The following is a 114776-nucleotide window of genomic DNA, read 5'->3' as shown; positions in this document are numbered from 1 at the left end:
CTCCACCATCGTCACCACGCTGCTCATCGTCGGGTCGCTGGTGGTCAGCGGGTTCGCGAGCAATCGCACCGAAACACTCGACGTGGCCGTGACCGGTGCGGACGCGACGCAGATCGTCACGCTGGCGAATCAGCTCGCCGACGCCGCGGACGAGAAGGTGTCGTTCGTCGCGCACACCGTGCCCGACCTCGCCGCGGTGACCGCGCAGGTGCGCGACGAGTCCGCCGATGTCGGGCTGGCCCCGGACACGAACGGCTGGAAGCTGTACGGCAAGGCGGCCGAGAACGAGAACGCGGGCACCTATCTCACCGCGGCCGCCGGGCAGCTCGCGGTGCAGCGCAACGCGGCCGCCGCGGGGACCTCGGTCGAGCAGCTCTCGCGCGGCGGGGCGGTGGACTACGACGTGCTCGAACCGGGCGCGATCGATCCCGGTCTCGCGAAGATCGTCACGCTGGTGTTCGCGTTCGTGTTCTACCTGGCCTCGATCATGTTCGGCCTGGCGATCGCGCAGAGCGTGGTCGAGGAGAAACAGAACCGGATCGTGGAGATTCTGGCCAGTGCGATTCCGCTGCGGCAGTTGCTGATCGGCAAGGTGGTCGGCAACACCGTGATGGCGCTGGGGCAGCTGGTCATGTTCGCCGCGGCCGGGTTGATCGGGCTGGCGGCCACCGGCAAAGGCGGGCAGGTCGGTCAGATCGGCGGGGCGGCGGGCTGGTTCCTGGTGTTCTTCGTGGTCGGGTTCCTGGCGCTGGCGAGCATGTGGGCGGTCGCGGGGGCGCTGGCCACGCGCAGCGAGGATCTGCAAGCCACCTCCACGCCGCTGTCGATGCTGATCATCATCGTGCTGCTGGGCGGGTTGCTGATCACCGGGACCGGGCGCGTGATCGCGTCGTACGTGCCGATCATCTCGATCGTGGCCATGCCCGCGCGCCTGGCCGAGGGGTCCGCGGCCTGGTGGGAACCCATTGTCGCGCTGGCGATCATGGTGATCGCGACCTACGGGATCGTGGTGACCGCGGAGAAGGTGTATCGCCGGTCGCTCATGCAGACGCAGGGGCGGTTGACCATTCGGCAGGCGCTGCGGGTGCAGGACTGATCCGGATCAGCCGGGGACGGGGGCGGTGGCGATCAGGAATCCCTTGGGATCGCGCCACCGCTGCCCGGGATTGGCGGCGAACCAGGCTTCGAAGTCCTCGGTGATCTGCTCCAGGATGGCGGCGCGGTGCGGGCTGTCCGCGGCGATGCCGCAGAAGGAGAACATCGCCTCGGCGAAGTCGATGAGCGGGGCCGGGGTGTCGAAGACGAGCGCGTCGTCGAAGCGCTCGATGCGGCTGTAGGGGAAGACCTGTCGCAGCAGTCCGGGCAGGGTGCGGGGGCCCACGGTGAAGGCCAGTTCGCCGATGGGGGCGAGGCCGTAGGCGCGGGCGCGTTCGAGGATGACCGCCTGGGTGCGGGCGTAGCTTTCGGTGAGGTTGATCGCCACGACCACCGTGCCGCCGGGTTTGGTGATGCGCCGGAATTCGTGCAGCGCGCGCAGCGGGTCGGGGACGTGGTAGAGCATGTGGCGGGCGGTGGTGCGGTCGAATTCCGCTGTGGCGAAGGGCAATTGCTCGGCGTCGCCGACGATCGCCGCGGCCCCGGGAATCCGGCTCACCGTCGCGACCATGCCGGGTGAGGTGTCGAGTCCGACGATGCGGCCGCGATGTCCGCGCTCGAGCAGGTGGGCCAGGAAGCGGCCGTCGCCGCAGCCGATGTCGGCGAGCGTCTCTTCTCCGTTGAGGCGCAGCGCTTTCAGCACCGCGGCGGTGGGATCCGCGCGCCGTTCGCTGTAGTTGTCGTGCGTGGCCATGCGCACGCGCAGGGCGGCGGGCGAACCGTATTCGGACGAGAGTGTGGGACCGGTCATGACGGGTGTCCTTCTCGAGAATCGAGCCTCCCATCCTCTCATCGGAACGGGTGAGATCACCCGGAATCCGATGCGGCAGTGCGCGAGTTCGCCCGCGCCGGTGCCGTAGGGTCGGGGCCATGACCGGTGAGAGGGAGTCGCAGGCCGTCGTGCCGTTCGAGGCCGATCCGGTGATCGCGGTGCCGGACGCGGTGCGTACCGAGCTGCGGCGCGGGGTGCGCAGTGTCCTGGTCGATTCCGCCGCACTGCGGTTGGTGCGCGAGCGGTTCGACGCCGAGCAGGCCGGGGCGCTGCGGCGCTACCTGGAGGCTTCGCAGTCGGCCAACACCGTGCGGGCCTATCGCACGGATTGGATCGCGTGGGCCGGCTGGTGCGTGACCGAGGGCCGGCAGGCGCTGCCCGCGGACCCCCTGGACGTGGCGGTCTATCTGGCCGCTGCCGCCGACGCCCGTCGCGAGAACGGTGAATGGGCTTTCAGCGCGGCCACTCTCGAACGCAAGGCCGCTGCTTTGGCCGCGGTGCACGCGGCGAACGGGCTGCCGTCCCCCACTCGCGCCGACGTGGTGCGCCTGACCCTGCGCGGAATTCGCCGAACCCGCCGCACCCAGCCCAAGCGCAAACGGCCGGTCCTGCTGCACACGCTCGATCAGCTGCTGGGCGAGCTCCCCGCGCCCGGGTGGCCGACCGAACCGGCCCGCCGCCGTGACACCCTGCTGCTGCTCGCCGGTTTCGCGGGCGCGCTGCGCCGCAGCGAGCTGGCGGGCCTGCGCATCGCGGATGTCCGGGTGGTCACCGACCACACGAGCGGCGAACCGCTGCTCCTCATCCAGTTGCCCACCACCAAAACAGATCCCACCGGCATTCACGAACAGCGTGTGGTGCTGCCCCGCGGCAAACATCCGCACACCTGCCCCGTCTGTGCCTTCGCCGACTGGATTCGCCTGCGCGAGGCACATTCGGCCAACCCCGAAACCCTCGCGGCCTGGCTCGCGTCCACCGAGCCCGCCCCCGCCCACATCCACCGCTGCCACGGCTTCACCGGCACCACCCTGACCGATCCGTCCCTCCCCCTGTTCCCCACGATCACCCGCCACGGCGGCCTCGCCCCCACCGCGATGTCCGGCCGCGCGGTGGCGGAACTGGTGAAACGCTACGCGGCCCGCGCGGGCCTGGACCCCGCCCTGTTCTCCGGCCACTCCCTGCGCGCGGGCTTCGCGACCCAGGCCGCCCTGGGCGGCGCGAGCGACCGCGAGATCATGCGCCAGGGTCGCTGGTCCAACCCGCGCACGGTGCACGGGTACATCCGGACGGCGAATCCGTTGGAGGACAACGCGGTTACCAAATTGGGGTTGTGAGGGGTCGAGTACTGGTAGTCGAATACAGACCACCCCTTGAACAGTCATTACGTGACTGCGAACGCCAGTGGCGGGCTACGACGATCATCGTTGCGCGTACCGGTGTAACTGGGACCGGTACGCGCAACACCTGCGAATTTGCCCGCGTAGGTCAGTGATAGAAGCTGACCAGATCCAAACCGTTCTCCGTGCAGAACAGGCACCACTCGCGCAGTTCCGCAATGGCTCGGGCGACGCCGCGGTCCTCGACAGTCGACAGATCGACGTCTTCGAGTGCCTTTGCGAGCGGCACCATCTCCGCGCGGGTGAGGTGCCCGATTGCCGGGAAGTCGTCGATCTGTGGCAGTTGGACAGGGGATCCGGAGTACGCCAGGTCGTTGGGATCGAACTGCACACCCAGCCCTGCGAGGGCCTCTCCGATCATGTCGAGTCCTCGCGATCCGACCGGGTACCAGTGCCCGTTGTTCAAACTGCCGCCGAACCGCTCGCACAGGATTTTCAGCGCATAGCCGTACTCGAATCCTTCGCTGCCAGTAGCCGGTCGCGAGAAGAACAGCTCCTCCAGGGCGGTACGACGGTCCTCGGACTCGAGGCTGGATCGATGGACCTGAACCATCCAGTCGAAGAACTCCTGCGGTTCGGCCGCGAACGTGGACGGCGCACGTAGAACCTCGATCTCTACCGCATAGGCCATAATCCCGTATCCCACTTGCCGTTCCCCCGGTTCCGGTTTTGCGTTCAGTCGACTGGCACAGCGCCAGCCGCTCGCACAGTATCGCGAGCCTCCGACACGGAACCATCCATTCGGTAGGTGCGGAGGAGTCCGCGACGCTCGCCGATACGATGTGGGAAGTGGTGCTGGTTCTGGCAGCGACGATAGTCCTCCCGCTCTAGTCGAATCCCGCTGCGAGGCAGGATGTGCCGGCCGTCTCGCTACCTGTCGCTACCTCCCTGTTGGTACCAACCACTCCGATCGGTCCGACCCTGCACCGGCCACGGACTGACCCATTCGAAGGTTGACCCGACTCAGCCTTCGACCACTCCACGCTGACCGGTTCAGACAGCGCGATCAGCGGTGCGGGCTCAGGTGGTGATCGCAACACCTAATCGAGTGCTTCTGATGGTGTGCGGAATTGAAGGGCGGCGCCGCTCTCAGCGGCGAATTATCGTGCACTATCGCCGGAGATCTGGCGGAAACCGCCACTTAAGGGCCGACAGTGCACGATAAGTAGGGGTCGCCCGCAACTCGGCAATTTAGTGTGTTCTGCCGCATCGCCTCGGCTCGTGCCTCATCGAATCGGCGGAGCCAGCGGGTTCGGTCAGTGCAACCAACGAATGCGAGGTGCTCGGTCAATCGCGAAGCGGTGGGGAGGTCGGCTCGTGAGGTGCCGGCACCAACGGAGCGGTGATCGGAGGCAGAGGTGCCGCTGGCACTTCACCTACGGGCGGGCCCGACCTCAGCACGAAGACCATGAGCGCGGCGAGGATCAACGTGACCGCGGCAATCATGCGGGCAACCTGCCAGCGCAGTGTAACGAGATACTCCCTCAGCGTGGCAGCTCCGACAGCCATTGATCTCCCTTGATGGATGCGTTCGTCCGCATGATCGTTGGACTGTGCCTGACCATTACCGCCCAACAGCCCGCCACAGAGCTCATAGCATCCGGCAGAACTATGGCGCAGCTTGGTGATCCGCACGACCAGCGGCAGATGCGGTTGTTCGCCCCGGGGCACGGGGCAGCCGTCGCAAGGAGCCAGTCGGCCCGCCGACGGCTACATCGCCGACTGGAGTGCGTGGCTGATCGCGGCCAGCTCTCCTGGGGCGCGATCGGCAGGGTGGCGTCGGCTGGATTGCTCGTCGCAGGTCCAGACTCCGGCGGCGTCGACGGACCAGGACTCGTCGCCGCAGAATTCGCGCTCGGTGAGCAGCGCTGTCGCCTGGCGTGCCGGGTCGGTCGCACCTACCGCGCGCAGCGCCTTCGCGAGCACCTCGGTAGCCTCCGGCAGCGGTAGCGCCGCATCGCCGAGGATCGGGAGGAGACTCAGCAGTCGGGCCGCGGTGCGCTGGATCCCACCGGTGCCGGCAGGCGCCGCCGCCGCGGCGAGTTCCGGCCAGCGTATGCCCGCGTAGGAGCCGTGCATGTCAGTTGTACTGAGCGCCAACAGGTCCGGTGAATCAGCGAGCCGCAGGAGGTAGCTGGTTTCGTACTCGTAGTCGGTACCCGGCGTCAGCTCGTAGTTCTCGTACACGATGAACATCTTGTGCCCGCCCGCCAGCGGTATCGGCAGCACCGGCCAGCGCGCGGAATCGGTCAGGCGATCCCGCATGTGCAGGAACTCGTGGTCGGATACCCCGAAGAATCGGTCGGCGTCGTTGACCGTGCCACACAGGTGATAGGACCAGAATGCCGGGTTCGCAGTGAGTTCGGTCGCGTCGTACAACTCCGCTCGCACGCCGGCGTCCATGACATATCCCAGAAGCTCCATCCGCCCATCATCGCGGAGGGATCACCGGCGTCACAGCGGTCGGACACGCCCGTCACCGTTTCGCTCACCGCGCCAAGCGGCAGTAGCGGATGCTCCTACACCGAGGTCGGTCGGACGCTACAGCTGCTCTCGTGGAATCCCGAGCTCGGCATCGAGATATCCACAGTCATCGTCGGATGCGTGGCGGAACGCGGTGAAACGCAACTGCTGTGGATCCGGCACCGACAAAACATCCCGAAATGTCGCTGCCGTTCTGGACGCGAGTACCTCGCGAGTCGGACGCAGTTCAGTGTTCTCGTCCTCATCGATCCACAACGGTGCATCGATTTGAGGCAGGCGCGCTTCGTCTCGCGACCAGCCCAGACTGGACATACGTCGATCGCACTCCTCGACATCCAAATCACCGATGTCATGGAGGATTATCTCGGTTGCAGCGTCCTTGTCACAGGCGAACTGGATGAAACTGGCATCACGTGAACGAGTCGGGGCCGCGAGAATCAACGCGCTGTTGCGTGGCATGGTGGTCAGCGCCCATTCCAGCCGGCTGGCGAAGTCGCCCCATTCCGTGCACTGTTCGGGAGCACCACGCAACGTCGGGCGGTCCGGAGAAGCAACCATGAGCAGATCCCAGCGGCCCGCGTCACCTGGCCCATCGTGGCTCCACACCTTCGAACGTAGGTCGTCGACACTCATCTCGAGGCCATCTCGCATGACGCCCACGACCGACTCGAACACCTGCCGGCGCTCGCTGCGCGTATACGAGGGATACAGGCTCGTTTCCCACTGCCGCGGGAGATCCAGATAGCCGTAGGGATCCTCACTCACGTCGTGTGAAAACTGCGCGTATGGTTCCCAATCCCCATCCGACCGTTCGATGGACAGATCGAGCTTAAGCCTGTCGGCATAACTTGGAGGCGCATCGACGAATATCTCAACCTGGTGGCCGAGGACAGAGAATTCTACGTGGTGTCCTCGAGCATGGTCAGTCAATTGAATGCGCTGGCCAGCCATACACCGCAACCACTCATCACCACTTCCCTCCGGAACGAAATGGCCTTCCATCCATCGCAGCAGCGCTGCCCAGCCGTCAGAATCCAATTCCCGCACCCCACGTCATAGACGACCATCAAAGGCCACTACCAACAAACTGGCCGAACGGTACGTGAACACACCGACACATCCGACTGCAAGATCCGCCTTTGTCAGGCAGCCAGTGCACGAAGCTCGGTATGAGAGTGCGGTCATGGGCAGCCGATCAGTGAATACCGCTGGTCCGGAATATGTCTCGCCACCGATCGGGGTGGTCGGCTACCCGCCGAGGCCGACCACGGGTGGACTACCGCCCGAGCAGGACGCTGAGCAGCGAGACCACGAACAGCAACGCGAACAACACGATCGGGATGCCGACGACCGCGGTCGCGAGGATCGGGAGGGGGCGGCGCATCAGGGGTTTGCCCGGATCCATCGGGCGGCGGGGGCTACCGGGGATCGGGGGCGGCAGCTCGGCGACCCGTTTGTGTGCGGCGACGTTGATCAGCATCGTGATCGGGTTGATGAACAGCGACATGATCCCCCACCAGCCCAGGATCAGGCTCTGCTCGGTCAGCCGGCGCGAGGTCGCCAGGCCGCAATCGCGGCAGAACGGGCCGGGTGAGCGCAGGAACTGCATGAAGATGATGAAGGCGCGGTGACCGCGCAGGTCGACGTGGACCGCCGGGGTCGCACCGCAGTATCGGCAGTACACGCCGTTGGCGGCGGTGACCGGTGTCGGCGCCGGGAAGTGCTGCGGTGCGTGCGAACCCGCGTGCGTACCGGTGAATGAGTCGTGCAACGTAGTCCCCCATGCTATTGCCCCTGTGCGGCGCGATTGCGCGCGGAGCGCACAGTAGCGGCGGGACATGCGCTGTGGCAACCTCAGCCGAGGCCGTCCTGCACCGGGTAGTCGATGACCACCACACCACCGGAGGCGTAGTTGACGACGTCGGCCGCGGCCCGTCGGCCGTACTCGGAGGCGCGTGCCGCGGCCAGGGCGGCGGCGTCGGCGAAGTCCGCTTCGAAGACCGCGTAATACGGCGACTCCGCGGTGGTCGCCGCCACCTCGAAGCTATAGCGGTATGCGAGCAGGCCGGGCCACTTTGCCACCAGCGGAAGGTGTTCGGACACGTAGTAGTCGCGAAAGTGATCTGGGTCGGCGGGCGCGGGGTAGAGGACTACCAGCTTGTGCATGACTGTCTCCCGGTGAGTGCGTATCGCGATCGGTTCCATCGCTATCTGTGCAGGTTATGGCTCGATGTGCGGCCGAGGGAAAGGTCGGTGCGCGATAGACTCAGAACGATTCGTTATCAATCGGCGGGGAGGGCGAGTGGCTCCGGACACGGTGAGCCTGCGGTACTTCCTGGTGCTGGCGCAGGAATTGAATTTCACCCGCGCTGCCGCTCGGATCGGTATCGCACAGCCCGCGCTCAGCGCTCGGATGCGCCGATTGGAGTCCGAGCTCGGTACGAGCCTGCTGGTTCGCAACACCCGCAGCGTCGTGTTGACCACGGCCGGCGTAGCCTTGGCCGAGTCGGCCCCGCCCGCGCTGGCGGCGCTGGACCGGGCGTGGGACACCGCCAGGCGCGCGGGGTCCGGCGAACTGGGCATGCTGCGCATCGGATACAGCCTCAGCACAGGCGCAGAGACCGTACCTGCTCTGGTGGACACACTCATCCGCAGTAGTCCTGGACTCGAGGTCACCGCGGTCCCCATGGCGACGCCGGAGATCTCCCCCGCAATCGCCGACGGCAGCATCGATGCGGGCATCACCCGAGGTGAGCAGCCCGGTCGCGGAGTACGCCGATTCGCACTGCGCCGGATGCGCGTCGGAGTCCAACTGGCACAGCATCATCCACTGGCCGAACACCCGGAGATCGAGATCCTCGCCGCGTCCACCTACCCGATACGCCTCCCGGACCGCGCCGCCAACCCCACGGTCCACGACCAGCTGTCCGCCCTGTTCGGCGGCACCCATCCCCGGTTCCACACGCCCCCGGTCACTTTCGACATGTCTTACAGCGGCCTGCGCGACGGCCGCACCCTCGCCCCGTCCGGCGAAGCCGCTGTCACGACCCAACCGCCCGGACTCACCTGGCGACCACTCCGCGCCGCACCGCCCCTGACGATCTACCTGGTCCTCCCCCGCGACCAGTCGCCCCTGCATCGTCGCGTCCGAGCGCTTGCCAAAACCCTTGCACTCGAATCACATTGGCTACCAGACTGACGTGCTGCGGATTCCGCGAACGAACCTCGAGCCGCCGAGCGCAATGTGGATGGAGCACCGGCGCAGATCCGGTGTCCTATCCGGTCCGTCAATGACCGGAGGGCGGCCACTGCGCCGGTGAATGGTTCGGCTGGAGCTGTTGCGGAGGCGTCGTAACGGACGACGGGCCGTGCGGCCTGCTCCCGGCGGCGAGCGCCCCCGCGGTCAACACCAAACCGCCCGAGCCGAGCCCGGATGCGGCCGTACTCGACCGGTAGATCGCCGACAGGATATGCACGCGAGAAGGCCGCGCCGATGCACGACGACATCACTGCAGCCGCTGATCGAAAACTGCCGACTTCGCTGAGGTTCCGGAGAGCGCCCGGGAGATATCCCCGGTCTCGATCGCCGCGCTGGGAGATCCCTGCTCAGGCAGCGGGCTCGTAGGAACCACCCTGCTGGCGGACGATCACGCCGAGTCGGTTCGCGGCATTGATCTGAGCGACCAGGGCGACCAGGGCCGCTGTTTGGTCGTCGTCGTAGTGTTTGCGCACCTGGGTCCAGGTCTCGTCGGAGACGCCGGGGTGGGCGTCGGCTATGCGGGTACCTTCCTCGGCCAGCGCGAGCGCGGCCCGCTCGGCGTCGGTGTAGACCGTCGCTTCGCGCCAGGTCGCGAGCAGATTGACGCGCACCGCGGGTTCGCCGGCGTGCGCGAGATCCTTGCTGTGCACGTCGGTGCAGTAGGCGCAGCCGTTGATCTGACTCACGCGCAGCATCACCAGATCCTGTGTGGCCCGGGGTAGCTCCGACTGGACGAGCACCATGCTGGCATTTCCGAACCGCTTCGCGAACTTGGCGCCGAGGTCGTTGGTGAACAGGTTGAAACGGGGTTCCATGACATCGTCTTTCGAGTGGTGTTGTTGTGCTTGACGACCATGAGATGCCGACGGCGCGAGCCCCGTGACAGGGTGTCGCTGTGACTCACCCCACTGCGCCGGGCTGTCACAAAGCGGGCGGCCCCGGCATCCCATGTCCGCGAGAGACACGATCGAACGGACGGGAAGTATCGATGAGCCGACCCGGCAGCACCGCCACGGAAACGTTTGTGACCCACCGGAACCTGCTGTTCACCATCGCCTACGAGATGCTCGCCTCGGCCGCCGACGCCGAGGATGTGCTGCAGGAGACCTGGATCAAGTGGATCGGCGTCGACCTGGCGACCGTGCAGGATCGGCGCGCGTATCTGGTCCGCATCACCACTCGCCAGTCCCTCATGCGGCTGCGCGCCCTCGGCCGCCGGAAGGAGTCCTACGTCGGTCCCTGGCTACCCGAACCGCTGCTCACCGCACCGGATGTGGCCGAGGACGTGGAGCTCGCCGACAGCGTGTCGATGGCCATGCTCCTGGTTCTGGAAACCCTCGGCCCCACCGAACGAGCCGTCTTCGTCCTGCGCGAGGTCTTCGACCTCGACTACGACGAAATCGCGGAGGCGGTCGGTAAGACCTCCGCCGCGGTCCGCCAAATCGCCCACCGCGCACGCGGACACGTCGCCGCCCGCCGCCCGCGCGGCAGCGTATCCCCGACGGACACACGGGACGCGGTGGCGGCATTCCAGCGCGCCATCGACACCGGTGACATTCAGGGTCTGCTGGACAGGCTCGCCCCGGACGTCGTCTTCCTCGGGGACGGCGGCGGAATCAAACAGGCTGCACTGCAACCGATTATGGGTTCGAACGCGGTCGCCGCGCTGCTGGCGGCTGCCCTCCCTCGGATCGGCCGCGAACTGTCTGCCGAGCCCGTCTCCATCAACGGCTTCCCCGCGCTGGTCCTCCGGCTCGACGGTGAGATCGACACGGTGATCGCCATCCACGTCGACGACGGGCTCATTACCGGCCTCTACTCCGTACGTAACCCGGAGAAGCTGTCGCGCATGGCCCGGGAGACGGTCCTGCACCGCTAGTCATCCGACCGGACGCGTGAGGGCCGAGCACTACGGAGACCCGAACTCGCGGAGGCCGGCCTGACTGCGTGCGGGTCCAAGAGGGCGAAGCCGTGTTCGGTGATCAGTCGGCGCGAACCTACCGGCCTCTGGACCCGGCATTACCCGAGAGGTAATTGGATGCCCCGGCATCGCGTCCTACCGTCGAAGAGTCGTTCGGTGACACGATCCCGCCCGCCCGGTGCGTAGCCCTTTCCTCGAAGGAGTTCCCTTGTCCGCCTATGGTTTCGCGCATCTACGCGCTCGCCGCCCACACCCGGAGATCCTCGAGTATCTGGAGCGGATCCAGGCCACCCTGGACCCGTTCGAGGGTCGCTTCGTCATTCACGGCCCGCCCGCGGAGGTGGTGGAGGGCCACTGGCCCGGCAGCATGGTGCTGCTGGAGTTCGCGGATCTCGACCGTGCCCGGGCCTGGTATCACTCCCCTGCCTACCGCGAGATCGCCCACCTGCGCACAGACCACATCGACGGCGACCTGCTGCTGATCGAGGGCGTCGGCCCCGGCTACGACCCGAGCGAGCGAGCCGCCAAACTCCGCGCCGAAGCCTGAGGTCCGCGCCGGGACCCCGCCCTGACCGCAGGAACTACTCGGTGCGCCGGGAGATCGAATCCGCTTCCGGCGCAGCGCGTCTGACGAGTAACTCAGCGGTGGTCGTACAACCGAACATGCGGGGCAAAAGCTCGCAACGCCGACTTCAACGCCCCGACGTCGAGATCCCAGCCCTCCACCGACTGGGAACACTGCAAAAGACGATCGTCAGGCGGACCGCTGAGCGCGGAGGCCACCGACAACATCGCTGCCTGAGGTCAGGTCTGCGGAGGCGTGGCGCTGATCCGCAGAATTCCGATGTTGACGCCGCCCGCTATGCCCGTTCGTTCTCGCCAGAGTGACACGACCGCAACGTCATTCCACTCGACCCGGTGCGTCTGTGCCTCGTACTTCAGCGGCGGCCCACCAAGTGTGATGCCACGCTCGTCGACTCGAATCGCCACCTTGCGGGACAGCGAATTGATCAGAATCAGAACGAAGCCACCACCGAACAATGCGACACAGGAAATCGTGAAGACGGCACCCCGGTCCGACACGAAGACCGCGCTCAGCGTCAACACCGCCGTCCCCACCAGCAATAGCACCGACTTCGCAGTGAACCCGAAACGCTCTTCATAGATCATCAACCGCCACGATATCGAACCGAAATCCGTTGAACCACAAGATCGGCCACGCTGGGCTGGGTGACTGGGCAACGCTCGAGTCTCGACGACCACCATTGGGTTGATCATCAGTCGCAACCCATGTCTTCCGCGACCGATGCGGTCCGCGGTCTCGGGACCGCGTACGGGTGCACCCGATCGCCTTCGAAATTGATCCAGCACAATAGGGCTGGTGCGGGCCACCGACCTCGAAGATGCGTTTGTTCGATACCTCGACAACCGCGGCTATGCCCTCGACAACATCGACGCTTCCACCGCGATCAGTTCGATGGCCGGCTTCTACACGCGACACCGCGTGACCGATGTCGATCTCGACGCCGATGGTGACATGCTGCTGTTCCAGTGGGGCACCTACGGAACCGACCAGCAAGAGTTCGTCTACGACATCACCCGGCAGGTGATTGCCGGTACGGGCGACGACGACACTATCCGCCAACTCTCACTCACGCTCTACTTCCCGACGGGAGCGGGATCCCACAGCCTCGGAAACGGCAGCCGATGGTGCCCGCATCCCGAGCAAGCCACAGAGTTTCTGACCCTGGTTGAAGATCAGCCCGCAACGTCCTACGTCGGCGGCGCGCGCCCGATCCGAACCCGAGTCACCTTCGACCACGCCGGATAGGGCGCTTATCGGAACGAGAGCGCGTTTGCCAGGCAGCGGCCTCGAGCCGGTTCGATCAGCGACCGGCGGAAGTTCTGAACGCTTTCGCGCACGCAGGTCTGGATGGTTCGCTCCGGCATCGGACAGATGGCGACCCCTCAGAGGCATATTACCGTGCACTATCGCGGGAGATTTGGCGGAAACCGCCATGGAAAGGCCAATAGTGCACGATAAGTAGGGAGTCGTAGAAACTCGTCAGACGAACCGGCAGAAGGTCGAATGTCGAACGGCACTACCATGATTCGATCAGCGCGACCTCGTGATCGCGGCGCCGCCACTGGTCGGTGAGGCGCGCGAGGCGGTCAGGGGCGGTGATGCCGCACACGACTGCGATCTTGTCGTCACGGATCTCCAGGATCGTAACCCCCACAACCCGGTCGTCGAGGGTGACGAGCATGGCCGGGCAGCCGCTGACCACGGTGGCGTGGATCGAGGGTGAGCCGCCGACCAGTCTGCGTTTGGCCGCTGACGGTTTGAAAGCACGTAGCGCGTCGGCGAGGCGCTGCGGGGTGGAGTACCGGATCGGCTTCTCGGCCACACCCAGTCCGAGGCCGGCGCCGTCGGAAAGGCCGGTCGCGTCGTCGGTCAGCAGCGCGATCAGGTGTTCGGTCCGGCCGGAAGAGGCGGCGGCGACGAACGCCTCGACAATTCGACGCGCGGAGGCGGGGTCGATGTCAGTGCTGTTGCGAGCGAGAGCGATTCGACGTCGGGCTCGGTGGGTGTGTTGCTGGCTCGCGGACTCGGTGATGCCGAGAATCTCGGCGATCTCGGAATGGCTGTAGGCGAAGGCCTCGCGCAGGACGTAGGCGGCTCGTTCGACGGGCGCGAGCCGCTCCATGAGCATCAGCACCGCCAGGGTCACCGATTCGCGTTGCTCGGCGGTGTCGGCGGGACCCAGCATCGGATCACCGTCCAGGAGCGGTTCGGGCATCCAGGCGCCGACTGTGCGTTCGCGCCGCATCTTCGCCGATCGGAGCCGGTCGAGCGCGAGGTTGGTGACGACCTTGGTCAGCCAGGCCTCGGGCACCTCGACGTACTCACGGTCCGCGTCCTGCCACCGCAGGAAGGCGTCCTGCACCGTGTCCTCGGCGTCGGCGGCCGAGCCGAGCAGCCGATAGGCGATCGCGGCCAGTCGATCCCGACTGGCTTCGAGTTTCGCCACGGTGGCGGTGTCCATGAGCATACGCACGACCTTATGCAGAGTTCCCGGACCGAGTTGTACGCAGGGCTTCAATCGGGCAAAGCACGCACCGAATGCGATCGGTAGGCGAAGGAGGCCGGCCGACTCCGGCCTGCCTCGCGACGTGGTTGGCGGCACAGCAGAGCTTCACGCGGGAACCGCGTCGTGCTCGCGGGTGGCCATACGGTACCTGTGCTTCGGCATTCCGAGGGTCGGGTGGAACAGGGCCCACACCGATATCCAGAGGGTTGCCGACTTGACGCGCACGGCTGTCCAACCGGTCAGAGCCCCCGGCTTGGCTCGCCACTCGCCGTCGAGCAACTGGAACAACGCGTCCTTGCGACCGAGGCTGATGTGGTTGGCGACGTAGGACTGCTTCACCACGGCAATCTTGCACCCGGTTCGATCCCCGACGATCGCGGCCGCCGCCTGCCTGCTGCTGGATCCCGCCGTGGCGCAGGACATCGGCAACGGCCGGCCGTTGTCGCCGACGACGAAGGCGCTGTCACCGGCAACGTAGACATCCGGGTGCGAGACCGACCGCATCTGACTGTCGACTGTGATCTGGCCGTTGGGTTCCACCGCGAGGCCGCTGGCGGCCGCGATCGGGTGCACGGCGAAACCGGCGGCCCACACCGTCGCGTCGGAGGCGAACACGGTGCCGTCGGTGGCGACCGCCGCTGTCTCCTCGACCCGCTCGATAGGGGTGTGCTCGTGGACGGCGATACCCAGGCGGTCGAACGTGCGCAGCAGGTGAGCACGGGCCTTGGGCCCCAGCGCGCCACCCAGTTCGCCCCGGGTGGCGAGGGTGATGCGAAGTCCTGGACGGGATTCGGCGAGCTCGGCGGCCGCCTCGATCGCCGTCAAATTGCCGCCGACAACCAGAACCTGCCCGTCCTCGCCCAATTCGTCCAGGCGTGCGCGCAGGCGCAGCGCGGCGGGTCGCGCTGCCACATGGTGTGCGTACTCGACCACGCCGACAACGCCCGGGTCGGCGGCAGTACTGCCTAGCGCGTACAACAGGGTGTCGTACCCGAGCCGGTCGACGCCGTCACCGTCGACCACCGCGACAGTTCGGCGCTCGACATCGACCTCGCTCACCCGCGCCACGCGAAGTCGAATACCGGTGCCCGCGAACACCTCCGCCAATGGCAGGTGGCGAAGATCCTGCCCGGCGGCGAGTTGATGGTTGCGCAGCCGCTCGACGAAGTCGGGTTCGGCGTTGACGACGGTGATCTCGAAGTCGTCGGCGTGAAGCCGGCGAGCCAGGTATGCGGCGGAGAAGGCTCCGGCGTATCCGGCTCCGAGGACGACGATGCGGTGCTTCATGATTCGCTCCTGTCTGGTTCGCGTGCCCCTTGAACGAGACAGCCCCTGATTTCCTGACAGAACCGGCCAGTGATCTGGATCACGCCTTCGGAACCGTCATGCGAGCGATCCTCCGAAGTGCAACCGGTCCCGCCGAGAGGCAGCGCACCGCGAGTCGGGCGGGAGGGACGTTCGTGCGCAGGCGGATACGATTCGGCGGATCGGCGGCCGCACGTTAGTCACGGAGAACCAGCTATGCCCGAGAACCCGTCTGTGAACCGAGCGCACGGACCTGCATACGGCGCGGAGACACCGGCGTCGGCTCGGGGAGCCGGGGCGCGATACCTGGCGGGGCTCGGGGTGTCGGAGCTGGCGCTCGAATTCGATTGGGACGAGCCGATTCGTAACACCCTGCTCGATGACGACGACGAGCGGGATCTGCTGTTGGCCGACCAGTTGGGACTGTTGCGAGACGAAGCGGTTTTCGGGCTCGGGATCGCGGCGGCCGAATGGGTTGTCGCGCGGATGGGCGGGCACGGCGGCGACTCGGACCTCGCGGACGTCCGATTGCGGATCGAGGCGATGTGGGCGCTGTGCGCCGAACCGCGCTACGCGCGGCTGACCGACCCCCCGGTGTACGCCGACCACGCCGAACCGCGCAGCGTAGAGCCGCTGTGGGTCTGCAGCACCCTGCTGTTCTGGTTGTACGGATCAGCCGTTCAGGGCGACGAGTTGCAGGGCGAGTGCATGTCGCTCATCCTGCTGGCCCGCCGGCTGATGGGGCCGCACCGAGAGTTCGCACGGTGGTTGAGTGACGCCATCGCGCAGGCGACGCTGTCGTACGCGGTCGCCGACGACGACCCCGATGATGAAGACGCCCAACTGGTGTGGAAGCCGGTGCCGCCGGAGTCCTTCTGGCCCGGCTTCGCCTGGACGACCATCGAAGACGCGCACGCGCGAGTGGACGCATTCCTCTCGGGGCTCGACCCCGCGCGCAACCCCTATCTGCGAACGGCCGATGACATGCTGACCCACGGCTTCGCGGGAACCCCTTACGGCGGCTGAGACTTTCGACCGATCCCCCGCGCTACACGCGGAGAGAGACGCCCGTGCGGGACTCGGAAACCTTCCAGAGTTCAGCGGCAACCGCGAGATCCGAAGCCGCCGCCGAACGGCCGACGAGAGTCGGGTGACCGCGGTACTCGTAGAACCCGTCCGGGCCGACATAGGACGCGCCGGGTAGATCCTGGCTGGCGGCGAAGAGCGTCGGCAGCGCGCCCATCTCCGGCTCCTGGGCGATGGCCTTGTTGCCCAACCGCATCGCGAAGTCGAGAACGGGCTGGGCCGAATGACTTTGGAGGTTCGTCGCCGCCCAGCCCGGGTGCGCGGCGAGGGAACGGCGGGAATCACGCGCGGCATCGAGGCGGCGTTGCAGTTCCAGGGTGAACAGCAGGTTGGCCAGTTTCGACTGGGAATACGCCGCGGCGGGGTTGTAGCGGCGGCGCTGCCAGTCCAGGTCGGCCAGGTCGATCGTGCCGCGGCGGTGGGCCTGGGAGGAGACCGTGACCACCCGGTCGGTGATGTGCGGCAGCAGCAGGTTGGTCAGGGCGAAATGGCCGAAGTGGTTGGTGCCGAGCTGGCGTTCGAAGCCGTCGGCGGTGGTTCCGAAGGGCACCATCATGATTCCGGCGTTGTTCACCAGGACGTCGATGTCACCGGACCAGCCGTCGGCGAACCGGCGGATCGATGCCAGGTCGGCCAGGTCGAGTTCCCGGACCTCGGTGTCGCCCTCGATCCGCCGGGCGGCCTGTTCGCCGCGAGCGGTATCGCGCACGGCGAGGATCACCCGCGCGCCGGCCCGGGCCAGTTCCCGGGCCGTCACCAGGCCGAGCCCGCTGTTCGCGCCGGTCACGACGACGGTGCGGCCCTTCATCTCGGGGAGATCGGCTGCGTTCCACTGTGAGTTCGTCATGACCCCAATGTAGACACTGTCCACAAAGTGGTCAATGTCCACATGAATGCTAGGCTCGGGCACTATGGCCCCCGATCGTCGATACCACCACGGTGACCTGCGAGATCAGCTTCTCGACGGCGCGGAGAAAGCGCTGCGCGAACACGGGGTCGAAAAGCTGTCGCTGCGCCAGGTCGCCCGTGAAGTCGGCGTCACCCACAACGCGCCGAGCCGGCATTTCCCGGACAAGCAGGCGCTGCTGGACGCGTTGGCGCTCAGGGGTTTCCGGCGACTCGGCGACGCGTTCGTGGCCGCGGCCGCCACCGGCGACGACCTGCCCGTCGAGGACCGGTTCAAAACCTTGGCACGCGCGTATCTCGACTTCGCACTGCACAATCCGACGCTGCTGACCTTGATGTTCGCGCGCAAACACAGCGCGTCCAGCGGCGCGGCGATGGCCGAGGCCGTCACCCGCGCCTTCGCGGTGCCGGTGGCGATCACCGCCGAGGGCCAGGCGCGCGGCGAGGTGATCGCGGGCGACCCGCTGCGGATCGGCTGGACGGTCGCGGTCGCCCTGCAGGGTCTGGCGAGCTTCGCCGGCGCCGGATTGATCGCCCCGGATGCCATCGACGATCTGCTCGACGACACCGTGACCCGGTTGACGCGCGGCCTGATGCCGCGCCCCTAGCGCACCCTTCCGACAGGAGAACTCGTGAGCACCGCCATTCACCATCCGTTCGACGACGCCGTACATCTCGCGGCGACCGGCACCGGAACCTTCACCGGACAAACCAGTCCGCGCTACGCCAATATGGTCGGCCCGTTCGGCGGGATCACCGCCGCGACCCTGCTGCAGGCCATCACACAGCACCCGCAGCGCCTCGGCGAGCCGCTCTCGCTCACCGTCAATTACGCCGCGCCGATCGCCGACGGGCCGTTCACCATCATCGCGACACCCACGCGGACCAATCGCTCCACCCAGCACTGGAACGTGACGATGACCCAGGGTGAGGTGGTGAACACCACTGCCACAGCGGTTTTCGGCGTGCGTCGCGATTCCTTCGGCGCCACCGAGATCACGCCGCCGCCGGTCGCGGAGGCGCGAACGATCGACCCCGAGCGGACGCCCGAGGGCATCGCCTGGATGGACAATTACGAAATGCGCTTCACCGCGGGCGGTCTCGGAGCACTCGGCTCGTCGACGGCGAGCGATTCGACCACGACGCTGTGGGTCCGGGACAACCCGCCGCGACTGCTGGATCAGCTGTCCCTGACCGCGCTGAGCGATGTGTTCATCCCCCGGATCATGGTCCGTCTCGGGCGGCTCGTGCCGGCCGGAACCGTGTCGCTGAGCATCTACTTCCACGCCGACGCCGCCACGATCGACAAGGTCGGCGACGAGCCCATCCTGGCCACGGCCCGCTCCCAGCACTTCGGCACCGGCTTCGCCGACCAGACCGCCGAGCTGTGGACGGGCGACGGAACCCTGCTCGCCACCGGCCATCAGCTGGTCTACTTCAAAGCGTGATCCACCCCCGGCAGACGGTCCGACCGCCTGCGACGGCTACTCCGGATTCAGCGACTTCCAGGACTTGCGGGTCACCGCGGCGGTGCGCAGGTTGACCAGGAACGTCCAGCCGTCCCGCAGGATGAGGCCGTCGGCGTCGACACGGGTGACCTGCCAGGTGTCGCGGCGATTCGGGACCGGGGCGGCGGTGAATCTGCCGAAGCGGGCGTCGGGCGCGTTGGCTCGCACCAGGGCGATGGCCCTGTCCGCTTCGTCTGCCGTTGTGGGCTCGGCATCGCCCAGCGTTGTCATGGAACTGTTCACCTCGTGTCGCGGCGCGGGCGCCGCGGGATCGATCTTCGATTCTTGTCGCGCATGCGGTTTCGGGCTCGGGCGGGCCGAGCCGATCCCGGGGTTCGCGTGTATGACACGAGAGTTCCCGGGACCGGCGTGCATCATGCCTGATGCGTCGGCGTGCCGCTGATGCGACCCACGGGAATTCGAGCGGCAGCACATGCTGTGCCACAACGGTTTTGTCCGGCAGGCGCCGGACCTCAGGGGTTGGACGCGGACGGCACGGCGGAATCCCCACCGACGCCGGGGTCGAGCGGCGGCAGGGCGAGGACCGCGCGGCAGGTCGCGATGATCAGCTCGTCGAGGTGTCCGGGCACCGCCTGATCGGCCAGCAGATGCCGCCGCACGGCCCCGTAGGGCACGTCTACGATCGCGAAAACCGTTCGCTCGTAATCGATGTCGGCACGACGATCGGCGAAGGACCGCAGCGCGTCCAGGAGCGCCGAGTTCACCTGTTCGCGGTCGGCGGCCAATTCCATGGGCCAGCGCGGCACGAGGGCTTCACCGGTGTGCCGTACCAGCAGCGCCGCCTCGACCGGGTGTGCCCGACACCAGCGCGGGGTGTGCAGCGCGGCGGCTTCGAGATCGCCCGCGGCCAGGGCGGTGAGCAGCCCCTCCTGGAAACGGCCGACCGTGCGCAGCCACAGCGCGGCCAGCAGCAGATCCCGCGAGGGGAACCGGTGATACATCGACCCGACCGGCCCGCCCAGTTGCCCGGCGATGGACGCCATCGTGATCGACGCGACCCCGCCCTCGCCCGCCAGCGCCGCCGCGGCGTCGAGAATCCGGTCCCTGGTGAACTTCGCGGGCCTTCCCATCGCTCCCCTGCTTCCCATATAGTTTCATCATTCTAGAATCCAGATTCTAATACAGGAGTGGCCATGTCCACCGCTACCGAACCCGTCGAAACCTTCTACACCGCGGTGCTGTCCGGCGACGCCGGCGCGATCCTCGCGGTCCTGCACCCCGATTTCGAGATACACACCGCCCCCGGCCTTCCCAGCGGTGCGGGCGGCACCTTTCACGGCCCGCACGAGGCCCTCGCCAAGGTCTGGGGTGCGGTGAACCGTGACTTCGACACCGCTCCCCACCCCGAGTCCTGGTCCGAGACCGCCGACGGAACGATCGTCGTCACCGGCCACTACCGCGGCACCGCACGCGCCACCGGCCGCGCCTACGAAGCCGAGTTCGCCCACTTCTGGCGGGTGGATTCCGGCCGCATCCGCTGGCTCCACCAGTACACCGACACCGCTCGCTGGCACGAGGCGCTGATCCCGAACGGGCGGTGACTCGCGAACGTTCGTCGGACTCGCGAACGTTCGTCGAACGACCGCGGCCCTCGCCGGATACGGTTGGACGACATGCACTCTCGAATGGACCTGACCGCCGAGCTCGTCCGGGATCTGCTCCGCGAGCAACACCCCGACCTGGCGCATCTTCCGGTTCGGCTCGGCGCGCGGGGCTGGGACAATCAGCTGTGGCGGCTCGGCGACGATCTGGCGGTGCGGCTGCCGTGGGCGACGGAATCCGCGGATGCGCTGTTGCGCAAAGAGTTTGCGTGGGTGCCCGCGATCGCGCCGCACCTCCCGCTGCCGGTTCCCGTGCCCCAGCGCCTGGGCGAGCCGTCCGAACGATTTCCCCGGCCGTGGATCGTGACCACCTGGGTTCACGGTGAGCCCGCCGATCGCGCCCCGATCACCCGCGCCACCTCGGCCACCAGGTTGGCGGCTTTCCTGACCGCCCTGCACCAACCCGCTCCGGCGACGGCGCCCACCGGCCGGGATCGCGGCGGGCCGCTGTCGCGCTCCACGGCCAGGTTCGCCGAGCTACTGGGTGCGCTGACAGAACTGGGCCTGATTCCCGATCCGGCCGGGGTCCGCGCGGTCTGGGAGGACGCCGTCGCCGCACCCGAATGGCGCGGCCCCGCGCTGTGGCTGCACGGTGACCTGCATCCCGCCAATGTCCTCACCGCGCACGGCGCCCTCCGCGGCGTCATCGACTTCGGCGATCTCTTCGCGGGCGATCCGGCGTTCGATCTCGCGGCCGCGTGGATTCTGTTGCCCGACGGCGCGACCGACCTGTTCCACACGGCGTATGGGACGACCCCGGGCGCGGACAGGGAACACCTGGACGCGACGCTGCGCAGGGCTCGCGGCTGGGCGGTCTTGCGGGCCTTCGCCGGGATTCTCATCGGCGACGCCGGACTGCGCGGGCGGCCCGGCGGCAAGCCGACGTGGGGTCCGCCCGGACAGGACGCGCTGCGCCGACTGCTCGAAAGTCGCCGCTGATCGGGCGCGGATCGCCGCCGGGTCGGCAGAATGGGGTGATGATGCGGATCGAGGCGGTGCGAGGGGACATCACCGAGCAGCGGGTGGACGCGGTGGTCAACGCGGCCAATTCCTCCCTGCTGGGCGGGGGCGGGGTCGACGGGGCCATTCACCGCAAGGGAGGTGGTGAGATCCTGGCGGCCTGCCGGGAGCTGCGCGCCTCGAAGTACGGGAAGGGCCTGGGCGCCGGGCAGGCTGTGGCCACCACCGCGGGGCGGTTGCCGGCGCGGTGGGTGATTCACACGGTGGGTCCGGTGTGGTCGCCGGACGAGGACCGTTCGGGATTGCTGGCGTCGTGTTATCGGGAATCTTTGCTGTTGGCAGCGGAATTGGGGGCGCGGACGGTGGCGTTTCCGGCCGTCTCCACCGGGATTTTCGGGTGGCCCATGGACGACGGGGCCCGGATCGCGGTGGAGACGGTGAACGCGTCGGAGGCCGATCTCGAGCTGGTGCGGTTCGTCTTGTTCGACGATCGGGCGCTCGAGATCTTCGCCGCGGCGGTGCACGAACTCGGGCGTTGAGCACGGCCGCCGGACACCGGGTATCCGAGGGACACCGATGAGTTGTGCGAGCCCGAGGCGTCAGTACTGGTGAACGGTTTCGAACCAGGAGGATTTGTCATGCCGAAGTTCATCACCATCGGGTACGGCGACCAGGCCGGTTACGAGGGCACCGACGCGGGGATCCGGGACGCGGCGCACGCGCACGATGCGCGGCTGCGGGACGCGGGGGTCGAGATGGGAATCGCGGGGACGCCGGTGCAGGTGCGGAACCATGACGGGGCCGGGGTGCGGACCTCGGAGGGGTCGTTCATGAAGTCCGAGCTGCCCGTCGCCGGGTTCGCGGTGATCGAGGCGGAGAGCCTGGCGGACGCCGTTCGGCTGGTGTCGGAAACGCCCTGCGCGGTGGCGCAGGGGGTGGTCGAGGTGTGGCCGTTGCGGGAATCTCCCTAGGGCACATCGCGACCCGGTCAGGACACGGTGACCGCTTCGGCGTGCGCCTTGAGCGCGTGCAGGGTGGCCGGGATGCCGTGCAGCGCGTGATTGTCCCGCGGCTCGCCCAGCGGTCCCGAGAACCGCAGCAGGCGATGGAAAGCCGAGGCGTTCGGCCACTCCCGGTATTCGGTGACCAGGGTGCCCTCGGGATGCGGATCGAGGCAGTAACCCCAGTGCGGGCCGACGATGTGCACGCGAAACTCGAAGTGCCGCAACGGCGCGACCACCGTGACCTCGCACGGGGTCGCCCACACGACGGGCCCGATGCGATTGAGGCCGACGAACCAGGATCCGGTGCGCGGGGCGGTCCCCCGGTGCAACCGGTAGCCGCGGCGGTTCTCGGTGCTCCAGCGGCCCATGCCGGTGACATCGGTGACCAGCTCCCAGATTCGTTCGCGCGGTGCGGCGATGAGCAGCGACATCGCATCGGTCCGGGCGTGCTGCGTGCGGGTGCGGATCACGCCCTCCGGCGGGCGCAGGTAGCGCCCGAACGTCGAGTCACACTGGTCAGCCATACGAACCTCACTGTCTGAGACAATCCCAGGGTATCGTGCGGGCTCGGCGCGGGCAAGCGGCCCCGCGGTCCGGGCAGCCGCCGAACCGCGCGGCATACCCCTGCGGCCGATCCACGATTCGCGCCGACCCGACAGTGCATCTCGCGTCCGGCCCCGCACGGCGCATCTCACGCCCGGCCGATGCCCTGTGAGGGCTTGCTTACTTTCCCGTTACCGGAAGTGATTTTCGGGAAACCCCAGGCCAATAGCGTATTCAAGCATGTCGACCACAGTGGATTCCCGCTCCGCCGCAGCGAGCGGACACCTGCGCGACATGGTGTATTCCACCCTGCGCGACGAACTCATGAACGGGCGCATCAAGTTCAGTCAGCGCCTGACCGAACCCAAAATCTCCACTCGCTTCGGCATTTCCCGCACCCCGGCCCGCGAGGCGCTGGCCATGCTCTGCTCGGACGGACTGCTGCGCCGCGACGAGGTCGGCTTCAGCCCGGTGCGGCCCAGCATTCCGCTGGTGCGGGATCTGTACGAATTGCGAATCACCCTCGAGCTGGGCGGAATTCAACGCGCCATCACCAACCCCGGTGTGCGCCACGATCACGCGCTGCTGTGGGCCGAGCGTGAACGCTGGCTGTCCCTGCGGGCCAATCCCCCGGTGCAGGAGCCCTCGTTCGTGGTGGTGGACGAGAAGTTCCACGTCGCGCTGCTGACCGCGTCGGGCAACACCGAGATGGTGCGCGCGCTGCTCGCGGTCAACGCTCGCATCCGCCACGTGCGGATGTACGACTTCATGGTCAACAACCGCATCGAGGTCACCATCGCCGAACACCTGGCGATCCTGGATGCCGTACTGGCGGAAGACCTTCCGCTGGCCTACGACCTGCTGCGCCTGCATATCGGCGAATCGTTGGATGTCGTTCTCGACCGAGTCAGCCGGGCCATGGTGGCCATGTCCCTGGCGACCGAGGAGTAGGAATATGAGCCTGAATTTCGACACCCTGCTGGTGGCCAATCGCGGGGAGATCGCCTGCCGCATCATGCGCAGCGCTCGCGCGCTCGGGCTGAAAACGGTGGCGGTGTACTCCGACGCCGATCTCGGCGCGGCCCACGTGCGCATGGCCGACACCGCGCTGCGACTCGGCCCCGGACCGGCCGCCGAGTCGTATCTGCGCGCCGATCGCGTGATCGAGGCCGCGCTCGCCGCCGGTGCAGGCGCAATTCATCCCGGCTACGGATTCCTGTCCGAGAACGCCGAATTCGCGACCACGGTCGCGGCCGCCGGACTCGCGTTCGTCGGTCCCACACCCGATCAACTGCGCGTGTTCGGCGACAAGCACACCGCTCGTGAAGCCGCTCGGGCCGTGGGCGTGCCGCTGGTGCCCGGCAGCGGCGTCCTGGATTCGGTCGAGCACGCGGTGGCCGAGGCCGAGCGGATCGGCTACCCGGTCATGCTCAAGGCCATCGGCGGTGGCGGCGGCATCGGCATGCAGGCGTGTTTCAGCGCCGACGAGCTGGTCACCGCGTACGACCGCGTGCAGCGCCTGGCGCTGGCCAACTTCTCCTCCGCCGGAGTCTTTTTGGAGCGCTTCGTCTCTCGCGCCCGGCACGTCGAGGTCCAGGTCTTCGGCGATGGCGCGGGCCGGGTGGTCAGCCTCGGCACGCGCGATTGCTCGCTGCAGCGCCGCAATCAGAAGGTCATCGAGGAAGCGCCCGCCCCGGGGCTTTCCGATGAGGTCGTCGCGGAGCTGCTGGAAACCTCACGCGCGCTGGCGCGTTCGGTCGGGTACCGCTCGGCGGGCACGGTGGAGTTCGTGTACGACACCGAACGCGGCGCGGCCTCCTTCCTGGAGATGAACACCCGCCTGCAGGTGGAACACCCCGTCACCGAGGCGATCACCGGCGTGGATCTGGTGGAGTGGATGCTGCGCCTGGCCGGCGGGGACGCCACCATGCTGGACGAGCTGCCCGAGGCCGGTCCGGCGATCACCGGGTGGGCCGTGGAGGCCCGCGTGTACGCCGAGGATCCCGGCAACGATCACCGCCCCAGCGCCGGATTGATCACCGAGACACGGTTTCCCGAGGACGCTCGGGTCGATTCCTGGATCGGCACCGGCACCGAGGTCAGCGCCTACTACGATCCGTTGCTGGCCAAGGTCATCACGCACGGTGACACTCGCGCGGCGGCCTTCGACCGGCTGACCGCCGCGCTCGGCGAGACGCGCGTCTACGGCGTGCAGACGAACCTGGCCCAGTTGCGCGCCGCCGCCACCGCTCCGGTGGTGCGCGCGGGGTCGCACATCACCGGCTCGCTGGCCGAGATCGACTTCTCGAGCCGCCGCGTGGACGTCGTGCGGGCGGGCACGATGACCACCGTGCAGGATCATCCGGGCCGAATCGGGTTGTGGGAGGTCGGTATTCCGCCGTCCGGCCCGATGGACGATCTCTCGTTCACCCTGGCCAACATCGCGGTCGGCAATCAGCCCGGGGTCCCGGGGCTCGAGTGCACGCTGCAGGGCCCGCGCTTGCGGTTCGCCGGCGCCGCGGTGATCTGCGTCAGCGGCGCGCCCGCTCCGGTCACCGTGGACGGCGCGCCGGTCCCCCAGTGGGAGCCGGTGACCGTGGCCGCGGGGTCGGTGCTCGATATCGGCGCGCCCGCCGATGCAGGGTTGCGGACCTACCTCGCCATTCGCGGTGGCATCGACGCCCCGCTGTATCACGGCAGCGCTTCGACTTTCACGCTCGGCGGGTTCGGCGGCATCAACGGCCGCGCGGTCGCCGACGGTGACGTGCTGGGCATCGCCGCCATCGGCGATGATCCGCATCCCGGGGCGGGGCCGGTGCCGCTCGAGCACCGCCCGGTGTTCACCCACGAGTGGGAGCTGGCCGTGGGCGAGGGTCCGCAGACCGCGCCCGCCTACTTCACCGACGCCGATATGGCACAGTTCTACGGGCAGCCGTGGCGCGTGGGCAGTCACGCCAACCGCACCGGAATCCGGTTGGAGGGGCCCAAACCCGAATGGTCCCGCGCCGACGGCGGTGACGCGGGCCTGCACCCGTCCAATCTGCACGACAATCCGTACAGCGTCGGAGCGCTGAACGTCTCGGGCGATACCCCGATCCTGCTCGGTCCGGACGGTCCCAGCCTCGGCGGGTTCGCGTGCCCGCTGACCGTGGTCTCGGCCCATCGCTGGAAGCTCGGCCAGGTGCGCCCGGGCGATGCGCTGCGCTTCGTGCCGATCGGCGATGACACCGCGACCGCGCTGCGGTCCGACACCGCGACCCGGGCCGCCGGCGCGCTCACCGACGAGGGTGCGGCCCTGCGTGATCGCGGCATCCTGGGTGCGGCCGAGACCGGCTCGGATCGGCCCGCGGTGCGCTATCTGCGCGGCGGCGACGACAACATCCTGGTCGAGTACGGCGAGATGGTGCTCGATCTCGGGCTTCGCATGCGGGTGCACGCGCTGGCGCAGGCCCTGACCGCCGCCGCGCCCACGGGCATCATCGACATCACCCCGGGCGTGCGGTCCCTGCACATTCATTTCGATCCCGATGTGCTGCCGCAGCGCCGGCTGCTGGGACTGCTCGCCGAGCTGGAGCAGGAGCTGCCCGCCACCGGGGATCTGGTGGTGCCCAGTCGCACGATTCGTCTGCCGTTGTCCTTCGACGATCCCTCCATCGCCGAGGCGATCGATCGCTACCGCAGTGGAATTCGCGACACCGCGCCGTGGCTGCCGTCCAATACCGAGTTCATCCGCCGCATCAACGGCCTGGACAGCGTCGAGGACGTGCGGCGCACGGTGTTCGACGCGGAATACCTGGTGCTGGGGCTGGGCGATGTGTATCTCGGTGCGCCCCTTGCCGTTCCGCTCGATCCGCGGCATCGCCTGGTCACCACCAAGTACAATCCCGCGCGCACCTGGACGCCCTCGGACGCGGTCGGCATCGGCGGCAAATACCTGTGCGTCTACGGGATGGCCTCCCCCGGCGGCTATCAGCTCATCGGGCGGACGATTCCGATCTGGTCGAGCTACCGCCAGTCCGCGCCGTTCGAGGACGGCACGCCGTGGCTGTTCCGGTTCTTCGACCGCATCATCTGGGAGCCGGTGAGCGCCGAACAGCTCCTCGACCAGCGTGCCGCCGCCCAGGCCGGGCGGTTCGACGCCGAGGTCAGCGAGGGCACGTTCGCGCTCGCCGATCACCTGCGGCTGCTGGCGGACAACGCCGAGGACATCGCCGCGTTCGAAGCCCGCCAGGCCGCCGCGTTCGCCGCGGAGAAACAGGCCTGGCATGCCGCCGGTGAATTCGACCGCTCGGTGGTGACAGCACCGCCGCCCGAACCGCACGACGACCTGCTCGCGGATCTGCCGCCGGACGCGTCGGTGGTGACCGCGCCGATGGTCGGCAACGTGTGGCGGGTCGACATCGCCGAGGGAGACACCCTGCGCGAGGGTGATCCGGTGGCGGTGCTCGAAGCCATGAAACTCGAACTGCCCGTGCCCAGTCCGGTCACCGGCACCGTGCTGCGGGTACTCGCCGCGCCCGGCGCCAAGGTCGAACCCGGAACCCCACTAGCCGTGATCGGAGTCGCTGAATGACCAACCTGGAGATCTCCCCGTCCGCGCGGGTCGCTGCCGCGTTCGCCCGCATCGCCGCGGCCGATCGGCCCGAAGTGTGGATCACCCTGCGGGAGCGGGCCGATGTGGCCGCCGACGCGCTCGCGGTGGAACAGCGGATCGCCGACGGCGCGGACTTGCCGCTGGCCGGGCTGCTGGTCGCGGTCAAGGACAACGTGGACGTGGCCGGTCTGCCGACCACCGCGGGGTGCCCCGAATTCGCGTACACCCCCGCCGATACCGCTGCCGCGGTCGAGCGCCTCACCGCGGCCGGTGCGATCGTGCTGGGCAAGACCAATCTCGATCAGTTCGCCACCGGACTGGTCGGCACGCGCAGCCCGTACGGGGCGGTGCGCAACGCGCTCGATCCCGAGCTGATCTCCGGTGGGTCGAGTTCGGGTTCGGCGGTCGCGGTCGCGCTGGGCATCGCCGATATCGGAATCGGCACCGACACAGCGGGTTCGGGGCGGGTGCCCGCGGCGTTCCACGACATCGTCGGGATCAAGGCCACGCTCGGGATCATTCCCACGCACGGGGTGGTGCCCGCGTGCGTGGATTACGACGCGCTCACCGTGTTCGCCGGATCGCTCGACACGGCGGCGATCGCGGCTCGCGTCATGGCCGGGCCCGAACCGCGCGATCCGCGCAGCCGGCGCTGGCCGTCGGATATCCGGCTCGCCGCGCCGCACACCCCGCGCCTGGCCATTCCGGTCGCCGCGAATCTGGAGGCGCTGAGCCCGGAGTACGCCACCGCGTTCGAGCAGACCGTGGCCGCGGCGGTCGAGGCGGGCTGCAAGGTCGAAACCGTGGATCTCACCGGGCTGTTGGATGCCGCCCGGCTGCTGTACGACGGGGCGATCGTGGCCGAGCGGTACGCGGCGGTCGGGGAATTCCTGGCGACCGGGCCGGCCGGGGCGGATCCGACCGTGGCGGCGATCATCGGCGCGGCCGCCACACCCACGGGTGCGGCGTTCGCGCGGGATCTGGACGCGCTCGCCCGCGCGCGCACCGAGGCCGCGGTGCTGCTGGAATCGTTCGACGCGGTGCTGCTGCCCACCACCACCGAGCATCCGAGTCTGGCCGCGGTGGCCGCGGATCCGGTGGGGATCAACCGCCGGCTGGGCACCTTCACCAATTTCTGCAATCTGCTGGATATGGCGGCGGTGGCGGTGCCGGGTGTGCCGACGGCCACCGGTGCGCCGTTCGGGGTCATGGTCGTGGTTCCGGCCTTCGCCGATCAGATCGCGGTCGACATCGCCGCGCGGCTGCAGACCGGCGGGCCCGCACCGCTTTTCGCCGACCACGGGGTGCACCTGGCGGTGTTCGGCGCGCATCTGCGCGGGCAGCCGCTGCACTGGCAGCTCGAGGAGCTCGGCGCGCGGTTCGCCGGGGACATCCACACCAGCGATGCCTACCGGCTCACCGCGATGGACACCACCCCGCTCAAGCCCGGCCTGGTGCGCACCGGGCCGGGGCAGGGCGCGCCGATCGTCGGGGAGCTGTTCCTGGTGTCCGAGGCCGGTCTGGGCCGGTTCCTGGCGGCGCTGCCCGCGCCGATGGCGCTGACCAGTATCGAGCTGGCCGACGGTCGTTCGGTGGTGGGCTTCACCGCGACCCACGACGCGACCGCCACGGCCACCGACATCACCGAGTACGGCGGCTGGCTGGCCTACCTGTCGCGGCCGCGCTGACCCGGCCGTAACCGGGCCGTCAACCCGGGTTCCCGAGCCCGCGAGGGTGCGGGCGGTGCGGCGACACGCCGTGAACTCCCCCGCCGCGTGCACACTCGCGGGCGATGAAATCTTCTGTGCCCCACACCCGTGCCCGTACCGACCGCGCTGTTCGCCCCCGCCCCGGGGGCGAATTCGCGAAACCGAAGTTGATCACTATGCTCTCCGGCATGGGGAGGAACTCCGCGGTCTGCTTCGCGTTCGCCACCGTCGTCCTGGTCTCGGGTTGCGACAGCGTCAGCGGTCTCGACACCGATCCCAAACCCGCCGAGTCGGCCGCGACGGCTTCGAGCACGTCGCAAACGACTTCGGCGCCAACGAGTTCCGCTCCGGCCGGACCGGTGGCGCTCCCGGACTGCCCCGAAGGGGTGGTCGACGAGCTCGACTGCCGCGCCCGCACACAGGACAAGACCGGTGTGGTCTTCGATTCCCGGCGCACCCCGGAGGGCACCGTCACGATCGAGGTGATCGCCCCCGACGGCACCGTCACCCAGACGATCACCGAACAGGCGGGTGACCGCTCCGCGAACCCCAGGGCCATCGACACCGATTCCGACGGCCGCGACGAGCTCGTCATTCCCGTCGAGGTGGGCCCCTACTGGTACCGGTTCGTCGTCTATCACGCCACCGGCGATGCCACCGAGTACACACGGGCCGGTGAGTTCCCCGGCACGGGAATCGATCCCACCCCGGACGGTCTGGCTCATACCGCGCACAAGAACGGCTATCAGTCCGTCACCCATACTTTCTGGACCTACGAGAACGACGTCATGGTTCCCGTCGTCATCGCCGAATCGAAGTTCACCAACGGCACCGACGCGCCGCCGGTATGCACCATCACCAGCGCCCCCGGGCTGAGCAAGACCGCCTTCAAGACGGTGGCCGCCGCCCGCACCCACTTCTGTGCCCTGACCATGGAGAACTGACTGCCTCGATCCAGTCTCTTTCGTCGCGTCCAAGCGCGTCACACCGGTGACGCGCTTTTCGCGAGTCATCCAGCCGAACACTACTTTTCCCGCCGGAACTCACCGAGCGCAACAGCTGGTTGCCCGCCCCGGCGCGCTCACCGAAACTGCGAGGCTTTCAGGCCGGGCTCACGCGGGAGTGGCTCGCGTGCCGGTTTCCCGGGTGACCTGGCGTGACCGGCGTCAGTCGGTGACGTCCGGGGGGATCTCCGGCAAACCCTCGCTGGCGCGCAGTTTTTCGGCCATCGCGGTCAGGAGGTCGGCGGACTCCGCGCTCAGGTCGTAGGCGCGGGAGGAGAGGCGGCGCAGGTTGTAGGCGTGCAGGGAGGACAGGAGCTCCAGGTCGTGGTCGATCGTGGCGGCGTAGCGATCGTCGAAGAAGTAGGCCGGGCGGACCCGGAAGAAGTTGGCCAGGGCCACGACCAACTGATCGGAGGGGTTCGTGCGCCGGCCCGAGCGCAACTGGCTCAGATACGGTTTGGCGATCGGGTGCCCGGCCGCGGTCAGGGCGGCGGCCACCTCGGAATTGGTATGGGGGGCGCGGCCGGGCGGGTGGACCGTCTCGAAGAGTTTGTTCAGGCGGGTCGCGAAGTCCGAGGGCTGCCGGACGGCGCCGCCGGGCACCCGCCGCACGATCGCGTCGACCAGTTCCTGCGGCACCCGCTCGCGCAGGCGTTGCAGCACTGGATCATTCAGCGAGGACTCTTCGAGCAGCGCGGCGACCCGCCGTGCGAGATCCTCGTTCTCGTGGCCCATCACTCCTCCGTCCCGGTGAGACCGCTAATCCAATCGGTATCGCGTTTCAATCTGGACCAGCGCTGCTCGACAGCTTTGGTCGATGGCCAGCCGAACAGCTCGGCGATCTCGGCGCCGCGCAGGCCGACGGTCTTGCCCCACACCAGCCCGCGATCGCGATCCCCGAGCCGGGCCAGGCGGCTGTGCCAGGCCATCCGATTGACCACCAGCGCGGCCACATCGGTGCGGCACGGCACCAGTTCCACCGCGGCCGGACCGTCCTCGACCAGCCCGGGCAGGGCGTAGTCGATATGGACGTCGTACAGCTCGCCCGAACGGCGGCTGCGGCGGAAGTAGTCCACGAACGCCTGCACGCACGCGTTGATGAAATACGTTGCGAGACTGGTGCCCCCGTCCGAGCGCCAGCCGTCGCCGTCGATCGCCTTGCGCCGGAACTTCTCCAGCGCCAGGGTCACCGTCTCCTGCAGAAAATCCTCGTGGAGCCGGCCCGCGACCGTTCTGCGCTCCTGCATGGTGGGCTGCAGGGGCCAGCCCTTCTGCGCCGCGACCGAGAAGATCCGGCCCGAGCGGATCCACGGCCCCACCACCGCCAATCCGTGCCGAACCAGTCTCTCCGCCAGCAGCGTCCACGGCGGCCCCTCGAACCCGGCCTTGCGGACCAGCTCGAACAACGCGTGCTCGTTCTCCGTATCGGTCATAACATCGGCATCCTCACCCCGCACCTTTGCTCGCGTTCTGAGGTTATAGGCGCGTCGCGGGCCCCGAACCCTCTTCCAGCAAATCGAGAGTTGCCGAGCGGATCATTTGCCCGGGAAGGGCGAATTGATCGTGGTGAAGTACTGTGCCGCCGCGAGAATCGCGACCGGCGCGGTGACCAGCAGCTGCCCGGCCAGGGTGCCGAGGAAACCGATCACCGCGACACCGGCCAGACAGCCGCCCAGCGCACCGGGCAGCGCGCCGAACATGGCCGAGAGCGCACCGGTCAGTACCGCGCCTCCGGCACCGCCGAGCAAACAGCCAAGGGCCGCACCGGAAATGCCGCCGACCACGGTACCGATGGTGGCGCCCATGCTGATGGTGGTGGCCATGCGGTTCCAGGCGGCCTGTTCGCGTTCGTACTCGCTCTTCCAGGGAGCCTGGTTCTCGAAGGGCAGCGCCACCGGCGCGTAGCGCGCGTGCTCGAGATCGAAGCGCGGGGTGAGGATGGCGCGCCGGTCGGTGACCTCGGCGGCGATGGGGAAGACGAAATCATCGACGCGGAAGGACAATTCGGTCCCCGCCAGCACATCCCCGGCGGCCGAGCGCACGGTGAACACGCCGTCGTCCACGACCATGGTCCCGGCGTCGGTGCGAATGACGGTGCTGGTCGCGGTGTTGGTGACGGTGTAGTTGACGACCGGGTCGGTGGCCGGTGCGGCCGTGGCCGACTGCTCGAGCACGGTGATCGCCGCGAGCGCGGTCAGGCCGGTGGCCAGGATGCGCGTTCTGTTCTTCATTTCCGAGTCCTTCTGATCCAGCGGTGACGGCGCGGCCGGTCCGCGCGTCGGCACAACCGTGGCCGAGCCCGCCGCCGGCCGAGCGTCGATGCGCCGATGCGATTCGGGCGATCGTCGCTGCCTATCGCCAGGGTCGAAACCGCCGCCGCGGATCGAGACTGAGCGCATGGCTCGGTTGCAGATCGACGAGGTGTCGAAACAATTCGGTGCGCATCAGGCGGTGCGCGAGGTGAGCCTGGACATCGCCGACGGGGAGTTCCTGGTCCTGCTCGGGCCCAGCGGCTGCGGTAAATCCACGCTGCTGCGGTTGCTGGCGGGGCTGGAATCGCCGTCGTCCGGGCGGATTCTGCTCGACGGGCGCGATATCACCGAGCAGTCCCCGCAGCAGCGGGATCTGGCGATGGTGTTCCAGAGTTACGCGCTGTACCCGCATTTGACGGCCGCGGGCAACATCGGGTTTCCGTTGCGGGCGCGCCGGCAGCGACGGGCGCGGATCGCGCAGCGGGTGGCCGAGGTCGCCGAGCTGCTGGAGCTGGGTGCGCTGCTGGATCGGCGTCCGGCCGCGCTCTCGGGCGGGCAGCGGCAGCGGGTCGCGCTGGCGCGGGCCATGGTTCGCGATCCCGGGGCGTTCCTCATGGACGAGCCGCTGTCCAATCTCGATGCGGCCCTGCGCAGCGCGACCCGCGCGGAGTTGATCGCGCTGCATCAGCGGCTGGGTTCGACGTTCGTGTACGTGACCCACGATCAGGTCGAGGCCATGACCATGGCGTCGCGGATCGCGCTGCTGAACGCGGGCCGGATCGAACAGACCGGCACACCCGAGGAACTCTACGACCGGCCGCGGTCGGTGTTCGTGGCCGGGTTCCTGGGCTCGCCGCCGATGAATCTGTTCGCCGCCCGCGCCGTGTCCCACGAGGGCGTGCTGCGCCTGCGCGCCGGGGACGCGGACATCGATCTCGGCTGGGCCGCCGAGCAGAGCACCGACACCGCCGTGACCGCGGGTGTCCGGCCCGAACGCCTGCGCATCGATCCGGACGGCGACTTCCGCGGCCGGGTGCGCCTGGTGGAGAACCTGGGCAGCGAGGAACTCGTGCACCTGGACACTGCCGCCGGGCCGTTGTGCGCGCGCCTGCCGCGCCCGTGCGGGGTGGTGCGCGGCGCGCACCTGGCCCTGCGCGCCGATCCCACCGACCTGCATCTCTTCCATGCCGATTCCGGACTGCGCCTGCGCTGGCAACCCGCCGTCGCGGCCGTGCACTGAACCCCCATCCCGCTCAGGAGAACCCTCGTGAAACGCACCCTGTCCCTGTCGAGCCTCGCGCTGGCCGCAGCTCTCACGCTCGGCGCGTGCGGTCTCGGCGGCACCGTCGCCACCGAGACCACCGCCCAACGCATTCCCGAACTCGCTGCCGATCAGCAGGTGTCGATCGTGTTCGAGTCCTACAACTACGGTCTGGCCGGGGCGTGGACCGACACGTTCAACACCCTGATCACCGATTTCGGGCGCAAGTTCCCCAATATCAAGGTGACCGCGCAGAAGCCGCAGGGCAACAGCCCCAACCCGGCGAGCGACACCATCTCCAGCATCCAGAACCAGCTGGTGGCCGGGTCGCCGCCGGATGTGGCGCAATTGGGTTTCAGCGACCTGGATTTCACGATCGAGCAGTTGCGGGCCAAACCCCTGGATGTGCTGCTGGGCAAGGACGAGGTGCAGCGCAATTTCGGCGGCGCCCTGCCCTACGCCGACCGTGCCCGCACCCTGGACGATCGTGACGGGCACACCTACGGGGTGCCGTTCGTGTTCTCGACCCCGGTGCTGTATCTCAACGCCGATCTGTTCCGCGCCGCCGGGCTGAATCCCGATTCCCCGCCCGCGACGTGGGCCGCGGTCGCCGAGGCCGCCCGCGCGATCGCGACCCGCACCGGCCAGGGCGGGGTGTACATCGACTGCCTGACCAAGAGCGCCAAGGACTGGTGCTTCCAGTCGCTGGTGCGCTCCAACGGCGGCCGGGTGCTCTCCGAGGATCGGCGCACCCTGGGATTCGCCGAGGCCCCCGCGGTCGAGGTGACCCGCATGGCGCAGGATCTGGTGAACACCGGCGCGATGCCCCGGCTCAATCAGAAGCAGGGTTACGAGGCGTTCGCGCGCGGCGAGGTAGGCATGATCCTCGAGACCAGCGCGATTCAGGGCACCTTCGTCACCGGCGCCAAGGACAAGTGGGAGCTGCGTTCGGCGGCCATGCCGCGCTTCGGCGACCGGCCCGCGGTGCCGACCAATTCCGGTGCGGGACTGCACATCCTGGCCGAGGACCCGGCCAAGCAGCGCGCGGCCTGGGAGCTGATCAAGTTCCTCACCAGTGAATCGGCGTACACCACCATCTCGGAGAAGATCGGCTATCTGCCCCTGCGCACCGGACTACTCGAGCAGCCCAACGCCCTGTACGAGTGGTCCCGGCGCAATCCGCTGCTGGCCCCGAACGTGGCGCAGCTTGCGGTCATGGAACCGTGGGTCGCGCTGCCGGGCACCAACTACCTGCAGATCCGCGACGGCATGATGGACGCGGTGGAAGCGGTTGTCTTCCAGGGCAGGGACCCGCAGAGCACGCTCGCCGCCGCCCGCGCCCAGGGCGCCGCACTGCTGCCCGCCGCATGAACGCGCTGACCCTGATCCAGCTGAGCGACACCCATATTCGCGCCGACGGCGCGCAGGTGCAGCACGGCGTGGACACCTACGCGAACCTGACCCGGGTGCTGGACCGGCTGCGCGCCTTCGGCGGGCCGATCGACGCGCTGCTGCTGACCGGTGATCTCGCCGACGCCGGTGACCCGGCCGCCTATCGCCGCCTGCGCGCGGCGATCGAACCGGTGGCCGCGGAGTTGGGCGCCCAGGTCCTCTACGTGATGGGCAATCACGACGAGCGCCGCGCCTTCGGCTACGAATTGCTCGGGCGCGCACCGGGATCCGTCCCCGCGCGCCCACACGATCACGTGCTGGAGGTGAACGGGCTGCGGGTCATCGCCCTGGACAGCACGATCCCGGGCCGCCACGACGGCGACCTGGAACCGGGTCAGCTCGACTGGCTCGCCGACCAGCTGCGGACCCCGGCCGCGCGCGGCACGCTATTGGCGATCCACCACCCGCCCCTGCCTTCGTCCCTGGCCGCGGCCAAGGTGCTGGGCCTGCGCAACACCGCCGAGCTGGCCGCGGTGCTCGCCGGAACCGATGTGCGCCAGATCATCTCCGGCCACCATCACCTGACGGCCGCGAGCACCCTGGCGGGCATTCCGGCCTGGATCGGCCCCGCGGTGGCCTACCGCATCGAGGGCATGGCCCCGGTCGGCCGCCAACAGGCCGCCGCGGGCGCGGGCTACACCCGCATCGATCTGATCGAGGACACCTTCGTCCTGACCGCGATCGAGGTGCCCACCGCTGCCCCGCTGTACGACCGCGACGAGGCGGCCGAGCTGCGCCGCCTGGCCGCCCTGACCCCCGAACACGGCTAGGCCGATGTTCGTCATCGACGATCCATCGCAAGCACCGAAATTATCCGGCCCACAGCGCAATCCGGTCATACCGCATCCCTCCGCCGGTGCCCTCGGACACCGGTCACATCCCGGCGAACCGGGCGATGCCTTCGGCGCACGGGCGCGAACCGCCGGTTCACACACACCGGCAGATCACCCGGCGAGCGCCGGCACTGCGGGAGATGAGCCGGAGCCGGGGCAGGGGGATGGTTGGCCGTCCGCTCCCGACTGCGTGGAAACTGCCTACCGCGGACCGGAGGTGGCCGACGAGAGCCTCGGCAGGCCGCCCGGTGTCCTGCCTCGACCGCTCCCCGGTCGTGCGAGACCTGCCCGGCCCAGCACCGACCGGGCGATCGCCCGGCGCGGTGGCGCCACATCCTGCGAGATGCTCGTGGTCGAAGGTCCGGCCGCATCGCCGAATTCGACGCTCCCAACTGACGATTCACCGGAACCACAGGTGTCCCGCGGACCGGACCACACCGACCGGGCAGGCGGGGTGAACGGGCTCGCCCGACGGGCGTACCCGGGCGTGCGGTGGCGGTTCCTGCGGCGGGCCGGGCGGGGGGCGGTGCCGTATCTGTATCTCGCGCCCGCGCTGGTGTTGCTGGTGGTGTGGACCTATCGGCCGCTGGCGCAGGCCGTCGAGCTGTCGACCTATTCGTGGAATCTGCTGCCGACCGTGCCGATGCGGCCGGTCGGGGGCGCGAACTACCGGCGGCTGCTCGAGCTGCCCGCGTTCGAGGACGCGCTGGTGCGCACCGTGGTGCTGATCGTGGGGTTGTTGCCCTTCACGGTCGTGTTGCCGGTGGCGCTGACCTTTGCGGGACAGCGGATTTCGGGGCGGGCGCGCGGGGTGTATCAGGCGCTGGTGTTCGCGCCGTTCCTGGTCGCGCCGGTCGCGGCGGCCGTGGTGTGGCGGTGGCTGCTGCATCCGGGATCGGGGCTGGTGGATCGGGTGCTGGGGTCGGATCGCAACTGGGTGTACGACTCGCGCACGGCGCTGGGGGTGATCATCGTGATCACCGGGTGGCAGCTGGTGGGGTTCGCGCAGCTGGTGGTCTCCGCGGGGGTGGCCGCGATCAGCGGGGACTACGCGGAGGCGGCGCGCACGGACGGGGCGAGCGCGGGCCAGATCCGGCGCTGGATCACGCTGCCGCTGCTGTCGCCGACGCTGGTTTTCCTGGTGCTGACCACGGTGCTGCTGAGTCCGGTGCTGACCTTCCCGATCATCGATTCGATGACCCAGGGCGGGCCCGCGCAGTCGACCACGAACATCTATTACCTGCTGTGGGAGTACGCATTCCACAGTTTCGACGCCGGACTCAGCGCGGCCGCGGGCGTGCTGCTGTTCCTGGGTTTCGCCGCCGTGGCCGGTGTGCTGGTGTGGCTCTCGGAGAAGGTGAGCTTCCATGATGATTGACCGTGTGCGCCTGCTCGGCGGGCATCTGCTGTCCGCGGGCACGGCGCTGGTGTGCGCGTTCCCTATCTACTGGATGTTCGCCACGAGCGTGCGCAGGCCCGAGGACGTGTACTCGATGTCGGTGCTGCCGTGGCCGCTCTCGGGCGCGAATTACGCCGACGCCGCCCACAAGGTGGACCTGATCCGCCTGCTGGGCAACACCTTTCTCATCGCGGCCGGTTCGGCGGCCGGGCAGCTGCTGATCGCGCTGCTGGCCTCCTACGCGTTCGCGATGTACACCTTTCCGCTGCAGCGGCTGCTGTACCTGGCGTTCGTGGGCACGTGGCTGGTGCCGTTCCACGTGACCATGCTGCCGAACTACCTGCTGCTCAACCGGTTGGGGCTGCTGGACACCCTGGCGGGGGTGGTGCTGCCGACCCTGTGCTCGGCGCTGGGCATCCTGCTGCTGCGCCAGCACATGGCCGCGTTCCCGCGTGAGCTGGTGGCCGCGGCCCGGGTGGACGGGCGCTCCTCGTGGTCGATTCTGTGGACGGTCGTGGTGCCCAATCTGCGACCGGCGCTGGCGGCGCTGGGCATTCTGCTGTTCATCAACGCCTGGAACGAGTATTTCTGGCCGGCGATCGTACTGCGCCGGTCCAATGCCGTTGTCCAGCTGGGGTTGCGGGGTTTCATGGGGACCGAGGGCGATCAGTGGGGGCCGTTGATGGCGGTGGCCGGGGCGGCGTGCCTGCCGGTGCTGCTGCTGTACGTGGTGCTGCAGCGTCAGATCGTGGACGGGTTCGTGCGGTCCGGGCTCAAGTGAGCTCAGGCCGGGATCGGCACCGAGGCGGCGTCGGACAGGCAGTCCACGAATTGCGCGACCGCCGGGTTGTCCTCCTCGGCCCGCCACACCGCGTACAGGTCCAGGGTGGGCACCGGGTCGACGAGTTTGACCGCGACCGAGCTGCTGCCGGGCGCGCCCATGCCCATGGAGATCGCGCGCGGCAGCGAGGCGAATCCGACCATGGGCCGCACCGAGACCATATGGGCGGTGGCCCCGGGATCGTCGGCGGAATGTCCCACGGTCAGCGCGATCCGGGTCTGGGCCGCGGCCCGGAAGATGGCGTCGTACATGGCCGGGCACTGCTCGCGCTCGAACAGCACGCATTCCTGGCCGGCGAGTTCGGCGAACGGCACGCCCGCGCGTTCGGCCCAGCGGTGCGCGCGCCCGACCACCGCGACCAGCGGAACCCGGTGCAGCATGCGGCGATACCGGAAGGCCGCGGTGCTGGGGTGGCCGTAGACCAGGGCCACGTCGAGCGATCCCGCGGTCAGGGCGGCCAGTTGCGGCCCGGTTCGCTTCTCCCACAGCGACACCGTGATGTCGGGGTGCCGCGCGGTCATGCGCACCAGCGCGTCGGGCAGCACGTGCCGGCTGGCGGGCACGTTGTAGCCGACGTTCACCGTGCCCGCGCGCCCGGCGGCGGTGGCGCGCGCGGCGCGGGCCGCGCGCTCGACCTGGGCCACGATCTGGCGGGCCTGGATCTCGAATTCGCGTCCGGCAGCGGTCAATCGGACCTCGTGCGAGGTGCGGGCGACCAGTTGCGCGCCCACGGCTTTCTCGAGTTTGCGCAGCTGGGCGCTGAGGCTGGGCTGGGTGATGTGCAGGCTCGCGGCCGCGCGCCCGAAGTGCAGCTCCTCGGCGATTGCGAGGAACGACACCAGATGTCGAAGCTCCATGGCATCGGCTCCTTCCTGCCGGGGCTCACGCTAGCCGCGCCGGATAACCGCCGATGAATCCGATTCGCACGCCCGGGACCGATCGTCTTGCCGCCGGATGAACGACCGCGTGCTCGGGTGCGCCGTCGAGGGGACTCGGCAAACATCGGGCCGATCCGTGATGTAAATGATTCCTTGACAACAGCATTCGCGTAAAGGCAGCATTTACACATGAACGATCCCCACCATCGCGACCCCGCCGACGAACGCGCGGTCCTGGCGAAGATGCTGTCCTCCAACGCCGAATTCGTGGCCGAGGTGCTGTACCCGGCCGAGGGCTTTCCGGCCCCGTCGGTCATGGCCGCGTTGCGCGCGGCGCGCAATCTCGACAGCGTGGTCGACGACGTGCTGCGCTCGCTGGTGGCCCAGGCCCGCGACGAGGGCCGGACCTGGGCCGAGATCGGCGAGATCTTCGGGACCTCGCGTCAGGCCGCGTTCCAGCGCTTCGGCGGCGCGGGCGCGCAGACGCCGCCGGTTCCCCCGGTTCCGCCACCGCCGCCCTTCCCGGAGCTGCCCAAGATGCCGAAAATGCCGCCCATGCCGCCGATTCCGGGCTGGCCGCCCAGCCCGCCGCGCTTTCCCGGCGCCTGATCGGCGAGCCGCACCATGCCCGCCACCGCCGATCCGCCCGAGTTGTGCCGGGCCCGGCGTCGCCTGCTGCGCGCCGCGCGCTGCCGTTTCGCCGAGGACAGCCTCGCCGACGCCGTGTCGGCGGGACTGCGCCAGGCGGTCCTGTTCGGCGGCGCCCTGGACACTTTCGCCTCCCACAATCCGTACGCGCAGCTGCGGGTGTTCGAGTTCGCGGGCGACGCCGATTTCGAGAGCGTGCTCACCGCAACCGATTTCGACGCGTCCGCGCCGGTGTTCGTGATCCGGCTCGGGTATCGCGCGGACGCACCGGCGCACCCGCTACCCCGGCCGGGCGCGCTCGTACCGGGCAGCGAGATCGTCTTCGACTACCTGCCCGCCGCGGCCGGTCCGCCGTCGCGCCCCGCGGGGTGGCTGCCGACGGTCGCCGGGCATCGGGAACCGCCGCGCGCCGAGAACCGGAGCGTGCCGCGCGAGGTGCGCCGGGAGGCGCCGGGCGAACAGCACCGGGAGGCCGCGACCGAGCAGCACGAGAGCGCGGCCGGCGGCGCGCCCCGGGATCTGCTGCTCGACGACCGCTGGGAGGTGCTGGCGGATCTGGATCCCCGTACGCTGGCCGCCCGCTACCTCCATCGCCCGATCGCGACCGCGCTCGAGCCCCGCGTGGTTCGCGCCCGGATACGCCCCCGTCGCGCATCGGATCGGGCGTAGCTCGCCGCCCGCGCGCACGGTCACGGGCCGGTAGCGACACGCCTCCGGCTGCGGCGGAATGCAGCTACCTTCCAGTTACTCTCCGAATGGGACATATCCGACCATGTCCCCAGGAGGAGAACCGATGCGCACACGGCTGCAACGCCTGGTCCTGGCCGGCATTGCCACCGCTTCCACCCTGCTGCCCGTCGTCGCGGTGGGATCGGCGACCCCGCCGGCCCCGGCGGCCGGCGCGCACGGGGCGCTCGGCAAGGACTTCCTGTGGGGCGTAGCGGCTTCGGGCTTCCAGTCCGAGGGCTACCCCGCCGACAGCAACTGGCTGCGCTACATCCAGGCGAACCCCGACTGGGACCGGTACGAGGATTCGGTGGACTTCCGCTCGCGGTATCCGAACGACATCGCCCTCGCCGCCGGGCTCGGGGTCAAGGTGTTCCGCATCGGCATCGAATGGGCGCGGGTGCAGCCCACCGCCGCGGCCTGGAACGAAGAGGGCTTCCGCTTCTACGACTCGGTCATCCAGGCCATCCTGGACGCGGGCATGAAGCCGATGCTGACCCTGGATCACTGGGTGTATCCGGGCTGGGCCGCCGATCGCGGCGGCTGGAACAACCCGGGCATGGTCCAGGACTGGCTGGCCAACATGCGCACCGTGGTCGACCGGTACGCGGCGCTGAATCCGGTGTGGGTCACCATCAACGAGCCGGTCGCGTACATCATGCACGAGGTCAGACAGAACGGCACCGACGCACCCGCCATGCTCGATCTGGTCGCCATGGCGCACAACGAGATCTACGACTACATCCACCGGGTGCAGCCCGGAGCGCAGGTCACCAGCAACGTCGGCTACGTCGCCGGCGCCGAGGCCGAGGTGAACGGCCCGCTGATGGACCGAATCGGCGAACGCCTGGACTTCATCGGCGTGGACTACTACTTCGGGTACGAGCCGCCCAATTCCAACGCGGTCTCCCATCGCCCCGACGGCTCGGTTCCGGCCCCCGCGGGCATGTGGGATCTGCCGGTACGTCCCGAAGGCATCTACTTTGCGCTGCAACACTATTCGCGCAAGTTCCCGGACAAGCCGCTGTGGATCGTGGAGAACGGCATGCCGACCGAGAGCGGAAAACCCCGCGCCGACGGCTACACCCGCTCCGATCACCTGCGCGACACCGTCTACTGGCTCCAGCGCGCCAAGATCGACGGCATGAACATCATCGGCTACAACTACTGGAGCCTGACCGACAACTACGAGTGGAGTTCCTACACACCGCGTTTCGGTCTCTACACCGTCGATGTGACCACCGATCCGAATCTGACCCGCACCCCCACCGACGCGGTGGACTCCTACCGCGGCATCGTCACCTCCGGCGGGGTCCCCTCCTGGTACACCCCGGTGCGCCATCCGGTGTCGGACTGCAATCTGGTCGATCCGCCCGCCAGCTGCGAATCCCCGGTCACCGTCCCCTGATTCGGCGCGCGGCGCACACCGCCGCGTCGCCCCGGTTCGATGGGCAGCTACGAGCTATCCCACGGCTACCCACGCCTCGGGTGTTTCGTTAGCATGGGTCAGCGCGTGCTGTGAGTCCACAACCGATCAGGGAGTCGACATGACAGAGGATGTGCGAGTGTCCGCGCCGGTGCAGGCGGTGGTCGACGCGATCAACGCCGCCGACACCGACGCGTTCGTCAACGCGTTCACCGAGGACGGCGTGGTGGACGACTGGGGCCGGCGGCTCTCGGGCGCGGCCGGGGTCCGGGACTGGGCGAACACCGACGCCATCGGCGCGGGCGCGCAGATGACGGTGACCGGCGCCGAGGTGCGGGGCCCGGTGACGCATCTGCGGTTCGGCTGGCGCAGCCGGGTGTTCAACGGCGAGTCCGAGGCCTTCGTGACCGTGCGCGATGACAAGGTCTCGGAGTTCCGGATTCCGGCGGGCTAGGACCCCGCGGCATCGGTGTGCGCGCCGCTCAGTCCTCGAGGTCGAGTTCGCGCACGGCGCGTTCGATTTCCGCGGCCAGGGTCGCCCCGCCGACTTCGCGCGCGGCGGCCCGGTAGCGCTCCTGGAATCGCATGAGGTCCGAACGGACCCCTTCCCCGCCGTAGGTGGTGCCCACCGCGGCGCGGAAGGTCTTGACCATCTCATCGGCCAGGTCGGCCAGGCGGGTGCGGATCAGGGTGCGCAGATCCCCGGACAGGGAGATGTCCGCGCCCACGTCGTACAGCACCAGCGCGCCGCTGAGCATGGGCGGTTCGGGGATGTGCCAGCGCGGGCCGCGCGGGTGCAGGTATCCGGCGGCGACGAGTTCGTCCAGGATTTCGGGTCGGCGATCACCGAGCAATTCCGAGAGCTGCTCGTCCTCGACGATGATGCCGCTGGTCTCGGCTCCGGCATCGGCGTCGGCGCGGGCGTAGCGTGGATCGAAAACCTTGCGCCATTCGCCGTCGGGCGCCGCCTCGGCGTCGAAGACCTCGCGGATCGCCTCGAGCCGCAGCCCCCGGCCCTGCATGGCCACGATCGCTTCCAGGCGTTCGAGGTGTTCGCTCCCGTAGACAGCTTCCTTGCCCGCCCGTCCGGGCTTGGGCAGCACACCGAGCGAGTGGTAGTAGCGAATGGTGCGCGCGGGCACCCCGCTGTATTCGGCGAGCTGGGAGCGGCTGTATCGATCCACCCGATCAGCATAGAGACCGCAACCGGCCAACGTTGACAGCTCCTACTGTCCGCGTTAGCGTAACCGCCGCCACACTGTCGACGACGACAAGGGAGTTTGCTATGCCCCAACGCGAGACCGATTTCGATGTATTGATCGTCGGCTCCGGATTCGGCGGCAGTGTCACCGCGCTGCGTTTGATCGAGAAGGGTTACCGGGTCGGTGTCCTGGAAGCCGGTCAGCGCTATGCCGATGACGAACTGCCCGAGACGAGTTGGGATCTGCGTAAATTCCTGTGGGCACCCAAATTGGGTTGCTATGGCATTCAGCGTATTCACCCCTTGCGCGATGTGCTGATTCTGGCGGGCGCGGGCGTGGGCGGCGGTTCGCTCAATTACGCCAACACCCTCTATGTGCCCCCGGCCCCGTTCTTCCAGGACGCGCAATGGCGCGACATCACCGACTGGCGCGCCGAACTCATGCCGTACTACGACCAGGCCAAGAAGATGCTGGGCGTGGTGCAGAACCCGCACATGACCCCCGCGGACGAGGTGTTCAAGCAGGTCGCCGAGGACATGGGCGTCGGTGACACCTTCGTGCAGACCCCGGTCGGGGTGTTCTTCGGCGAACCCGGCAAGAAGGTCGCCGATCCGTTCTTCGGCGGCGTGGGCCCCGAGCGCACCGGCTGCATCGAATGCGGCGAGTGCATGACCGGCTGCCGGCACGGCTCCAAGAACACCCTGGTCAAGAACTATCTGTACCTCGCGGAAAAGGCGGGCGCGCAGATCGTTCCGCTGACCACCGTGTCCGCGGTGCGCCCGCTGCAAGATGGCACCTGGGACGTGGAGACCGTGCGCACCGGCGCCTGGTTCCGCAAGCAGCCCAAGGTCTACACCGCCGGGCACGTGGTGCTGGCCGCCGGCACGCGCGGCACCCAGCAGCTGCTGTTCGCGATGCGCGATCAGGCGGTGCTGCCGGATCTGTCCTCGCGCCTGGGCGTGCTGACCCGCACCAATTCCGAGTCCATCGTGGGCGCGGCCACCCGCAAGGTGGATCCGAACCGGGACTTCACCCGCGGGGTCGCGATCACCTCCTCGATCCATCCCACCCCCGACACCCATATCGAGCCGGTGCGCTACGGCAAGGGCTCCAACGCCATGGGCCTGCTGCAGACCCTGATGGTCGACGGCGGCGGGCGGGTGCCGCGCTGGCTGCGGTTCCTGTGGACGGTGCTGCTGCATCCGCTGACGCTGCTGCAGTTCCTGTCGGTGAAGAACTGGAGCGAGCGGACCATCATCGCGCTGGTCATGCAGAACCTCGACAATTCGATCACCACGTACACCAAGCGCGGGCTGTTCGGGCGCACGCTGACCTCCAAACAGGGTCACGGCGAACCGAATCCGACCTGGATCCCGGCCGGCAACCAGGTCACCCGCGCGGTCGCGGACAAGATCGGCGGCGTGGCGGGCGGCTCGTGGGGCGAGGTGTTCAACATTCCGCTGACCGCGCACTTCCTGGGCGGAGCGGCGATCGGGGCGGACGCGCACACCGGTGTCATCGACCCCTACCACCGGGTGTACGGCTACCCCACGCTCAGCGTGGTGGACGGTGCGGCGGTATCGGCGAATCTGGGTGTGAATCCGTCACTGACCATCACCGCGCAGGCCGAACGCGCGGCGGCCATGTGGCCCAACAAGGGTGAGCTCGACACCCGCCCGGCCCAGGGCAGCGCCTATCAGCGCATCGCGCCGGTGCAGCCGAATCAGCCGGTGGTGCCCGCGAGCGCGCCCGCGGCACTGGTGCTGCCGATCATCGAGATCCGCACCCCCACCACCGAATCCGCGTAGGGCCCGGCCCGATCCGGGCATGCCCCGCTGTCACACCCGGGCGGTGTGCGGTGGGGCATCGCCATTGTTCGTGCCGCCGGGTCGTGTATGCACCTGTCGCACGGGGTCGCCGTCCCGTGCGAACGGGAGTCAGCCCGCGTGTATGTGCGAGAACCCCATGGGTGAGGTCGGGGGCGGAACCGCCCCGACCGGCGCCCGGAATTCCTGCAGCGCGGGAAGCACATCCACGTGCCGGGCCGCGTAGCAGCGCACCTGCGGCAGCGCGTGCGCCACCTCGCTGCGCTCGAGCGGCTCGGAGTCGATGTACCCGACCTGGTCCAGGCCCACGCCCAGGGTCTGGGCGATGCGGGTGATGGCGGCTGACTTCCGCCCCCACCCGACTTCGATCATCGCGAAACGATCGTGCAAGCCGTGCTTGCGCAATTGCGCGACCGTCCACTCTCCTTCACCGCGACTGGCCACCGCGTGCATGACGCCGCGTTCGCGCAGCAGGCGCAACGATCGCACCGCCTCCGCACGCAGCGCCCCATCGGTGGAGTCGCACACCACTCCGTCCCACAGGGAGTTGTCCACCTCCCAGACAAGACATTTCACTGTCGGTGAGTTCATCCTGCCCCTACATCGATCCAGCCACCCCATGCCGTGCGAACACGACCGCGGGCACGACAACCATTCGGTAACCACGGTTGCGCGGCGGCCCCCATTTTCGAGAACCGCCCCGCGCGTGACATCGTAGGTGCCGTCTGGGTCAATGCACCAGCGCTAGCAAATGCGAGACAATTACGTTTCAATGGCCGAGATCGATTCCCGATCATCCGGTTATCGCTGGTAGCTTCCGCCTCGGCACGGTTCGCAGCAGTGGAAGGGGGCCGAGCCCATGGGGCCGCGCTGGAAACTATCGGGTGGCTTGGCCGCGTTCGCGCTGGTGCTGGCCGGTTGCGGGGCGGCGGAGGAATCCGCGCCCATCGTCATCGGCTCACTGGACTCCTCGTCCGCGGCGCCCGCCCCCGCGCAGGCGCCCACCACCGTGGCGCGCAGCGCGCCCATCGCCGCTCCCCCGAGCCCGGCGACCCCGGCGGTGGATCCCTTCGCCGGTCAAGCGCTCATCGAGCGCACCGAGTGGACCGAGGCGATCGACGGCACCCGGCTGCTGGTGTTCCCGACCCAGGCCGGGCGCAAGGACACCTTCCCCACGGCGGGCGAGCGCGCGTGGCAGGAGGTGCTCGGTCTGTCCCCCGACGCCGATACCCCCGGCATGCGCGATCAGTTCATCTGCCACTGGGAGTGGGCGCGGGTGGTGGCGCCCAACAAGACCAGCTGGAATCTGGAGCCGTGGCGGCCCGCGGTGGGCTATCAGGAGACGGTGAACACGCTGTGCAATCCGGGCGGGCCCGAACGCTGAGCGTTCGTTGCCCGCGGTAACGAGAGAGCGTCGGCGAAAACTCTTGCCCGCGAGAACCTTCGAGCCGTTCGGCAATTGTGGGTATCGTTGGTGACGTCCAGCGCGAACTCCTCGGAGGGAGAGGCACGTTGCGCTCCCGTGTGCCTGACTCCACTGCCGGGTCTCTCGCCCGGAGCGCGGGGCTGCCCCGGCACCTGTTCCCGGCCCTGACCGAATGCGCCGAGGTGTACCTCGATTCCGCTGCCACCACCCAGAAACCGCGACAGGTCATCGAGGTGGTCGAGCGCTATCACCGCGAGCGCACCGCCAATGCCGGGCGCGGCACCTACCCGTGGGCGAGCGCGGTCACCCGCGAGGTCGAGGGCGTGCGCGAGCGCATGGCCGGATTCGTGGGCGCCGCACCGGATGAGGTGGTGTTCACCGGCGGTTCCACCGCGGCGCTGAACGCGGTGGCGCTGGCGTGGGGGCTGGCGAATCTACGTGACGGCGACGAGATCCTGTACAGCCCACTCGATCACGCCTCGAACGTGTACCCGTGGGTGCAGTTGTGCGGGGTGCTGCGCGGATTCGGGCGCACGGTGCGAGCGGTGCCGTACCGGGTCAATGCCATGGGCGAGGCCGACATCGCCGATATCGAGGCCAAGATCTCCCCGCGCACCCGGTTGATCACCGTCGCGCACCTGCATCACGTGTTCGGGGCGCTGAGCACCCTCGAGGAACTGCGCGGGCGCATCGATCCCGGTATCGCGCTGTGTTTCGACTGCAGTCAGAGCGGCGGGCATCTGCCGGTGCGGGTGGACGAACTCGGCGCGGACTTCGCGGTGTTCGCCGCGCACAAGATGTTCGGGACCACCGGAACCGGGGTGCTGTACTGCGCCCGGCGACGGCACAGCGAACTCATTCCTTTTCTACCGGGAGGCAATTCCGGTGTCTCCCTTGTAGATTCGAACCTCATGCCCGGACCGATGCCGCAGCTGCTGGAAGGCGGAACGCCGAACATCGCGGGCATTCTCGCACTCGGGGCCGCCCTGGACCTGCTCGAAGAGGTCTCACCGGAGGTGATCCACGCGCACAATCTCGCCCTGACCCAGCGTCTGCTCACCGCACTGCGCCCGGTGCCCGGACTCGAGTTCCTGCCCGGCCCGGCCTACGCCCCGTGCGAGACCGGCTACGGCATAGCGTCGTTCACCCTGGAGGGGATCAGCGCCGGGGATCTGGGTTTCGTGCTCGGCGAACTCGGTTTCCTGGTGCGGGCCGGGGCGCACTGCGTGCCCGAGGCCCGTGAGATCGGCGACACCGACTCGGTGCGCGTGAGCACCCACCTCTACACCACCGACGACGAGATCGACCGGTTCACCGACTGCGTCACCACGATCGCCGAGGAGGTCTCTCGACCATGAACGGTCAACCGCCCCGCTACGAACGCCGCGCCGCCTCGCGCGTGCTGGCCGCCCTGGCTCGCCCCGGACTGTGCGCGGAGGCCATCGCGCCCCCGGCCCGGCGCATCGAGTACACCCGCACCGACATGGTCACCGAGCCGGGCTCGCACCTGACCCTGTCCCAGCGGTTGTACCTCGAGCGGTACATGCGCCCGTGCCGCGCCGAACAGGTCGTGAGCGCCACCCATCGCATCGTGTGGACCGACAGCGACGGCATTCCCAATACCGGGCACATCCGCACCGGCGGGCTGGGGCCGATCGTGCCCATCGCCATGCGCGAGACGGTCCTGGCGCTGTGGCACGCCCTCGAGGCCGATACCGGACTGGCACAGCGCATCTCGGGCCTGAGCACGCGCGATCGGGCCGTGCTCGAGGGCACCACCACCGACCACGAACCCCTGGACATCTTCCGGGTCGGCATCGAGGCCACCGGGCGGGCGCTGGCCCAGCACGCGCTGCTGGCACGCTGGACGCCCTACCGCACGGCGAACGAATTCGCGGTCGGCATGCGCGATTCGAGCATCTACAGCGCGGTCGCCACCCGCTGGTACTGGGAGCTGCAGGCCTCGAGTTACCGGCGCGGCATGATCGCGGCCGGGCTGACCACCCAGCCCGACGGCACGGTGCGCTATTCACTCGAGACGGTGGCGACCCTGCGCGCGATGAAGGACGCCACCATCGAGGACGCGCACCGGGTGATGCGGCGCGCGACGCTGGTGGAAAAGCTCACGGTGGCCGAGGCGATCGCCAAGTACCACGACGAATTGGATGTGATCTCACGCCAGTACGCGCTGCTGCCCCCGGGCACGCGCCCGGCCTGTCTGGCCGCGATGCCGCATCAGATCGACGGCCAGCACTACAGTCTGCTGCCGCTGGTGGCCGATGCGTTCACCGAGCTGTTCACCGTGATCACCGAACGGCTCACCCTGGCCGAGACCCCGGCGCTGCCCGGGGCCGAGAGCGGGGAGCTGACGGCCGAGGATCAGGTGTTCTCGGTGCCGGACATGAACTGCAAGCACTGCGTGCGCACCATCACCGGGGTGCTCGAGTCGATGGGGATCGCGGTGCACGAGATCGACCTGCTGAGCAAGCGGGTGGTCGCGGAGTTCCGCAGTCCACGCAACCGCCATCGCGCGTTCGAGGCGTTGCGCGACAGCGGATACAACCCGGCCCAGGGCTCGCCCGCGCCCGCGGCCACCGAATCGGCCGTATGACCGCACCGATGCCGCCGGGGCTGCCGGCGCAGATCCATCCGCTGGTGCGCGCGTTCCTGAGCGGGCCGGGCGGGGCGCGCGAGGTGGTGGCGCGCTTCGGCTCCCCCGCGCATCTGGTGTTCCCGCAGGTGTTCGCCGACAACCTGGACCGGTTGCGCGCGGTGCTCGAGGCCCGGCGCGCGCGGTATCGGATCTGCTACGCGCACAAGGTGAATCATTCGCGCGCGTTCGTGCGCACCGCCGAGCACGCCGGGATCGGTATCGACGTGGCCTCCGCGCAGGAGCTGGCCAGCGCGCGCGGGGCGGGGTTCGCGTGCGCGCGCATCGAGGTCACCGGGCCCAAGGGTGAGGATTTCCTGCGCGCGCTGGCCGCGACCGGGTCCGCGATCAACGTCGACAACGTGTGGGAGCTGGGGCGGGTCGCCGAGCTGGCAGGCGGGCGGGCGCCGATCCCGGTGCTGGTGCGCGTGTGCGGGATCCCCGGCACCCCGGTGAGCCGGTTCGGGGTGCCGCTGGATCGGGTGGACGAGGTGTTCGAGGTGCTCACCGCGCGGCGGGACCGGATCGCCTTTCGCGGGTTCGCCTTTCACATCGATTCCGGGGAGCCCGGTGAGCGTCTGCGCGCGGTGGAGGCGTGCCTGGAGTTGACCGAACGCGCCTACGCGCACGGGCTCGCGCCCGCCGTGCTGAACATCGGCGGCGGATTCCGGCAGGTGTTCACCGCCGACGCCGCCGCCTTCGACGCCTACGTGATCGCGCTGCGCGAATCGCTGCTGGGGCGGGGTGAGCCGATGGCGTGGGGCGGCAACACCTTCGGGTTCCATCTCGACGGCGGCGCGGTGCACGGCACCCCGGTCTTTCACAAGTACGCCAACACCGTGCCCGCGGACCGCATGCTCGCCGATCTGCTCGATGCCGGGCTCGAGGCGCACGGTGGGCGCAGCTTCGCGCAGGTGGCGGCGGAGAACCTACTCGAGGTGTGGCTCGAGCCCGGTAAGGCGCTGGTCGATCACGCCGGAATCACCGTGGCGCGGGTGGAATTCGTGAAGGAGACCGCGGACGGCAGCGTCCTGGTCAATCTGGATCTGAGCCGGGACACCGTGACACCGGCCGATCAGGAGGTGATGGTGGATCCGCTGCTGGTGCCCGCCGCCGAGCCCGCGGACCCCGCGCCGCTGGGGGTGTACCTGGCCGGGCGGTTGTGCCTGGAACGCGATCTGATCACCAATCACAAGGTGTGGCTGCCCCATCGGCCGCGGCCCGGGGATCTGGTGGTGTTCCCCAACACCGGGGCCTACCACATGGATTTGTCGGCCGCGCGTGCGGCGATGCACGCGCTGCCACCCAAACTCGCGGTCTGGCACGAGGACGGCGCGGGGTTCCGGGTCTGCCCCGATGAGCTGTACGAGCCGCGTGCGGAGCTGTCCGCCGAGGGGGCCTCGGTCCCGGGGCACGGGGTGCACTGATGCGCTACGACCACATCACCGAACTCATCGGCAACACCCCGCTGCTGCGCCTGGATCCGGCGGTGCACGGGCTGGCGCACGTGGAGCTGTACGCGAAGCTGGAGTCCTGCAATCCCTTCGGCTCGGTCAAGGACCGGGTGGCGTGGGGCATGATCCGCGACGAACTCGACGACATCGTCGCGCGCGGGCAGACCCTGATCGAGGCCTCGAGCGGCAATACCGCCAAGGCGCTGCGCATTCTGGGCGCGATGCACGGGGTGGGCCTGCGCGCGGTCACCAACCGCATCAGGGTCACCGAGGTGCGCGAGCTGCTGCAGGTGTTCGGCACCGATATCGAAGAGCTGCCCGGGCTCTCGGAATGCCCGGACCCGACCGCTCCGAACGACGTGTACTCGGTGATCGACGCGACCATGGCGCGGGCGCCGGGGGCCTGGCATCACCCCTCGCAGTACACCAGTGAGAAGAACATCGAGGCCCATCACGAGGGCACCGGGCGCGAGATCCACGAGGATCTGGCGCGCGACGGCATCACCCGGGTGGACTATCTGATCGGCGGGCTGGGCACCACCGGGTCCACGCGCGGGACCGCGACGTTCCTGCGCAAGCACAATCCCGAGTTGCGGACCGTGGCGGTGGTGTCCGAGCGCGGTGACTTCATTCCCGGGATCCGCTCGGAGACCGAGCTGTGGGACGTGGGGTTGTTCCAGCCCGACTTCTACGACCGGATCATGGCGGTGGAGGCCGGGCGCGCGGTCGACGCGACCCTGGATCTGGCGACCGGGCACGGGGTGCTGGCCGGCCCGACCAGCGGGGCGACCTACGCGGCGGCGCTGGAACACCTGGGGGCACTGGAGCATTCGGGCGAGCGGCCGCTGATCGCGGTGTTCATCGTGTGCGACCGGATCGAGCCGTACCTGTCCTACATTCGCAAACGCCGCCCCGAGTTGTTCGGGCGCACCGGACGTCCCACGCCCCCGGCCGCCCCGGAGCTGGCCGCGGTTCCCGCCCTGACCCCGGACGCGCTCGAGACCCTGGACCGCGAGCAGCGCCCGACGATCGTCGACACGCGCGGGGCCATGGCCTACCGGATCGCGCACGTGCCGGGGGCGATCAACATCCGCGACGATCAGCTCGAGGACATGTTCGCCCACGGCATCCCGTTCTCGCGCTCGCGCCCAGTGGTTTTCGTGTGCCCGGTGGGTGAGTTGTCGGTGCGCTTCGCCGCCCTGGCCCGGCGCGCGGGGTACGAGGCGTTCAGCCTGGCCGGCGGGATCGCGGCCTGGCGCGATGCGGGCAAGGCGATGGAGTCCGCCCCGCGCACCGGCTGATCGCGCACTCGGGCACCCGCGCGCCCGCGTCGCATCACCGGGTGCGCGGCGCCGACGTCGAGTGCCGAGTGCCGGGGCGCGATCGACGGCGGCGGGCGCGCACCAGGGCGACCGCGTCGGGCTCGAGGAGCCCGCAGCGGGTATGGCCCGGTGTGCATCGGGGGCGGTCCGGGGTTCGGGGCGGTCGAATCGGGGTGGGCGCACCGGCCGGTCGGTTCGCGGGGTGGGCGGGCGTGCTGGCACGATGTGATCTCGTGGAATGGGCATTGGGACTGGTCGTGCTCGTGGGGGCCGCGGTCGCGCTGGCGGCGCTGGCCCGCCGGATCGGGGTCGGTGAGCCGTTCGTGCTCACCGTGGCGGGGGTCATCGGCTCCTATCTGTGGTTCGTGCCGGAGTTCGACATCGAACCCGAGCTGGTGCTGCTGGGGTTGCTGCCGCCGCTGCTGTACACCACCGCGATTCGCACCTCGCTGATCGACTTCCGGCCCAAGAAGGTCTCCATCACGCTGCTGTCGGTGGGGCTGGTGCTGTTCACCACCTTCGCGGTGGCCGGGGTCGTGGTGTGGCTGCTGCCGGTGCCGTTCGCGGCGGCGGTGGCCATCGGCGCGGTGGTGGCCCCGCCGGACGCGGTCGCCGCGACCGCGGTGGCCCGGCGCGTGGGCATGCCGCGGCGGCTGATCACCCTGCTCGAGGGCGAGTCGCTGTTCAACGACGCGACCGCGCTGGTGACGCTGCGGACCGCGATCGCGGCCATGGCGGGCACGGTCACCATCTGGGAGGCGGGCGGGGATTTCCTGGGCGCGGCCGGCGGCGGCGCCCTGATCGGCGGCGCGGCCGCGGCGTTCCTGATGTTCCTGCGCCGGCGCATCACCGACCCGGTCCTGGATACGAGCGTGTCCCTGCTGGCGCCGTGGATCGCGTATCTGCCCGCCGAGCGCTTCCACGCCTCGGGGGTGATCGCGGTGGTGACCTGCGGGCTGATCCTGGGGCACGGCGCACCGCGCTGGCAGTCCGCGGCCTCGCGCATCGCCGAGCAGACCAATTGGCGCACCATCCAATTCATTCTCGAGAGCACGGTGTTCCTGCTCATCGGGCTGCAGGTGCGGCACATCTTCGAGGACGCCTGGAACAGTGATCTGCCGCATTCCACGCTGGCGATCACGTGCGTGGCGGTGCTGGCCACGGTGATTCTCTCGCGCCCGATCTGGATGTTCCCGGCCACCCATCTGGCCTGGCGGATCGAGGGCCGCAGGCACGGAGCACAGCGCCCGCACTGGAGCGGGCCCGCGGTGCTCTCGTGGGCGGGCATGCGCGGGGTGGTGACCCTGGCCGCGGCGCTGCTGCTGCCCGCGGACACTCCCGAGTTGGCCACGCTGGTGTTGCTGGCGGTCGTGGTGGTGGCCGGAACATTGCTGCTGCAGGGGCTTTCGCTGCCGCTGCTGGTGCGCAAGCTCGACATGCGCGGGCCCAGCCGGGCCGAAGACCTGTTGCAGGAGGCGAATCTGCTGCAGCAGGCCACCACCGCGGGCCTGGCCGCGCTCGAGGCCAACATCACCCCCGAGACCCCGCCCGAGGTGGTGGACGCGCTGCGCCATCGAGTCGAGTATCGGGCGCGCTCGGCGTGGGAGTTGCTGGGGCGCTCGGAATCCCAGCGGGTCACCCCCAGCGGGGAGTATCGGCGCCTGCGTTTGGCGATGCTGGGGGCCGAACGCGAAACCATTCTGCGCGTGCGCGATTCGGGCGTGGTCGATCACGAGGTGCTGCAGGAGGTGATGGCGACCCTGGATCTCGAGGAATCGACCATCGACCGGGTCCTGGACACCGACGGCGACGACGGAGAGCTGCTGGCCGCCCCGGTCACCGCGGGCTGTGAGCATCTGCGCGCGGCGCCGCGGACCGCGGTGCCCGATCTGCCCGACGCGTGCGCGGAATGCCTGGCCGAAGGACTGGTGTGGGTGCACCTGCGCATGTGCCTCGAGTGCGGGCACGTGGCCTGCTGTGATTCCTCGGTCGGCAATCACGCCACCAAGCACTTCCATCACACCGGGCATCCGGTCATGCGCAGTGTGGAGCCCGGGGAATCGTGGCGTTGGTGCTATCTGGACGAGCAGCTCGGCTGAGGCGGCGATTGCGGCTCGATAGCAAGAGATCACCAAGTGTGTTGCGCGGCAATCGATTACCGAACGAGTAGTCCCATTCCGGGTGTGCCGGTGCCGAAATGCGCCGACACTGGCGTATACGCGCCAGTGTCTTCGCGCGTTTCCACCGGCATTTCCCAAAGGGGATGATCGCAATGATCCGGTACCGCACCTCCGTATTCGCCGCCGGTCTCGCCGCCCTGGCCGGGGCCCTGGTCCTGACCGCGCCGGGCGCGAGCGCTCAAGTGTGGCGGGTGGACGTCTCGGCCGGGACGTCCATCGGACTGGGCACCTCGCAGTACGGGGCGGGCTGCTCGTACACGGTCACCGTGCAGGGCCGCCCGGGTGATGCGGCCTGGTTCTACGACATCGAGGGTTACGGCACGTTCAGTCCGCAGACGGTGGTGATCGGCACGGACGGGCGGGCCTCGACCTCGTGGACGCCGCAGGCCGCCGGGTGGCATCGGATCTACGCCGATTCCTACTACGGCAGCGCGGCCACGGGCTCGATCACGGTGGGGACCGGGATCAATCTGGGTAGCGCCTGCGTGGTGGTGTGAGGGGTGCGTCCCGGTGTTCGGTGCCGGGTGTGCGCACACACCCGGTTCCGGGCACTACCCTGGGCACGGTGCAGACAGGCCAGCCCTCCCCCGACGCCGAACCCCGCATCTGGGGTGGAACCACGCTCACCGAACGCCGTGAGGCGCGCCGGGTCGCGCTGCTCGAGGCGGCACTGGATCTGATCGGGGAATCGGGGGCGGGCGCGGTGACCATGCGGGCGGTGTGCCGGCGGGCCAATCTCACCGACCGGTACTTCTACGAATCGTTCGCCAGCCGCGACGAACTCCTGGATGTGCTGTATCGGCAGATCGCGGAGGAGTTCCTCGAGCCGATGACCGCGTTCGCGGTCGCGGACGATCCCACCCGCGATCGCGCGCTGTCGCAGGTGCTGGTGGACAAGGTGCTGCAGGATCCGCGCAAGTCGCGACTATTTCTGGTGGAGCCGTATTCCTCGACCGGGCTGGGGCAGACCACGATCGCGGTGATGCCCGCGTTCACCCGGCTGATCCAGGATCACCTGTTCGCCCATATCCAGGATCCGACCCGGCGGCGGCTGGCCGCGGTGACGATGGCCAGCGGGAACGCGGGCATGTTCTCGGCCTGGCTGAACGGGACGTTGCGCGCGAGCCGCGAGCAGATCGTGGATCACCTGGTGCAGACGATCGCGGCCTATCGCGGGATCTACCGCTGAGCGGTGTTCGCGCGGCCTCGCCGGGGCGCGGCGGCGGTCGGATCGACCCACCTCGCGGCTGAGCGTCGCCGCTCCACGCGCGAGTGCCCAGGGTCGCCGCGCCGGTCCCGACGGCCCTGGGCATTCGCGAGCTCATCGATGCCGCCGGAACGGTACTCGTGGCCGTCCGCGAAGTTTCTCAGCCGCGTCGCAGGCGCAGCATCGAGGTCGCGCCGTGCTGGAATTCGAACTCGACCGGGACGCGCTCGGCGCGCACGCCGTCCGCGGCCAGGTCCAGGCTCAGTGCGTCGATGAGGTCCTCGCACGAGCCGCCGAGGTAGTCCACGAGCGGGAACACGCGCACCTGTCCGGCGCTGACCCGCAGCAATTCGCGCAGGGCCGCCAGGTGGAAGTCGTAGTCCAGGCGGTCGGCGTAGGTGAACAGCAGATGTGAGCTGAGCACGAGATCGAAATATGCGTCGGGGAAGTCGAGTTCGGGCAGCAGGCCCGCCCGGTACCGCCGCGGATTCGAGTCCAGGTCGGCCAGGAAGCGGGCCGCGGCGCGCTCTCGAATCGCCTGGTGCCCTGCGATATCGCCGTAGAAGTCCCAGACGAACCGCTCCGGATGCGCGGTGGCCCACCCGGTGTTCTCGATCGCCCCCAGCACCTCGCGCCGCAGCCGTTCACCGCCCATCGCGTACACCGGGTCGACCGCGATCACCTCGGCCCCCAGCACCCCGGCCTCGGCCGCGAAACTCGATCCCCCGCCCGGGCAGTCCAGGATCCGCCCCCGCACCTGCCCGTCCCCGAGTCCGAACATGGCTCGGTACTCGTCCAAAGACCGTGCGGTGATCACGTATTCACCCGCCGGTATGGTCCCGTCCTCCTGCTCCATACGCGCACCGTACGCAGCACCCCACCCGTCCGGCGAACGAATTTCCGGCCCGTCACCGAACACGATGCGCACCCCTGCACGGTGAGGTCTCGGACTTCCGACCCGCGCTCGGATAGCAGGTGCACGGCCAGGAATCGTCCGCGACCTGCGCGCCGAGATCGCCCGCCGAGATAGGGCTGGCGTCGCGGTCGCGGAAGGGTATGACCCCGCATCAATGTGAACGATCGACGTGCTCCCTACTTCCGGGTCTGCCGACCGCCAACCTCGCAGGCAAGGCCATCCACGTAGATCCTTCGTGATCGCGATGATCGTGAGGCTCTTGCTCTTGACCGTGAGCGTGGTACTGCCGTCGACGGCGGTGCCGCCCCCTGCACCGAGCTTCTGGCGCAACGGGTTTCGCGAGGTCGTGCCGATGCCGACATCGCGAGAGCAGATGCGCCAGCCCCACGCTCCCGTGCCGGTGGGTGCGCCGGATCAGCCTGGGCCGGCACGATCTGTGCCGGTGTGATCGGACGGCGGTGGCCGGGGTCTGTCGGTGCGAGGGCAGGGCCGGTCCAGTACCGGGAATTGCGTGCCAGGCCGGTAGCCGGTGTGGGGACGAGGTGTTCAGGGGCTTTTCGGGGTGGGGGCGCTGTCGGCGGCGACGGGGCGCGGGGCGGAGACCGTCGGTGGCGGCGGAGGGTCCAGGGACAGGCGGAGTTTGGGTAGGGGGTCCAGGCGGTCGGGGCCGGGTGGGGACCAGAGGGTGCGGTGCCATTCGAAGTGCAGGTGGGGGGCCACGCCGCCGTTGGTGGCGGGGTCGGGGTTGATGTAGCCGATCCGCTGGCCGGGGCGCACCTGCTGGCCGAGCGCGACCTCGCGCACGATGTGACCGTAGACGGTGGTGCCGTTGCCCTGCTGGGAGGGGTGGTCGATCACGACCCATCCGGCGGGGTCCGGGCCGCCGAATCCCGCTGCGGGCCCGGCGAATACGACGGTTCCCCCGCCGGTGGCGTAGACCGGGCGCCACGCGGATCCGCCCGGAAACCCGAAGTCCGCGCCCCAGTGGAATCCCCCGTCGCGCGGGCCGAACCCGCTGGTGAGCACCCGCCCCCGCTCGAGCGGCCAATATCGCGGCATGTTCCAGTTCCCCTCGGCTCGATGCTCGCCCACCCGCCCGGCGCGATGCCGAGACGGCGCTCTCGCCCGATCTCGTTCCGCGCCAGCGTGATTCATTCTCCCTCGCCCGGCGGGTAACACCTCCACTATGGCAGGATTGTCCGCCGAGGTCACCGGGTCACCGCGATGACGATCGCGCGCGGGCCGCCCAGGTCGCGGCATGGCCGGGCGGGTGCAGTTCGGCATCGCGAGATCGACCGGGTCCAAGGCGAAGCTGCACAGCATTCCGTTTGCCACGTAGTCGCTGCTTGATTTGGCCGGGCAGGGGCGATGAGGCGCTGGTGGCCGCCACCCCGGGCGGCGTCCCCGGCCCGGGGGCCGGTTGCGACCCACGCCACATCGGGTTGCGCGCGGCGGTGGCGGGGGTGTTTACTCGCTGACGCAAGGTGCCGTCGTTAGCTGAGGCTCCTCCGCGGATACAGGCCGGCGACCCCAAATGTCGAGAGACGCCCCGGGTCAGGACAGGTCTCCCCGAGCTAAGGGGTGATCCCGACCGGCTCCCACGCCTGGTGCGATGGGTTTACGCCGTGGAGTGCCAAAGGTCTTACGAGGGGTGGTGTCCTTTTCCGGCGACTATCGCCGTTCCCACCCTCTGGCGCGTGCGCGCAGTCGAGGAGGTGGTTGTCATGCCCGGTGGATTGGACTCTGTTCCGTTAGCCAATCGTTTACCAGGCGTCTCCGCCGTGTCTCGTGGTCTGCTCGTGTGCCGGCCCTGACGTGCGGTGTGGAGTGCGCCGGCCTCTAGGTGGAGGGCGTCATGACCACGTGGGAAATGCTGCTTCGGCTCGGCACGGGTGTCGGGTTGGGTGCGGTGATCGGGTTCGAACGGCAGTATCGGGCCAGGATGGCGGGGCTGCGCACCAACGCGCTGGTCGCCGCGGGCGCGACGCTGTTCGTGCTGTTGTCCGCGCACGGGTTCAACGGTGGTACCGCTGATCCGACTCGTGTTGCGGCACAGATTGTTTCGGGTATCGGATTTCTGGGCGCGGGGGTGATCCTGCGCGACGGGTTCAATATCCGCGGATTGAACACCGCGGCCACGCTGTGGTGTGCGGCGGCGGTGGGTTCGCTCGCGGGTGCGGGCATGTATTCGACCGCGGTGGCGGGCGCGTTCGTGGTCGTGGTGGTCAACACCGCGCTGCGCAGTGCGGCGCGGGCGGTGGATCGCCCGCTCACCGACGGGGTGGGCGCCGATTCGCTGTACGCGTTCACCGCCGCGACCGATGACGCGCACGAGGCGCATGTGCGGGCGCTGCTGGTGCAGTCGCTCACGCGCACCGATTTCCGGCTGGTGTCGATCTCGAGTCATGACACGGTCGCCGGCCGGGTCGAGGTGCGTGCGGAGTTGACCGGTGATCGCCGCGACGACCGTCAGATGGAGTCGGCGGTGAGCCGGTTGAGTCTCGAGCCGGCGGTGACCAGCGTCGGGTGGCGGATCGTGCCCGAGCGGGAGGAGCAGGCGTGAGCACCACTTTCCCTTCGCGCGGGGTGCTCGATCGCCCGCGCTCACGCTGGGCCGATATCGCGGTGTTCGCCGGTGCGGCGGTGCTGATCTGGGTCGCGGTGCGGGTGTCGGCGGGCATGGATGTGCCCTTCGACGCCGCGTCCGCGCCCGCGAGCATCGACACCGATCCGGCGTCGCTGCCGTACTACGCGGCGCGTTCGCTGCTGCGCATGATCATCGCGCTGGGGCTGTCGCTGGTGTTCACGTTCGTGTTCGCCACCGCCGCGGCGCGCCTGCCGCGCGCGGACAAGATCATGCTGCCGCTGCTGGACATTCTGCAGTCGGTGCCGATCCTGGGCTTCCTGGCGGTCACCGTCACCGGGTTCATCGCCCTGTTCCCGGGCTCGTCGCTGGGGTTGGAGGCGGCCTCGATCTTCGCGATCTTCACCTCCCAGGCGTGGAACATGGCGTTCGCGTTCCACCACAGTCTGATCTCCCAGCCCCGCGAGCTCGACGAGGCGGCCCGCGATCTCGGACTCTCACGCTGGCAACGGTTCTGGCGGGTCGATGTGCCCTCGGGCATGTTCCCGCTGGTGTGGAACGCGATGATGAGTTTCGGCGGCGGCTGGTTCTTCCTCACCGCGGCCGAGGCGATCAGCGTCAACAACCGCGAGTACGTGTTGCCGGGCATCGGCTCCTACGTGGCCGGTGCGACCGCCGAGAGCGACACCGGCAAGGTGCTGTGGGCGATCGTGGCGATGATCGTGATGGTGGTCGGGCTCAACATCATGTTCTGGCGCCCGATCACGGTGTGGGCCGAGCGATTCCGGGTCGAGGACACCGAAGCCGCGCACGCCCCGCGCAGCCTGGTGCGGGATCTGTTGCGCCGCTCGCACATTCCGGCTCTGCTGGGGCGGGCGTTCGGGCCGCTGGTGTATCCGCTGGATCGGGTGATGCGCGTGTTCGGCCTGGCCGAGCACCGGCTGTGCGTGCCCGCGAAACGGCGGCGCGCCAACGACATCGCGTTCACGACGGTGGTGAGCGTGGCCCTGGGCATCGGATCGTTGCTGATGCTGCGCTACATCCGCGACACGGTCGGGTTCGGTGAGCTCGCGCACGCGGGGCAGCTGGGCGCGATCACCCTGCTGCGCGTGATCGTGCTGTTGATCGTGGCCACCGCGGTCTGGGTGCCGATCGGGGTGTGGATCGGCTTGCATCCCAAAGTGTCCCGGATCGCGCAGCCGATCGTGCAGGTGCTGGCGAGTTTCCCGGCGAACTTCCTGTTCCCGCTGGTGACCGCGGTGCTGGTGGCCACCGGGGCGAGCCTGCAGTGGGCGGGCATCGTGCTGATGGCGCTGGGCGCGCAGTGGTACATCCTGTTCAACGTGATCGCCGGGGCCGCGGCGGTGCCCAACGATCTGCGCGAAGCCGCGGCCGATCTGCGCCTGCCGCGCCGATTGTGGTGGCGCAGGCTCATTCTGCCCGCGATCTTCCCCAGCTATGTGACCGGTGCGATCACCGCCGCGGGCGGGGCGTGGAACGCCTCGATCGTGGCCGAGATCGTGGAGTTCGGCCCCACCACCCTGGTCGCCACGGGCCTGGGCGCCTATATCGCCGAGGCCGCCACCGTCGGGGACGCCCCGCGCGTCCTGGTCGGGGTGCTGGTGATGAGCGCGTATGTGGTGGGCATCAATCGAATTTTCTGGCGGCGCCTGTACGCACTGGCGCAACGCCGTTACTCGCTGTAGAAGGAGACGCTCATGACCATCGCATCCGGCGAGGTCCTCATCGACATCGACGATGTCGGCATGTCGTTCACCGGCTCGGCCGGGGAACCTCTCACCGTGCTCGAGCACGTGAATCTACGCCTGCACGACGGGGAGATCGTGGCACTGCTGGGCCGTTCGGGCTCGGGCAAGTCCACCCTGCTGCGGGCGGTGGCGGGCCTGCTGGCCCCCACCAGCGGGCAGGTCCGCTACCGGGGTGAGCCGCTGACCGGGTCCAATCCCGGTGCGGCCATGGTGTTCCAGTCCTTCGCGCTGATGCCGTGGCTGAGCGTGCAGGACAACGTCGAACTCGGGCTGGCCGCGCGCGGGGTGAATCCGCGCACCCGGCGCGAACTCGCCCTCGCGGCGATCGACCGGATCGGCCTGGACGGGTTCGAATCGGCCTATCCCAAGGAACTTTCGGGCGGGATGCGCCAGCGGGTGGGCTTCGCCCGCGCGCTGGTCCTGGAACCGGATCTGCTGCTGATGGACGAACCGTTCTCGGCGCTGGATGTGCTGACCGCGGAGAATCTGCGCGGTGAACTCGTGAAGCTGTGGGCCACGGACGATTTCCCGACCAAGGCGGTGCTGATCGTGACCCACAACATCGAGGAGGCGGTGCAGCTGGCCGATCGGGTGGTGATCCTGGGCGCCAATCCCGGGCACATCATCGCCGAGGTCGCGATCGAGCATCCGCGCCCGCGCAATCGGCGCGCGCCGGGGTTCACCGCCACGGTCGATCAGATCTACGGTCTGCTGACCGGGCGCGACACCGAGATCCAGAGCGCGGCCCCCGATGCGGGCACCCCGTTCGCGACCCCGCTGCCGCAGGCCTCGGTCGGCGGGATCGCGGGACTGCTCGAGCTGGTGTACGCCGCGGACGGGCGCGCGGATCTGCCCGATATCGCCGATGATCTGAGTTTCGAACTCGATGATCTGCTGCCGCTGGTGGACGCGGCCGCGCTGCTGGGGTTCCTGCTGGTGGAGTCCGGTGATGTGCTGCTGACCAATGTGGGGGCCAACATCACGACCGCGAACATTCACACCAGCAAACACATTTTCGCCACCCAGGCGCGGCGGCGGGCCCCGCTGGTGCGCACTGTTTGCAGCGCGCTGATCGGCAGCGCGGACGGCACGGTGCGCGCGGACTTCTTCCTGGATCTGCTGCGGCGCGGATTCTCCGCCGAGGACGCGCGCCGTCAGCTCGATATCGCGATCGATTGGGGCCGCTACGGCGAATTGTTCGACTACGACACCGATTCGGGCCGGATCACCGCCGATCCCGCGGGCCTGAGCGACCTGCCCGAACACATCCGCCGGCACTGAGAGCGGGCGAGGGCGATCGCACGGCGCGCCGACCCGGCGCGGGCGTGGTTGACTTCTGATGATCATGTGCCACAGGAGGTTCCGTGCCCGCGCCGTCCATTCCCCCCGGTTTCGACTTCACTGATCCGGATCTGCTCGCCCAGCGTTTGCCCATCGCCGAGTTCGCCGAATTGCGCCGCACCGCACCGGTGTACTGGAATCCGCAGCCGCGCGGAACCAGCGGCTTCGACTCCGACGGCTACTGGGCGGTGACCAAACTCGATGACGTCAAGGAGATCTCGCGCAAACCCGAGGTGTTCTCCTCGGAGGAGAACACGGTGGTGATCCGGTTCACCGAGGACACCACGCGCCCGGAGATCGAGATCCAGCGCGCGCTGCTGCTGAACATGGATCCGCCCCGGCACACCAAGTACCGGCGCATCATCGCCAAGGGTTTCACCCCGCGCGCGGTGGACTCGCTGCGTGATGCGCTGCGCGAGCGCGCGCAGCGGATCGTGCACGAGGCCAAGCGCAGCGGCGGCGGTGATTTCGTGGAGCAGGTCGCCGCGGAGCTGCCGTTGCAGGCGATCGCGGATCTGATCGGGGTGCCCCAGGCCGACCGGCACAAGATCTTCGGCTGGACCAATCAGATGATGGGCTACGAGGATCCCGATTTCGAGGGTGATCACCGCATGGCCACCGCCGAGGTCATGTACGCGTGGGGTCTGGCCGAGGAGAAGCGCGCCTGCCCGATGGACGATATCGCGACCTCGCTGCTGCGCTCGGACATCGAGGGCGAGGCGCTGGCCTCGGACGAGTTCGCGTGGTTAGTGGTGCTGCTGATCGTGGGCGGCAACGAGACGATCCGCAACGCCATCACCCACGGGATGAAGGCGTTCGTGGACAACCCCGAGCAGTGGGAGCTGTACAAGGATCAGCGCCCGCGCACGGCCCCCGATGAGATCGTGCGCTGGGCCAGCCCCGTGGTGGCCCTGCAGCGCACCGCGCTCGAGGACACCGTGATCGGCGGTCAGCGCATCGCGCGCGGTGACCGCGTCGGATTGTTCTACGCCTCGGCCAATTTCGACGAGGATCACTTCCAGGACCCGTACACCTTCGATGTCCTGCGCACCCACAATCCGCACGTGGGCTTCGGCGGCAACGGCACCCACTACTGCGCGGGTGCGAACCTGGCCCGCCTGCAGATCGACCTGATGTTCAACACGATCGCCGAGGTGATGCCGAACCTGCGCCAGGTCTCGGACCCGGTCCGCCTGCGCTCGAGCTGGCTCAACGCGATCAAGAGCTGGCACGTGCACTACGGGTGAGGACCGATCCAGGGGGTGCGATTGTGTGCGGATGGGTGTGCGGGCCCGGTTGTGACTAGCATCTGAAACGTTTTGGACAGTGTCAGATCTATTGGGCCGCGCGGCTCGCGGCGGCCCGTGGGGGCCTTATGAAGCAGATTCTGTTCGCGGCGATGATCGCGTTGGCGGTGTCGATCACGGTGACGCCGGTGCTGGTGCGGATCTTCGCGCGGCAGCAGTTGGGGCAGGAGATCCGGGCGGACGGGCCGCGCACGCACCTGGCCAAGCGCGGGACCCCGACCATGGGCGGGATCGCGATCGTGCTGGGGATGTGGGCGGGGTACCTGGGGTCGCATCTGATCGGGATCGGCAACGACGAACCGGGGGTCACCGCGTCGGGGCTGCTGGTGCTGGGTTTGGCCACCGCCCTGGGGGTGGTGGGATTCCTGGACGATTTCATCAAGCTGTACAAGCGCCGCAATCTCGGATTGACCGCCACCGGAAAGTATGTGGGGCAGGTGGGCGCGGCGGTGGTGTTCGGGGTGCTGGTGCTGCGGTTCCCCGACAGCACCGGGCTGACCCCGGGCAGCCGGCACGTCTCGATCCTGCGGGACCTGCCGTGGCTCTCGCTGATCACCCCGCTGTTCCTGCTGCTGGTGGTGTTCCTGGTGGTGGCCTGGTCCAACGCGGTCAACATCACCGACGGGCTGGACGGTCTCGCGGCCGGGGCGATGGGCCTGACGCTGGGCGCCTATGTGCTGATCACGTTCTGGCAGTACACCAACGCGTGCACCACCCGCCCGGGCCAGGGCTGCTACAGCGTGCGCGATCCTCTGGATCTGGCGATGGTCTGCGCGGCGACCGCGGCGGCGTGCGTGGGGTTCCTGTGGTGGAACGCGGCCCCGGCCAAGATCTTCATGGGCGACACCGGATCGCTGGCGCTGGGCGGGCTGCTGGCGGGGTTGTCGATCACCTCGCGCACCGAACTGCTGATGGTGGTCGTGGGCGCGCTGTTCTGCGCGGAGATCCTGTCGGTGCTGTTGCAGATCGCGGTGTTCAAAAGTTCCAAGCGCCGGCTGTTCCGGATGGCGCCGCTGCATCATCACTTCGAGCTCAGCAGCTGGCCCGAAACCACTGTCTCGATCCGGTTCTGGCTGCTGGGAGCGGTGGCCGCGGCGACCGGGCTGATGCTGTTCTACGGCGATCACCTGACCGCGACGAGTTAGAGAACTCTGAGGAGTTGGTGAGCGCGCGATGAGGATTCGGCGGCAAAGGACCCCGCTGACCGACCGGGGGCGGGTTTTCTCGCGTACTTCTCAGTAAGGTCTGTCAGCGGACGGTCACCTCGCTCGCGGGGCGGCCGTGCGGATTGGGCCCCGGAGCTGTTGCGGCCCGGAGGTATACGAAATGAAAAGGACGAGCAGTTGACGCTTCACATGACCGGACGCATCGCGATCGCCGCGCTGACCGTCGTGACCGCCCTGGGATTGTCCGCGTGCGGTGAGGGCGACAAGCCCGGCACGACCGCCAAGAGCACCACCTCGAAGGCGACCACGGCCGCCCCGGCGGGCAACTACCCGCCCGCCCCGACCGTGGCGGATCTGAACGCCGAACTGCAGCGCGTGACCGATCCCGCGGTGCCCCTGGATCAGAAGACCACGTTCCTGCAGGGTGTTTCGGCCGACCCGAACCTGCCCCAGCTGCTGACCGACTTCTACCAGCAGAACAAGGCCACCATCACCGTCACCGGGGTGACCGATCTGGGCAACGGCACCCTGACCGCGGACGCGCAGGCCGCGATCGCCGGTGGCGCCCCGCAGCAGGCGACCGTGCCGATGGTGGTCGAGGACGGCAAGTGGAAGGTCCAGAAGGAGTGGATCTGCAACATGCTGACCCTGGGCAACGTGGTCTCCCCCGCCTGCGCGTGAGCTGAGCACCACTCGCGGGTCGCGAGCCCGTGAACACGAAAACCCCGTACCTTTCCGCGATGAGAATCGCGGTCCGGTACGGGGTTTCGCTGTTTCGGCGGGTGGATCGGTGCGCGCGGATCAGTGCGCGGCCACGACCTGTCCGGCCACTTCGGGATCCTTGGGCTTGACCCGGGGCAGGAAGAACGCCGGGATCAGGGTGACCACCAGCAGCACCAGCGCCACCACGAAGGTGTGCCCGAAAGCGGTTGCGGCCTGGTCGAATCCGGTCTCGAGGGCACCCGGTGGCAGTTGGCCGGCGATCGCGGGGTTGTAGTTCGAGGCGATCGCGGTCTGGGCCAAGCTTTGGTTGTTGAGCAGGTTGGTCAGCACCACCGAGATGACCGCGGTGCCGATGGAACCGGCGGTCTGGTTGACGATGTTCATCAGGGTCGAGCCGCGCGCGACCTGCGCGTGGGTCAGGGTCTGGATGGCCGCGGTCATGGTCGGCATCATGGTGCAGCCCATGCCCAGACCGGTGACGAACAGCGCCGCGCACAGCATCGGGTACGGGGTGTCGGCGCTGACCTGGGTCAGGAACGCCACTCCGAGCGACATCACCGTGATACCGGTGAGCACGATCTTGCCGGGTCCGATCTTGTCGACCAGGCGGCCCGCGATCGGCATGGTGAGCATCGCGCCCAAGCCCTGGGGGGCGATGAGCAGGCCGGCCATGAGCGTGGATTCCCCGCGCACCTGCTGCAGGTAGCTGGGCAGCAGCAGACCCGAGCCGAAGAACGCCATCGCGAACAGGGTCATGGTCATGACCGCGTAGCGCAGCGACTTGTTCTGGAACAGGCGCAGATCGATCAGCGGGTGCTTGGCGCGCATGGCGTGGAATACGAACGCCACCATCAGCGCCAGGCCGATGATCGCCGGGATCAGCACGCGCTTGGACGCCACGGTGCCGGCCTCGGGGATCGAGGACACGCCGAACAGGAACAGCGCCAGGCCCGGTGAGGCCAGCAGCATGCCCACGAAGTCGAACGACTCGGAGGGTTCGGGCCGGTCGGCGGGGAAGATGATCGCCGCCAGCGCGAGCGCGACGATGCCGATGGGCAGGTTGATCAGGAAGATCCAGTGCCAGGAGAAGCTGTCGATGAGCCAGCCGCCCAGGATCGGGCCCAGGATGGGGCCCAGCAGCATCGGCACACCCAGGACCGCCATGACGCGCCCGATCCGGTGCGGGCCCGCGGCGTGGGTCATGATCGTCATGCCCAGCGGCATGAGCATGCCGCCGCCCAGGCCCTGGATGACGCGGAAGGCGATGAGCGATTCGATGCTCCAGGCCGTGGAGCACAGCACCGAGCCGAGCACGAAGAACACCAGCGCCGCCATGTAGAGGCGTTTGGTGCCGAATCGGTCCGCCGCCCAGCCGGTCAGCGGGATGACCGTGGCCAGGGCCAGGGTGTAGCCGGTCATGGACCACGCCGCGATGGCGTACGTGGTGTCGAAGGTTTCCTGGAACTTGGGGATCGCGACGGTCACCACGGTGATGTCGAGAATCGACATGATGGCGCCGAGAACGACGACGCCGGCGATCTTCAGTACGCCGGCGTCGAGTTTGTCATCGCCGGGCGCACCCGCTTTGCTTAAATCCGGAGGAGTGGTCACCGCTTAAGCCTGCCAGCTCGATCGCCGCAGAACCAATAGCCGTTCGCCCCGACACGCCCGAATATTTCGCCGGCTCCACCTCGCTGAACCATTCGAGATCCTTTCGCCATCGCACACAGCGCCATCCAGCGTCGGACCTCAGCCACGATACTGAGAAATAGCGAATCTTTAGCTAACAATTCGGCCGAGAATTCACCTCCCCGAGGCACCGGAACGCTCCACTTGTCCACGTACGCTGAGCATTCACCGTGAATGGCAAGGAGTTCCCAGCGATGTCCGACCCCGTGCTGGGACTGACCGGTACGCTGACCACGCCGATCCGGGGCCCGCACATGCTCGGTGAGGTTCTGGTCGCCATTCGAGGGGGGACCGAGCTGTACATCGCGCGCGCCGCGGAGCCGCTGGACTCCGGCGCCACCGTGCTGGTGGTGGGCGTGCATCCGGGGCGGATCGTCGATGTGGTGCCGTGGATCCCCTTACCCGGCGGCCATCGTGGGGACATGTGAATTATCAAGGGAGACAACAGTGCTGGGTTATCACGTACCCGACCCCGATGAGGCCATGCTGGTCAGCGGCGGGGGCAGCAAGGACAACGCGCCGTTCCGGGTGGTGATCGGTCACGGCACCTGGGTGCTGCCGTTCTTCCGCAAGGTGCGGTTCCTGTCGCTGGCGATGTTCGAGGCCGAGATCGCCGAACGATGCGTCACCAAACAGGCCATTCAGCTCGATGTGCGCGCGGTCATCGCGTTCAAGGTCGCCAACGACACCCAGTCCATCGTCAATGCCGCCCAACGCTTCCTGTCCGAACAGGAACAGGAGATGTCGGTGCTGACCGGGCGCATCTTCTCCGGTCATCTGCGCTCGATCGTGGGCTCGATGACGGTGGAGGAGATCATTCGCGAGCGCCAGCGCCTGGCCGATGAGGTGCTGGTGGCCTCCAAGGTCGAGATGGGCAACATCGGGCTCTCGGTCGATTCGTTCCAGATCCAGTCGATCGATGACGGCAACCTCGGCTACATCACAGCATTGGCCGCCCCGCACAACGCCGCGGTCCAGCGTGATGCCCAGATCGCCCAGGCCGCGGCCGCGCAGGCCGCCGCCCAGGCCGAACAGGAATCGCTGCGCCGCCAGGCCGAGTATTCGCGCGAGACCTCGATCCTGCGCGCGCAGTATCAGCACGACATCGACAAGGCCAATGCCGAAGCCGCCCAGGCCGGTCCGCTCGCGCAGGCGGTGGCGTTGCAGGAGGTGCTGAAGGCCCAGGCCGAGCAGGCGCGCAAACAGGCCGAGCTGCGCGAACAGCAGTTGCAGGCCGAGGTGGTCAAGCCCGCGCTGGCCGAGGCCGAGCGGGTGCGGATTCTGGCCGAGGCCGAGGCGAACCGCACCCGGATCCAGGCCGAGGCGGCGGCCTCGAACAATCGGATCGCGCTGGATCAGCTTCTGATCGAACAACTTCCGGAGATCGTCAAGAGCGCGGCGGCCGGTTTGGCGCACGCTAATGTTACGGTCCTCAATGGCCCAGAGGGGGTCGGCGAAATCATCAATGGCATGGTTGGTCAGGGCCTGACTGTCTTCAATTCGTTGCAAAAGGCACTTTCCTCCGACAATGATCGAGCCGCGGACTAGAGTTACCGCGAGGGACGCGGCGACGAGGAGCAGGTGTTCAGGTGTCCATCGGGAAATTGGTGTCGTTCGACAGCTCTCGGGGGTTCGGTTTCATCCGTCCGGAAGACGGTGGGCCGGACGTGTTCGTCCATGTCAACGACATCGGACTGGATGAAGACGAGTTGCGGCAGGGGCGGGTCTTCGAATTCGACGTGACCGAAGGTGATCGGGGACCCAAGGCGGTCAATCTGGCGCTGGCCGCGGGTGCGAGCGCGCCCCCGCCGCCGGTGCGCACCCACAAGAGCAAGGAACGGGTGCACGGTCAGTTGAGTGCGGCCGAACATCGCCGGCTCATCACCGAACTGCTGCTGGACGCCTCACCCGCGCTCACCGCCGGGGAAATACTGACCATCCGCGATCGGCTGACCGCGTTCGCCGATCAGCACGGGTGGCTGGAAAGCTAGCGGTTCGGGCACAACAGACCGCTCACCCCGTACGATCTCGAGGGACCGCGACCGGTGATTTTTCACCGGTCGCACCGTCTACCTGGGTAGGACAACCCGAGGAGGTCGTGTGGAGCTGCCCGTCATGCCGCCGGTCAAACCGATGCTCGCCAAATCGGTCTCGGCCCTGCCGCGCGAATCCGGACTGCGCTACGAACCCAAATGGGATGGCTTCCGGTGCATCGTGTTCCGCGACGGGGACGAGATCGAACTGGGCTCGCGCAACGATCGCCCCTTGACCCGGTACTTCCCCGAACTGGTGGAACTGCTGGGCACGGTGCTGCCGGACAAGTGCGTGATCGACGGGGAGATCGTGATCGTCACCGAGCACGGCCTCGACTTCGACACCCTGCAACAGCGCCTGCACCCCGCGGCCTCTCGCGTGAACAAGCTCGCGGTCGAGACCCCGGCCAGTTTCGTGGCCTTCGATCTGCTCGCGCTCGGGGACCGGGATCTGACCGGTGAACCGTTCGCCGAACGCCGCGCCCTGCTGGAAACCCTGCTCGATTCGCGCGGACCCGACGCGGGCGCGACCCGCATCCACCTCACGCCCATGACCGATGATCCCGAGGTCGCCCAGGACTGGTTCACCCGGTTCGAGGGCGCGGGGTTCGACGGGGTCATGGTCAAGGCCGCGGATCTGGGCTACCTGCAGGACAAACGGGTGATGTTCAAGGTCAAACACGAACGCACCGCGGACTGCGTGGTCGCGGGATTTCGCTGGCACAAGGACGGCGAAGGGGTCGGCTCGCTGCTGCTGGGGTTGTTCGACGAGGACGGCAACCTGCATCACGTGGGCGTGGCCAGCTCCTTCACCGCCAAACGCCGCAAAGAACTCGTCACCGAACTCGCCCCGCTGCGCGAGAACGCGCTCGAGAATCATCCGTGGCGCGAATGGGCCGACGCGGCCGCCCAGGCCCGCGCGGACGGCAAGATGCCCGGCGGCGTGAGCCGCTGGACCGGGGGCAAGGACCTGTCGTGGGAGCCGCTGCGCCCGGAACTGGTCGCCGAGGTCCGCTACGAACACGTCATGGCGGGGCGGTTCCGCCACGGCGGGCGCCTGGCCCGCTTCCGCACCGATCGCACCCCGCGATCGTGCACCTACGCCCAGCTCGACGAGGTCGCCCCCGCCGAGCTGGCCGACATCTTCGATCAAGCCCGAGCGGCGAAAGGCACTGTGCGGTGAGCGATTCGGTCGAGATCGAGGTCGACGGGCGCACCGTCGCCATCTCCAACCCCGGCAAGATCTACTTCAGCAAGCGCGGGGAGACCAAGCTCGATCTGGTCAACTACTACCTCGCGGTCGCCGAACCCATCATGAACACCATCCGGGACCGCCCGGTGCTGCTCGAACGCTATCCCGACGGCGCGGGCGGCAAGTCCTGGTTCCAGAAACGCGTCCCGAAATCGGTGCCGTCCTGGCTGCAGACCACCGAGGTCTCCACCCCCAACGGCACGGTCAGCGACGCCCTGGTCGCCGCGGACATGGCGCACCTGCTGTGGGCGGTCAACCTGGGCTGCTTGGGATTTCACGTCTGGCCCACCCACGCCGACGCCCCCGCGGCGAGCACCGCACCGCCGGTGTACGACGCGGCCGGGGAACTGCTGCCCCCGACCGGGGTCACCGACGAGTTGCGCATCGACCTCGATCCCTCGCCCGGCATCTCCTTCGACGATCTGCGCGCCGCGGCCCAGCGCACCCGCGAGCTGTGCGGCGAACTCGGTATCGACGTGCGTATCAAGACATCCGGGTCGCGCGGGCTGCACCTGTACGCGTTGCTCGAACCGCGCTGGGACGGCTACCAGGTGCGCGCGGCCGCGGTCGCCCTGGCCCGCGAACTCGAACGCCGGCACCCCGACACCATCACCGCCCAGTGGTGGAAAGAAGAACGCGGCTCCCGGGTGTTCGTGGACTACAACCAGAACGCCCCGCACAAAACGGTGTTCGGCGCCTGGTGCGTGCGCCCGAAGGTCGGCGCCCAGGTCTCGACCCCGATCTCCTGGGACGCGCTGCCCGAGGTCACCAACGACGAGCTGACCATCGCCACGGTCCCCGCCCGCGTCGCCGAGTTCGGCGACCCCTGGTCCGACCGCACGCCCCAGGACCTGACTCCCCTGCTCGAGCTGTCCGACAAGGATTTGGCCGCGGGCCTCCAGGATGCTCCCTGGCCCCCGCAGTACCCGAAAATGCCGAACGAGCCCTCGCGGGTACAACCCTCACGGGCCCGCAAGGACGCCGACTAGCAGCAGAGTGGTCCGCGCGGCGCTCGCGCATGCCGGACTCCGCGTGCCGCAAGAACATCGATAAGCGTGCACGGCAGGCACATTCCGCACCGGCCGCCCACTTCATCGGCCGCGCTCGGACCCGGGTACGACCGAACGCGGCTGGTGGACGGTGACTGTTCGCCGTTGTGACCGGCACTCGGCGTGCGCCGCGGGACCGGCCCGCCGGGTAACTGCGCGGCCGCATTGTCGGCACAACCGCGCACGCCGCCCCCGCCGCGCCGGTCCCCGATGCACCATGGTGGGGTGAGCACCGAGCGCGTGAAGGTGCGCTGCGTCCTGGTGATCGGCGAGGGCGACAAAGCGATCGCCTACCTCGAAACCCCCTGGCACCCATCCTGGATGGCCATCCAATGGCCCGCCGCCCAGATAGCCGCCCAAGCCGACCTGCCCCGCAACGAGCTGCCCGGCCGCGAGTTCTGGGTGGAGGCCGCCCACGCCCCCGACAACACCCTGACCCTGACCGGCTTCCGCCTGGTCTTCGACCCCCGCCTCTAGCGAGCCCGGCCACCCCCACCCGGACATTCACTGCCGATCGGGCGGGGCGCACCTGATGCTCGGCTTACATCAATGGGGAGTCGATGTCGCTGACGAGCCAGCGCCCCCCAGACGTTCTCCACGGTCGCGCGGATGACGATGGCCTGTCGCTTCGGTTCGGGTTCGGCTGCGCGCGTGCGAATCTGGACGACATCGATCAGGACTGTCTGGTGCAGGAGATCGCCGCCGACCGAGCCGCAGTCGGCCGATTCGACCCACGCGCGCACCTGTCCGGACCGACCCGGCGCCGGTCTTCGTTCCGCACACCCCGTAACCGGGCGATACCGCGATGGTCCCGGTTCGAGCCGGGACCATCGGGTGTTGTCGCATCGAGTGCACGCCTGCGGTGCGTGCCCGAGATCAGCGCGCGCCGTGGACCTTCGGGAAGGACTCGCCGATCAGGGTGGTGAGGGTGTCGGCGAGCAGGTCGTGGACCTGGGGGCGGGTCAGGCTGCCGCGCACGATCCATTCGCGGCCCGCGGCTTTGACCAGACCGCCGTAACAGCGGACCAGGGCCTGGAGTTCGGCGCTGTGCAGCGAATCCTCGAGCCCGACCATCTGCACGACGCGAATCGCGGCGGCGTTGTCGGCCTCGTCCAGGATGCGCTGCACCTCGGGATCGTCGCCGATCCCCTCGAGGCCGGTGACCTTGACCCAGGTGGTGCCGTGTTCGCCGATGGTGTCCAGCAGCCATGCCACGCTGGCGTTCACGCGCTCGCGGGTGGTGCCGGTGGGCACCCCCATCTCGAGCGCGCGCGGCAGGGTCACCATGCGGCGCACGACCGCCAGGTACAGGTCGCGCTTGTTGCCGAAGTAATGGTTGATCAGCCCGCGGGCCACCCCGGCTCGCTGGGCGAGCTCGGCGGTGGACACCGCGGCGTACGGACGTTCGCCGAACATGTCGATCGCGCAGGACAGTATCTGCGCGCGGCGTTCGTCGGGCTCGAGCCGACGCCGCCGCGACGGGGCGTCGTCGGCGGTCACCGGGCCGGTACCGCCGGGCTTCGACGGTGCGTGACTGTCAGAGTGAGCGGGCAATGAGGTCCTTCATCACCTCGTTGGCGCCCGCGAGGATCCGCAGGATCCGGGCGCCGGTGTACAGCTGGGCAATCGGGTATTCGGTCATGTACCCGTAGCCGCCGAAGAACTGCAGGCAGCGATCCACCACATTACCGAGTTGATCGGTCAACCAGTACTTCGACATGGCGGCGGTGGGAATGTCCAGCTCACCGCGCAGGTGCTTGCTGATGCAGTCGTCCAGGAAAACCCGGCCCACCTTGGCGATGGTCGCGCACTCCGCGAGCTCGAAGCGGGTGTTCTGCATCGCGAACAGCGGCTTGCCGAACGCCTCGCGGCCCTTGGTGTACTCGATGGTCAATTCCACCGCGCGCTCGGTCATCGCCACCGCCATGATGGCCGTGACCAGGCGTTCCTGGGCCAGCATCTGCATCATCTGATAGAAGCCCTGGCCCTCGGCCGAGCCCAGCAGATTCGTGGCCGGCACCCGCAGCCCGTCGAAGAACAGCTCGGCGGTGTCCTGGCCCTTGCCGCCCATCTTGGACAGGATGCGCCCGCGCGTGAATCCGGGGGTGTCGTCCCCGACCTCGGCGAAGATCAGCGAGACCCCGGCCGCGCCCAGCGCCGGATCGGTCTTGACCGCCAGGATGATGCCGTCGCACAGCCACCCGTTGGAGATGAAGATCTTCGATCCGGTGATGACGTATTCGTCGCCCTCGCGCACCGCGCGGGTCTTGATCGCCTGCAGATCCGAACCGGTGCCCGGCTCGGTCATACCGATCGAGAGCACCATCTCACCGCTGGCCGCGCGCGGCAGCACCGAGCGCTTGAGCTCCTCGGAGCCGAACTCGTGGATGTAGGGCGCGATGATCGAGGAGTGCACCGGCATGCCCATGGCACCGTCGCCCTGCTGGCACTGGGCTTCGATGATGGCCGCCTCGTGCGCGAAAGTGCCACCGCCGCCGCCGTATTCGGCCGGGATCGCAGCGCACAGCAGGCCGAGTTCACCCGCGCGCCGGTAGAGCTCGCGGTCGGGATGGCCCTGCTCGATGAATTTGTCCTCGTGCGGGACCACCTCCTTCTCGAAGAAGGTTTTCGCGAGTCCGCGTACGGCCTCGACCTCGTCGTCGCTCCATGCCGGGCGTGCCATTGTCGTTCCTTCGTGTCCCGGGCGCGCACCACCGCGCCTCGTGGACAAGGGTGCACTGCTATTGGCATCGTGTCAACAAAGTGTCAACAGCCGGCCCCCGGCACTACCCCGCATCCCCCGCCCGTGACCGATTCACCTCGGCGAACGTGGTGAAGATCGGAACATCGGGATCGGCCTCGATCCCCTGCCTGCGCAAGAACCCATCGATCAACCCCCACACCAATTCCGTTGCCTGATCGATGAACTCATCGGTCTCACCCTGGGACGGCCGATCCGAATCGCGCAACCACAGATCGGTGATCGCCACCACCGCACCCACCAGCGCCCGCGACAGATAATCGATCCCCGAGGTCTCGAGCGGCACCGCCTCGGCCACCGACCGCGCCATCGCCGACAACCGCCCCGACGCCTCCCGCCCCAGATCCAGCTGCAACACCCCCGACTGCTGCAACACCGGCGCCTGCCCCAGATACCGGAACACATTGGGGTGCTCCAGGATTCCGTTCGCGTAATCGGTGAACACCCGCCGCAACGCCACCCGCGGCGGCGCCAGCATCAGCGTCATATCCGAACCCGCCGCCGAGAACGCGCGCTGCGACATCCGCGTGGCGATCTCGGTGAACAGATCACCCTTGTCCGCGAACTGGCGATACAGGCGCGGCTTGGTGATACCCGCCTCACGAGCGATGTCATCCATGCTCGGCCGGGGACCATCACGATCGATCACCCGAATCGCCGCGTTCACGATGTCATCGCGGGTCACCGCGGCCGTACCGGCAGATGTCCGAACCACCAGCGCAGTGTACATGTACCGACGGTACGACGGGCTCCCAGCGTTCACTCGCCCACCGAACCGTGCGACAACCCGACCATCGCGTGACCGAGGCCACAACCCCGATCAACCACCCGGCATTGCGCTCACCCAAAACGTACTGCCAGTATCGAAACTCGTACCGGCGGTACGCACGGCGACGAGTGGGCACCCCACCGGACACCGACCGCCCACCCGAGCAGCCGACCCCGAAAGCCCGCCATGCCCGAACCCGCACACACCCTCGCCACCACCCTGCAGGCACCCCTGCCCGAGGCCTTCGGCCAACTCACCGACACCGACCTCACCGAACTCGACCGCCTCCTCACCACCGCACTCACCCGGCGCGCCACCACCCTCGACACCGCCATCGCCAACTCCCTCGACTTCGTCCCGCGCCTCATGCGCCCCGCCGTCAAGAAAGCACTGGGCCTATGAGCGAACACCTCGCCGCCGTCGCCGAAACCACCAAACTCGCACGCCTGCTCGGCATCTCGGACCCCACCGACCTCGACTTCCTCGTCGACCTCCCACCCGCGGCCATCCGCCAATTCCGCGAACGCGCCACCGACCGCCTCTTCGACCGCGACGCCAAACGCCTCCACACCGTCGCCCAAGCAGCCAAACTCGTCCCCGTCAGCATCAGCGCCAAAGTCGCCGAACGCGCCTTCGGACCCGTCCTGTGCGCCGCCATCGCCGGCGCCGTCGAACCCACCCGCGCCATCGACATCGCCAAAACCCTCCCCCCGGCCTTCCTCGCCGCCGTCGCCGTCCAGATCGACCCCCGCCGCACCGCCGCCATCATCGCCGCCGTCCCACCCGCACTCGTCGAAAAAGTCGCCCGCGAACTCCTGGCCCACGGCGACCACATCACCATGGGCCGCTTCGTCCACGTCATCCCCGAACCCGCCCTGCGCGCCGCCGCACCCGTCATGAGCGACATCGACCTCCTGCGCATCGGCTTCCTACTCGAAGACAAAACCGCCATCGACAACGTCCTGCACATCGTCGCCGACCGCGTCCCCGGCATCATCCGCGCCGCCGCCGAACAACACATGTGGGCAGAAGGCATCGACCTGCTCGACTCCATCGCACCCCACAACCGCGCCTGGATCGGCGACACCGCCGCCGGACTCGGCGGACCCGTCCTTGACTCCCTCATCGCCGCCGTCGCCGACCTCGACGCTTGGGCCACCCTGTTGCCCATCACCAGCGCCATGAGCCACGACAGCCTGCGCCTGTTCGCCGAACGCCCCGCCGTCCACGCCGAACCCGTCCTCGCCGCCATCACCGACACCGCCCTCAACGCCGGACACTGGCTCGAACTCCTACCCCTCGCCGCCCATCTGCCCCCGGCCCAACTCGCCTTCGTCGCCGCCCGCGTCGCCGCCGAAACCGACGACCGCCTCGACCACCTCATCCGCCAAGCCGACACCGCCGGCCGCTGGGACGCCATGATCCCCGTCGCCCTCGCCATGACCGACTCCGAACGCCGCCGCCTCGCCGCCCTGCCCGTCATGGGGGACCCCGACGTCCTGCGCGCCATCATCACCAGCACCGCCGAACACCAACTATGGTCCCAGGCACTGCCTTTGGTGCACGCCCTACCCGACACCACCACCCCCACCCTCGCCCACTGCATCGGCGACCTCACCCCCGAACAACTCCTGGCAGCCGTACGCACCGCCGCCCAGAGCGACACCATCGACACCCTCGTCGACATCGCCCTCGCCCAGGAACCGCACGGGCGCGCCCGAGTCCTGGAACTCATCGACACCATGGACGACATCGAGGACTTCCTCACCGCCCTCACCGCCCACACCCCCGACGCGGTCTGGAACGCCTTCGCCCGCGTACGTGACGAAATCCCGGCCCGGCTCCGCACCCAACTCGCCGAACGCGCACGCGAACTCGACCACCCACACCACGCCACCGCACTCGAACCCGCAACCGCCACAACCCAATAGCACCCACCCACACCGCACCCCGCCGCGAAACCGGCGGGGTGCGCGCACGTTCGGCGCCCACACACCGAATGTGACCGGCGTCGCCACCACCCACCACCGGTCACGACCACCATCCCCGCGATGCGACAATGGAACCTCACCCGCAGCCCCCACGAAGGACCCCACCCGTACCGATGGCCGAGCACACCGCACTGGACCAGACACTCGAGAACACGGCCATCGACCCCGATGACCTGGCCATCTGCCTCCGGGTCCTCGAACACGCCGCCGAACTCGACAAAGACCACCCCGACTCGGTCACCGTCCAGCGCGCCGTCGGCCACATGTTCAAAAAACTCAAGCAGCGCCGCCGCACCGCCGCCCGCGACATCATCTCCACCGCCGACAAGGCCGTCATCGCCGCCACCGCCACCGGCTCCCCCAACCGCATCGACGACGAAACCGCCGGCATCCCCATCAGCGGCTCGGTCATCGACAGCGGCACCGCCGGCACCCTGCTGCGCGCCCGCCCCTGCTACATCTGCAAGCAGAAGTACACCCGCGTCGACGCCTTCTACCACCAGCTCTGCCCCGAATGCGCCGCCCGCAGCCACGCCAAACGCGACGCCCGCACCGACCTGTCCGGCAAACGCGCCCTGCTCACCGGCGGCCGCGCCAAGATCGGCATGTACATCGCCCTGCGCCTGCTGCGCGACGGCGCCCACACCACCGTCACCACCCGCTTCCCCAACGACGCCATCCGCCGCTTCACCGCCCAGCCCGACAGCGCCGACTGGCTGCACCGCCTGCGCATCGTCGGCATCGACCTGCGCGACCCCGCCCAGGTCGTCGCGCTCGCCGACGACGTCGCCGCCCAGGGCCCGCTGGACATCCTCATCAACAACGCCGCGCAGACCGTGCGCCGCTCCACCGGCTCCTACAGCGCCCTCGTCGAAGCCGAGAACGGCCCGCTGCCCGCGGGCGAGCTGCCCGACGTGATCAGCTTCGGCAAGACCATGCAGGCCCACCCGGCCTCCATCACCGCCTCGCTCACCCCGACCCTCACCGGCGCCGACATCACCGACCTCGCCCTCATCGCGGGATCGGCCACCCCCGAACGCATTTCGCAGGGCGTGGCCATCGACGCCGGCGGCCTGGTCCCCGACCTCGCCCACACCAACAGCTGGGTGCAGACCGTCGCCGAAGTCGACGCCACCGAACTCCTCGAAGTGCAGCTGTGCAACTCGGTCGCGCCGTTCATCCTCATCTCCCGCCTGCGCCCCGCCATGGCCGCGGCCGCCGGCCGCCGCAAGTACGTCGTGAACGTCTCCGCCATGGAAGGGGTGTTCGGCCGCGCGTACAAGGGCGCCGGCCACCCGCACACCAATATGGCCAAGGCCGCGCTGAACATGCTGACCCGCACCAGCGCCCGCGAGATGTTCGAGGCCGACAACATCCTGATGACCGCCGTCGACACCGGCTGGATCACCGACGAACGCCCGCACTACACCAAGATCCGCCTGGCCGAGGAAGGCTTCCACGCCCCCCTGGACCTGGTCGACGGCGCGGCCCGCGTGTACGACCCGATCGTGCGCGGCGAGGACGGCGACGACGTCTACGGCGTGTTCCTCAAGGACTACGAATCCTCCGCCTGGTAACCAACTTTCGGTGATCACGCCGCTCGCGCCCCGCCCCTCTTTTCAAGGCAGTCTTTAGACCTTGTGGGGTTTGGGGCGCTTTCCGCGTCTGAAAGTGAGATACATAGTTAGATGCGCATATTGACGTATAGGTATCTAATACCTGTCGCTGAGTCTCAGGCGACATTCACAACGCTTCGACCTGCACAGATGCACTTTTCCGAGAGCCCTGTTGAGCGGCGTCTACCCTTCCGTGCCACGAGCGATCACGCCTGTACGACCACTCCCCTACCCCGGTGTGGCCGGCGCGGGGTGTCGCAGGAGCATCCGAAGGAGCTGGTTTCGTTCCGCGCCAGCAGATTTGGATGCTCGGCGCGGGCACACTGCCCCTCCCCTCCGCGGGCAGATGACACGCTGGCAATACATCCATAAATGCGCATATCACAGTGTTGATATGCATGAGGACCGCACGTTGACGGCGCTTCTATCCTGGGATCATGTTCTTCCGGCTGCTGGCGGACGTGACCGCGGGCGTGCACTTCCTCTTCGTCGCCTACGTCGTGGTCGGCGGATTCATCGCGTGGCGGTGGCCGCGGACGATCTGGCTGCACCTGGCCGCGTTCGGCTGGGGTTTCAGCACAGTCCTGATCGGAATCGACTGCCCGCTCACCGATTTGGAGAACTGGTCCCGCAGACGGGCCGGCGAAGCGGGCCTGCCACCGAGCGGCTTCATCGACCACTACATCACCGGCGTGATCTACCCCGAGAGCGCCCTCGAACTGGTCCGGGCGCTGGTGGCCGTGGTTGTCGTCATTTCCTGGATCGGCCTCTGGCTCCGAACCTCGCGTCGCCGACACGGTGCGGCCAGTACGTAGCGGGCAACCGCAACGTCCGGTCTCGCATCGAGGCTTTGATCGGAGTTTCCTCCGATGCCAACATACGGGTGTGGTTGGATCGGCAAGACCGCCCAGGTCAACGCACTATTCCGTCAATTCTGCGGCATGTCTTGCGGGTTCAGTCCGGCGACGGACAGCCGGAACAGCCGCTGTGCCTTGGCGGCAGCGTCGGGGTGGTGCTCGGTGGCCAGGGCGATGCCGACTATCAGCGAAATCAGCTCCGAGACGGTGACATCCTCCGCTACGGTTCCTTCACCGATCGCTCTGCGCAGTAAAGGATTTCCTGCCTCTTCCAGCGCGACGGAACAGGCGTTGTGGTACGGGCCGGACTCGGTGTCGTCGTAGGACAGGGCGACCGCCAAGCCCCGGGCACGCACGCAGTAGGCGACGACCTCGGTCAGCCATTCCAGCAGCGCGGAACGGCCGTCACCGGCGCCGGTCAGGTCGTGGGCTCGGGCGCACAGCGCCTCGATTCGCTTGTGGGACACGGCTTCCAGTAGGGCCTGGCGGGTGGGGAAGTGCCGGCGCACGGTCGCCGAGCCGACCTCCGCGATCCGGGCGATCTGTTCGAGAGAAGCACTGGAGCCGTGGGCGGCGACCTGCTCCTCGGCAACGGCGAGGACGCGTTCATAGTTGCGGCGCGCGTCCGCACGCTTCTGCTCGAGCACGGCTTCACCTCTCCTGCTTGCTAAACGGCGGGGCCCGCCATATCGTACCCGAACATAAACGGCGGGGTCCGCCGTTTAGCATCCGAGTCATCGAGGAGCCCCATGCCGACAGATTCCGCACCCGTCCTGGTCACCGGCGCCACCGGCAAGCAGGGCGGCGCGACCGCCCGCGCCCTGATCGCCGCGGGCGCTCGCGTACGCGCGCTGGTGCGCGACCCGTCCACCTACCGAGCCAAGGCCGTCGAAGCGCTGGGCGCCGAACTGATCACGGGCGATCTACACGACCGCGACTCGGTCATCCGCGCCGCCGAGGGCGCACGTGCCGTGTTCTCCATACAGATGCCCGAATTCACCGATGGCGGCGTCGATGTCGACGGTGAGATAGCCCAGGCCGTGAATCTCATCGAGGGCGCGAAAACCGCCGGGGTACCCCAGTTCGTGCACACCTCGGTATCCGGGGCAGGCCAGCACACCGGGGCGCCCGGCTGGGCCGAGGGCCGGTGGGCGGCCATGGAACCGGTTCTGGGCGCCAAGGCGGCAATTCAGAACCACGTCCGCGCGGCCGAATTCCCGCAGTGGACGATTCTGAAGCCGGGTACGTTCATGGAGAACTTCCTGCCGTCGGCGGCGTACATGTTCCCACGCGGGATCGACGGCGGGTTGGTCAGCGTCATCGATCCCCGGACCCCGCTGTCGCTGGTCGCGGTGGACGATATCGGACGCGCGGCCACCGCGGCGATCACCGCACCACAGCGATTCCAGAACATCGAGCTGGAATTGGCCAGTGACTACCTGTCGATGACCGACATCGCCGAAATCCTGACGCGCACACTGGGAATACACCTGACCGCACCGGACATGACCGAGCAGCAGGCCGCGGCGGCGGGAATGGCCTTCGCCACCGCACACGAGTGGCTGAACGTCGTCGGCCAGCCTGCCCGCCCGCAGTACGCCACAGACCTCGGGATCCCGCTGACCACCTTCGCCGAGTGGGCACGGCAGCACATGCGAGCCGACGCTTGACCCAGAACCACCGCCATCGCGGACACCGAGCAAACCGACGGTAGCGGCCGGAGATCGCTCCCGTTGCGGCGCAGACCCATTCACGCCGGTGCGTAGGCAGAGGTGGCCCGTATCGCGCCCACATGATGGATCCGCCTGGCCGGCCCCGGATTTCGGAATGGATCGCACTAGAGACAGATCATCAGCGGTTCGCGAAAGAACACCGGCACAGACGATCTCGTAGTCGCGCACAGTCTTCGTCCACAGGACCAAACCGGTGTGCCCGGCAACACGAACCCCAGGGCAGACAACCCGAGTGCCACACCGATTCACCGCTGCTGCCGCGGTGGGCAATTCAGGCGGCGCGCTCCTGCGCTCGCTTCTGCTCACCTGCGTGGATACCGAAAGCTGTCCCGGCGTCCGCGCACACGGCTCTGACGTTCGTGGAGGAATACCAGTGAGAGTGCTGCATGATCACACATCCGTCGCCCCGAGTTCCAGCACCGCAGTCGCCGAGCCGGTGACCGGGGTCCCCGCCGTACAGCAGTCGGCCCGGACTACGGAGGAGGCAGTCGTGGCGACGCGCCTGATCACCGGGATCGCGGCGGGAAGTCGCGGTGACTTCACCGAGTTCTATCGCCTTACCAGTCGTCGCGTTCTCGGTCTCGCGCTGCGGATCTCGAACAACCACACCACCGCGGAGGAAGTGAGCCAGGACGTCTACGTGCAAGTCTGGGCACAGTCCGCGCGCTACGACCCCCGTATGGCCAGCCCCCTCGGATGGCTGTTGATGCTGACTCATCGTCGCGCGGTGGACCGCGTACGAGCCGACAGCGCACGCCTCGGACGCGACGTGCACTACGACCGGCTCAGCCGCGAACGCGCCCATGACCTGGTCGTCGAGTCGGTGTTCCGACGCGCTGATCGACGCGCCGTGCTGCGCGCACTGGACATGCTCACCGATCTGCAACGCCAAGCCGTCGTGCTCGCCTTCTTCGACGGACTCACCTACCTCGAGGTGGCCGAGCACCTCGGCAAGCCGCTCGCGACGGTGAAATCCCGCATCCGTGACGGGCTCGAGCGGCTGAGGCACCACCTGACGAGAACCGCCGTCTACGAGTGACCAATCCATGTCCGCGTCGGCTCCGATACCTTTTCGCCACCCGCGGATCGAGAACGGGGCCGCCATAACCGATCAGGGGCGATTGTCTTCGGCAATCGTGGCTACCAACCGCCTCGGCCGCGCTGTTCGATCCAGTGAAGTCGTCACACTCGTGTTTCATCGCGAATCGAGGAGAAGCCATGCGCACAAACCGATTGCGGGCTCTACGACATCTATCCGGGCGCACGGCCCGTCGCGTTCTCGTGCTCGGCAGCGCGATGGTGCTGCTGGGATCGGGGGCTTCCCACACCGCCGCATGGGCGGCGCCGACCGCGCCCGAGGATGATCCGTTCTACTCCACGCCCCGGGACATCGCGGACCGCTCGAACGGTACTGTCCTGCGCAATAGGGAAATCCGCATGTTCGGGCTGCCGCTGCGAGTATCGGCATGGCAATTGAACTACCGAACCACCGGTTCGGATGATCGTCCCGTGGCCTCCATAGCCACCGTATTGGTCTCGGCCACACCCTGGTCCGGGCCCGGCCCGCGCCCGCTGCTGTCCTATCAGGTGGCCGAGGACAGTTTGGGGGCTCGCTGCGCACCGTCGGTCGCGCTGCACCGCGGACCCGATTCAGCGGTCTCGAGCACCGTGATCGAGATGCCGTTCATCGTCGATGCCCTGCGCCAAGGGTGGGCTGTGATCATCCCGGACTATCAGGGCCCGGGCTCGCGGTTCTTGGATGGCGAGCACGCCGCGCGCGCGGTGCTCGACGGGATGCGCGCGGCCCGCAGCTTCGCACCCGCCGGGCTGAGCACGGACAGCAAGATCGGCGCGTGGGGCTACTCCGGTGGCGCGTTCGCCACCCTGTGGGCCGCGGAGCAACGGGGTCGATACGCACCGGAGCTGCCGATAGTCGGTGTCACCGCCGGCGGTGTTCCCATCGACATAGCGACCATCGCCCGCGATGCCGACGGCGGCGCGCGAGCCGGGCTGACGATGTTGATCGTTTTGGCACTGATGCGCAATGCCACCGGACCCGAGTTGGCCGCCCTGATGAACGAGCGCGGACGAGCGGTGATGGTCGCGGAGTCCGCCTCGTGTGGCACCGATCTCCTGGCTCGATACCTCGACGCCAAGATCGACGACTACGCGAAAACCCCGGGACTGCTCACCCATCAGGCGTTCCTAGCGGCCGCGCAGCGGCAGGAACTCGGTAACCAGACCCCTGACATCCCGCTCTACCTCTACCACAGCACCACCGACGAGGTCGTACCCGTCGCCGGGTTCGAGGCTCTTCTGCGCCGATACTGCAGTTCCAAATCCACTGTGGTCGAGCGTCATTCATCAGCGGACGGCCACAACGGCGCCGCGATGTCCGAGGCGGCAGGCGCTCTGGCCTTCCTGACCGACCGCTTCGAGGGAACGCCACTCACGCCCGGATGTGACCGGGCCTGACCCTGCTCGCAAGTCCTACGTCGCCAATCCGACTCCTGGCGACGACATACCGGACCGCTGCGCGATGACCATCCCGACCGACCAGGGACTCCCGGTGCTTTGCGGTCACTGCATCGACAATCCCACCGGGTGCTCCCAGTCCGCATCGCACATCCACACCCACAACGCGTATCCGCGACCGATGACGATGCCCGTCGGGTCGCGCTCCGCCGGGGTGTGCGCGCCCACCGGATGCCACAGCTCGTCGCCGTCCCATTCGGCTCCATGGACCTTGAGCAGCAAGGTCATCGACGAGCCGCAGTCCTCGCACCGCATCGGCTGGGGATCGGTCAGAGTCCACGACGCGTAGCCGCCGACCTTCCACCCGGTCGTGATCGACCGGCCCCACCCGTACCGCCGACCGGTGCGTTCTTCCCAGACCGCGACGCGGGCGGCGAGGTCCCCGGGCAGCAGGGCGTGGTATTCGTACTCGGTGATCTGTTCCGGCGACACCGTGCACGCGGCGGGCACGTACAGGTCGTTGCCGACCCACGACGGGGACGGTGGTGTCCGCAGCACGTTCGTGACCTCGCCGGAGCGCCGCCAGCGCACCGTCACCGCCGGTGTCCACAGCGGGTCGTGGTCGACCGGGCACCACAGGACCTGCAGCAGGTCGGTGCCTTCGGGGCCGAGATAGTCCGCTGTGTCGCGCCGGTACAGCTGCGCCACCGGGATCAGTGGCACCGGATCGGTATCGATTGTCCCGGCGCCGGGGCCCTCGAACTCGATCCAGGACCGATGGTCGTCGGTACACACCGGCCACTCCTCGGTGGCGGGCCACAGCAGCGGACCACCCACCGAGCTGTCCCCGATCCCGGGCGTCCCGCGGCGAGGGTGCAGGCGGGTGGCGGTACGCCGGTACGCGGCGAGTTCGGGCAGATCGTCGGTGATGCCGTCGAGATGCTGCGGGGTGATGGGCACACCGTGACCGTAGCGGGCGGGCACGACAGTGGGTACGGCACAAGCCTTCCCGGGGCAGTGTGCGGCCGACCCGGTCACCACTTGCGGCGCACTATGGCCGAGTCGCGGCGACCTCACCTGCGGACCGGCCGATAGCCGTCCCCACTCCCCCGTCGACGGCGGCCCGCGGGGACGGTGTTCGGTGATGATCGGTTTGTCCCATCGATGTCCCCGTTGATGCCCCGGCGATCCCTGGTCCGTTGTACCGGTGCGGTCGTGGACCAATCGATCGGGGGTGGCAAGACGAAGTGAGGGTTGGAGCCCGGCGGGCGCGTGGAAACGCCACAGGGTTCCGGGTAAGGGAAGGCCTGCCGGTTGGTGCGCAATGAGCCAGTGCATCACCCGGCAGGCCGGACGGTCGCCGGAGCGGCACATCTCGACGCTGCAGTGCGTGCCGTTCCGGTCGAGAGGCGACATTCCGCATCCCCCGATGCCATCCTGCAGCGGATGTGGCCTCCTGTCCCGTCCGCCCCGGGTCCAGCCTGTTTCTCGGACCAGGGTGTGGAGTCGGGACGGCCGGCCCGGACCTCGTCCCGATGGGATACGAGGTCCGGGCCGTGCGGGCTCCGATCATCGCCCGCGTTCGGCCTCAGTTCCAGACTCTTGCCCGCGATCGGCGGGGGCTGGGCCGCCGAACCCGGACAGCGTCGGTACCTTGCCGCGAGCCCACACCCGCGGCGCGTCGCCGACCACGGTGGATATCGACACGCCGCTGTGCCTCACGACACATCTGCCCGCGTCGGGTATGACTGAGGTCGACCCGAGTTGCCGCCGATGTGCCGGTACGACGTCGAGGGTTGTCGCCGCTCGGTACGAGCGACAACGGGCAACGCGGTCAGGACCGAGGGTGAGTCGATGAGTGACAGCAGGACACTGCGGGCGTGGTGGCACGACGCGGTCGACTACGACTGGCTGGTACGCACCCTGGGGGCCCGATCCGCCCTCACCCCTCTCAAAATCTTGATCGGCACCACCGGCGCCGCGATCGCGGTCATGGGCGCGGTGATCGCGGGCACGCCGGTGGGGCCGCCCGGGCATCCCGGCATCGCCTCGTCGGTCGGAGTGGTGGCGGGGACCGCGTGGGCGTTGCGCTGGTGGCTGCTGCCGTGGCCGAGCAGGATCGAGTCGCTCGTGCTGATCGGTTGCGCCGATGTGCTTTTCACGATCGAGTTCCTGCAGGTGCCCAACCGATTGTTCGGGGCGACGGGAACGGTGCTGCTCGTGGTCACCGGTAGCTACCTGTGCGTCTTTCACGGCGCCCCGGCCCTGCTCGCGCATTCGGCGTGGTCGGTGCTGTCGGTGACGGTCTTCTCGGTGCGGATAGCCACCGGCGGCGAGGACGTCCGCCTGGCCGTCGCGATCGCGCTGCTGCTGCTCGCGGCGATCACCGCGCTGCCGGCGTTCAAGATCCTGTACTGGCTGCTGCGCATCGAGTCGCTGGCGGACCCGCTGACCGAACTGCTGAACAGGCGGGGCCTGGAGACGCGGCTGCCGCCGCTGGTCGAGCGCAATCCCGCGGTCTGTGTCCTGTATTTCGATCTCGATCGATTCAAGAACGTCAATGACACCTGGGGGCACGGCATCGGCGACCGGGTCCTGGTGCGCACCGCGCGGCGGCTTCGAGAGGCCGCCGGCGACGAGGCGGTCGTGGCGCGCACGGGCGGCGAGGAATTCGTGGTCGCCATTCCGATCGCCGCGGCCGCCGCACGCGCAGAAGCCGACCGGCTGCGTCAGGTCGTCGCCGAACCGGGCGACACCACGGTTCCGGTCACCGCCAGTGTCGGCGCGGCGCTCTTCGACTCCACGACCTGCCCCGGATGTCCGCGCCCGACGGCCGACCGGCTGCTGCAGTCGGCCGATGCCGCGATGTACCGGGCCAAGCAAGCCGGCGGGAATCTGGTTGTGGTCGACGAACTCATGCCGCCGCGCCACCACCACGGCACGAACCCGGCCCAACCACGCTAGGCCCGCTGCGTCGCGACCGCCGAACTCACCGCCGACCGTGTGCGCACCCGGCCCGAGTCACCCTCTGCCACACACGCTCCCGAACCCTCGTCTCAGCCGGCGGCGGAAGTCAGACGGTCGGTGAGGGTTTTCGCGACCGCCGGGGTCTGCTCGGGCAGGTCCAGGTAGAAGTGGGCGCCGGGGAACGTCACCAGGTCGAAGGACGCGGTGGTGTAGTTCGCCCACTCCCCCGCCTGCTCGACCGTGACGGTGGGGTCCGCGGTGCTGACCAGGGTGGTGATCGGGCAGTTCAGTCGGTCTCCGGGCTCGTGGCGATAGGTTTCGATCGCCGTGTAGTCGGCACGGACCGCGGGCAGGACGAGTTCGGCCAGTCCGGGTTCATCGCGCAGGATCCGGACCGAGGCGGGGTCGTTGGCCAGGCGTTCGAGCACACCGATCAGGTCCGAATCGGTGCCGCGGTGCACCCGCCCGGACTCCTCGTAAGCCGGTGCGGGGCGGCCGGATACGAACAGGTGCGCGGGGGTGCGGCCCGCGGCGGCGAGGCGGCGGGCCGTTTCGTAGGCGAGGGTCGCGCCCATGCTGTGGCCGAACAGGGCGAGGCGAGTGGTGGCGGGCCAGCGCAGCAGATCCTGGGTTATCGCGGCGGCCAGGTCGGTCAGGACCGAGACCGGTTGGTCGGCGTAGCGCTCCTGGCGTCCGGGGTACTGGACAGCGAATACCGTTGTGCCGGGGCCGATCAGCGAGGCCAGTGCGCGGTACGCGGTGACCGATCCGCCGCCGGGCGGGAAGCACACCAGGACGGTGTCGGCGGCCGCGCCGGGCCGCAGCTCCCGCAGCCAGGGCGTGCCGGTGAGATGTGCCACCACGGCGGGTTCTCCTTCGAGTATTAGTGTCGATTTTCGTGACTACCTACGCAGCCCTGGTCCGAGAGTACGAGTCCGCGGCGGGGGTGCCGGAGTCGAGTATGCCCGCCGTTGACCCCGGCGCGAATCTGGCTGCGACACTACCGGTCTGGGCGCTGTCGGGGGGTGCGGTGGCGAGCTGGGCCGCCGCGGCCGACCGCCGCCGGATCGCGCTCGGGCTGACACCGCTGCACAGCCGCCTCGACCCGGCGCGGGTGGCCGCCGCGTTTCAGAGCGACAAGCTGTTCCGCGCCGGCGGCGCGCCGGTGAACGCGTTCGCAGAATTCTCGGGCTTCTTCGAGAGTGCGAATGGCTGGTTGCGAACGCACGCCAATTATCCGCACCACCGGGCCGCACTCCTGCGGGGACTGGACCTGCCCGATACAGCGGACCGGGCGGCCCTCGTCGCACGTATCGGGTCGCTGTCCGCGGCCGTTATCGAGGACCGCGCCGCCGAATTGGGCGCCATCGCGGTGCGGGTACGCACCGAGGACGAATGGGCCGCCACCGCACCGGGTCGCGCGGCCGCCGCGGGCCCACTGGTCGCGACGACCCGTCGTGATGATCTTGGCAATATCGAATCCGTCGCTGCCGCAACGCAAATGCTTCCGTTGCTCGGTGTCCGCGTGCTCGATCTGACCCGTGTCATCGCAGGTCCGGTCGCCACGCGCGCGCTCGCGCTGCTGGGCGCGGAGGTCCTGCGGGTGGATCCGCCGCACCTCCCCGAGATCGAGTGGCAGTTTCTGGACACCTGCCAGGGAAAGCGTTCCACGCTGGTCGATTTGCGCACCCGGCGGCCCGAATTACAAGAATTGCTGAGCAATGCGGATGTATTGATTACAGGTTACCGACCGGGCGCTTTGAAACGAGCCGGGTTGGACGCGAGCGAAATTCGCCCGGGAATTGTGCACGGCCGGGTTTCGGCGTGGGGCGAGGACGGCCCGTGGGGTGATCGGCGCGGTTTCGACAGTATTGTGCAAGCCGCGTCCGGAATATCACTTATCGAAGGCGCACAGCGCAATTCCGCCGGCGCGCACGCACCGGGGGCCCTCCCCGCGCAGGCCCTCGATCACGCCAGCGGGTATCTGCTGGCCGCCGGGGTGCTGGACGCACTCACCGCGCGCCGGGGCGACGGGCACGGCCGTGACGTGCGAGTTGCGCTGGCCCGGACCGGTTCCTGGCTGCTGTCGGCCCCGGGACGCACACCCGATCACCCGCCCGCCGAACCGCCCTCGGCGGCCTGCACCTCCACTCACCACGGCATAACCACGGCGACCCCGGCGCTGGCCGAGTATCCGGACCATCCGTGGCCTGCTTCGCAATATGGCACACACGCCCCGACCTGGACACTCCGACCGGCCGGTTTCCATCCCTGAAAGAGTGTTCGGCACAGCTGCACGCACACCCGCAAACACATCGGCGAATCGTGCGAATTCCCTTCGTGCACCGGCTATTTCTCCCGTTAATAAATGAGATGCTGAAACCGACATCGTGATTGTCGGCCCCCTGCCGGCAAGCGAATGGAGGACGTCATCGTGGACACACCGGCCCCCCTGTTGACTGCTGCGGCGGCAAACCCCACCGGAAAGGTGGGGCGCCGCGAGTGGACGGGATTGGCGGTGCTCGCCCTCGCGTGTCTGGTGTATTCGATGGATCTCACGGTCCTGCACCTGGCCGTGCCCCAGATCAGCGCCGAGCTCAGACCCACGAGCTCCCAATTACTCTGGATAATCGACGTTTACGGCTTTCTGGTCGCGGGCCTGCTGTTGACCATGGGCACCATCGGCGACCGGATAGGCCGCAGGCGACTACTCATGGCCGGGGCGGCGGCCTTCGCGGCGGTGTCGATCATCGCCGCGTTCGCCCCCTCGGCCCCGGTCCTGATCGCCTGCCGCGCCCTGCTCGGCGTCGCCGGGGCAACCCTCGCGCCGTCCACACTCTCGTTGATATTCACCATGTTTCGCGATCCGGCGCAGCGGTCGATAGCGGTCGGGGTCTGGGTGGGCTCGTTCTCGGTGGGCGGTTCCATCGGCCCGCTGGCGGGCGGGATCATGCTCGAGCACTTCTGGTGGGGAGCGGTCTTCCTGCTCGCGGTTCCGGTCATGGTGATGCTGCTGATTCTCGCGCCGCGGGTGCTGCCGGAGTACCGCGATCCCCATGCCGGGCGACTGGATCTGCTCAGCGCCGTGCTGTGCACGAGCGCGATCCTGCTGGTGGTGTTCGGCATGAAGAAGCTCGCCCAGGACGGCCCGGTGCCCTCCGCGGTCGGCGCGATGGCGGCCGGGCTGCTGGTCGGCGGGATCTTCGTGCGCCGCCAGCTCACCTCGGCCGAACCCATGCTCGATCTGCGCCTGTTCCGGCACAGCAGCTTCCGCACCGCGTTGACGATCAACATGGTCGCGATCTTCGCGGCGTTCGGATACTTCCTGTTCGTCGGCCAGTACTTCCAGCTGGTGCTGGGCATGTCGCCGTTGCAGGCCGGAATCGCCACCATCCCGGCGGGTTTGGGCTTCATGATCGGCTCGCAGCTGGGCCCGCGCCTGAGCCGGTTCATCCGGCCCGCCTACATGATCGGCGGCGGCATGGCCATGGCGGCGACCGGGTTGCTGCTGCTGACCAGGATCACCCTCGAGGGCGGGGTGACGATCACCGTGATCGCCTCGCTACTGGTCTCGTTCGGGCTCGCACCGGTCTTCGGCATCACGACCGAGCTGACCGTGGGCACCGCGCCGCCCGAACAGTCCGGGGCGGCCTCGGGGCTGGCCGAGACCGGCGCCGAATTCGGCGGGGCCCTGGGTATCTCGATGCTCGGCAGTCTGAGCATCGCCATCTATCGCGGGCAGTTGAGCGACACCCTGCCGTACGGCCTGCGCGACGATGACGCCCGCGCCGCGCGCGACACCCTCGGAGCCGCCATGGAAGTCGCGAACGCGCTGCCCGGCAAACTGGGGACCGCGGTAGCCGATGCCGCGAAACAGGCGTTTCTGACCGGGATGCACCTGACTTCCGCCATCGCGGCGGCCGCGGCCCTGGTGCTGGCGGTCATCGCGCTCGTTCGCCTGCGTCACATCGAGGCAGGCGAGCTGGCCACCGACCCGCACGCGCCGGCCTCACCTGCTCCCCAGTGCCTCGATGGCTCGCACGAGGTCGTCGCCGTCGAAAAGGTCCCCGCCGGGCGCGATGAGTGATTGCAGGGACATCCCCTGAAAGAGCAGGAACAGCATTTTCGCGACGGCGGCCGCCTGATCCGGTGACAGGTCCGGATGGGTGTCGCGCAGCAGCTCGGCCATCTCACCGAGCGCGCGCCCGGTCGCCTCGTTCATGAAGGCCTGCGACTCCGGATTGCGGGCGATGCGCAGCCCGTTCTCGAGGCTCAGCAGCAGCGCCTGCTGATTGCCGCGCAGGATGTCCAGGAAGCCGTCCCAGGTGCCGGCCACGGACTCCCCCGCCGATCGCCCCTGCCCCGCGCGCTTGATCACCGCGTCCATCTCGTCGCCGATGGCCGCGCCGACGCCCTCGGTCAGCGCCTCGGTCACGAGCTGATCCTTGGACCCGAAGTGATAGCCGATGGCGGCCAGGCTCACCCCGGCCGCCTTGGCGATGTCACGAGCGGTCACCTTGGCCAGTCCGTGGTCGAGGATGGCCTGTCGCGCGCCCGATAAGAGGTCTTCCCGGTTTCCCATAGCCGCAGGTTACCAGCGTCTTAGACATTTGTTCTAGACAGGCGTGCCACCCGTCTGTTAGACATATGTCTTAGACAAACGTTTCACAGCACACAGGGAGTCACCATGACCGCCAGCACCACCCCCCGCATCCTCGTCGCCGGCGGCGGCATCGCCGGCAATGCCGTTGCGCTGCAACTGCTTCGCGCCGGAATCGCGGTCACCGTCGTGGAACGCGCCACCGCTCCCCGGCCCGGCGGCCAGGCCGTCGACCTGCGCGGGCCCAGCCGGGAGGTGGCCGAGCGCATGGGGCTGACCGAGGGGATTCGCAAGCATCTGCTGCACGAGAAGGGCATGGTCGTGGTCGACCGCGACGGCAACCAGAAGTACCGCATGCCGATGGACATGTTCGACGGCAAGGGCCCGGTCGCCGACATCGAGATCAGCCGCGGCGATCTGAACGGGGTGCTGCTCACCGAACTGGCCGGGGTCGCAGGTGAACTCGACTACCGCTACGGCGACTGGATCGAGGCGCTGGACCAGGACGCCGACGGGGTGGATGTCACCTTCGCCTCCGGAGCTGTCGAACGCTACGAGCTGGTCATCGGAGCGGACGGCGTGCACTCGAAGACACGTGCGCTGGCCTTCGGCCCGGAGGAGCAGTTCACCACCTACCTCGGCGGCTACATGTCCTTCTACACCATCGCCACTCCCCCGCAGGCCGAACCGGATTGGATGACCACCCGTGTGGTGCCGCGCGCCTCGATCGGAGTGCGCCCGGACTCCGACCCGGCCACGTCCAAGGCCATCATCACCCTGCGCACCGACGCCGATCCGGCCCTGCGGCGCGACATTCCGGCCCAGCAGCGACTGGTGCGGGAGATGCTCGCCGAGGCGGGCTGGCTCGCACCGGAGATCCTGGCGCAGCTGTCCACCGCGACCGACTTCTACTTCGACGAGCTGGTGCGCGTGGATATGCCCACCCTGTCGGCGGGACGGGTGACGCTGCTGGGCGATTCGGGCTTCTGCGGCTCGCCCATGACCGGCATGGGCACGGCCATGGCCGTGGTTGGCGCGTACATCCTGGCCGGCGAACTCGCCGCCACCCCGGGTGATGTCGCCGGAGCGCTCGCCCGCTACGAGGCCGCGATCACGCCATTCCTGGACAAGGCCAAGGAGATTCCGGGCGGCGGCATCCAGATGATGGTGCCCAAGACCAAGCTGGGACTGGCCGCCGCGCAGCGGGTCGGCAAACTGCTCACCACCAAGGTGATGAAGCCGGTCATGATGAAGATGCTCGAGACCACCGACGACTACACCCTGCCGAGCTACTGACCGGCGACGGCTAGGCTCGCCTGGTGCGGCAGAAGATCATCATGGACGTCGACACCGGCATCGACGACTCACTGGCCCTGCTCTACCTGCTGGCCTCCCCCGAGGCCGAGATCATCGGCATCGCCGCCACCGCGGGCAACGTGCCGGCGAAACAGGTGGCGGCCAACAACCTGGCGTGGCTCGAGGTGTGCCGCGCCCCGGAGATCGAGGTCGCGCTCGGAGCGGCCGAACCGCTGGCGATCCCGTTGCGCACCACCGAGGACACGCACGGGCCGCAGGGCATCGGGTACGCCGAGCTCCCCACGTCGACCCGGTCGGTGTCCGAGCGCGACGCCGCGCGACTCTGGGTCGATCTGGTCCGGGCCCATCCGGGCGAGATCGTGGGACTCTGCACCGGCCCGCTCACCAATCTCGCACTGGCCCTGCGGATCGAACCCGAACTGCCGCGGCTGCTGCACCGGCTGGTGATCATGGGCGGGGCGTTCAACCACCCGGGCAACACCACCCCGACCAACGAGTGGAACGTGCACGTGGATCCGGAGGCGGCCAAGGAGGTCTTCGACGCCTTCTCCGCCGCGCCCGCGGATCGGCGGCCCCTGGTCTGCGCGCTGGACATCACCGAGACGATCGAGATGAAGCCCGAACATCTTGCGCTGCTTGCCGAACGGGCGCACAGCGTGCCGGTGGAGCTGGTGTCCGAGGCGGACGGGCCGGGGGTGCGTTCGGCGGCGAGCAATCCCATCGTGCGGTACTGCGTCGACGCGGTGCGGTTCTACTTCGACTTCCACCGGCTGTACGACCAGGGGTATCTCGCGCACATGCACGATCCCTTCGCCGCCGCGGTCGCACTGGACCCGAGCCTGGCCCGCGCCCGGCCGGCCACGGTAGACGTCGAACTCACCGGGACCATCACCCGGGCGACCACCGTCGCGGACTGGGCGGGCATGTGGGGTCGAGAACCCAACGCGGACATCGTGATCGGCACGGATCCGAAGGAATTCTTCGAACGGCTCATCGGCCGGGTGGGCGATTTCGCGCGCACGGTGTACCCGGAAGGCGCGGCATGAGCGGCGATCTCGACTACGTCACCGGCTTCCGCACGGGGCTCGGCCTGGACGCGCTGATCGACATCCACACCCACTTCATGCCCGAGCGGGTGCTGGACAAGGTGTGGGGCTACTTCGATTCGGCCGGACCGCTGGTGGGGCGGCAGTGGCCGATCACCTATCGCACCGATGAGCAGGAGCGACTGCGCACGCTGCGCGGGTTCGGGGTTCGGGCCTTCACCTCACTGGTGTATCCGCACAAGCCCGAGATGGCGGCCTGGCTCAACGCGTGGGCGGCCGATTTCGCGGCCCGCACGCCGGACTGCCTGCACACCGCGACCTTCTATCCCGAGCCCGGGGCGGCCGGGTACGTGGCCGAGGCCCTGGCCGCCGGGGCGCGAATCTTCAAGGTGCACATCCAGGTCGGGCACTTCCATCCCGGCGATCCGCTGCTCACCGAGGTCTGGGGGTTGATCCAGGAGGCCGGCGTACCGGTGCTGATCCACTGCGGATCCGGGCCCGCCGCGGGGCGATTCACCGGCCCGGAGCCGATCGCCGAGCTGCTGGCGCGCTTTCCGCGCCTGCGGCTGATCATCGCGCACATGGGCGCGCCCGAGTACACGGAGTTCCTCGACATCGCCAAGGCGCACGACGGGGTCCTGCTGGACACCACCATGAATTTCACCGATTTCTTCGAGTCGCAGGATCCGTTCCCGGTCGCCGAGCGCGGCCGGCTGCGGTTCTTCGGCGACCGCATCCTGTTCGGCAGCGACTTTCCCAACATTCCGTACTCGTACGGGCACGCGCTGTACGCTCTGGAACGCCTCGATCTGGGCGCGGACTGGCTGCGCCAGGTCTGTCACGACAACGCCGCGCGGGTATTCGGTATCGAATAAAGGACTTTGGGCCATCCCCAGCGACGCTCGCGCGCGCTAGGTTGAGCAGAGCACCCCCTAGTGATGGGACGGCCATGATCAATGTCTTCCTCGTCGACGACCACGAGATCGTGCGTCGCGGGCTGATCGATCTCCTCGAGGGTGATCCCGAACTGAAGGTGGTCGGCGAAGCCGGCGACGTGGCGCAGGCCCTGGCTCGGATTCCGGCGCTGCGCCCGGATGTGGCGGTGCTCGACGTGCGCCTGCCCGACGGCAACGGCATCGAGCTGTGCCGCGAACTGCTCGACAAGCTCGACGATCTGCGCTGCCTGATCCTGACCTCGTTCACCGACGAGCAGGCCATGATGGACGCGATTCTGGCCGGGGCCAGCGGATACGTGGTCAAGGACATCAAGGGGATGGAGTTGGCCCGGGCGATCAAGGAGGTCGGGGCCGGGCGATCGCTGCTGGACAATCGCGCGGCCGCGGCGTTGATGGAACGGCTGCGCCGCAGCACCGAGCCGGACGGGCCCCTGGCCGGATTGACCGACCAGGAACGCCGTCTGCTGGATCTGCTCGGCGACGGGCTGACCAATCGGCAGATCGCCGAGCGGATGTTCCTGGCCGAGAAGACCGTCAAGAACTACGTCTCGCGACTGCTGGCCAAGCTCGGCATGGAACGCCGCACCCAGGCCGCCGTGCTCGCCTCGAAGCTGCGCACCGCGCGGACCGAGTGAGCCTCGCGCCTACTTGCGCAGCGACATCGGCGGCAGTATGCCCCACCTACTCATGTACATGAACATAATGTTCATCACTCGGGTCATGTCACACCCTGGCACAGCTGCCCACCCCCTTGAATATCACTCACCCGCAGCGCCTTTCGCGCCCGGAGCGACATCATCGCACGCCCGGCGGCGTCCGGCACAATGAACCTGAACAACTGACCGGTCTACTCCGGAAGTCCTCCGCCGGAAGCACTTTCGGCGCGGAAGGCCGTGAGCGCGGTGGGCAGGGTCGGGTACAGCCGCTCGCGTCCGATGCGGTCGGTCAGACCCGAGGCGTCCAGGGCTTCCCGCAGGTCGCGCTTCACCCGTGCCATGGCGAAAACCACGCCGCGGTCCGCCAATTCGGCGCGCAGCTGATCGACCGCGTCCAGGGCGGTCAGGTCGACCTCCACATTGGCCTCGGCGTTGAGCACGAACCAGCGGACCGGAGCGGTCGGCGTCGCCGAATGCTCGACCGCCGCCAGGGCGCGCCGGCGGAAGTCCTCGGCGTTGGCGAAGCACAGCGGCGCGTCGTAGCGGTAGACGACAAGGCCCGGAACGGGTTCGGCGTCGTCGTAGTCGTCGATGTCGTGCATGCCGGCCAGGCCCGGGACGAAGCCGAGGATCGCGTCGTGGCCGCGCGCGACGCGGCGCAGCAGGTCCAGGATCGACAGGGCGATCGCGATCAGCACGCCGTTGAGCACGCCCAGCACCAGCACCGCGGCGGTGGTGCTCACCGCAAGCAACAGTTCGCTGCGCCGGAAGCGGGCGATACGCCGGAATTCGGGGACATCTATCAGGCGCAGCGCGGCGTAGACGACCAGCGCGCCCAGGGCCGCGGTCGGGAAGGCCGCCAGGATGTCGCGCGCGCCGAACAGCACGACCACCACGGCGAGCAGGGTGACCAGCGAGTAGAGCTGGGTGCGCGCGCCGGCGGCGTCGGCGATCGTGGTGCGGCTGCCGCTGCAGCTGACCGGAAAGCCCTGCGACAGCCCGGCCGCCAGATTGGTCGCGCCGAGGGCACCGAGTTCGCGGTTGGCGTCGATTCGTTCGCCGTGCCGGGCCGCGAAAGCGCGTGCGGTGAGCGCGTTGTCGGAGAAGCCGACCAGTGCGATTCCGAGCGCGGGCAGCAGCAATACCGCCACATCGGCGAGCGGCACCGATGGAATACCCGGGATGGGCAGCCCCGCCGGAACCGACCCGATGACATCGATCCCGTTGTCGCGTAACGAGAACACGGCAACCACCGCGGTCGCGAGCAGCACGACCAGCAGCGGCCCCGGCACTTTCGGCAGCCAGTGCGACAGCGCCAGCAGCGCCGCGAGCACGCAGGCCGCGAAAATCGTAGTGGGCCAGTGCAGGTCGCCGAGGTTGGACGCGAACGAGACCACCTGTGCGGGAATGGTTTCCCCATCGACCGGCACTTCGGTGACCCGGCCGAGCTGACCCGCGATCATGATCCCGGCGGTGCCCGCGAGATAGCCCACCAGCACCGGCTTGGACAGCAGTTCGGCCAGCACGCCGAGGCGGGCGAACGCCCCGAGCACGCAGATGACGCCGACCAGCAGAGCCAGCACGGCGGCCAGCGCCGCGTAGCGGCCGGGATCCCCGGCGGCCAGCGGGGCCAGGGCCACAGCGGTCATCAGGGCGGTGGTGGACTCCGGACCCACGGACAGGCGGCGGGACGTGCCCAGCAGCACGTAGACGGTGAGCGGGCCGAGAACGGCCCAGAGCCCGGCGACCGCGGGCAGCCCGGCGAGGGTCGCGTAGGCCATGACCTGCGGCACCAGATAGGCCGCGACGGTGACACCGGCAAGGATGTCCGAGCGCAGCCAAACCGGCCGGTAGCCGCGGAACTGCGCGAGCCCGGGTAGCAGGCGGACCAGACCATCGCTCATGGGAAATCGACATTACCGCCGCCGCGGCACACTCGCCTCGTGGACGGACGTGCGCGGCACCGGCCGCGACGGTGGGTGATCGCGGCGACCGTGACGAGTCGACGCTGGTCGAGACTTGGTCTGCCGCGCTCAGATTCCGGCGTGCGCGGCTTCCTGGGCGGCCTGCCCCTCGGCCACGTCGGCCGGTGTGAAGCGCATGAACAGCACCGCGATGCCCGCCAGCAGGGCGATGACGGCGCAGCTCACGAACGCGACGCCGTACCCGCTCGCGAGCGCCGCGGATTGCAGTGCGGTCAGCGGGGCGGCGGGGTCGGTGACGCCGCCCTCGGCCTGGATTCGAGAGGTGACCAGTGCGCCGACCGCGACGAGTCCGAGCGCTCCGCCGAGGTTCGGCACCACCTGTGCCAGCGCGGTGAGCGGGCCGATCTCCGATTCGCCGACGCCCGCGATGATCGACAGGGTCAGCGGAATGGTGGCGAAGCCGAACCCGAAACCGATGACGAGCACCGGGATCGCGACGGCCGGGAAATAGGCGGGCTGCTGCCCGACTATCCGGGCGGCATAGAGGCAGCCCGCCAGAATGATCACGCCGCCGCCCACGACCAGCCAGCGTGGCTGCACCCGCAGCGCCAGTCGCGCGGAGACCGTCGCGGCGATGGCGAGGCCGAAAGCGAAGGGAATTACCGCCATTCCGGCCTGCAAGGGCGAATAGCTCAGCACGCCCTGCAGATACAGGGAGATGAACACCGCCAGGCACATCATGATCGCGCCCGCGAAGGCCATGGCGGTCAGCGCCGCGACGCGACTGGAATTGCGGAACAGGGCGAAGGGCAGCAGCGGGTTGGCTGCCCGGCGTTCCACGACGACGAACGCGATCAGGGCCAGCACCGCCACCGCGGCCGGCGCCAGCACGGCCGGGCGGGTCCAGCCGCCGGGTCCGGCGTTGACGGCGTACACGGCCAGGGTCACCCCGACCGTGCCCAGCACCGCTCCGCTCACGTCGAGAGCCGTTCGCGCGCCGCGGGATTCGCGCAGCCAGCGGATAGCGCCCAGGGTCACCAGCACGCCGACCGGCACGTTGATCAGGAAGATCAGCCGCCAGGACAGCTCGGTGAGCACGCCGCCGGCGACGAGCCCGATGACCGAGCCGATGCCGGTCACCGCGGCGTAGAAGGCGAAGGCCTGACTGCGCGCCCTGCCCGGTGCGTACGTGGTGGCGACCAGGGCCATGGCGGTCGGCGCGGCGATGGCCGCCGCCACGCCCTGCAGCGCCCGCCCGGCGATGAGTACCGCCGGGTCCCAGGCGATTCCGCACAGCAGCGAAGCCAGGGTGAAGAAGGCCACGCCCGCGGTGAAGACCCGTTTGCGCCCGAAGGTGTCGCCGAGCCGGCCGCCCAGCAGCATCAGGCCGCCGAAGGCCAGGACGTAGGCGGTGATGATCCAATTCCCGTCCGCCTCGGACAGTTTCAGCGCCGACCGCACCTGCGGCAGGGCCAGCGCGACCACCGTGCCGTCCAGGACCACGAGCAGTTGCAGCCCGCCCAGCACGAAAATGGGCGGGCCCCACACCCGTTCGTGCCCGGTGCCGGACGATAGCGCCGCGGCGTCCGACGGGGCCTTGCCTTCGGAAACGATCACAGTCGCCGACCCTAACGGGTGCACCGGGCGCGGACATCGGTCCCGGGTAGTACTGCGAACGCAGTACGCGTCACCCTTGCGTGCGCTGCCCCGGCCCGGCGGCCGCGACTCGATCGGTGCCGGCCGGCACCGCGACGCGGTAGGCGTCAGCCTTGCGGTGCCCGGCTCGGCGACACCGGGGGCTCGATCGGCGCCGGGCGGTTCCGCGATGCGTCAGCCCTGCAGGCCCATGCCCTGGGCCAGCAGCGGCCACGACTCGTGCAGTGCCTGTTCCCAGTACGGCCAGTAGTGCGTGCCGACCGGATTGAACTGGTAGGTCGCCGGGATGCCGAGCGAGTCGAGCTTGTTCTTCAGGTTGACCGTGCAGTTGTTGACCGCGGCCTCGATGATCACCCCGAGGGCGAGGCTGCCCGCGCCGTCCGAGCCCTCCGCGCTGTTGAGGTACCACTGCACGTCCTCGATCAGCGGGATGCCGCTGCCGGAGGACACGTACAGCAGGGTGCCGCGCAGCTTCTCGGCGTGGATGACGGGATCGTTCTCGGCCCAGCGCGGGTCGTTGTCCGGCCCGTACATGTTGACCGTGTCGCCGCCGCCGCGACCGACCGAGAGCTTCACGTACTGCTGACCGACCGGGTCCGCGATCTGCGCGCAGCCGCTGTACGCCGCGACCGACTTCCACAGGCCGGGCTTGGCCTCGGCGAGTTGCAGGACCGAGGTGCCCGAGGTCGAGAGGCCGGTGAGCGCGTTGAGTCCGGTCGAGCCGAGCGCCTTGTCCAGCAGCGGGGGCAGTTCCTCGGTGAAGAAGGTCTTCCATTTGTTGGTGCCGAGCCGGGGATCGGGCTGCTGCCAGTCGGTGTAGTAGCTGGCGAAGCCGCCGATGGGCTGGATGACGTTGACCGGTTTGTCGGCCAGCCAGTCGATGGCGTCGGTCTGGGCCTTCCAGTTCGCGGTGCCCTCACCGCCGTCGAGGCCGTTGAGCATGTACAGGTTCGGCGCGGGCACGGATTCGTCGGCGGGTCGCTGCACGTCGACGGTGATGTCCTTGTCCATCGCCGCCGAGTAGACCTTCAGATGCCAGGTGCGCCCGTCCTTGACCAGCGAGGTGATCTCCGGGGCTTTCTCCGGCGCGGCCGATCCGGTGCCGCTGAGCAGCGCCCCGGACAGCGCGACGCTGAGTGCGGCCACGGTGCTTCGCCGAGCGATGGTGCCTAGCGCGGTCAATTTCATCGAACAGTTCGTCCCGTCCACGGGCCTGGTCGGCTCGTCGTCGCAAGTTGTGTCCCCGACGGACCGCGATCTTCGCCGCCCCCAACGCCCTCTTACGTCTGTTTCCGACACGCATTCGTTACCCAACGGAACAAGTTCTAGCCCCCGAAGCTGCCGGAGCAGGACTCGAACCTGCACCTTCCTGAACCAAAATCAGAAGTCCTGCCAATTAGACGATCCGGCATCGGGGCCGGATCAGTCTCGCGTACCGCGGGCGGGATCGGCCACCGAATTTCCCGGTCAGCGTTCGATCACGTAGAGCATTATCGCGATCGCCAGGGCCGCCAGGGCGGCGAGGTCGAGGTTGAGGACCCGGCGGGTTTTGGGGTTCAGGGGGCCGGTCGTGGTGGCTATGAGGATGAAGCTCACCAGGCTGATCACCGCCGCGGTCAGGGCGGGGGCGCGGACCGGCTCGGCGAACGCGGCGATGATCAGGCCCGCGCCGACCAGGGCCAGCAGGATCGCGCGGTGGCGGAGCAGGACCGCGAGATCGGGGCCGTCGACGGTGACGCCGTAGGCGGCGCGGGCCCGGTTCGCCGACAGGGCCACCGTGCCGGGGAGCAGGTGCAGGAGGCCGACCAGGATCAGGAGCACCGCGGCGATCGATTCCAGCAGCATGGGACTTACCTTTCCGCAGTTCGAGTAGTCGTGTAAGCATGGCGGGGGTGGACATCGACGTGCTTCCAGATTCCTGCTGTCCCGCGACGGGTTCGACGCTGTGGCTCGGCACCGGGTACGCCGCGTATCTGGGGGCGTCGCTGCGGCTGGACGCGCACTTCGGGTCGGTGCAGTGCCTGGCGATCGGGGTCGACGCGCCGTTCACCCTGCGGGTGCCCGAGTTCGGCGAGCGGACCGTGCGCAGCGCCCTGATCCCGCCGCGGCGAACACACCAGGTCGTCGCGCGGGGTGAGCGAATGCTGTTCTGCTACTTCGATCCCGGCTCACCGCGCGCGAAAGGCTGCGCCGCTCGAATGACCGCGCAGGACGCGGGAATCGGGCTGAACCACGAGGCCGAGGCCGCGATGATCGCGCTGGTGAGCGGTGCCGGCGAAGTGGATCCCCTGCGGGTCCTGGATGCCGCCGGCGGTACCTCGAACCGGCCGATCGACGACCGGATCGCCGACGCCATCGCCGCCCTGCACGCGAATCCGGCCGCCGAGATCACCGCCGCCGAACTCGCCGCGGGCGCGCACCTGTCGACTTCCCGCTTCCTGCACCTGTTCTCGGCCCAGGCGGGCACGAGCTTCCGCCGCTACCGCCTGTGGGCGCGGATGCTGCACGTGGGCCGGGCGGTGTCCAAGGGCAGCGACTTCACCACAGCGGCAATGGATGCCGGGTTCGCGAGCCCGTCGCACTTCAGCGACGCCTTCCACACGATGTGCGGTCTGACCCCGAGCGCGCTGTTCGCCAGCGGCACGCGGTTGGTCATTCTGGACTCGTGACTCGGGGCGATCTCCCGCGATACCGCCGGATAGCCTGCGCAGGAGCGATTCCCGACCGGAAGGACGATCGACATGGACCGACCGCACGTACCACCGCTACACCCGGCGGACCCAACGGCGACACTCGACTCCGTACCGGATCGGGTGATCGAGCCCACCGGCACCACGGGCTCTGTCGCGGCGACCGGCGGTCCGGCAGTCCCGCACTCGGTCGCCACGGAGCCGTCCGCGATCGCGGACCCCGAGCGGGCAGCACCGCCGTCCGAGGTGGATCCACTCCTGGATCTACTGAGCGAACGAGCTCGCGCGACAGCGGTTTTCGGGAAGGCCGTCACAGCGGAAGGTGTGACCGTGGTTCCCGTGGCCCACGTCAACATCGGCCTCGGCGGCGTGGCAGGCAGCGTGGGCGGCGGAGTCCAGGTGAAGCCGTTGGGCTACATCGAGATTCGTGACGGCCGGGCCCGCTATCTCCCGATTCGGACCTGGGATCAGCTGCTCGCCCCGGCCGCCGTGCTGGCCGCCGCCGTAGTCGCACCGCGCCTGCTCGGCATCCTGCGCGGACTGCGCAGCCACCGCTGAACGGCGCGGCGAGCGTTCGCGGTCGGTTCCCTTCGCGCACGTGTGCCCCGCTCGATGAGCACATCCATTTCGCACTCACCCGAGCCCACTCCGTCAGTAGGCGCGAGCCGCTGCCGGGTCGTGGGCAGGGACCGACGGACGGCAGATCCCGTCCTACGGCGGCGGGTTGTCCAGCCGGAGAGCTGTTGCGAGTCAGCTGCCGGACCGCAGTTCCCGCCCTACCGGGCGGAGCCGTTCGGCACCAGGGCGGTTGCGGGCCAAGTGTATTCGTACTCCGGGGTCGAGAAGCCCTGGGGCCAGTCGGTGACGCGGTGGGCGGTGCGGACGCCGCCGTGGCGTTCGTAGAAGGCGATGGCGGGCGTATTCGCCTCCAGCACCTCGAGGTACATCGCGCGGCCGGGATAGTTCTCGGCGGTCCAGCTCATCGCGTGGTGCAGCAGGCGGGTGCCGGTACCCCGGCGTTTGCCGGTGGCCCGGACGTGCAGGTTGTCGAGCAGGACGCGATCCGCGGGCTCGGGGGTCAGGTAGACGAAGCCCTCCAGCCCGGACTCGTCCTCGATCAGGAACAGCGCCGCGCCTGGTGCGGGAGCGCTCAGGCGCGACCGCCAGATGCCCAGGCGCTCCTCGTACAGCGCCCCGTCGAGATAGTCGGCGGGCAGCATGCCCGCGTAGGCGGTGCGCCAGCTGCGGGTGTGCAGCGTGGCGACCGCTTCCGCGTCGTCGAGAACGCCGGGGCGGATCATCGTCAGCCCCCGTCGAAGGTGCGCAACAGTTCCTCGGCGGCCAGGGCCGGGGTGAGCGAACCGTCGCGGACCTGGGATTCGATCTGTCCGCGAATGGATTTGACCGCCGGGTTGTCGGACAGGCGGCGCAACAGGCTGTCGTGAACCATGTTCCAGGTCCAGTCGATCTGCTGGCGGCGGCGCTTCTCGTCGAACTCGCCGGCGTCGGTGAGCACCCGGCGGTGCTCCAGGACGGTGTCCCAGAACTTCTCCAGGCCCACGCCCTCGAGCCCGCTCATGGTGATAACCGGTGGGTGCCACAGGGATTGGCGCGGGTGGATCAGGCGCATGGCCCCGGCCAACTCGCGGGCCGCGGCCTTGGCTTCGAGCTCGTGCTTGCCGTCGGCCTTGTTGACCGCGACCAGATCGGCCAGCTCCAGCACGCCCTTCTTGATGCCCTGGAGCTGATCGCCGGTGCGCGCGAGGGTCAGGAAGCAGAACACGTCGACCATGTTGGCGACCGTGACCTCGGATTGCCCGACGCCGACGGTCTCCACCAGGATCACGTCGTAGCCCGCCGCCTCGAGCAACACGATCGTCTCGCGCGTCGCCTTGGCCACGCCGCCGAGCGTGCCCGCGGTCGGGGACGGGCGAATGAACGCGTCCCGCTCCAGGGACAGCCGTGCCATGCGGGTCTTGTCGCCGAGGATGGAACCGCCGGTGCGGGTGGAGGACGGATCCACCGCCAGCACCGCGACCTTGTGCCCCTGCCCGAGCAGTTTCATGCCCAGCGCGTCGATGAACGTCGACTTGCCGACGCCCGGAACACCGGTGATGCCGACCCGGTTGGAGATGGCCGCGTCGGAGTCGGGGGTGACCCGCAGCAGCAGCTGCTGGGCCAGTTCCCGATGGTCGCCGCGGCTGGATTCGACCAGCGTGATGGCCCGCGCGAGCCCGGCGCGCTCCCCCGCCCGCACCGAGGCGGCCAGTTGATCGACGTCGATGACCCGTTTGGACCCCCGGGCCGCGGGTGCGGGACCGTTGCCGGTCATACCCACACCCGCGGTGGTGCCGAGCCGAGGGGGCAGCGCGCCACCCTCGGTTCCGCGTGCGGCGTCACTCATTCGGCCGCGCCGCTGCCGATCTCGTGGCCCAGGGAATCGGCCAGCTTCTTGATCAGATCGATGGCCGCGTCGGCGATGACGGTGCCCGGCGCGAAGATCGAGGCCGCGCCCGCCCGGTACAGCTCGTCGAAGTCGCCGGGCGGGATGACGCCGCCGACCACGACCATGATGTCGGGACGCCCGACATCGGCCAGTGCCTGCTTGAGGGCGGGCACCAGGGTGAGGTGACCGGCCGCGAGCGAGGAGACGCCGACGATGTGTACGTCGTTGTCCGCCGCCTGCTGGGCCACCTCTTCGGGGGTCTGGAACAGCGGGCCCACGTCGACGTCCATGCCGAGGTCGGCGAAGGCGGTCGCGATGACCTTCTGGCCGCGATCGTGCCCGTCCTGGCCCATCTTGCAGACCAGGATGCGGGGACGGCGGCCTTCGGCCTCGGCGAATTCCTCGACCAGGGAGATCGCGTTGCTGATGTTGGTCACCTTGCCCGCTTCCTCACGGTAAACGCCGGAGAGCGTACGGATTTCGGCCTGATGGCGACCGTACACCTTCTCGAGGGCGTCGGAGATCTCGCCGACGGTGGCCTTGGCGCGCGCGGCGTTGATGGCCAGGGCCATCAGGTTGTTCTCCATGCCGCCCTCGGACGAGGCTGCCGCACGGGTCAATTCGGCCAGCGCCCGTTCGCATTCGGCGGAATCGCGCTCGGCGCGCAGGCGCACCAGCTTCTCGTTCTGCTCCACGCGCACGCGCGAGTTCTCGACCTTGAGCACCTCGATGGCCTGGTCTTCCTCGGCCTGGTACTTGTTGACACCGATGACGGCCTGCTGGCCGGTGTCGATGCGCGCCTGGGTGCGGGCGGCGGCCTCTTCGATGCGCAGCTTCGGGATGCCCTCCGAAATCGCCTGCGCCATACCGCCGTGCGCCTCCACCTCGGCGATGTGGGCGCGGGCCCGCTCGGCGAGCTGGTGGGTCAGCCATTCCACGTAGTAGGAGCCGGCCCACGGGTCGATCGGGCGCGTGGTGTTGGACTCCTGCTGGATGAGCAGCTGGGTGTTGCGGGCGATGCGCGCGGAGAAGTCGGTCGGCAGCGCGAGCGCCTCGTCCAGGGCGTTGGTGTGCAGCGACTGGGTGTGGCCCTGGGTGGCGGCCATGGCCTCCACGCAGGTGCGCGGGACGTTGTTGAACACGTCCTGCGCGGTCAGGGACCAGCCCGAGGTCTGCGAATGCGTGCGCAGGGACAGCGATTTCGCGCTCTTGGGCTCGAACTTGGCGACCAGCTCGCTCCAGAGCAGGCGGCCCGCACGGAGTTTGGCGACCTCCATGAAGAAGTTCATGCCGATGGCCCAGAAGAACGACAGGCGCGGGGCGAACTTGTCGACCTCCATGCCCGCGGCCACACCGGCGCGGATGTACTCCACGCCGTCGGCGAGGGTGTACGCCAGTTCCAGGTCGGCGGTGGCTCCCGCTTCCTGAATGTGGTAGCCGGAGATGGAGATCGAGTTGAACTTCGGCATCTTCGCGGAGGTGAAGGCGAAGATGTCGGAGATGATCCGCATCGAGGGCTTGGGCGGGTAGATGTAGGTGTTGCGGACCATGAACTCTTTCAGAATGTCGTTCTGAATCGTTCCGGCCAGCTGTTCGGGCTTGACACCCTGTTCCTCGGCGGCCACGACGTAGAGCGCCAGGATCGGCAGCACCGCGCCGTTCATGGTCATCGACACCGAGACCTGGTCCAGCGGAATCTGATCGAACAGCTCGCGCATGTCCAGGATCGAGTCGATGGCGACGCCGGCCATGCCGACGTCACCGGTGACGCGCGGGTGATCGGAGTCGTAGCCGCGGTGCGTGGCCAGGTCGAAGGCGACCGAGAGGCCCTTCTGACCGGACTGCAGGTTGCGGCGGTAGAAGGCGTTCGAGTCCGCGGCGGTGGAGAAGCCCGCGTACTGGCGAATCGTCCACGGCTGGTTCACGTACATGGTCGGGTACGGACCGCGCAGGAACGGGTCCAGACCCGGGACGCTGTCCAGGGGGTAGCCCTCGGCGACGATCGCGTCGCGGTCGGCCTTGGTGAAGACCGGCGGGACGTCGATGCCCTCGGGCGTGGACCAGGTGAGCTGTTCGGGCGCATAGTGATTCGCGGCGGCGGCCTCGGCGACGAACGCCTCGACCTGCTCCGCGGCCACGGGGGCGGTCTCGGCCGCGGCGTCCGCGAGCGGGACCTCGGCGAAATTGCCGATGAGGTGCTTGATATCGCTCATGATTACGCTCCCAGCTTTTCCAGCAGGCCGGACAGGGTGCTCACCGCGTCCATCCGCGCCGTCAGGAATCCGTCCGGCCGTTGCGGGCCGGTCAGGTCGGCGACCGCCTTCTCCGGTCCGGCCAGCAGCACCGTGGTGATGCCCGCCGCGCGCAGCGCCTCGGCGGCCGCGCCCGCATCGGTCCCGTAGCGGGTGTCCGAACCACACAGCACCGCGACGGTGGCTCCGGATTCGGTTGCCGCCGCGCCGATTCCGTCCTGCGCCAGCGCGCCGACGTTGATCGGCTCGATGCCGCCGGAGGCCAGCACGTTGGCGGAGAAGGTGACACGCACATTGTGCTCGGCCACCGGGCCCAGCGGCACCAGCAGGGCCTTGGGCCGGGCGCCGTTGGCGAGCAGGTACGCGTCCGAACGGTTGCGCAGGGCCTCGAAGGCCGCGCCGTAGCGGGCGATCGGGCTCTGGATGCGGGCCGCCTCCGAGAGCGGCTCCTCCCCCAGGTTCGGGAACTCGTTCACGCCGGTGACGGCGGTCTTGCGGTGTGCCACATCGGAATCGCGCTTCGCGCGGGTGGCCTCGATGCGCTCGGCGAGCAGGCCGGACTGCAGCGCGGCCAGGTAGCCGCCCGCCGCCTCGAGCTCCTGCATGAACTCCCACGCCTTGGCGGCGAGTTCGGCGGTGAGCGACTCAACGAACCAGGAACCGGCGCCCGGGTCCTGCACGTGGCCCAGGTGCGACTCCTCGAGCAGCAGCAGCTGGGTGTTGCGGGCCATGCGCTCGGAGAACGCCGGGGAGACGCCGAGTTCGCCCGCGGGCAGGGCGGAGTCGAACGGGCGAACGGTGACGATGTCCGCGCCGCCGACGCCCGCGCCGAAGGCGGCCAGGGTGGTGCGCAGCATGTTCACCCACGGGTCCCGCTGGGTCATCATGGCGTCGGAGGTGACCGCGTGCTGCGGGGCGTTGCCGAATTCCGGTGCGCCGCAGACCTGGGCCACGCGGGCCCACACCCGTCGACCGGCCCGGAACTTGGCGATCGCCTCGAACTGGTCGTCGGTGGCCGCGAAGCGGAACTCCAACTGGCCCAGCGCATCGGCGATGTCGGCGCCGGCCTCGGTGAGCGAGCGCAGGTACTCCAGACCGGCGGCCACGGCCGCGCCGAGTTCCTGCGCGTCCGAGGCGCCCGCGTTGTGGAAGGCCTCGCCGGAGACGGTGATCGCGCGCACGGTCTCGGGGCGGGCGACGGCCTGCTGGGCCAGCGCGATCGCGCCGTCCAGGTCGATGGCCGAGGTGCCCGCGAACAGGCTGGTGAGCGGGGTGGCGCCGAGAGCGACCTGAATTCCCTTGCGGTCCTGGACGTTATAGCCGTCCAGGACCGAGAAGACCTGCGCGGCGGCTTCGAGCGCGGCCGGGCCGGCGTCGATGCTCAGCGGGGCGAGCTCGAACAGCAAGCCGGACAACGCCGTCGGCAGGTCGGCGACCGGGACGCCGCGCTCGGCCACACCCAGCCAGATCGCACTTACGCCGTTTTCCAGCGCGTGCAGGATCTGCTGGTTCACAATGGCGGCGTCGGAGCCTTCGAAGCGCTGGCTGACGAACCAGCCGCGATGTACGTCGCGGGTGGCGTCGCCGCCGCGCACGTACGGGAAGGCACCCGGCAGCGGCTGCTCGGGCAGCTCGTCACGACGGGTGTAGAGGGGGTTGACGGTGAGGCCGTCGTAGGTCTTGACCGCGAGCAGCGTCTCCGGCTCGTCCGGAAGCTCAGAGGCCTCCACCCGGCGGGCCTTGGCGAGCACTCCGGCGACGCCTTTGCGCCAGGCGGCGTACCCGGGCACCGGATCGGTGTCCGGGTCTGAAGCAATCGGCATAGCTGCTGTTCCTTCTCCCACTCACTGACCGAATGACCGATTTGGGCCGCGTTCGTACAGCTCAGAGGTTGTTTCGGTTAACGAGCATTCCTCGTCTTTACCCTGATGCTAGCGGCAGCCCGGCCGATACCGCCCACAGAGTCTCGCTACCAGCCGGTAACCTGGCGCGGTGCCAACAACTCCGCGGACCCTGCTCGGACGCCTCCGCGAACCCAAGACCCTGGCTTTGCTCGCCGGTCTCGCCGTGCTGTTCGCCGCCGCGGCCATGATGCCGCACCCCGCGCCGCAACAGATCCGGACCTGGGCCGATTCGGTCGGTCCGCTGCTACCGCTGGTGTTCTTCGCCGTCCACGCGCTGGTCTGCGTGGCTCCCATCCCGCGCACCATCTTCACCCTCAGCGCGGGCATGCTGTTCGGCCCCGCGCTGGGTCTCACCTTGGCCGTCACCGCGACCACGGTGAGCGCGGTGCTGGCGCTGCTGCTGGTGCGCGCCCTCGACCGGGATCGGGTGCGAGCGCGCCTGACCCATCCGATGGTCCGGTCGGTGGACGCCCGTCTCGCCCATCGCGGCTGGCTCGCCATCGGCTCGCTGCGCCTGATCGCGATGGCCCCGTTCTCGGTGGTCAACTACTGCGCGGCCCTGTCCTCGATCCGCATGACCCCGTACCTCGCCGCCACCTTCGTCGGCATCCTGCCCGGCACCATCGGCACGGTCCTGCTCGGCGACGCCCTCACCTCCGAGACCTCCCCCGGGCAGCTGATCCTGACCGCCGCCTGCCTCGCCCTGGGCCTGGTCGGCCTGGTCGTCGACGCGCGCCTGGGCGCCCCCGAACCCGCAACCCCCGCAACCGAACCCGCGCCGGTGGTCTGACCTCTGCCCGGGCGGCGATGGTCGCCCTCGCCGAGATGGGCCGCGCTGCCGGGTGTCGCCCGACGGTCGGCACCTGTACCGGTTGCGGCAGCGAGACCGGCTCACTCGCACACACGCGTTGTGCGATCGTCGAGCGAGGGCCCGGCCGGGTCACCGAGAACCGGCGAGCCTCTCCGCTGCGACAGGAACGCCGCGCCGCTTGCTCGTGACTGCCGAACAACGGGGTTCGTGCCTCAATCGTCGAGCAGCTCGGAGAAATCCTCGGTGTAGCCGATCAGGAGCGTGCGGCGGTTCGACAGCAGCTCGGCGAGGACCTGCCAGTGGGGCGAGTCCGGGGCGCCGAACAGGTGGATGAGGTCCGTGATCAACGGGGGGATCTCGGCCGGCGTGGGCGGAACCGGGCGGTCGAAGCCCAGAAGGGCTGCGCCCGTGCCGAAGTGGCGGTAGCCGTGCCGGGCCAGGCGGCGCACGACGGCGTGGTTCTCGAACGTGTCGCGGTCGCCCTGGAAGTAACCGTTCGGGATTCCGGCGAGCGCCAGATCGTCGCGGCCGACCGGGACGCGCTGGACGAGCACGACGTCATCGATCATGTCCTCGGGCCTGGTGTTGACCTCCACCAGGGCCTCGACGTCGAGTTCGGCGCCGTGCGGTGCGGCCGTGAGCGCATCCCATTCCACGCGCGATCGCACGTCGTCCAGGACTTCCGCGATCCGGGCGGCACGCAGGTCGTCCGCGTGATGCGCTGCGGCGACATCGTTTTCGTCGAACTCACCGGCGTCGACCGTCAGCCGTTCGGCCAGGCCGGCGTGCATGCTCGTGTACATGCACTGATTCACGTCATCGAGGGTGCACAGCAGCCGCGCCGGGGCGTGTGCCGCACGCAACGCGTCCACCGCGGCCACCAGCTCCGTGAGCGAATCGACCTCGTCGAACCGGGCCACCGTGTTGGTGTCCCACCGTGCACGGGTGACGGGGTCGAGGGTGTCGTAGGTGGTCATCCGCATGGCGCGCATTCTGCCGTCGCGGTCCGACACGCTCACGGCGGAGCCGCCTCCTGGCGGGAGCCCCCGAATTACGGACCGGTGGCCCCTCGAGGGCTCGTCGCGGATCAGGCCGTCTCACCGGTCGGTCGCGGCCAGCGGGGGCTTCGGCCCCCGCCACGGCCCGCACACCCGCGAACCAACAACCATCCCAGCCGGCACCGCACCCGCGGCAACCAGAAGTGTCATCGGTCCGCCTCGCGCGCGGCCCTCAGGCGTTCCCGATAGGCGACCTGCCTGCAACCCTCGCTGCAATACTTACGGGACCGCCCCCGACGACCACGCGAGGGATCGACCTCACGAACCGCGCAATGGCACACCAGGCATGGGGTAGTCCCTCGCACCGCGCCGAAGACCCCATGTCGGTCACACCATGGACCCTGCCGCTTTCTGTCCTGAGTATGAACGCCGCTGGTCGTCCTCAGAGAACTCAACTCATAGCTCGGCTCGACGGTCGGTGGCCCATCATCGATCGTGTCGTTCGCGAATCGACGATGCGCGTACGCCAGAAGTGCCTCCGAGTGCTGCTGTCTCAGATCTGCGATCGCCCGCTGAAACATCTGCCGCACAGTGCTTTCCGAGTACTTCACACCGCGCCCAATCTCGGCGAAGCTATCCCCGTCCAGAACACGCCGCCGTACCACCGACCGCGCCGGCTCCTTCAGTGCGGCGAGAGCCTCGTTCAGTTCGGCGGCCAGCACTGCGAAGTCGAACTGATCGGCAACCTCGCGGCCCACCGGATCCCGATGACCACCACGACGACGACTCACGCCTCCCCCTCCCCCGCATCCTCGGAAGCCGCACCCTCATCTGTCGGCTCGAGCTCGGCCAGCGGATCCTTTTCCGCTTCCACCTTCGCCGAGTCCTCATGACCGCAGCCATGCAGGCGATGGATACCGAACGCGGCCGCGAACGACTCGAACACCACCCACACATGCTCCCGCGGCGCCCGGAACAGGGCAACGATCGTCACCAACGCCACCGACCCCACCAACAACAGCAACGGCCACACGCCCGCAGCCAACAACGACCCAACCATGTTCACGAAGACGCCTTCCTATAGACGCAAAAAGCCCCCAGCACGGATGCTGAGGGCTCAAAAGCGTTAGCTCGGATACAAAACAAAAAACCCCGACCGGACGGCCAGGGCTTACTGGGGGCAGGACTGTCCCCTTCGGCACTCAATATACCACATGACCCACTTCCCCGCGCGCACAACACATCAGCGCAGTTCAGAGCCGGAAAGTACTCCACGTCAACGTGATGCACCCGACGAACCTGAGCGTCTCGCGGGCCGCCCCCACCCCCCTGAGAGGGGACATATCAGCAGTTCAGAGCGTGTTTACGCGGCGACGACGAAAGAACGCTGAATTCCGTTGTGCACATTAACCAATCAAAATGCAAAGTGTGCATTTGCTCCGATGTGGAACGCCCCCGCGACTGCTTGGCAACCACCCCCTCCGAAATGCCTTGCGCTGCCGCGACACCGAGCCCTCCCGCCGGCCCGCAGCTCCCGCGGCCTAACCCCCAGCATTCGCACGCCGATCCCCTTCACCCCGCGATCGGACCACCCGCACCCCCGCACCCCCGCGGGCTCCGCCCGCGCGACGGCGCGGTGCGCCGCAACCCCGCCCGCACCGGCCCAGCAGCCCTGCTGCCCCACCTCAGCCCCCTCAACGGCCACTGGACCACCGCCACCATCGCCGAGGACGCCACCGGCCAACCCGTCGAGATCGGCATCGCCCTCCTGCCCGGCATCGAATGGCCCTACCCGCCCGAAACCTGCCCCACCTCCTGCGGCACCTGGCACCTCAACGGCGAACTCGTCATTTGCGAGGGCTGTGGCGCCGACGGCACCTGAGCCCCACGGGGCGGGGCCGACCGGCCCCGCCCTCGCCCATCCGACCCGCCCGCAGCCCTAACCCCGCACACCCGCAGCGGCCACACCACCAGTCGGGACGTCGCCGCTCGCTCCCGTCCCGGCGCGCTTGGCCTTGGCGCGCTCGCGCTGAGCAGCCTGGCGACACGCATCACTGCAAAACCGGCGCGGCCGCCCCCGCCCACGATCCTGCTCACCGGTGGACCGCACCATCACGTCAAGCACACACACGCAGCTCTCACATTGGCGAAACCAGTCCGGATCCCCACCGAGTCGACCATGTCGCCCGCACCACTCACCTTCGGCGAAATAGATGAACGCCAACGGGTTGTCCTCGGCATCGGAAGCGATCCGCCCGAAGTCGAGATTTCGGAACTGGCGCAACTTCTCCACCACATCCGGCCGGCTCCGCAGCGTATCCACCGCGTCGCGAAAGATGTGCCGCGCACGCGATTCCGATACCGCCGCCTGTACCGCGATCGACCAGAACGGCACGCCGTCCAGCCGGGCCAGCATCACAACGGACGCCTTACTCTCCCGTCCGCCCAGCGCCGCGACCACGACAGCACAGAACGCCTCATAGGCGATCCGGTCCGTCGCGGCGCGCATCTCCCGATCGGACATCGAACCGCCGCTCACACGCCCTCCCCGCTGGAATCGGCCTGAGCCCCGTCGTCGGCCGACGTGTCCTCACCGGCGACAGCTCCGCCCGCGGACGCCGGGCCGCCGTCATGGGTGCAGCTCCGCCGATGAAAGCCGAACCCGGTCGCGAACGACTCAAAAACCTTCGGAACATCGTCCTGCTTGGCCCGGAACAAGGCAATGACCGCCACCAGCATTACGGCAACAATCAACGCTGCCATCATCGCCAACGGCCACACACCAGCGGACAGCAGCGGCACGAACTTGGACAAGGAACTTCCTTTCAACGCAAAAAAGCCCCCAGCGCGACAGCACTGAGGGCTCAAGGACCGATATGTGGACAAACAAAAACCCCGACCGAATCGGCCAGGGCTTACTGGGGATACAGCGATCCCCTGCACTGCCCACCGTACCAGACCACCATCCGGCCGCGGAAGCCGAAAAACCCCAGCTCGCCGACCAAGCCCGAAAGACCGCCGAAGTTGCTGCCGGACCCCCGGCAACGTCGGAGCCGACAACCGACCCCGATCCAGCCCCATTTTCCCAGCTCCACCAGCGCGCAATTGCCTTCCCCACGGTGCCAACACGAATTTCGTTACGCACCGGCCCCGGCCTCCACCACCGCGGGACCGCACAACCCGCGCGCTTAACCTGAAACGCCCATACCTCACTGACATTCGCCCGCACGCACACGACCCGACGCCGGAGGACACCGCCGGATTACTTCCCCGCCGGGGCCGCCGGATCCGCACCCCATCTGAATTGCCTTGAGCTGCCGCGACACAGAGCCCTCCCGCCGGCCCGCAGCTCCCGCAGGCTCACCTCCCAGCCGCCCCCAGCTCAAACTGGCTGCTTTCCAGCCCGACCTCGCAGTGCGGTGTCCAGTTGGCGCAGGAGCTCGCCGATGCGGCCGCCGCTCGGCGGGGACGGCGGGTAGCGGCGCAGCACGGAGATGACGGTCGGGCTTGCGAGCCGGGCGGCGCTGTCGAGGTAGTCCAGGGCGGGCGAATCGACGGGGCCGGCCGCGAGTTCGAGTGCCCTAGCGGTGTGGGCGGCGGCGCCCAGGATGTGTTTGACCTGGGTGGGATTCGGGAGGGGGTGCAGGTAGGCGGAACCCGCGGCGTGGGCGGCCGCGCGGGCGGCGTCGCCGGCGGACTGGTGGCCCGCGTCGCGCGCCTCCTGCGCGGCTTTGTGTGCGGCCCAGGAGGTGTCGCGCAGCGCTCTGCCGCGTTTGCCGCCGTCGGCGAATTCGGCGGCGGCGGCCAGGGCGGCGCGCGGGCGGTCGTCGTCGGGGAAGAACTGCTCGAACAGCGGCAGCGCCGGGCTCGCGCACGCGGCCGCGAAGGCGGTGACTTCGCGGAGCTCGGGCAGGGTTAGTTCGAACGTCGTGGAATCCGCCATGCGCACATCCTCCTACACGGTTTCTACCGTCCAGAAGTATTGCGAGTGAGTGTCATTCGGCCGGGGGCGGAGATCCCTGTCACCGGCGCGGGCAGCACCGACGGCATTCGCGATCCGGCGCGCGCCGAGCGGACGATCGCCCGGCCGGACCCGCCTGTCCGGACCAGCGGTTTTCAGGGTTCGCGCGCGTCCGGCGCGTCAGCAGGGGTCTTCGCCGCGGATCCGGCGCGAACCGATCGACCTATCGTCCGGCCGGATCGGTCCAATCGGAGCAGCGGTTTCTCAGGACTCGGGCACGTCCGACGCCTCGTCAGGCGTCTTCGCCGCGGAGTCGGCACGAGCGCCCCGCCAGCCGCGATAGCCGCGGTGGGCCGCGAACGCGCCGACGATCGCGACCACGCACCAGACCGTGATCGCGGTGTAGGCCAGGGGCGCGGAGAGGTCGCCGATGGACGCGCCCAGCGCGGTGTAGACGAACGCGCGGGGTGCGGACCCGATGAACGCCCCGGCGGCCATCTGCCAGAGCGGGATTCCGAGCGCGCCGAAGGCGTAGGAGGACAGGGCGTCCGGGGCCCCGGGGATGAAGCGCTGGCCGACCACCGCCCACAGGCCCCGGCGTTCGATATGCCCGTCCAGGCGATCGGCGCGTTCGGCCCCGAGCAGTTCGCGGGCGCTCGAGCGACCCGCGCGCCGGCCCAGGAACGCCGAGACGACCGCGGTGCCCACGGTCGCGCTCAGCGTGACGAAGGTTCCGACCAAGGGTCCGAACAGGATTCCGCTGCCGCCGGCCAGGATCGGCCCGGGCACCAGCAGCGCCCCGAGCAGCGCGGCCACCACGGCGTAGACGAATGGCGCCGCCGGGCCGGTCGCGTCCACCGCCTCGCGGATGGACCCGACGTCGATGACCCGCGCGATGGCGACCAGATAGAACATGCCGAGCAGAAACGCCACGCACAGCCCGAGGCGCAGGGCGGGCCGCCAGCGGCGGGCCGAAACGGGATCGTCGATGTCGGTCATGATGGGTGCAACCCTGCCGCATGCCGAGGGCGCGGGCGAATCGAGCCCCGCCGGAACCATCGGGCCCGGCGAGGGGTGCGCCCGGACCGCGCGCCGCGCCGCGGGTCCCGGGGCGAACCGCACCCGGCCATCACCTCATTTGGCGTCGCCGTAGCACTCCACGATCGCGGTGGTGAACGGGAAGCGCACCGGGGTCGGCCCGAAGGCTATCCGCCCGGCCTCGGCGGCCGCGGTGGCGATCATCTCCGCCACCGCGG

At 68.8% G+C, this 114776-nt stretch carries 110 protein-coding genes, 1 tRNA gene and 1 riboswitch (1 of these 112 running past the window's edge); of the genes, 65 read left to right on the top strand and 46 right to left on the bottom strand.

Annotation, left to right across the window (positions count from 1 at the left end):
- Positions 1-1096, top strand: the 3' portion of a protein-coding gene (locus ABZ319_RS08255) for an ABC transporter permease (RefSeq protein ID WP_354985643.1). 107 nt of this gene lie to the left of the window's left edge; only the last 1096 of its 1203 coding nucleotides appear in the window; the start codon falls outside the window, past its left edge; the stop codon is at positions 1094-1096.
- Between the two features lie 6 nt (positions 1097-1102).
- On the opposite strand, the gene ABZ319_RS08250 is transcribed toward ABZ319_RS08255, so the two are convergent.
- Complete coding sequence (locus tag ABZ319_RS08250; protein WP_354985642.1) at positions 1103-1906, bottom strand: class I SAM-dependent methyltransferase; 804 nt, start codon at positions 1904-1906, stop codon at positions 1103-1105.
- Between the two features lie 119 nt (positions 1907-2025).
- Here ABZ319_RS08250 and ABZ319_RS08245 point away from each other — a divergent pair, with 119 nt between their 5' ends.
- A complete protein-coding gene (locus ABZ319_RS08245) occupies positions 2026-3261 on the top strand; it encodes a site-specific integrase (protein WP_354985641.1) in 1236 nt (411 codons plus the stop codon).
- A 151-nt stretch (positions 3262-3412) separates the two neighbouring features.
- On the opposite strand, the gene ABZ319_RS08240 is transcribed toward ABZ319_RS08245, so the two are convergent.
- The 5 genes from ABZ319_RS08240 to ABZ319_RS08220 form a co-directional block, all read right to left on the bottom strand.
- The gene (locus ABZ319_RS08240; RefSeq protein WP_354985640.1) at positions 3413-3955 is read right to left on the bottom strand and encodes a hypothetical protein; all 543 of its coding nucleotides are present in this window, start codon (positions 3953-3955) and stop codon (positions 3413-3415) included.
- 1079 nt (positions 3956-5034) lie between these two features.
- Complete coding sequence (locus ABZ319_RS08235; protein ID WP_354985639.1) at positions 5035-5748, bottom strand: hypothetical protein; 714 nt, start codon at positions 5746-5748, stop codon at positions 5035-5037.
- Between the two features lie 117 nt (positions 5749-5865).
- Entirely contained in the window at positions 5866-6855 is a 990-nt protein-coding gene (locus ABZ319_RS08230; protein WP_354985638.1) for a hypothetical protein, read from the bottom strand.
- A gap of 229 nt (positions 6856-7084) precedes the next feature.
- Positions 7085-7579 carry a hypothetical protein gene (locus tag ABZ319_RS08225; RefSeq protein WP_354985637.1) on the bottom strand — a complete coding sequence of 165 codons (495 nt, stop codon included), beginning with the start codon at positions 7577-7579 and terminating at the stop codon, positions 7085-7087.
- 83 nt (positions 7580-7662) lie between these two features.
- Complete coding sequence (locus ABZ319_RS08220) at positions 7663-7974, bottom strand: EthD family reductase (RefSeq protein WP_354985636.1); 312 nt, start codon at positions 7972-7974, stop codon at positions 7663-7665.
- 136 nt (positions 7975-8110) lie between these two features.
- On the opposite strand from ABZ319_RS08220, the gene ABZ319_RS08215 reads away from it, so the two are divergent.
- On the top strand, positions 8111-9007 hold the full coding sequence (locus ABZ319_RS08215; RefSeq protein ID WP_354985635.1) for a LysR family transcriptional regulator: 897 nt from the start codon (positions 8111-8113) through the stop codon (positions 9005-9007).
- Between the two features lie 407 nt (positions 9008-9414).
- Here ABZ319_RS08215 and ABZ319_RS08210 read toward each other — a convergent pair whose 3' ends face one another.
- Entirely contained in the window at positions 9415-9882 is a 468-nt protein-coding gene (locus ABZ319_RS08210; RefSeq protein ID WP_354985634.1) for a carboxymuconolactone decarboxylase family protein, read from the bottom strand.
- A gap of 173 nt (positions 9883-10055) precedes the next feature.
- Between ABZ319_RS08210 and ABZ319_RS08205 the strand changes: the two genes are divergently transcribed.
- The gene (locus ABZ319_RS08205) at positions 10056-10946 is read left to right on the top strand and encodes an RNA polymerase sigma-70 factor (RefSeq protein WP_354985633.1); all 891 of its coding nucleotides are present in this window, start codon (positions 10056-10058) and stop codon (positions 10944-10946) included.
- A 250-nt stretch (positions 10947-11196) separates the two neighbouring features.
- Positions 11197-11535 (top strand): DUF1330 domain-containing protein, encoded by a 339-nt coding sequence (locus ABZ319_RS08200; protein WP_354985632.1) that lies wholly within the window; start codon positions 11197-11199, stop codon positions 11533-11535.
- Positions 11536-11792: 257 nt separating this feature from the next.
- On the opposite strand, the gene ABZ319_RS08195 is transcribed toward ABZ319_RS08200, so the two are convergent.
- Positions 11793-12158 carry a hypothetical protein gene (locus ABZ319_RS08195; RefSeq protein ID WP_354985631.1) on the bottom strand — a complete coding sequence of 122 codons (366 nt, stop codon included), beginning with the start codon at positions 12156-12158 and terminating at the stop codon, positions 11793-11795.
- Positions 12159-12369: 211 nt separating this feature from the next.
- Between ABZ319_RS08195 and ABZ319_RS08190 the strand changes: the two genes are divergently transcribed.
- Entirely contained in the window at positions 12370-12819 is a 450-nt protein-coding gene (locus tag ABZ319_RS08190; RefSeq protein ID WP_354985630.1) for a hypothetical protein, read from the top strand.
- Positions 12820-13090: 271 nt separating this feature from the next.
- Here the strand turns inward: ABZ319_RS08190 and ABZ319_RS08185 are convergent, their stop codons facing one another.
- The gene (locus tag ABZ319_RS08185) at positions 13091-14041 is read right to left on the bottom strand and encodes a sigma-70 family RNA polymerase sigma factor (RefSeq protein WP_354985629.1); all 951 of its coding nucleotides are present in this window, start codon (positions 14039-14041) and stop codon (positions 13091-13093) included.
- 144 nt (positions 14042-14185) lie between these two features.
- A complete protein-coding gene (locus ABZ319_RS08180; protein WP_354985628.1) occupies positions 14186-15367 on the bottom strand; it encodes an FAD-dependent oxidoreductase in 1182 nt (393 codons plus the stop codon).
- Between the two features lie 339 nt (positions 15368-15706).
- Between ABZ319_RS08180 and ABZ319_RS08175 the strand changes: the two genes are divergently transcribed.
- Complete coding sequence (locus ABZ319_RS08175) at positions 15707-16411, top strand: hypothetical protein (RefSeq protein ID WP_354985627.1); 705 nt, start codon at positions 15707-15709, stop codon at positions 16409-16411.
- A 22-nt stretch (positions 16412-16433) separates the two neighbouring features.
- Here ABZ319_RS08175 and ABZ319_RS08170 read toward each other — a convergent pair whose 3' ends face one another.
- Positions 16434-17318 (bottom strand): oxidoreductase, encoded by an 885-nt coding sequence (locus tag ABZ319_RS08170; protein ID WP_354985626.1) that lies wholly within the window; start codon positions 17316-17318, stop codon positions 16434-16436.
- Positions 17319-17382: 64 nt separating this feature from the next.
- Between ABZ319_RS08170 and ABZ319_RS08165 the strand changes: the two genes are divergently transcribed.
- Together ABZ319_RS08165 and ABZ319_RS08160 are read left to right on the top strand one after the other, a co-directional pair.
- Positions 17383-17985 (top strand): TetR/AcrR family transcriptional regulator, encoded by a 603-nt coding sequence (locus tag ABZ319_RS08165; RefSeq protein WP_354985625.1) that lies wholly within the window; start codon positions 17383-17385, stop codon positions 17983-17985.
- Between the two features lie 24 nt (positions 17986-18009).
- Complete coding sequence (locus ABZ319_RS08160) at positions 18010-18825, top strand: thioesterase family protein (RefSeq protein WP_354985624.1); 816 nt, start codon at positions 18010-18012, stop codon at positions 18823-18825.
- A 36-nt stretch (positions 18826-18861) separates the two neighbouring features.
- On the opposite strand, the gene ABZ319_RS08155 is transcribed toward ABZ319_RS08160, so the two are convergent.
- Both ABZ319_RS08155 and ABZ319_RS08150 read right to left on the bottom strand, forming a co-directional pair.
- Positions 18862-19116 carry a hypothetical protein gene (locus tag ABZ319_RS08155; protein ID WP_354985623.1) on the bottom strand — a complete coding sequence of 85 codons (255 nt, stop codon included), beginning with the start codon at positions 19114-19116 and terminating at the stop codon, positions 18862-18864.
- A gap of 242 nt (positions 19117-19358) precedes the next feature.
- Complete coding sequence (locus ABZ319_RS08150; RefSeq protein ID WP_354985622.1) at positions 19359-19976, bottom strand: TetR/AcrR family transcriptional regulator; 618 nt, start codon at positions 19974-19976, stop codon at positions 19359-19361.
- 63 nt (positions 19977-20039) lie between these two features.
- Here ABZ319_RS08150 and ABZ319_RS08145 point away from each other — a divergent pair, with 63 nt between their 5' ends.
- The 4 genes from ABZ319_RS08145 (at position 20040) to ABZ319_RS08130 (ending at position 22438) form a co-directional block, all read left to right on the top strand.
- Positions 20040-20447 carry a nuclear transport factor 2 family protein gene (locus ABZ319_RS08145; RefSeq protein WP_354985621.1) on the top strand — a complete coding sequence of 136 codons (408 nt, stop codon included), beginning with the start codon at positions 20040-20042 and terminating at the stop codon, positions 20445-20447.
- Between the two features lie 72 nt (positions 20448-20519).
- On the top strand, positions 20520-21446 hold the full coding sequence (locus ABZ319_RS08140) for an aminoglycoside phosphotransferase family protein (RefSeq protein ID WP_354985620.1): 927 nt from the start codon (positions 20520-20522) through the stop codon (positions 21444-21446).
- A gap of 38 nt (positions 21447-21484) precedes the next feature.
- Positions 21485-22006 (top strand): O-acetyl-ADP-ribose deacetylase, encoded by a 522-nt coding sequence (locus tag ABZ319_RS08135; RefSeq protein WP_354985619.1) that lies wholly within the window; start codon positions 21485-21487, stop codon positions 22004-22006.
- A 99-nt stretch (positions 22007-22105) separates the two neighbouring features.
- A complete protein-coding gene (locus ABZ319_RS08130) occupies positions 22106-22438 on the top strand; it encodes a transcription initiation protein (protein ID WP_354985618.1) in 333 nt (110 codons plus the stop codon).
- 17 nt (positions 22439-22455) lie between these two features.
- Here the strand turns inward: ABZ319_RS08130 and ABZ319_RS08125 are convergent, their stop codons facing one another.
- The gene (locus tag ABZ319_RS08125; RefSeq protein WP_354985617.1) at positions 22456-22995 is read right to left on the bottom strand and encodes an SRPBCC family protein; all 540 of its coding nucleotides are present in this window, start codon (positions 22993-22995) and stop codon (positions 22456-22458) included.
- Between the two features lie 259 nt (positions 22996-23254).
- On the opposite strand from ABZ319_RS08125, the gene ABZ319_RS08120 reads away from it, so the two are divergent.
- The 4 genes from ABZ319_RS08120 to ABZ319_RS08105 all read left to right on the top strand — a co-directional run bounded on the left by ABZ319_RS08120 (position 23255) and on the right by ABZ319_RS08105 (position 30261).
- Complete coding sequence (locus ABZ319_RS08120) at positions 23255-23965, top strand: GntR family transcriptional regulator (protein WP_354985616.1); 711 nt, start codon at positions 23255-23257, stop codon at positions 23963-23965.
- A gap of 4 nt (positions 23966-23969) precedes the next feature.
- Complete coding sequence (gene uca, locus ABZ319_RS08115) at positions 23970-27587, top strand: urea carboxylase (RefSeq protein ID WP_354985615.1); 3618 nt, start codon at positions 23970-23972, stop codon at positions 27585-27587.
- Positions 27584-29296: an allophanate hydrolase gene (gene atzF, locus ABZ319_RS08110; protein WP_354985614.1), complete on the top strand. Its 1713-nt coding sequence runs from the start codon at positions 27584-27586 to the stop codon at positions 29294-29296. The genes uca and atzF overlap by 4 nt, the downstream gene beginning before the upstream one ends.
- 209 nt (positions 29297-29505) lie before the next feature.
- The gene (locus ABZ319_RS08105) at positions 29506-30261 is read left to right on the top strand and encodes a hypothetical protein (protein ID WP_354985613.1); all 756 of its coding nucleotides are present in this window, start codon (positions 29506-29508) and stop codon (positions 30259-30261) included.
- A gap of 222 nt (positions 30262-30483) precedes the next feature.
- On the opposite strand, the gene ABZ319_RS08100 is transcribed toward ABZ319_RS08105, so the two are convergent.
- The 3 genes from ABZ319_RS08100 to ABZ319_RS08090 all read right to left on the bottom strand — a co-directional run bounded on the left by ABZ319_RS08100 (position 30484) and on the right by ABZ319_RS08090 (position 32552).
- Positions 30484-30924, bottom strand: a complete 441-nt coding sequence (locus ABZ319_RS08100; RefSeq protein WP_354985666.1) for a helix-turn-helix domain-containing protein — start codon at positions 30922-30924, stop codon at positions 30484-30486.
- A 131-nt stretch (positions 30925-31055) separates the two neighbouring features.
- The gene (locus ABZ319_RS08095) at positions 31056-31754 is read right to left on the bottom strand and encodes a hypothetical protein (protein ID WP_354985612.1); all 699 of its coding nucleotides are present in this window, start codon (positions 31752-31754) and stop codon (positions 31056-31058) included.
- 102 nt (positions 31755-31856) lie between these two features.
- A complete protein-coding gene (locus ABZ319_RS08090; RefSeq protein WP_354985611.1) occupies positions 31857-32552 on the bottom strand; it encodes a hypothetical protein in 696 nt (231 codons plus the stop codon).
- A gap of 166 nt (positions 32553-32718) precedes the next feature.
- Here ABZ319_RS08090 and ABZ319_RS08085 point away from each other — a divergent pair, with 166 nt between their 5' ends.
- The 5 genes from ABZ319_RS08085 (at position 32719) to ABZ319_RS08065 (ending at position 38299) form a co-directional block, all read left to right on the top strand.
- Positions 32719-33813, top strand: a complete 1095-nt coding sequence (locus tag ABZ319_RS08085; protein WP_354985610.1) for an ABC transporter ATP-binding protein — start codon at positions 32719-32721, stop codon at positions 33811-33813.
- 27 nt (positions 33814-33840) lie between these two features.
- The gene (locus tag ABZ319_RS08080) at positions 33841-35205 is read left to right on the top strand and encodes an ABC transporter substrate-binding protein (RefSeq protein ID WP_354985609.1); all 1365 of its coding nucleotides are present in this window, start codon (positions 33841-33843) and stop codon (positions 35203-35205) included.
- Positions 35202-36056 carry a metallophosphoesterase gene (locus ABZ319_RS08075; RefSeq protein ID WP_354985608.1) on the top strand — a complete coding sequence of 285 codons (855 nt, stop codon included), beginning with the start codon at positions 35202-35204 and terminating at the stop codon, positions 36054-36056. Before ABZ319_RS08080 ends, ABZ319_RS08075 begins: the two co-directional genes overlap by 4 nt.
- A gap of 478 nt (positions 36057-36534) precedes the next feature.
- Positions 36535-37497 carry a sugar ABC transporter permease gene (locus ABZ319_RS08070; protein ID WP_354985607.1) on the top strand — a complete coding sequence of 321 codons (963 nt, stop codon included), beginning with the start codon at positions 36535-36537 and terminating at the stop codon, positions 37495-37497.
- Positions 37487-38299, top strand: a complete 813-nt coding sequence (locus tag ABZ319_RS08065) for a carbohydrate ABC transporter permease (protein ID WP_354985606.1) — start codon at positions 37487-37489, stop codon at positions 38297-38299. Before ABZ319_RS08070 ends, ABZ319_RS08065 begins: the two co-directional genes overlap by 11 nt.
- Positions 38300-38301: 2 nt before the next feature.
- On the opposite strand, the gene ABZ319_RS08060 is transcribed toward ABZ319_RS08065, so the two are convergent.
- Positions 38302-39216, bottom strand: coding sequence for a LysR substrate-binding domain-containing protein (locus tag ABZ319_RS08060; protein ID WP_354985605.1), 915 nt, complete (start codon positions 39214-39216; stop codon positions 38302-38304).
- Between the two features lie 210 nt (positions 39217-39426).
- Between ABZ319_RS08060 and ABZ319_RS08055 the strand changes: the two genes are divergently transcribed.
- The 4 genes from ABZ319_RS08055 to ABZ319_RS08040 all read left to right on the top strand — a co-directional run bounded on the left by ABZ319_RS08055 (position 39427) and on the right by ABZ319_RS08040 (position 42491).
- On the top strand, positions 39427-39846 hold the full coding sequence (locus ABZ319_RS08055) for a hypothetical protein (RefSeq protein ID WP_354985604.1): 420 nt from the start codon (positions 39427-39429) through the stop codon (positions 39844-39846).
- Positions 39847-39861: 15 nt separating this feature from the next.
- Entirely contained in the window at positions 39862-40554 is a 693-nt protein-coding gene (locus ABZ319_RS08050) for a class I SAM-dependent methyltransferase (protein ID WP_354985603.1), read from the top strand.
- A 124-nt stretch (positions 40555-40678) separates the two neighbouring features.
- A complete protein-coding gene (locus tag ABZ319_RS08045) occupies positions 40679-42019 on the top strand; it encodes a family 1 glycosylhydrolase (RefSeq protein WP_354985602.1) in 1341 nt (446 codons plus the stop codon).
- Positions 42020-42158: 139 nt separating this feature from the next.
- Positions 42159-42491, top strand: a complete 333-nt coding sequence (locus ABZ319_RS08040; RefSeq protein ID WP_354985601.1) for a nuclear transport factor 2 family protein — start codon at positions 42159-42161, stop codon at positions 42489-42491.
- Positions 42492-42519: 28 nt separating this feature from the next.
- On the opposite strand, the gene ABZ319_RS08035 is transcribed toward ABZ319_RS08040, so the two are convergent.
- Complete coding sequence (locus ABZ319_RS08035; RefSeq protein WP_354985600.1) at positions 42520-43221, bottom strand: MerR family transcriptional regulator; 702 nt, start codon at positions 43219-43221, stop codon at positions 42520-42522.
- A 101-nt stretch (positions 43222-43322) separates the two neighbouring features.
- Here ABZ319_RS08035 and ABZ319_RS08030 point away from each other — a divergent pair, with 101 nt between their 5' ends.
- Positions 43323-45047, top strand: coding sequence for a GMC family oxidoreductase (locus ABZ319_RS08030; RefSeq protein WP_354985599.1), 1725 nt, complete (start codon positions 43323-43325; stop codon positions 45045-45047).
- 129 nt (positions 45048-45176) lie between these two features.
- Here ABZ319_RS08030 and ABZ319_RS08025 read toward each other — a convergent pair whose 3' ends face one another.
- On the bottom strand, positions 45177-45620 hold the full coding sequence (locus ABZ319_RS08025; protein ID WP_354985598.1) for a hypothetical protein: 444 nt from the start codon (positions 45618-45620) through the stop codon (positions 45177-45179).
- A gap of 334 nt (positions 45621-45954) precedes the next feature.
- On the opposite strand from ABZ319_RS08025, the gene ABZ319_RS08020 reads away from it, so the two are divergent.
- The 8 genes from ABZ319_RS08020 (at position 45955) to ABZ319_RS07985 (ending at position 55286) form a co-directional block, all read left to right on the top strand.
- Positions 45955-46449, top strand: a complete 495-nt coding sequence (locus tag ABZ319_RS08020) for a DUF2599 domain-containing protein (RefSeq protein ID WP_354985597.1) — start codon at positions 45955-45957, stop codon at positions 46447-46449.
- 140 nt (positions 46450-46589) lie between these two features.
- Entirely contained in the window at positions 46590-47849 is a 1260-nt protein-coding gene (locus ABZ319_RS08015) for an aminotransferase class V-fold PLP-dependent enzyme (RefSeq protein WP_354985596.1), read from the top strand.
- The gene (locus ABZ319_RS08010) at positions 47846-49102 is read left to right on the top strand and encodes a heavy-metal-associated domain-containing protein (RefSeq protein ID WP_354985595.1); all 1257 of its coding nucleotides are present in this window, start codon (positions 47846-47848) and stop codon (positions 49100-49102) included. Before ABZ319_RS08015 ends, ABZ319_RS08010 begins: the two co-directional genes overlap by 4 nt.
- Positions 49099-50568 carry a decarboxylase gene (locus ABZ319_RS08005; RefSeq protein ID WP_354985594.1) on the top strand — a complete coding sequence of 490 codons (1470 nt, stop codon included), beginning with the start codon at positions 49099-49101 and terminating at the stop codon, positions 50566-50568. Before ABZ319_RS08010 ends, ABZ319_RS08005 begins: the two co-directional genes overlap by 4 nt.
- Positions 50568-51896 (top strand): pyridoxal-phosphate dependent enzyme, encoded by a 1329-nt coding sequence (locus ABZ319_RS08000; RefSeq protein ID WP_354985593.1) that lies wholly within the window; start codon positions 50568-50570, stop codon positions 51894-51896. Before ABZ319_RS08005 ends, ABZ319_RS08000 begins: the two co-directional genes overlap by 1 nt.
- Positions 51897-52150: 254 nt before the next feature.
- Positions 52151-54016 (top strand): Na+/H+ antiporter, encoded by a 1866-nt coding sequence (locus tag ABZ319_RS07995; RefSeq protein ID WP_354985592.1) that lies wholly within the window; start codon positions 52151-52153, stop codon positions 54014-54016.
- Positions 54017-54180: 164 nt separating this feature from the next.
- Positions 54181-54594, top strand: coding sequence for a hypothetical protein (locus tag ABZ319_RS07990; RefSeq protein ID WP_354985591.1), 414 nt, complete (start codon positions 54181-54183; stop codon positions 54592-54594).
- Between the two features lie 68 nt (positions 54595-54662).
- Entirely contained in the window at positions 54663-55286 is a 624-nt protein-coding gene (locus ABZ319_RS07985) for a TetR/AcrR family transcriptional regulator (RefSeq protein ID WP_354985590.1), read from the top strand.
- Between the two features lie 178 nt (positions 55287-55464).
- On the opposite strand, the gene ABZ319_RS07980 is transcribed toward ABZ319_RS07985, so the two are convergent.
- Together ABZ319_RS07980 and ABZ319_RS07975 are read right to left on the bottom strand one after the other, a co-directional pair.
- Entirely contained in the window at positions 55465-56160 is a 696-nt protein-coding gene (locus tag ABZ319_RS07980) for a hypothetical protein (RefSeq protein ID WP_354985589.1), read from the bottom strand.
- Positions 56161-56766: 606 nt separating this feature from the next.
- Positions 56767-57279: a M23 family metallopeptidase gene (locus tag ABZ319_RS07975; RefSeq protein ID WP_354985588.1), complete on the bottom strand. Its 513-nt coding sequence runs from the start codon at positions 57277-57279 to the stop codon at positions 56767-56769.
- Positions 57280-57702: 423 nt separating this feature from the next.
- A riboswitch (M-box (ykoK) riboswitch) is annotated at positions 57703-57880 on the top strand.
- Positions 57881-58075: 195 nt separating this feature from the next.
- On the opposite strand from ABZ319_RS07975, the gene ABZ319_RS07970 reads away from it, so the two are divergent.
- The 6 genes from ABZ319_RS07970 (at position 58076) to ABZ319_RS07945 (ending at position 65068) form a co-directional block, all read left to right on the top strand.
- Positions 58076-58783 (top strand): MgtC/SapB family protein, encoded by a 708-nt coding sequence (locus ABZ319_RS07970; protein WP_354985587.1) that lies wholly within the window; start codon positions 58076-58078, stop codon positions 58781-58783.
- Positions 58780-60510 (top strand): ABC transporter permease subunit, encoded by a 1731-nt coding sequence (locus ABZ319_RS07965; protein ID WP_354985586.1) that lies wholly within the window; start codon positions 58780-58782, stop codon positions 60508-60510. The genes ABZ319_RS07970 and ABZ319_RS07965 overlap by 4 nt, the downstream gene beginning before the upstream one ends.
- Before the next feature lie 12 nt (positions 60511-60522).
- Complete coding sequence (locus tag ABZ319_RS07960) at positions 60523-61854, top strand: nitrate/sulfonate/bicarbonate ABC transporter ATP-binding protein (RefSeq protein ID WP_354985585.1); 1332 nt, start codon at positions 60523-60525, stop codon at positions 61852-61854.
- 83 nt (positions 61855-61937) lie between these two features.
- Positions 61938-63161 carry a cytochrome P450 gene (locus ABZ319_RS07955; RefSeq protein ID WP_354985584.1) on the top strand — a complete coding sequence of 408 codons (1224 nt, stop codon included), beginning with the start codon at positions 61938-61940 and terminating at the stop codon, positions 63159-63161.
- A gap of 128 nt (positions 63162-63289) precedes the next feature.
- Complete coding sequence (gene mraY, locus ABZ319_RS07950) at positions 63290-64366, top strand: phospho-N-acetylmuramoyl-pentapeptide-transferase (RefSeq protein WP_354985583.1); 1077 nt, start codon at positions 63290-63292, stop codon at positions 64364-64366.
- 198 nt (positions 64367-64564) lie between these two features.
- On the top strand, positions 64565-65068 hold the full coding sequence (locus ABZ319_RS07945; RefSeq protein ID WP_354985582.1) for a hypothetical protein: 504 nt from the start codon (positions 64565-64567) through the stop codon (positions 65066-65068).
- A 120-nt stretch (positions 65069-65188) separates the two neighbouring features.
- On the opposite strand, the gene ABZ319_RS07940 is transcribed toward ABZ319_RS07945, so the two are convergent.
- Positions 65189-66721: a DHA2 family efflux MFS transporter permease subunit gene (locus ABZ319_RS07940; RefSeq protein ID WP_354985581.1), complete on the bottom strand. Its 1533-nt coding sequence runs from the start codon at positions 66719-66721 to the stop codon at positions 65189-65191.
- 272 nt (positions 66722-66993) lie between these two features.
- Between ABZ319_RS07940 and ABZ319_RS07935 the strand changes: the two genes are divergently transcribed.
- The 6 genes from ABZ319_RS07935 to ABZ319_RS07910 all read left to right on the top strand — a co-directional run bounded on the left by ABZ319_RS07935 (position 66994) and on the right by ABZ319_RS07910 (position 71610).
- Complete coding sequence (locus ABZ319_RS07935; RefSeq protein ID WP_354985580.1) at positions 66994-67227, top strand: hypothetical protein; 234 nt, start codon at positions 66994-66996, stop codon at positions 67225-67227.
- A 19-nt stretch (positions 67228-67246) separates the two neighbouring features.
- Positions 67247-68347, top strand: a complete 1101-nt coding sequence (locus ABZ319_RS07930; RefSeq protein ID WP_354985665.1) for an SPFH domain-containing protein — start codon at positions 67247-67249, stop codon at positions 68345-68347.
- A 41-nt stretch (positions 68348-68388) separates the two neighbouring features.
- Positions 68389-68790, top strand: coding sequence for a cold shock domain-containing protein (locus ABZ319_RS07925; RefSeq protein ID WP_354985579.1), 402 nt, complete (start codon positions 68389-68391; stop codon positions 68788-68790).
- Between the two features lie 109 nt (positions 68791-68899).
- Entirely contained in the window at positions 68900-70015 is a 1116-nt protein-coding gene (locus tag ABZ319_RS07920) for an ATP-dependent DNA ligase (RefSeq protein WP_354985578.1), read from the top strand.
- Positions 70012-71073, top strand: coding sequence for a DNA primase small subunit domain-containing protein (locus ABZ319_RS07915; RefSeq protein ID WP_354985577.1), 1062 nt, complete (start codon positions 70012-70014; stop codon positions 71071-71073). Before ABZ319_RS07920 ends, ABZ319_RS07915 begins: the two co-directional genes overlap by 4 nt.
- A gap of 285 nt (positions 71074-71358) precedes the next feature.
- The gene (locus tag ABZ319_RS07910; protein ID WP_354985576.1) at positions 71359-71610 is read left to right on the top strand and encodes a hypothetical protein; all 252 of its coding nucleotides are present in this window, start codon (positions 71359-71361) and stop codon (positions 71608-71610) included.
- 399 nt (positions 71611-72009) lie between these two features.
- On the opposite strand, the gene ABZ319_RS07905 is transcribed toward ABZ319_RS07910, so the two are convergent.
- The 3 genes from ABZ319_RS07905 to ABZ319_RS07895 all read right to left on the bottom strand — a co-directional run bounded on the left by ABZ319_RS07905 (position 72010) and on the right by ABZ319_RS07895 (position 74624).
- Positions 72010-72633, bottom strand: coding sequence for a TetR/AcrR family transcriptional regulator (locus tag ABZ319_RS07905; RefSeq protein ID WP_354985575.1), 624 nt, complete (start codon positions 72631-72633; stop codon positions 72010-72012).
- A 37-nt stretch (positions 72634-72670) separates the two neighbouring features.
- On the bottom strand, positions 72671-73816 hold the full coding sequence (locus ABZ319_RS07900; protein ID WP_354985574.1) for an acyl-CoA dehydrogenase family protein: 1146 nt from the start codon (positions 73814-73816) through the stop codon (positions 72671-72673).
- 103 nt (positions 73817-73919) lie between these two features.
- Positions 73920-74624 carry a TetR/AcrR family transcriptional regulator gene (locus ABZ319_RS07895; protein ID WP_354985573.1) on the bottom strand — a complete coding sequence of 235 codons (705 nt, stop codon included), beginning with the start codon at positions 74622-74624 and terminating at the stop codon, positions 73920-73922.
- A gap of 225 nt (positions 74625-74849) precedes the next feature.
- On the opposite strand from ABZ319_RS07895, the gene ABZ319_RS07890 reads away from it, so the two are divergent.
- The 4 genes from ABZ319_RS07890 (at position 74850) to ABZ319_RS07875 (ending at position 79085) form a co-directional block, all read left to right on the top strand.
- Complete coding sequence (locus ABZ319_RS07890; protein ID WP_354985572.1) at positions 74850-75065, top strand: hypothetical protein; 216 nt, start codon at positions 74850-74852, stop codon at positions 75063-75065.
- Entirely contained in the window at positions 75062-76594 is a 1533-nt protein-coding gene (locus ABZ319_RS07885; RefSeq protein WP_354985571.1) for a hypothetical protein, read from the top strand. Before ABZ319_RS07890 ends, ABZ319_RS07885 begins: the two co-directional genes overlap by 4 nt.
- A 173-nt stretch (positions 76595-76767) precedes the next feature.
- Positions 76768-78231, top strand: coding sequence for an SDR family NAD(P)-dependent oxidoreductase (locus ABZ319_RS07880; RefSeq protein ID WP_354985570.1), 1464 nt, complete (start codon positions 76768-76770; stop codon positions 78229-78231).
- A gap of 476 nt (positions 78232-78707) precedes the next feature.
- Entirely contained in the window at positions 78708-79085 is a 378-nt protein-coding gene (locus ABZ319_RS07875) for a DUF2784 domain-containing protein (RefSeq protein WP_354985569.1), read from the top strand.
- 113 nt (positions 79086-79198) lie between these two features.
- Here the strand turns inward: ABZ319_RS07875 and ABZ319_RS07870 are convergent, their stop codons facing one another.
- Positions 79199-79774 carry a TetR/AcrR family transcriptional regulator gene (locus ABZ319_RS07870; protein ID WP_354985568.1) on the bottom strand — a complete coding sequence of 192 codons (576 nt, stop codon included), beginning with the start codon at positions 79772-79774 and terminating at the stop codon, positions 79199-79201.
- A gap of 102 nt (positions 79775-79876) precedes the next feature.
- Between ABZ319_RS07870 and ABZ319_RS07865 the strand changes: the two genes are divergently transcribed.
- The 3 genes from ABZ319_RS07865 to ABZ319_RS07855 all read left to right on the top strand — a co-directional run bounded on the left by ABZ319_RS07865 (position 79877) and on the right by ABZ319_RS07855 (position 83335).
- Positions 79877-80797, top strand: a complete 921-nt coding sequence (locus ABZ319_RS07865; RefSeq protein WP_354985567.1) for an NmrA/HSCARG family protein — start codon at positions 79877-79879, stop codon at positions 80795-80797.
- Positions 80798-81350: 553 nt separating this feature from the next.
- Complete coding sequence (locus tag ABZ319_RS07860; protein WP_354985566.1) at positions 81351-81899, top strand: sigma-70 family RNA polymerase sigma factor; 549 nt, start codon at positions 81351-81353, stop codon at positions 81897-81899.
- Positions 81900-82078: 179 nt separating this feature from the next.
- Entirely contained in the window at positions 82079-83335 is a 1257-nt protein-coding gene (locus ABZ319_RS07855; protein ID WP_354985565.1) for a lipase family protein, read from the top strand.
- A 105-nt stretch (positions 83336-83440) separates the two neighbouring features.
- Here the strand turns inward: ABZ319_RS07855 and ABZ319_RS07850 are convergent, their stop codons facing one another.
- A complete protein-coding gene (locus ABZ319_RS07850) occupies positions 83441-84295 on the bottom strand; it encodes a hypothetical protein (protein WP_354985564.1) in 855 nt (284 codons plus the stop codon).
- 894 nt (positions 84296-85189) lie between these two features.
- Between ABZ319_RS07850 and ABZ319_RS07845 the strand changes: the two genes are divergently transcribed.
- A complete protein-coding gene (locus tag ABZ319_RS07845) occupies positions 85190-86299 on the top strand; it encodes a GGDEF domain-containing protein (RefSeq protein ID WP_354985563.1) in 1110 nt (369 codons plus the stop codon).
- A gap of 92 nt (positions 86300-86391) precedes the next feature.
- Here the strand turns inward: ABZ319_RS07845 and ABZ319_RS07840 are convergent, their stop codons facing one another.
- The gene (locus tag ABZ319_RS07840; protein ID WP_354985562.1) at positions 86392-87165 is read right to left on the bottom strand and encodes an alpha/beta fold hydrolase; all 774 of its coding nucleotides are present in this window, start codon (positions 87163-87165) and stop codon (positions 86392-86394) included.
- Positions 87166-87200: 35 nt separating this feature from the next.
- Between ABZ319_RS07840 and ABZ319_RS07835 the strand changes: the two genes are divergently transcribed.
- Both ABZ319_RS07835 and ABZ319_RS07830 read left to right on the top strand, forming a co-directional pair.
- Positions 87201-88577, top strand: coding sequence for a CoA transferase (locus ABZ319_RS07835; RefSeq protein WP_354985561.1), 1377 nt, complete (start codon positions 87201-87203; stop codon positions 88575-88577).
- Positions 88578-88736: 159 nt separating this feature from the next.
- The gene (locus ABZ319_RS07830; protein ID WP_354985560.1) at positions 88737-90389 is read left to right on the top strand and encodes an MFS transporter; all 1653 of its coding nucleotides are present in this window, start codon (positions 88737-88739) and stop codon (positions 90387-90389) included.
- Here ABZ319_RS07830 and ABZ319_RS07825 read toward each other — a convergent pair.
- The gene (locus tag ABZ319_RS07825; RefSeq protein ID WP_354985559.1) at positions 90312-90884 is read right to left on the bottom strand and encodes a helix-turn-helix domain-containing protein; all 573 of its coding nucleotides are present in this window, start codon (positions 90882-90884) and stop codon (positions 90312-90314) included. The two genes, ABZ319_RS07830 and ABZ319_RS07825, sit on opposite strands and share 78 nt — an antisense overlap.
- A gap of 105 nt (positions 90885-90989) precedes the next feature.
- Between ABZ319_RS07825 and ABZ319_RS07820 the strand changes: the two genes are divergently transcribed.
- The 4 genes from ABZ319_RS07820 (at position 90990) to ABZ319_RS07805 (ending at position 94856) form a co-directional block, all read left to right on the top strand.
- Positions 90990-92198 carry an FAD-dependent monooxygenase gene (locus ABZ319_RS07820; protein ID WP_354985558.1) on the top strand — a complete coding sequence of 403 codons (1209 nt, stop codon included), beginning with the start codon at positions 90990-90992 and terminating at the stop codon, positions 92196-92198.
- A gap of 20 nt (positions 92199-92218) precedes the next feature.
- Positions 92219-93265: a nucleoside hydrolase gene (locus ABZ319_RS07815; RefSeq protein ID WP_354985664.1), complete on the top strand. Its 1047-nt coding sequence runs from the start codon at positions 92219-92221 to the stop codon at positions 93263-93265.
- On the top strand, positions 93262-94140 hold the full coding sequence (locus ABZ319_RS07810) for an amidohydrolase family protein (RefSeq protein ID WP_354985557.1): 879 nt from the start codon (positions 93262-93264) through the stop codon (positions 94138-94140). Before ABZ319_RS07815 ends, ABZ319_RS07810 begins: the two co-directional genes overlap by 4 nt.
- Before the next feature lie 74 nt (positions 94141-94214).
- Positions 94215-94856 (top strand): response regulator transcription factor, encoded by a 642-nt coding sequence (locus ABZ319_RS07805; RefSeq protein ID WP_354985556.1) that lies wholly within the window; start codon positions 94215-94217, stop codon positions 94854-94856.
- A 212-nt stretch (positions 94857-95068) separates the two neighbouring features.
- Here the strand turns inward: ABZ319_RS07805 and ABZ319_RS07800 are convergent, their stop codons facing one another.
- The 5 genes from ABZ319_RS07800 to ABZ319_RS07780 all read right to left on the bottom strand — a co-directional run bounded on the left by ABZ319_RS07800 (position 95069) and on the right by ABZ319_RS07780 (position 100303).
- On the bottom strand, positions 95069-96781 hold the full coding sequence (locus ABZ319_RS07800) for a SulP family inorganic anion transporter (protein ID WP_354985555.1): 1713 nt from the start codon (positions 96779-96781) through the stop codon (positions 95069-95071).
- 129 nt (positions 96782-96910) lie between these two features.
- Positions 96911-98350: an MFS transporter gene (locus ABZ319_RS07795; protein WP_354985663.1), complete on the bottom strand. Its 1440-nt coding sequence runs from the start codon at positions 98348-98350 to the stop codon at positions 96911-96913.
- A gap of 282 nt (positions 98351-98632) precedes the next feature.
- A complete protein-coding gene (locus ABZ319_RS07790; RefSeq protein WP_354985554.1) occupies positions 98633-99646 on the bottom strand; it encodes an alpha/beta hydrolase family protein in 1014 nt (337 codons plus the stop codon).
- A 150-nt stretch (positions 99647-99796) separates the two neighbouring features.
- Positions 99797-99869 (bottom strand) — tRNA-Gln (locus ABZ319_RS07785).
- A 56-nt stretch (positions 99870-99925) separates the two neighbouring features.
- Entirely contained in the window at positions 99926-100303 is a 378-nt protein-coding gene (locus ABZ319_RS07780) for a hypothetical protein (protein ID WP_354985553.1), read from the bottom strand.
- 47 nt (positions 100304-100350) lie between these two features.
- Here ABZ319_RS07780 and ABZ319_RS07775 point away from each other — a divergent pair, with 47 nt between their 5' ends.
- Both ABZ319_RS07775 and ABZ319_RS07770 read left to right on the top strand, forming a co-directional pair.
- A complete protein-coding gene (locus tag ABZ319_RS07775; RefSeq protein ID WP_354985552.1) occupies positions 100351-101127 on the top strand; it encodes an AraC family transcriptional regulator in 777 nt (258 codons plus the stop codon).
- A gap of 351 nt (positions 101128-101478) precedes the next feature.
- Positions 101479-101706 carry a hypothetical protein gene (locus ABZ319_RS07770; RefSeq protein WP_354985551.1) on the top strand — a complete coding sequence of 76 codons (228 nt, stop codon included), beginning with the start codon at positions 101479-101481 and terminating at the stop codon, positions 101704-101706.
- Positions 101707-101924: 218 nt separating this feature from the next.
- Here ABZ319_RS07770 and ABZ319_RS07765 read toward each other — a convergent pair whose 3' ends face one another.
- The 4 genes from ABZ319_RS07765 to ABZ319_RS07750 all read right to left on the bottom strand — a co-directional run bounded on the left by ABZ319_RS07765 (position 101925) and on the right by ABZ319_RS07750 (position 107669).
- Entirely contained in the window at positions 101925-102449 is a 525-nt protein-coding gene (locus ABZ319_RS07765; protein ID WP_354985550.1) for a GNAT family N-acetyltransferase, read from the bottom strand.
- A 2-nt stretch (positions 102450-102451) separates the two neighbouring features.
- Positions 102452-103480 (bottom strand): methylmalonyl Co-A mutase-associated GTPase MeaB, encoded by a 1029-nt coding sequence (gene meaB / locus ABZ319_RS07760; RefSeq protein WP_354985662.1) that lies wholly within the window; start codon positions 103478-103480, stop codon positions 102452-102454.
- Between the two features lie 68 nt (positions 103481-103548).
- Entirely contained in the window at positions 103549-105807 is a 2259-nt protein-coding gene (gene scpA, locus ABZ319_RS07755; RefSeq protein WP_354985549.1) for a methylmalonyl-CoA mutase, read from the bottom strand.
- 2 nt (positions 105808-105809) lie between these two features.
- Positions 105810-107669: a methylmalonyl-CoA mutase family protein gene (locus ABZ319_RS07750; protein WP_354985548.1), complete on the bottom strand. Its 1860-nt coding sequence runs from the start codon at positions 107667-107669 to the stop codon at positions 105810-105812.
- 190 nt (positions 107670-107859) lie between these two features.
- Here ABZ319_RS07750 and ABZ319_RS07745 point away from each other — a divergent pair, with 190 nt between their 5' ends.
- Complete coding sequence (locus tag ABZ319_RS07745) at positions 107860-108540, top strand: TVP38/TMEM64 family protein (protein WP_354985661.1); 681 nt, start codon at positions 107860-107862, stop codon at positions 108538-108540.
- A 233-nt stretch (positions 108541-108773) separates the two neighbouring features.
- Here the strand turns inward: ABZ319_RS07745 and ABZ319_RS07740 are convergent, their stop codons facing one another.
- From ABZ319_RS07740 to ABZ319_RS07730, 3 genes are all read right to left on the bottom strand, one after another.
- Positions 108774-109580 (bottom strand): hypothetical protein, encoded by an 807-nt coding sequence (locus ABZ319_RS07740; protein ID WP_354985547.1) that lies wholly within the window; start codon positions 109578-109580, stop codon positions 108774-108776.
- A 185-nt stretch (positions 109581-109765) separates the two neighbouring features.
- On the bottom strand, positions 109766-110281 hold the full coding sequence (locus ABZ319_RS07735; RefSeq protein ID WP_354985660.1) for a sigma factor-like helix-turn-helix DNA-binding protein: 516 nt from the start codon (positions 110279-110281) through the stop codon (positions 109766-109768).
- A 65-nt stretch (positions 110282-110346) separates the two neighbouring features.
- Complete coding sequence (locus ABZ319_RS07730; protein ID WP_354985546.1) at positions 110347-110625, bottom strand: hypothetical protein; 279 nt, start codon at positions 110623-110625, stop codon at positions 110347-110349.
- Positions 110626-111195: 570 nt separating this feature from the next.
- Between ABZ319_RS07730 and ABZ319_RS07725 the strand changes: the two genes are divergently transcribed.
- On the top strand, positions 111196-111441 hold the full coding sequence (locus tag ABZ319_RS07725) for a hypothetical protein (protein ID WP_354985545.1): 246 nt from the start codon (positions 111196-111198) through the stop codon (positions 111439-111441).
- A gap of 57 nt (positions 111442-111498) precedes the next feature.
- Here ABZ319_RS07725 and ABZ319_RS07720 read toward each other — a convergent pair whose 3' ends face one another.
- From ABZ319_RS07720 to ABZ319_RS07705, 4 genes are all read right to left on the bottom strand, one after another.
- A complete protein-coding gene (locus ABZ319_RS07720; RefSeq protein ID WP_354985544.1) occupies positions 111499-112098 on the bottom strand; it encodes a hypothetical protein in 600 nt (199 codons plus the stop codon).
- Positions 112095-112373: a hypothetical protein gene (locus ABZ319_RS07715; protein ID WP_354985543.1), complete on the bottom strand. Its 279-nt coding sequence runs from the start codon at positions 112371-112373 to the stop codon at positions 112095-112097. Before ABZ319_RS07715 ends, ABZ319_RS07720 begins: the two co-directional genes overlap by 4 nt.
- 568 nt (positions 112374-112941) lie before the next feature.
- Positions 112942-113502, bottom strand: a complete 561-nt coding sequence (locus tag ABZ319_RS07710; RefSeq protein WP_354985542.1) for a putative immunity protein — start codon at positions 113500-113502, stop codon at positions 112942-112944.
- Positions 113503-113784: 282 nt separating this feature from the next.
- Positions 113785-114519: a TVP38/TMEM64 family protein gene (locus ABZ319_RS07705; RefSeq protein ID WP_354985541.1), complete on the bottom strand. Its 735-nt coding sequence runs from the start codon at positions 114517-114519 to the stop codon at positions 113785-113787.
- Positions 114520-114776 lie beyond the last annotated feature (257 nt).

It is taken from the genome of Nocardia sp. NPDC005978, from assembly GCF_040614455.1.
Taxonomy (GTDB): Bacteria; Actinomycetota; Actinomycetes; order Mycobacteriales; family Mycobacteriaceae; genus Nocardia.
Note: the sequence above shows the minus strand (reverse complement) of the source record. Positions and strands in the feature narration are given on the sequence as shown.

Bases quoted from the DNA above. Each gene is read 5' to 3' on its own strand.
- ABZ319_RS08185 (WP_354985629.1), bottom strand. From the start codon at position 14,041: ATGCTCATGGACACCGCCACCGTGGCGAAACTCGAAGCCAGTCGGGAT.
- ABZ319_RS08245 (WP_354985641.1), top strand. From the start codon at position 2,026: ATGACCGGTGAGAGGGAGTCGCAGGCCGTCGTGCCGTTCGAGGCCGAT.
- uca (WP_354985615.1), top strand. From the start codon at position 23,970: ATGAGCCTGAATTTCGACACCCTGCTGGTGGCCAATCGCGGGGAGATC.
- ABZ319_RS08150 (WP_354985622.1), bottom strand. From the start codon at position 19,976: ATGGGAAGGCCCGCGAAGTTCACCAGGGACCGGATTCTCGACGCCGCG.
- ABZ319_RS07710 (WP_354985542.1), bottom strand. From the start codon at position 113,502: ATGGCGGATTCCACGACGTTCGAACTAACCCTGCCCGAGCTCCGCGAA.
- ABZ319_RS08155 (WP_354985623.1), bottom strand. From the start codon at position 19,116: ATGACAACGCTGGGCGATGCCGAGCCCACAACGGCAGACGAAGCGGAC.
- ABZ319_RS08135 (WP_354985619.1), top strand. From the start codon at position 21,485: ATGATGCGGATCGAGGCGGTGCGAGGGGACATCACCGAGCAGCGGGTG.
- ABZ319_RS07875 (WP_354985569.1), top strand. From the start codon at position 78,708: ATGTTCTTCCGGCTGCTGGCGGACGTGACCGCGGGCGTGCACTTCCTC.
- ABZ319_RS08105 (WP_354985613.1), top strand. From the start codon at position 29,506: ATGGGGAGGAACTCCGCGGTCTGCTTCGCGTTCGCCACCGTCGTCCTG.
- ABZ319_RS08040 (WP_354985601.1), top strand. From the start codon at position 42,159: ATGACAGAGGATGTGCGAGTGTCCGCGCCGGTGCAGGCGGTGGTCGAC.
- ABZ319_RS07765 (WP_354985550.1), bottom strand. From the start codon at position 102,449: ATGATCCGCCCCGGCGTTCTCGACGACGCGGAAGCGGTCGCCACGCTG.
- scpA (WP_354985549.1), bottom strand. From the start codon at position 105,807: ATGAGCGATATCAAGCACCTCATCGGCAATTTCGCCGAGGTCCCGCTC.
- ABZ319_RS07895 (WP_354985573.1), bottom strand. From the start codon at position 74,624: ATGTACACTGCGCTGGTGGTTCGGACATCTGCCGGTACGGCCGCGGTG.
- ABZ319_RS08050 (WP_354985603.1), top strand. From the start codon at position 39,862: ATGCCCGCCACCGCCGATCCGCCCGAGTTGTGCCGGGCCCGGCGTCGC.
- ABZ319_RS08235 (WP_354985639.1), bottom strand. From the start codon at position 5,748: ATGGAGCTTCTGGGATATGTCATGGACGCCGGCGTGCGAGCGGAGTTG.
- meaB (WP_354985662.1), bottom strand. From the start codon at position 103,480: ATGACCGGCAACGGTCCCGCACCCGCGGCCCGGGGGTCCAAACGGGTC.
- ABZ319_RS07975 (WP_354985588.1), bottom strand. From the start codon at position 57,279: ATGCCGCGATATTGGCCGCTCGAGCGGGGGCGGGTGCTCACCAGCGGG.
- ABZ319_RS08125 (WP_354985617.1), bottom strand. From the start codon at position 22,995: ATGGCTGACCAGTGTGACTCGACGTTCGGGCGCTACCTGCGCCCGCCG.
- ABZ319_RS07705 (WP_354985541.1), bottom strand. From the start codon at position 114,519: ATGACCGACATCGACGATCCCGTTTCGGCCCGCCGCTGGCGGCCCGCC.
- ABZ319_RS08250 (WP_354985642.1), bottom strand. From the start codon at position 1,906: ATGACCGGTCCCACACTCTCGTCCGAATACGGTTCGCCCGCCGCCCTG.
- ABZ319_RS08210 (WP_354985634.1), bottom strand. From the start codon at position 9,882: ATGGAACCCCGTTTCAACCTGTTCACCAACGACCTCGGCGCCAAGTTC.
- ABZ319_RS08170 (WP_354985626.1), bottom strand. From the start codon at position 17,318: ATGACGAACTCACAGTGGAACGCAGCCGATCTCCCCGAGATGAAGGGC.
- ABZ319_RS08205 (WP_354985633.1), top strand. From the start codon at position 10,056: ATGAGCCGACCCGGCAGCACCGCCACGGAAACGTTTGTGACCCACCGG.
- ABZ319_RS08055 (WP_354985604.1), top strand. From the start codon at position 39,427: ATGAACGATCCCCACCATCGCGACCCCGCCGACGAACGCGCGGTCCTG.
- ABZ319_RS07780 (WP_354985553.1), bottom strand. From the start codon at position 100,303: ATGCTGCTGGAATCGATCGCCGCGGTGCTCCTGATCCTGGTCGGCCTC.
- ABZ319_RS08010 (WP_354985595.1), top strand. From the start codon at position 47,846: ATGAACGGTCAACCGCCCCGCTACGAACGCCGCGCCGCCTCGCGCGTG.
- ABZ319_RS08045 (WP_354985602.1), top strand. From the start codon at position 40,679: ATGCGCACACGGCTGCAACGCCTGGTCCTGGCCGGCATTGCCACCGCT.
- ABZ319_RS08120 (WP_354985616.1), top strand. From the start codon at position 23,255: ATGTCGACCACAGTGGATTCCCGCTCCGCCGCAGCGAGCGGACACCTG.
- ABZ319_RS08085 (WP_354985610.1), top strand. From the start codon at position 32,719: ATGGCTCGGTTGCAGATCGACGAGGTGTCGAAACAATTCGGTGCGCAT.
- ABZ319_RS07820 (WP_354985558.1), top strand. From the start codon at position 90,990: ATGACCGCCAGCACCACCCCCCGCATCCTCGTCGCCGGCGGCGGCATC.
- ABZ319_RS08180 (WP_354985628.1), bottom strand. From the start codon at position 15,367: ATGAAGCACCGCATCGTCGTCCTCGGAGCCGGATACGCCGGAGCCTTC.
- ABZ319_RS07890 (WP_354985572.1), top strand. From the start codon at position 74,850: ATGCCCGAACCCGCACACACCCTCGCCACCACCCTGCAGGCACCCCTG.
- ABZ319_RS07805 (WP_354985556.1), top strand. From the start codon at position 94,215: ATGATCAATGTCTTCCTCGTCGACGACCACGAGATCGTGCGTCGCGGG.
- ABZ319_RS08005 (WP_354985594.1), top strand. From the start codon at position 49,099: ATGACCGCACCGATGCCGCCGGGGCTGCCGGCGCAGATCCATCCGCTG.
- ABZ319_RS08075 (WP_354985608.1), top strand. From the start codon at position 35,202: ATGAACGCGCTGACCCTGATCCAGCTGAGCGACACCCATATTCGCGCC.
- ABZ319_RS07825 (WP_354985559.1), bottom strand. From the start codon at position 90,884: ATGGGAAACCGGGAAGACCTCTTATCGGGCGCGCGACAGGCCATCCTC.
- ABZ319_RS08240 (WP_354985640.1), bottom strand. From the start codon at position 3,955: ATGGCCTATGCGGTAGAGATCGAGGTTCTACGTGCGCCGTCCACGTTC.
- ABZ319_RS07900 (WP_354985574.1), bottom strand. From the start codon at position 73,816: ATGGCACGCCCGGCATGGAGCGACGACGAGGTCGAGGCCGTACGCGGA.
- ABZ319_RS08195 (WP_354985631.1), bottom strand. From the start codon at position 12,158: ATGATCTATGAAGAGCGTTTCGGGTTCACTGCGAAGTCGGTGCTATTG.
- ABZ319_RS07790 (WP_354985554.1), bottom strand. From the start codon at position 99,646: ATGAAATTGACCGCGCTAGGCACCATCGCTCGGCGAAGCACCGTGGCC.
- ABZ319_RS07865 (WP_354985567.1), top strand. From the start codon at position 79,877: ATGCCGACAGATTCCGCACCCGTCCTGGTCACCGGCGCCACCGGCAAG.
- ABZ319_RS08220 (WP_354985636.1), bottom strand. From the start codon at position 7,974: ATGCACAAGCTGGTAGTCCTCTACCCCGCGCCCGCCGACCCAGATCAC.
- ABZ319_RS08130 (WP_354985618.1), top strand. From the start codon at position 22,106: ATGCCGAAGTTCATCACCATCGGGTACGGCGACCAGGCCGGTTACGAG.
- atzF (WP_354985614.1), top strand. From the start codon at position 27,584: ATGACCAACCTGGAGATCTCCCCGTCCGCGCGGGTCGCTGCCGCGTTC.
- ABZ319_RS08030 (WP_354985599.1), top strand. From the start codon at position 43,323: ATGCCCCAACGCGAGACCGATTTCGATGTATTGATCGTCGGCTCCGGA.
- ABZ319_RS07880 (WP_354985570.1), top strand. From the start codon at position 76,768: ATGGCCGAGCACACCGCACTGGACCAGACACTCGAGAACACGGCCATC.
- ABZ319_RS08145 (WP_354985621.1), top strand. From the start codon at position 20,040: ATGTCCACCGCTACCGAACCCGTCGAAACCTTCTACACCGCGGTGCTG.
- ABZ319_RS08065 (WP_354985606.1), top strand. From the start codon at position 37,487: ATGATGATTGACCGTGTGCGCCTGCTCGGCGGGCATCTGCTGTCCGCG.
- ABZ319_RS08060 (WP_354985605.1), bottom strand. From the start codon at position 39,216: ATGGAGCTTCGACATCTGGTGTCGTTCCTCGCAATCGCCGAGGAGCTG.
- ABZ319_RS07750 (WP_354985548.1), bottom strand. From the start codon at position 107,669: ATGCCGATTGCTTCAGACCCGGACACCGATCCGGTGCCCGGGTACGCC.
- ABZ319_RS07980 (WP_354985589.1), bottom strand. From the start codon at position 56,160: ATGGAGCAGGAGGACGGGACCATACCGGCGGGTGAATACGTGATCACC.
- ABZ319_RS08140 (WP_354985620.1), top strand. From the start codon at position 20,520: ATGCACTCTCGAATGGACCTGACCGCCGAGCTCGTCCGGGATCTGCTC.
- ABZ319_RS08000 (WP_354985593.1), top strand. From the start codon at position 50,568: ATGCGCTACGACCACATCACCGAACTCATCGGCAACACCCCGCTGCTG.
- ABZ319_RS07935 (WP_354985580.1), top strand. From the start codon at position 66,994: ATGTCCGACCCCGTGCTGGGACTGACCGGTACGCTGACCACGCCGATC.
- mraY (WP_354985583.1), top strand. From the start codon at position 63,290: ATGAAGCAGATTCTGTTCGCGGCGATGATCGCGTTGGCGGTGTCGATC.
- ABZ319_RS08165 (WP_354985625.1), top strand. From the start codon at position 17,383: ATGGCCCCCGATCGTCGATACCACCACGGTGACCTGCGAGATCAGCTT.
- ABZ319_RS07990 (WP_354985591.1), top strand. From the start codon at position 54,181: ATGATCGCAATGATCCGGTACCGCACCTCCGTATTCGCCGCCGGTCTC.
- ABZ319_RS07885 (WP_354985571.1), top strand. From the start codon at position 75,062: ATGAGCGAACACCTCGCCGCCGTCGCCGAAACCACCAAACTCGCACGC.
- ABZ319_RS07970 (WP_354985587.1), top strand. From the start codon at position 58,076: ATGACCACGTGGGAAATGCTGCTTCGGCTCGGCACGGGTGTCGGGTTG.
- ABZ319_RS08095 (WP_354985612.1), bottom strand. From the start codon at position 31,754: ATGACCGATACGGAGAACGAGCACGCGTTGTTCGAGCTGGTCCGCAAG.
- ABZ319_RS07810 (WP_354985557.1), top strand. From the start codon at position 93,262: ATGAGCGGCGATCTCGACTACGTCACCGGCTTCCGCACGGGGCTCGGC.
- ABZ319_RS07960 (WP_354985585.1), top strand. From the start codon at position 60,523: ATGACCATCGCATCCGGCGAGGTCCTCATCGACATCGACGATGTCGGC.
- ABZ319_RS08090 (WP_354985611.1), bottom strand. From the start codon at position 32,552: ATGAAGAACAGAACGCGCATCCTGGCCACCGGCCTGACCGCGCTCGCG.
- ABZ319_RS07845 (WP_354985563.1), top strand. From the start codon at position 85,190: ATGAGTGACAGCAGGACACTGCGGGCGTGGTGGCACGACGCGGTCGAC.
- ABZ319_RS07855 (WP_354985565.1), top strand. From the start codon at position 82,079: ATGCGCACAAACCGATTGCGGGCTCTACGACATCTATCCGGGCGCACG.
- ABZ319_RS07800 (WP_354985555.1), bottom strand. From the start codon at position 96,781: ATGAGCGATGGTCTGGTCCGCCTGCTACCCGGGCTCGCGCAGTTCCGC.